The organism is Deinococcus grandis (genome assembly GCF_001485435.1).
GTDB lineage: Bacteria > Deinococcota > Deinococci > Deinococcales > Deinococcaceae > Deinococcus > Deinococcus grandis.
Genome location: NZ_BCMS01000003.1, coordinates 1 through 90,000, shown reverse-complemented (window position 1 = coordinate 90,000; position 90,000 = coordinate 1). Strand labels below are relative to the sequence as shown.

Genomic DNA, 90,000 nt, shown 5'->3' with positions numbered 1-90,000 from the left:
CCCCACCGGGCGACTCACGCAGACGCACCGGCAGGCCGCCGGGAGTCCCATCCTCACCCTCGCCTCCCAGCTCATCAGCGGGGAGAGCCCCGCCCAGACCGGCGTGCCGTTCGTGGGCGCACAGTCCGCCGAGGACATCGTCCGACTCGTCCAGTCCCGCCAGGACCAGGCACATCCGATGATCCTCACCGCCGGACGCGCCGGCCCCCTGGGCGTGGACGCCCTGAACCTCGCCCTGCAGGCCGCCCTCAACCCCGGCGACACCCGCCTCCGCGCCGGAGATCCCATCCTCGTCACCCGGAACAACCACAACACCGGCCTGATGAACGGCATGACCGGCCTCATCATCGGTGCAGGGAAGCAAGTCACCTGCATCATCGAGGACACCGAGCACACCTTCAGCCCGGGCGACCCCACCCTCACCCTCGCGTACGCCATGACCATCCACCGCAGCCAGGGCAGCGAGTGGCCGGACATCATCGTCACCCTCGCCCCGGAACACGAGCGCCTCCTCTCCCGGCAACTCGCGTACACGGCCGTCACCCGCGCCAAGGAAGCCCTGACCGCGTCCGGCCTGCGCGCCGCCTGGACGCACGCCGCCCACACAGGCGCGCCCCGGCGGTACAGCCAGCTCGACACCTTCCTCAAACGCTGAGCAGTCACCCCTACGCACTGTCCCACGGTCCGCAAGAGCAGCACCCCTACCGGGTGCCCCCGCACCCCCCCACCCAGACGGTCACCCCCACGCATGGGACGGTACGCCCCATGACGACCGCACAGACTGTCTCCCCCTCACCCCCCACCTGGTGGGAACTGTGCTGGCTCGACGGCGCCTTCCGCGTCCGCAGTCCAGCCCCCCGCCATGACCTCTTCGATGGTGCCTGGCAGCGTCCCCTCCCCACCGGCGTCCACCCCCTCGCCCACCACCTCGGCAACGGAGGCACCGTCCTCTGGTCCGACGGCACCCTCCTCCCTGGCGTCGGTGACCTCACCCTCCCCATCCTCTCCCGCTCCTGGCTCAGCGTCCTGAGCGCCCTGCGCAGCCCCACCGACACCGCTGCCGCCCACCGCACACTCCGCAGCGACCTCCTCCACGTCGCCGCGTGCAGTCCCGATCCCACCTGGAGTGCCCCCAGGACCGATCAAGGCCTCCACGTCCAAGAGATCACCTGCGGCCCGTGGACGCTCTACCGCGTCCACGCGGGCACCCTCCGTCACCTCATCTTCCCCGAGACCATCCCCACCTGGGCTCTCGACGAACTCGAGACCCGCACCGTGCGCCTCTGGAACGAGCAGCACCCCGAGCAGAGCCCCGTCATCCTCTGGCCGCACGCCCGCCCCCTCGACGACCTCCTCACCGCCCTGCGCACCCCCCCGAACGGTGCGCGCGAAGACCCCACCCGCGCCGCCACCCGCGTCACGTGGACGCTCGGTGCCCACCTCGCCTCCTCCCCGTCCACCATCGACGCCGACGACGTCATCCGCCTCTGACATGCCGCCCAGAACGCCCGGCTTCACCCTCATCGAGATCCTGCTCGTCATGGCCGTCCTCGGCCTGCTTGCGGCAGCGCTGTACCCCACCGTGACCGGCGCGCGGCAGCGCCCGTACAACACAGCGGCCCTCAAGTGCGGCCGGGCCATCGTCACCTTCGAGACGACCGCGCCCCTCACGCTCGGCCGGTACGTCAGTGACCTGACCGACATGAGTCGCGACGTCAAAGCGGCCTGCCTCACGACCGGCGTGCAGGTCGCCCCATCGAACGCCCAGGTCAGTACCCCCGACGCCACCACCACGCAGGCCGTCGCCACCACCACGAACACCTATGCCTTCCAGGTGTTCCACCCCCGCGGGAGCGGCTACTACCTCTACACCTCCCCGAGTGGCGCGGCCAGCGGTGACCGGCTCGGCCACCTCCACCGCTGGTCCCCCCAGGAGACCCCATGAACACCCGCACCCAGGGCTTCACCCTGATCGAGCTCCTCGTGGTCATCGCCATCATTGGTGTCCTCGCCGCCATCCTCCTGCCCACCTTCAGTGACGCGCAGAAGCGACCCAACGACACCGCTGCCCTGCAGTGCGGGCGGGCCATCGTCGCGTTCCAGGCCACCGCCAACCTCACCCGCGGTTCGTACGCCTCAGCGCTCACGGACATGGGCCCAGACGTGCAGGAGTCCTGCACCACGGCAGGTGTCAGCGTCGCGCTGAATAACGTCCGCGCCGACAACCCGGGCGCCGGGGTGAGTCAGGCGGTTTCTACAAGCGCCACGAATTACGCCTTCCAGGTCTTCCACCCGCGCGGCACCGGCTACTACCTCTTCAACCAGGAGAGCGCCACCAGCACCGGTGAACGCCTCAATCGCCTCTACCGCTGGTAACCCCAGGAGACTCAACATGAACACACCCGCACCCCACCGCACGCAGGGCTTCACCCTCATCGAACTCCTTGTGGTCATCGCCATCATCGGCGTCCTCGCCGCCATCCTGCTCCCCACCTTCAGTGACGCGCAGAAAAAACCCAACGACACCGCCGCCCTCCAGTGCGGCCGGGCCATCATCACGGGCGCCGTGGCGTACCGCGCCGGGAACGGCGGCGCACTCCCCGCCGCGCCCTTCTCCCCAGACGTCCTCGGCGCGGATGTCCGCGAGGCCTGCGCGGGGCAGCGCGTCATGCCGTACGCCGTGCCCACCTCCACCGCCGGGACCGAGTACGCCATCACGAGCCTCGACAGCAAAGGCCTCCCCTCGTTCTTCGTGGCGAACAGCCGGGGCAGCGGCGCGTTCGTCTCCAACAGTGACGATTCGGTCTGCGGTTCGCAGGGCTGCAAACTCCGCTTCCTCCGCTGGTCCGCCTGGGGCCTCTGATGACCAGTCGCACACAGGGCTTCACCCTCATCGAACTCCTCGTCGTCATGGCCATCATCGGCGTCCTCGCCGCCATCCTGCTCCCCACCTTCGCAGGCGCGCAGAAGAAACCGCATGACACTGCCGCCGTCCAGTGCGGGCGGGCGATCATTACCGCGCAGACCACCCACAAGATCAGCACGGGCACCTACGCGACCTCCCCGGCCGCGCTGGGCGCCGACGTCACCGAGGCCTGCGCGGGCGTGGAAATCCAGAGTTACGCCGCAGGATTCGCGCCCGGTACCGGGCAGGCCGGGAACGGCGCGATCGGCGCGGACACCCTCAACTACAACTTCTGGGTGTACAGCCGCCGGGGCAGCGCGTCGTACTACACCAGCACTGGCGACGGCTGGAAACTCCGCCAGTACAGCACCTACTGATGCGCCCCGACCCCCGGGTCCTGCATGACCGCCACGCGCAGCTCACCCAGGACCTCACCCGCGTCGCCCAGGAACTCGACCACCTCGCCCGCATCGCCCTCGCCCACCCCACTCCCGACGTGCACGTCAACCTCCAGCGTCGCCACGCGGACCTGCACACCCAGTTGCAGGACATCACCCGCGAAACGCAGCGCGTGACGCACCTCCAGTCCCAGAGTCAGGAGCCGCCCATGAAGCAGCACGCCCAAGGTTTCACCCTGATCGAACTCCTCGTGGTGATCGCCATCATTGGTGTCCTCGCCGCCATCCTGCTCCCCACCTTCAGTGACGCGCAGAAGCGACCGTACAACGTGGCCGCCCAGCAGTGCGGCCGGGCCATCGTCGCCGCGCAGATCCCGTACCGCGCGGGCACCGGGTCCTACACCAGCGATCCAGCGCAACTGGGACCGGACGTCAGGGAAGCGTGCCGGGACGCGGGCGTGCAGGTCGGCGTGCACGCCACGTCCCCCACCGCCGCCACGGCCGCGTACCTCATGAGTGGCGCGAACGACGTCAGTTTCGCGTTCACAGCCTTCCACCCCAGAGGCACCGGCTTCTACCGTTACTGGCTGACTTCCCCCAGCCCCGTGGCGAGCGGCGACCGACTGAACACCCTCTTCCCGTACTGAGCCATGCCCCGTCCCAGGCTCTGTGCGCGGAGTCGCGCGCCTCCCGCGCTACCCGCCGTGTCCGCCCGTACCCTTCGCGTCTCATTCCCTCGAGGTAATCCATGAAGAAGTTCCGTACTGTTCTGCTGACCCTGATCCCCGCTCTCGCCTGCGTGGCCGGCGCGTACCCCGTGTACCCGCCCGCAGACGGCCTGGAGTACTCGACGCAGAGCGTCACGTTCATCACGCCGTCGGTCAGTCCGTCGTCCTACTGCCCGATCTGCCAGCCCTGATCGGTCCATGAGTTGCACGGGCACGCGCCACTGCGCGTGCCCGTGTCGTTGGTGGGGTGCTCGGGGGCGTGTCAGGGGTCAAACAAGGAGGGCTGCGCGGTCACAGGAAGGGCACTGGCCGCCTGCTCGGGGAGCGCGGAGATCTCGCGGAATTCCAGCCCACGGTTCTCCAGTTCCAGGCGCGCGGGCGCCGTGATGGACGGCCCAGCCAGAATGCCCCGCACGGTCGCCTGATTGCCGAGGGTCTGCTGCACGGACCGAACGTACCGGGCCAGCTGGGACACGGCGTGCTGGGTCGCGCGGCCGCGTTTGAGTTCGACGACCACATAGCGGCCCTGCGCGTCTTGCGCGTACAGGTCGATACCGCCGGACTCCACCATGAGTTCCCGGTTCAGGACCCGCAGGCCGGGCTCGATCAACTCCGGGTGATCCGCCAGGGCCTGCTGCATCTGCGCTTCGGAACCCTTCAGGACGAACCCCCCAGCCTGTGCGAGCTCCAACGCGAGGGCCACCTGCGGTTCCAGGAACACCACCTGCACGAGTTCCTCCGGACTCCGCCGGGAGGCCAGCAACATGCACACGTCCTCTGCGACTTCCGCTGTGATGCGGTCCGTTTTCGGTTGCCAGTTCATCGGCTTGATGCCGGTCGGGTGATGGATCTGTAGGCTGCCGTCCTGCTTGATCAGCACCAGGTATGCCCCCAGATCGGCCGTACTGGCTGCGCGACCCAGGTAGGTGACCTCGGCCAGCCCGGCCACCTGAATCAGACAATCGCGGGTGCGCGTATGACGGTTGAGGAACGCCGCGAGGTCCTGCGGGGACGGCGCTGTGAGTTGCTCGCGGATCATGGGTGCAGTCTGCCCGGGGTAGTAGTGGCCTGCCGTGGTTTGAAGTGCATTCGACCGGCGCCGCGTGCGGTGCCGGTTCAGGGTGTGCAGATGCACTCGGGGCAGATCATGCGGGCTTCGTTAGGGCGGGCAGTACCCTGGCCGTGATCTGAGGGGACTACCCGACTGAAGTCACTGCTACCGCGCGTGTCTCAAACCTCTGAGGAGTCACCCTTTGGGCGTGCGGCCTGCTGCCGCCGCGCTCTCTTGTGCAACATCACCAGCGTGCCCAGCAGACCCCGCGCGTCATCCAGCGGCTCCAGTACCGTCCTCGCGTGCGCGGGATCAAGGCCGCCCGCCATCTCAGGGAGGGCCGCGAGGTCTTTCAGCAGCGCCAGGATCCCACCGTCCCCTTCGAGCGCGGCCCACACCTGCTCCAGCAGCTCGGCCGCCGTCCGGGCCAGCAGCGCAGGGGGCATGGGCGGCAGGGGCTGCACAGACGCCCCTGGGCGATCGGCCGCCGTGAGGCGAGGGGCCAAGATTCCTCATTGGAGTCCGGTAGACGCACCAGCGCCGTCTGACCGTCCACGCCCGGCATCAACACCACTTCCATCTCGGCCTCGTTCACACGGCCAAGCGCATCGCCTCAGACGGCCGCGTCATCTAGGTTCAGCCAGTCCAGGTTGAAAAAGGCTTGCGCGAGCCGGGGCCTGACCTCCCGTCGGGCGTGCCACCTGACGCTGTCCGGCCACACCCCGCAGTAGAGCGGCAGCGGTTCCCGCATCGGCACTGTGCCCTGTCTCAAGCTCAGTCGCGCGCCGAACTCATCCGCCAGGCACCGGCGCAACTCAGCGAGCGCCGCCGGATCAGCCTCCCAGTCCGGCGGCACGATCACCAGCAGCACCGGTTGCAGGGGCGGCTCGCTCATACTGTCAGGCTAGAGGGGCCAGGCCGGTCAGACCGTGACGGGTGTTCCGAGGCGGCCATCTTGAGGGCCAACGTCTATGCTGGCGTATGGCCCGCGCTGTCCCATACGCTGCTGACGCTCACGGTGACCTCGTCGATCCCGGCCACGTCACGGGACGTGGCGCCTACTTCTGCCTACAATGCCATGACCCTGTCTCGTACCGCCGGGCGCATGAACGGCGAGGTCATCACGTCGCTGCCCACTTCGCCCACCAGCCAGGCAGCCCCTGCGCGGGGGAGAGCGTGCTGCACATCGCCGCGAAAATGCGCCTCCAGGAAGCACTGACGCTCCGCGCGCGGCCGTTCGTCCTACGACGCGCGTGCCAGCGGCACGCCTGTGACGCCACCCACGACGAGGTCTGGGAGCTGCCACCCTACGACGAGGTCCGCGCCGAGCAGCGCCTCGGTTCCTTCGTCCTCGACGTCGCCACGATCCGAGACGGCGCGGTGAGCGTGGGCTTCGAGGTGTTCGTCAGCCACCGGGTGGACACCGTGAAGGCCGCCACCCTGGACGTCCCCTGGCTGGAACTGCAGGCGGACGCCACAGCGCAGGATCCATACGTGCTCCAGCCCGTCGTGGATTCCACATTCACCGCGCATGAGGAGGACGACCTCCGCCGGAGCCTACGGGCCACGCGCGCGGAGGTCCCCGACCGGTTGGAGCGGTGGCTGGCCAGTCTGCCCATTGTCGAAGGACGCAGTTACGTTCGGGTGCCGCCCACCCGGCTGCAGTCCAAAGTGTTCGAGAGTCGCCGGGAAGGCATTTCCTTCCGGCCCGGCTGGTGGTGCCCGCAGTGCGCCGCTGACCGCGACACGTACAGGAAGGCGGCCCTCAAGGCTGAGCAGGAGCGGGCCGCGTTGGCGCGAGAGCGAGCGGAAGCGTTGGCGCAGGCCGCGGAGGTTCATGAGCGGGAGCAGCAGGCGTATCAGGCGATGCAGGCAGCGCGGCTGGCCGAGCAGCGACCGGTCTTCGGGGCGTGGCTGCTCAAGCCCTTCAACACGTACGCGCTGCCCATCATGACGCGGAACGCGCCGGTGCTGCGCACGGCCTGCCAGTACCTCCAGCGGCACTGCCCGGACGTCGCGGGCCGCCTGCACCGCTGGAAAGGGCAGACGCTGATCGCGCGCCGCTGCTGGAAGTGCCAGCGGGCGATCCTGTGCCTGGACTCACGCCTGGTCGTCAGGGACGCTGAGGCATTCTCCCCAGTGGCGGAGTGCGACCGGGGACGGGACGGCCGCCGCGGGCCGCTGGTCAACCGGTGCCTCGCGTGCGGGGAGCGGCAGTCAACGTCCACGCTGCGCGAGGGACGGTTCGTGGTGTTGCGGGATGACGTGCTGCTGAGCTGGATCGACGCGTTCGGGTCGCTGCCCAGGGCGGCCACGCCACCGGACCGGCAGACCTGACGCGACGTGGCCGGGATGGAAGCCGATGCCTCCAGCCGGACCCGCTCGACGGGGAGTATTTTGCGGGAGACTGGTCAGTCCACGTCCGTGAGGTTCTCCAGTCCCTCGGCCAGTCGGCCTGCCACCCCGAACCACACTGTGGGTAACTTCTTGGGGAAAGAGCCCAGCAGATGCATGTCGGTCACCTGCGCGACACTGAACGTCCGTTCGATCTGGTGGCCGCGCTTCCCGTGGATGGCCGTGGGGTGCGCCTCGTCAAGGTTTGAGCAGGGGTCTGCGTTGATCCTTGTAGGTCACTCCAAAATCCGAATCTGCGACGAGCGTGCTCTGAAGGGACTGCGCCGGGGGCGCCGGCGAGCGCTTGAACTTGCTCCAGTCCGCAGTAATCCAGAGTGTCGCGATGGCGATCAAGATGGAGACAAAGGTCATCCACGCTGCGCGGACAGCAATCCGCTCACTTCGCCTTGACACTTCCAATCCCTGAATCGTCGCCTGCATACTTTCCTCAGCCGATCGGGCAGACATCAGACTGCCCTGCACGTCAATGCCCTCTTTTACCAGCGCGGACTGCTGGATCGGTAGAACCACAGGACAGCGTGGAGTGATGAGCAACGAGATCGGGAAGATGGAGTGGTATGCAGCCAACTCCCTCTTCCCGACGCACTGATGATACGCCCCGATGCCCGTATTGCCCGTCGCCCACCAGAGTGGGCGTTCATTCCCGTCGCGACGCTCGATACCGCTGTCATCGCTGCCACACGACGTTCACCGCGACGCACGGCACACCGCTCTATCGACTCAAGACCGATCCGAACATCGTCCAACTGGTCCTGACCCTCCTCACCTTCGGTTGCCCCATCCCAGCAGTGGTCATGGCCTTCAAGATCGACGAGCGCACACTGGCCGACTGGGTGAGGAAAGCCGGTGAACACGCGCAGCGTGTTCACGAGCACCTTGTCTGTCAGGGCCAGTTGCATCTCGGGCAGGTGCAGGCGGACGAACTCTGGTGTCGGACCCAACGGGGCGTGCGGTGGCTGGCAACGGCCGTCTGTGTCTCCTCACGACTGCTCCTGTGGGGTGCGTTCGCTGCTGAGCGAACGCACGCCCTGATCGCCGAGGTCGTGAATCAGGTGCACTGCGCTGCACAGCTTCAATCACCAGTGCTGTGGGCAACAGATGGATACGGCGCGTGGAAAACACAGGTTCTCAGGATGTTCCGGACGCCGCGGCACACTGGGCGCCGTGGGCGCCCAGCGTTGGTGCCCTGGGCGGAGTTGCACATCGTGCAGGTCGTGAAACGAACCTCCCGTGACCGAATCGAGCGACGCATCGCATTCGGTGATCTCTTCGAAGCGCTGCACCTGATCGAAGCGTCGCAAGGTCGCCCGGGTACCGTGAACACCGCATTCGTGGAACGGTTGAACGCGACCCTCCGGACGTGGTTGCCGGCACTGGTCCGTCGCTCCCGGCATGCCGGGAGCGACGGCGAGCGACTGGAACGTCACTTCTTCCTGGTGTTGGCGGCGTACAACCTCATTCGTCCACATCGGTCACTTCGGGTGCAGGTGAATGGTCGGTGGGTGGATCGAACGCCGGGGATGGCAGCAGGTGTGACGGATCACGCCTGGACGATCGCGGAACTGCTCCGCTGTCGGATCGAACCATGTGTTCAAGCCGCATGATTCAACTCCACGCTGTCCTGTGGTCCTACCGCTGGATCAGCCGGAGTCGATAGTTATCGACGTTGCGGATGACGCGGGTCAGCCCCTGTGTGGGCAGATCCTGGCCTTTCAAGCTGATCTGGGTCGTAGGAGTGAGGAGCAGACCGCCCCCCGGCCTCGACTCCATCTCGGCCGCGAACGGGCCGTGGAGGAACATACGCGGTGACGGCAGCGGTCCTGTCGGTTTCCGCTGGAAACCCAGTTCGCGAAGGCTTTTCAGTGCGGTGATCCACGTGCGGCCAGCCAGCAAGACGTCTTCCACCGCGTCCAGCGTCCGCTGCATCTCGCTGACCTGACGCCAGGTTTCGAGCATTCTGGTCTGATGCTCCACCCGGAGAGCGGGATCGTTGAGATTTACGGGCAGGTTATCTGGGGTGATGGAAAGAGTTCCCGTCTGATTGAGTATGGCGCTCATGGCGCGGGTGGTGAAGCGCAGCGTGAGCATGTCCGCCAGAATTATTGGGAGGTACTTGGTGAGGTCAGTTCCCACGTACGTGGGAATGCTGGAACTCAGCGTGCTGCGGCCGCTCATCACCAGGCCCGTGTTCGGGAGTTGGTAAATAATGCCACCGTAGGGGGTTCGCGACCCCGGCATGTCATGCCAGTTCCAGCCGAGGGCCAGCCGCTCGTCTTCCAGGTTCCAGCCAGTGAACTCATCCTGCAGCGCCTGGGTGACCAGACGCGGAAAATCCATGATGCCCAGCATGGACGGCGAAAGCTGGGACGGAAGCGTGAGGACGGCAAGGACGTGCAGGCCGTCGGTCTGAATGGTCCAGCTCCCCAGGTACATGCCTTGGGGGAGTCGAGGCCACGAAGCGGCGGGAAGTTGGTATTCCAGCCAGTCCAGCGTTCCGAAGGGGTTAGCGTCGGTCTGCAACGTCGTGTCCTTCAACTGGGCGAAGGCCAGGAGTTTGGTGCGGTTGACCTCCGCGAAGTACTGGGGGAGGAGGTGTTCCAGACTGGCCTCCGGACGGACGTCGTTGAACTCACGCGTGAAGGCAGCGGCAGAAGCCGACGCGTCGTTCAGGTTCCGCCATAAGCCCATTGGAGGCGCTTCCTCAATGGTGCTTACGTGCGCGGTGTAGTACAGGGTGCCGGCTGGGGTTGTGCCAGTGAACGACTTGTCGTCAGGTACATCACTCATAAAATTCCCTACGCTGCGTGAGAAGAATAAGTTCCCGCCCGTTACTCCACGTCGGTGAGGTTCTCCAGCGTCTCCGCGAGCAGCCCCGCCACCCAGGCCCGCACCAGCGGGGCCTTCTCGGGGAACGTGCCCAGCAGGCGCACGTCAGTCACCTGGGCCACACTGAAGGTGAGCTCGGTGTCGTCGCCGTATTTCTCGTGAATGGCAGCTTCCAGCTCGGGCCGAACCAGTTCGCCGATGCGCACCGGGTCAGCGCCGGGCGTGCGAATCACCTTCCCTTTCTCGTAACTCTTCTGCTCAGTCTGGGTCAGGCGAATCTCGATACGGCGTTCCATGAAAGCCTCCTCTGGGCTCCGGCGCTTGACGCGGAATCCTGTCATCCGTCACCATACACGAAACTATCAAAGCATTCTTCGATAGTGGGAGTGAATCCTGATGCCCCCCCGCCTGACCCAGCTCCGCCTGAACCTCCTGCGCCTCATCGCCCGCCTCACCCGCGACCAGGGCGGCCCCCCCAGCGCCGCCGAACTCGCCCGCGCCGCCCACCTCACCGAAGCCACCATCAGCTTCCACCTCAAAGCCCTGGCCGAACTCGGCCTGATCGACCGCACCGGCGCCCGGGGCCGACTGATCCTCACCGAACGAGCCCGCACTGCCATCCAGGACGGCATTCCCATCTACGGGCAAATTGCTGCGGGCGCCCCGATCCTGGCCGAGCAGACCCCCGATCACCACACCCCCAGCCTCGACCAGCTCCTCGGCGTCAAGGACGGCGACTTCCTCCTGCAGGTTCGGGGCGATTCCATGACCGGCATCGGCGTCATGGACGGCGACTACGTGCTCGTCCGGCCCACCCTAGAAGTGCTCGACGGCGAAGTCGCAGTGGTTCTGATCCCCGGCGAGAACGCCGCCACGCTCAAGCGCGTGTACGTGTTCGGCGACGAGGCCGTCCTGATCAGCGAGAACCCCGACCACCCCCGCCGCACCTACCCCGCCGCTGACGTGCACATCCAGGGGCGGATGGTTGCCCGTCTGGGCCTCGCCGGCCCCCGCCCCCTGACGCGGAGGGTCTGACCGTGGCCGGGCGCACGCCGAGTCTCACCGCCTGCGTCCTGCTCGCCCCCTGGCCGCTGGCACACGTCCGCCGCCAGCACCCGGGCGTCCCCGTCGCGGTTCTCAGCGAGGGTCGGCGCGTCCTTCAGACCTGCCCGCTGGCCACCCAGGCGGGCGTCACCGTGGGGATGCGCGAAACGGCGGCCCTGTCCCGCTGCCCCGACCTGCACGCCGAGGTCGTCCCTGCGCCCGAGGCAGAGGCGATCTGGGAAGAACTGCTGGAGCAGCTGTACGCCCGCTTCAGTGACCGCGTCGACGGGGGGAGAGCGGGCGTGGCGTTCCTGACCCTCTCACCTTCCGGCGCGCGGGATCTCGCCGCCGCGCTGCACGCCCCCGTAGGTCTGGCTACCTCAAAGGAACTGGCCCACCTGGCGGCACTGAGAACGCAGCCGGGCAAAGTCAAAGAAGCCCACACCAGCGGTTCAGCGGAGCAGGCGTTCCTGAAGCTCACGCCCCTGGCGCACCTCACCGCGCTGGACGTTCCCCTGTCGGCGATCGACAAGCTGCACTTCCTGGGCCTGCGCGACCTCGGTGGCCTCATGGCCTGGATCCCGGCGCAACGCGAGGCGTTCCTCGGCGTGGACATCGGCAGGAAGCTCAACCGGTTCCTGAAAGGCGAGAGAACAGCCGCCGTGGAGCGGTACCGCCCCGGCCAGGTGCTGGGCGCCTCCCTGGCCTTCGACCTCCCCCTGACCGAACCCGCCCAGGTGGACGCCGCGCTGCGCGACCTGATGCCCAGCCTCCTCACGGAACTGCGCGGACGCCTGGCCGCCGCGCTCACCGTCCACGCCGACACCATCGGCGGCCGCCTGTCGGGTACCCGGCTGCTGAAATGGCCGCTCGATGAGGTGGCACTCGTGCGGGTGGCTGGACTCGCCCTTCAAGACGCCAGCGCGCTATCCCTCGGCATCGACCAGCTGACCGTGCAGCTCGGCGGACTCGCGCAACCCGCTCGGATGGTGGGCCTCTGGGCAGGTCTCGCCGAACTGGACGTTACGAAGACAGTTCTCGCCCGCTTCCCGGACGCTCTGGTTCGCGTGGAGTGGCTGGATCCCTGGGCGTACGCCACCGACGCGCAGTACGCCTGGGTGGACTGGGTCACCGGACAAGTGCGCCCCCGCGACATGACGCCCCGGCAGTCGTGGCGACCGAACCCCGCCGCGCGGCGTGAACAGGCCGTGCAGCGCGTCCTGGCGTTCTTCGAGGGTGAGGCGTGAAAGCGTACCAGCACGACATTCAGGTGCAGGTTCAGGATCAGCAGCCCGTCCGCCTGACCTGGCACGGGCAGACGTACCGGGTGCAGGCCGTGATCGACGAGTGGCGCGCCGGAGGCCGCTGGTGGCTCGGCGAGCGGCCCAGGACGTGTTACCTCGTCCAGGCCGGGGAACTCACCGCCGAGGTACACCGGGAAGATGGTGAGGGGGGACGCTGGTGGCTCGCCAGACTTCAGGACTGATCGAGGGCGGGCGCGTGTCGCAGCGCCCCGGCGTCCGCCAGAACCTCGCTGAGTTCCGCGAGATCCCGCACGGGCACCCAGTCCAGGCCCGTCCACACCGCCACGCGGACGCCGGCGTCCCGGAAGTGCAGGCGACCGACCACGGCGACCGGCTGCTGGTTCTGCTCCGCCCAACCAACCGCATCCCGCTGCACCCCGAAGGCCCGCCTGAGTTCCAGCAGCAACTTCTCGCGCGTCACGGAGTCATATGAGCACGCCGAAGGCGATGACGTCACTCCTGACGTGCCAATCGTTCTTCTCGGAAGGGCGCAGCACCGTCAGTCCCCGCCGCCTCGTGCAGACAGCGAAAGCGGCCGGGTTCACGGCCGTCGGCCTGGCGGACTGGTGCAGCGTGGCGGGCGCCGTCGACCTGTGCGATGAAGCCAAACAGCAGGGCCTGCAAGCCGTGATCGGCGTGACGCTGCCCATCCTGTTCCCCAGTCCGCCCCGGGCGTCCACGCCGACTCAGATGTTCCCGGTCGTGCTGCTGGCGCGCAGCCGGGAAGGGTACACCACCCTCTGCGAGCTGATCACGGCCGTGAACCTGAATCACCCGGACGGCCTGTCGCTGGACGTCCTCCGGCAGGCGGGTGGGGGCGTGCAGGATCACCTCATCTGCCTGACGGGCGGGCGGCAGGGTTTCCCCACGGTGCTCGGCGAGCAGCGGGATCTCGCGCGGGCCGCGATGTACCTGCGCCTCCTGCGGGCAATCTTCCCGTCGGCGCTCTACCTGCAGCTCTTCCACGGGCAGGCACCAAACGAACGCCGCCGCCTGGAGTACCTGCGCGGCCTGGCCCGTGACCTGGAACTGCCGGTGGTGGGCGCGCCCGAGGTCTGCATGGCCACCCCGGACGAGTACCCGCTGCTCGACGCGCTGACCTGCGCCCGGCTAGGACTCGACGTGCAGACCCCGCACGCGGAGCGCCCCCGCAACGACGCCCGGCACGTCGCCACGCCCGGGGCGTGGGCGCACCTGCTGCCGTTCGGGGACGCGCTGCTGAACGCCCAGACGCTGGCGGATCAGTGCGCACTGCACCTGCTGCCCGAGCGGCTCAGCGTTCCGGAACCCAGCCTGAAGCCCTTCCAGACGGCGCAGGACGCGCTGGAGGAGCGCATCTACCGGGATCTGCCACAGCGGTACCTGCCGGATCGGCGCGCGGCCGCGATGGAGAGAATTCAAGCTGAACTCCAGACCGTGGCGGAACTGGATCTGGCGGGGTTCTTCCTGACGGCCGCCGAGGTGACCGACTACTGCCGCGCGCACGGCATTCTCGCGGCGGGACGGGGCAGCGCGGCGGGGAGCGTGCTGTGCTTCGTGCTGGGCATCACCCTGAGTGACCCCCTGGCACATGGCCTGCTCTTTGAACGCTTCCTGCACACGGGCCGCAGCAGCATGCCGGACGTGGACATCGACATCGCCAGTTCCCGGCGTGATCAGGTGCTGAGCTGGGTGGAAGAACGCTGGGGACTGACCGGTGCCGGTGAAGCCATGGTGGCCAACCGCGTCACGTACCGCCTCAAGAGTGCCATTCAGGATCTCGGGCGGGCGCTGGGCTTGCCGCCGGAACTCCGCGACCGGCTGAGTCGAGCCCTGGGGCGGGATTACGGGCACCTGCGCCCGCACCGGGCGCGGGAGGCCGAAGCGGTCTTCACGGAAGTGCTGGGGGACGCCCCAGTCAAAGATGCGCTTCTGACGCTCCTGGAACAGGTTGAGCCGCGATTCACCCGGCATCTGGCCCCGCACTCGGGCGGCGTGGTGCTGAGCAGCGAGGCCCTGACCTATTACAGTCCACTGATGCGCAGTTCGGGCGGCATCCGCATGCTGACCTTCGACAAGGACGACGTCGAGCGGCTGGGGTTGATCAAACTGGATCTGCTGGGCCTGCGGATGCTCGCGGCCCTGGAACGCGCCCGGGAAGAAGTCCTGCGCCTGACCGGCGAGTGGGTCGAGTACGGCCAGCTCCCCGACGATCCCGGCGTGTGGCGGGAGATCAGCACCGGGGACACCATGGCCCTCTTTCAGATCGAGTCCCCGGCGCAGGTGCAGATGACGGCCCGCCTGCAACCCAGGGACATGACGCAGCTCGCGCACCAGATCGCCCTGATCCGCCCTGGGCCCATCCAGAGCGGCACCGTTCACCCGTACGTGCGCCGCGCCCGCGGAGAGGAGCCGGTGCCATTGATGTCTGAGCCGCTGAAGTCGATCCTGGCCCCCACGCACGGTACGCTGATGTTCCAGGAGCAGATCCTGAGGCTCGCCGTGCAGTACGCGGGGATGGACTGGCCAGACGCGGACCGGTTCCGGAGTCGTCTGAGCAAGGTCGAGGATGAGGCTGAACTCGCCCAGCTCAAGGCCACGTTCCTGGACGGCGCGGCTGCTACGGTCGGCGCCTTTCCCTGGGAGGCAGAGGCGGTGTTCGAGCAGTGCGCGGCGTTTCGGGGGTACGGGTTCGCGGAGTCGCACGCGCACGCGTTCGCGCAGCACAGTTATGCCAGTGCGTACATGCGGCGGCACCACCCGGCGGCGTACTTCGCGGCGTTCCTGACCGAGGCGCCCGGCATGTGGCCCGCGAGCACGATTGCAGCGGAGGCGGCCCGCAGAGGAGTCCGGTTGTCCGGGGCGTGCGTGAATCGCTCAGGGGTGTCGTACCGCGCGGCGTCCGACCACACGGTTCGCGTGCCCCTCACCGCTGTGGAGGGCATCAGTGCGGACACCGCCCGGCAGATCGTGCAGGAGCGGCTGAGCAACGGCAAGTTCCAGGGCGTCGAAGACTTCTACGACCGGGTGCAGATCAAGCGGGACGCGCTGGACATCCTGGTGAAGGCCGGGGCGTTCGACGCGATTGACCGCCAGAAGAACCGCCGGGAGGCGTACTTCGTGCTGCAGACGGCCGCCCATGCCCGGCCGAGTGGCACCCGGGCGCTGCTGGTACCGAAGGCCGCCGTGCCGGACGTGCCCGAGTTGACCATCGACGCGCAGGCGGCTCTGGACACGGAGCTGACGGGGATAACCCCGACCGGGCGGCACCCACTGGACGCCCACCGGGCACGCCTCCGGGACGTGGGGTGCGAGGCGCTGGCGAGCCTCCGGCATGGGGCGACCTGCTGGGCCGCTGGGGTGATCGTGGCCAGGCAGCGCCCACCGACCGCGAAGGGGTTCGCGTTCTACGTTCTGGAAGACGCGACCGGGCGAGTCCAGGCGATCATCAGCCCAGACCTCTGGGAAGCCCACCGCGCCCTGCTGCGCGACGCCCGCGCGCTGATCGTGCAGGGGCAGGTCACGCGGCAGGGGCGGGCGGTCACGGTTCGGGTCGAGGGACTTGCGGAATTGCCCCTTCGGCCCGGTGGCGCGGCCCAGGCGGCGGGGGTGGGCTGCGCGAGGCTCTGCTCGAAAACCGCCTGGTACTGCGTGAGGCGAGGGTGTGGGCGTCCGGGGTAATCAGCGGGCAGGGCAGCGGGGACAGGTGGTGGTGGTAGACCACGGCAAAGTCGAGGGCGAGGGCGAGCTGGGCCCAGCGGCTGTGGCGGAAGGTGAAGAAGAAGCGGGGGCGTGGCCGGGCAGCTGGTGCCGGAGGCCGAGGAAGCTCAGGGTGGTGCGGTGCAGTTGGAGGGTCAGGATGGCGGTCATGGGGACACGATGCTGGGGCTGCGGGTGACGACTGCGAATGGGGTTGGAAAAAGGCCGTGCTGGACGGCGTGGAAAAGTGCTTGCTCACAGGAGCGCCAGGAAGGGGCCTCCGACACGCGCTGAGGGGTACAGGAGGGGGTGTGTGGCGCCGGTGTATCGGACATATCAGGCGATTCAGGTCACGGGCACCAGGTGGGTCGGTCAGCGGCGCGCGGATGGGTAGGGCCGGAGGCTGGCGCGCCTGTGGAGAGCCGATCTGCACATTCCCTTACCTAAGGGGGATTAGGTAAGATAAAGCATGCCCGTTCTCCGGACAGCCCAATGACACTTGACCACTACCGCGGCGACCGCCTCACCCAAGCCCAGACGTGGGCCGGCCTGCCAGATGACGAGCTGCGCCGCCGCGCCGTGCAGGCCGCCGGTGAAAAAGACGTCGACGGCCTGATTGCCCTCACCCAGGCGTATCTCACCCACGAGGGTGCCAGTGGGCTGCTCACCAGTCCCCGAACTGTCGAGGCCTACACCCTGGGCGTCCGGCAGTTCCTCGATCACGCCACTTCGAATGCCGTGAACCTCCTGCGGCCTGGTCGCCGCGACGCTTCGAGTTACGTGGCCGCAATGCTGAGCGCGGGCCGCAAACCTGCGGGCGTGCAGCTCAAAGTGGCCGCTGCGAATTGCCTGTACCGCGCGCTGCGCTGGGCGGGTGCCACCGAGGCCGATCCCTTCAAGGACGTGAAGATTCCCAAGGATCGCACGCTGGGCATCGTCAAACGCCCGCCGTACCAGGAAGACGAGCTCGCGGACGTTCTCGATCACGCGGACGTGCACGTGAAATTCCTGCTGTTCCTCACCGCACACGCCGGCCTGCGCATCAGCGAAGCGCTCGCACTCACGTGGGAGGATCTCGACGAGGCGAACCGGCGCGTCCACGTCCGCAGCGGCAAGGGCCGCAAGGAGCGCCTGGTCGCCATGAGCACCAGCCTCGCCCGCGCCACCCGCCACTACCGCGGCCTCTACGCGCCCGGCGGTCCCGAACACACGGACGGCAAGCGCACCACGCCCCGAGACCGCGTGTTCCGGTACGCCTCACCCATGACCGCCCGGTACCACCTGGACAAAGCCTTCCAGGTCGCTGGCGTGAAGTTCCGGGGCTTCCACCCTGGCCGGAAGTACGCCGGGACGCGGCTGCTGCAACAGGTCAAGGACTTCGGGCGGGTCGCGGCGCACCTCGGACACGAGAGTATCGACACGACAAGGAAGGGCTACGCGAAACTCGCCACCGATGACCTCAAGGATGATCTGGTGGGCTGGTAACGGGGTCCTCCATGACCAGCCCTGAGGTCTCGCCGACCACGGCACGTGACTCGCATTCAGCCTGACCGACCGGCTGAGGGCGCGCACCACCAACCGCCGCCGCGACCCATTCCTGCAATTCGGCCAGCTGCGCGGCATTGGCCAGATCGTGGTGATTCACCCTTCCACCTTGACACGTCACCCCTACGCACGCTGCCACACATGACTCACCCGGCTCGCCACCGCCACGCGGACAGATCCACCCACTCCGCCGTACCGCCTACACCCGCGCGCTGCACCTCAGCCCGCGTCAATGAGAGCCATAACTGCTGATACGCGGACTCCTGCCATTCGAAATCAGCCGGAACCAGAAACCCAGCGTCCAGTGCGCCTCCCTCCAGCAGGACAGACACAACGCCCGATCGAACCAGCCACGCGCTCGTCACGAGCAGCGCGGGCAGCCTCTCCGGCACGATCCCCTGTGCCCGTAACGCCTCATCCGTCTGGGACATCAACCGCACAATGCCCAGAGGCTCGTGATGCCGGTACGCCCCCACCCGGTACCCACCCGCCCACACGCACTGCTCCAACGGCATCCCAGACAAGGCCCGCGTCACCTCCGCCGCCCAGACCACCCGCCCATCCGCATGCACCGCCCGAAGGGGCGTCCAGCGCTCCGCACCGTCCAGCAGATCAACCCCTCGCACCAGACTGCACCCAGCCGCGGCCGCCGTACTCTGCAACTCCAGGTGATCATCCGCTGTCAGGACCGCTGCCTGGACCGTGCTCCGCAGCACGCCCCGTTCTGCCGGACGGCTCAGGTCGAAGCTTCCACCCCGTCCGACCGCGCGCGCGCCCTGCACGATGAACGCCTCGTGCCCCGCAGGCCCGCGTAGCGTGAAGGCCGCGACCCGGCCCTCCCGCATCGAGACCTCCACCTGCTTCGCAGGTCCAGCCTCCATCACCTCCCGCATGAGGTGCCGCGCCGGATCCAGCGCGCAGGTCACTACGGGCACGCGCCGACGACGGAAGAAGGACGGCAAGAAGGTCATGCGCTCACCGTAGCTGCGCCAGGGGTGACGGCCGGTCACCCCCACGACCCGCACACTGCCGGACATGATTCCCGCACTCCAGCACCTCCTGGTCGCGCCGGACGGCGCGCTCCCCACCGCCCACGCGGTCACCCTGGCCCACACCTCCCCCACAGGGGACACCACCCGGTTCGCCGTTCTAGCCACGACGCCCGCCGCCGCGCGCCGCCTCCGGGCTCTGCTCCCCCTCATTGACGGCCTGGCGTCAACCGAACATCACCTTGTGACGCAGGGCGATGAGCACTGGCTCATCACGACCACCGGGCATGCGGGTCGCTTGCGCCCGGCCCCTCAGGGCGGTTTCGACCTCGACGACGGCTTCGGGCAGCACCTCGGGTGCCTCCCCACGGCGCACTTGGACCGCGCTGTACAGCTCGCGACAGACCAGCTCAACGCGGCACAGCAGGAGGCCAAATGAGCCCCACGGCTACGATCGTGCTCATCACACTCGTCCTGCTGGGGGCCGTCAGTGCCGCCAGCGCCTCGCGGATCGGGGGCACCCTCCCCTTCACCCTGCTCCTGCCCCCCGCTGCTGTCCTCAGCGTGACCTTCCTCAGCCACCCCGCCGGGCTGCTCGTGGCGGCGGCCCTGACCGTCCTGGCCTTCACCCTCGCGTTCGCACCCCGAGCGACCGCCGTCCCCATCACTTCCCGGGACGCCCTCCTGATCACCCTCACCCTTTTCATTGGCCTGGTGGGCTACGCCACGCTGCAAGGCGGCGTGCCCGCCCCCGCCTACGCCATGATCATCGGGCTCACTGCCGGGTGCCTCGGCGCCGTCCACGCCCTCAACCCCGCCCCGGAACTCGCCCTCTTCGGACGGAACAGCTGGCACACCGCACTTGCCCTGTTCACCCTGCTCACCTTCGCCATCGGCGCGACCTTCACGGAGTGGCTGGGCCTGCTCAGCGCTGCCACCCTGCTCCTGATCACGTTCGGCCTACGCGCCCTCCAGGCCCGCAGGTCACCCCCAGGCGACTCACGCTGAGACCATGCACGGCTACCAGCACACCACCGTTAACCTGACCGCCACGTCCATCACGTGCGGCGCCCTGATCCTCGCGGGATACGCAGAAACTGCCCTGGCCCTCGGAGCGGGTCTCGCCTTCGGCACGCTTCTTGTCACGCCGGACCTGGACCTCCACCGCAACGACGCCAGGCGCCGCTGGGGCAAGATGCGCTTCATCTGGGCACCCTACGCCGCCCTCAGTCGCCACCGCGGCATGAGCCACACCTACCTGGCTGGGCCCACGATCCGCCTCGCGTACCTCGCGCTCTGGGCGGCCCCGCTGGTGTGGGGCGCGCAGCACTTGCACATCACCCCTACGCTCCCCACCTGGAATCACGTGATCATCGCCGTCGTCGGGTACTTCCTCGCACAGTGGCTCCACCTGCTGTGCGACGGCATCATGCCCCTGGACCGGTCACACCACACGCGACGCTGAGCACGGCACAGCTGCATCCAACACCGCCGAAATCACGTGCGCGGGCAGAGGCTCGCCCCGCAGGATTTCGGCGCTCTCCTGCACACTCCTCGACACCCGGTACGGCCGCGCCTCGCGCAGCGCCACATACACGTCCGCTGCCGCGATCAGCGCTGTCAAGTCCGGCAGCGAGCGCAACTGATCCGGGTACCCCTGACCATCCAGTCGCTCATGGTGATGCCGCACCGCATGCAGGACTGCAGTCGGCGCGTCCGGCCACCACTTCCGGATCAGACCCTCCCCCTCCACCGGATGCGCCCGCACCAGCGTCCACTCCGACGCCGACAGGGCCCGCTCCGCCACCAGGATGTCCACCGGCACACTGATCTTCCCCACGTCGTGCAGCAGCCCAGCCACGTACGCCAATTCAGGATCAATCCGCAGTGCAGGCGCCGCCCGCCGCGCCAGGTGCGCCACGTCCAGGGCGTGCTCGCGCCCACAGGCCTCAAGAACGCCGCCAACGGACGGCCACAAGGTGATGTCGTGCATACCGGCAGCCTCACCGCCGTGGGGGTGGCGCCCCGCCCACCACCCGCATCCCCCAGCGGGGGGGGTGCCCCCGCATTCGTCACCCCCAGGACAGGCACCGTACAGCCATGCCAATCGACCAGATCACAGAGGCATCATGAGCAGCCACACGCCACCCCCAGTGGAACGCCACGCCGCCCCGTACACCGCAAGCTTCCTGCAGGCCCTCGCCCGGTACGGCCATGACACCACCGACCTCGACCACCCCCACCACTCCCCCCTCGCCCTCGCCCGGCGCGCCGGTATCCCCGAAGGCCACCTCACCGGTGCCCTGAACCTCATCCAGTTCCCCGTGGTCGAACAGGCCGCACCCGCAGAGGACGCCCCGCACGGCATGTACATCGGGACCCACCGCGGACAGGACGTCTGGGCCGCCGACGACCCCTGGGACCTCACGGCTGAGGAGTACGCGCAGGGTCTCGTCGCCTTCCGGCCGCAGGCCCCCGCCACGCCACCCCCGCCCACCGCCCGCACCACCGAAGCGCCCGCACCCGAACGGGAGCGCCCCATGCGGACCGTCATGGACGCCCTGTACCTCCTGGGCTACGGCGAGATCCGCCCTGACGAACTCACGCAGTCCAACTACCAGGAACGCCTCCTGCAGGATGGCCGCATCACCCCGGAAGAACTTGCGCAGGCCTACGCCAAGTTCACCGGGAAGTCGTATATCAGTGCCCGCCGCGATCCGCCCCACCCGGACGTCCGGAACATGCTCAGCGACGCCACCATCAACCAGTACCGCATCGTGCCCCACTCCAAACGCGGCAACGTCCTCACCATCCTCGTGCAGGACCCCACCGACACGTTCTCCCTGACCGCCGTCGAGGACGAGCTCCAGCACATGGCGATTGAGGTCGCCGTCGCCTCCGAACCCGACCTCGACCACCTCATCCTCACTCTGTACACCCGCGCCGCACAGGACGCCGAACTCGAACGTGAAGCCGCCGGACGCCAACGCGACCAGGACATCGTCGACCTGGACTCCGCCGACCCGAACAGCCCGGTCGCCAAGCGCATCAGCAGCGCGATCATCGAGGCGGCCAGCAACGACGCCAGCGACATCCACTTCCAGCCGGAACGCACGGGCCTGATGATCCGCGAGCGCCTCCACGGCAACCTCATCGAACGCAGCCTGGTGCCCACGAGCCTCGCGACGCAGATGATCAACCGCCTGAAGATGCTCAGCGGCATGAGCCTGGAAAGCCAGCTCCCGCAGGACAACCGCATCGCGATCCCCCTGGTCGTCAACGGCAAGGAGCAGCTGCTGCGCATGCGCGTCTCCAGCCTCCCCAGCAATCACGGGGACAGCATCGTCCTGCGCCTCCTCAAGGACAGCGGCACCCTCCCCACCCTCGACGACACGGGCTTCAGCGAGCACAACCTCGCCCTGATGCGCGAAGCGACCACCGGCTCCAATGGCCTCCTGCTCGTCACCGGTCCCACCGGCAGCGGCAAGACGACCCTCATGCACACCGTCCTCAAGGGCCTCAACACGCCCGGCCGGAAGATCAGCACCATCGAAGACCCTATCGAGTACGAGCAGCCCCGCATCGTACAGACCGAGATCCGCCGCACTGATGACCCCAGCACCTCGCTGAACTTCGCGCGAGTCCTGCGCGCCATCCTCCGCCAGGACCCGGACATCGTGTTCGTCGGCGAGATCCGCGACGAGGAAACCGCCGAAACGTCCGTGCACGCCGCCCAGACCGGCCACCTGGTCCTCTCCACCCTGCACACCAACAGCGCCCTGGCCACCATCTCCCGCCTGATCGACCTCGGCGTGCCCGCGTACGCCGTCGCCGAGACCCTGCGCGTGGTCGTCTCACAGCGCCTCGTTGGCCGCCCCTGCCCCGAATGCAGCGTCGAAGAACTCATGCCCGAGCAGTACGCCCCAACACCCGGCGCCACCATGCTGCGCGGCACGGGCCAGCAGGGCGGCCGGACCTGCCCCCTGTGCCACGGCCAGGGTGATTACAAGCTCATCCCCGTACACGAAGTCCTTCCCGTCACCCCCGACGTCCGCGCGGCCATCGCATCCCGCGATCCGGGTGCCCTCGAACTCGCCGCCACCATGGCCGGCCTGAAAACGTTGCACCAGGACGGCATGGAGAAAGTCGCGGCCCATCAGGCCAACCTCCACAGCGTCCTGACCCGCGTCAAGTGATCCCCGAGGCCACCATGATTCCAGTCACCCCCGAAAACGTCAGCACTGTCCTCGACGACCTCACCCGCGCGGGCGCCTCCGACATCCAGCTCAAAACCGGCCAGCCCCCCCTGATCGCCCTGCACGGCGTCTGGACCCCGCAGACGCAGTACGCCCTCCTGACCGGCAACGACGTCACGAACCTTCACCAGAAACTCTGCCGGGACACCCGCTACCGGGACATCCCGGACAGTCAACCCTGGGACGCCGACTACCGCACGTCCACCAGCCTCAGTAACTTCCGCGTGAGTGGCGGCAAGGAGCACGGGCGGCCCTACCTCGTCCTGCGGCCCCTCCCCCGCGAGATTCCCAGCTTCAACGAACTGCGCCTGCTCGACGACGAGATGGGCGAAACGCCGCACGGCGTTGGCCACCTCACCGAGGGCTTCAAGTGGGTCATGCGCCAGAAGCGCGGCCTCATCCTCGTGACCGGGCCGACCGGGAGCGGGAAGAGCACCACGCTCGCCAGCTTCGTCGATCACGTGAACCGCACCCAGTGCCACAACATCATCACGATCGAGGACCCCATCGAGTTCGTGTTCCGCAGCAAACGCAGCCAGATCCTCCAGCGGGAAGTCGGCGTGGACACCAGTTCCTTCAGTGGCGCCCTGCGCGCCGCACTCCGGCAGAAACCCGACATCATCCTCGTCGGCGAGATGCGGGACGCGGAAACCATCAACGCCGCCTTCCGCGCCGCGGCCACCGGGCACCTCGTACTCTCCACCCTGCACAACAACGAGAGCGCCGCCACCGTCGAACGCATCATCAACGAGTTCCCGGCCGAGGAGCAGAACCGCGCCCGGCACGCCCTCTCCGAAATTCTCGTCGGCATCTTCGCGCAGCAGCTCGTCCCCACCATCGCCGGGAAGCGCCAGGTCATCCACGAGGCCATGGTGCTGACCAGCAACCAGCGCAGCATCATCCGTCCCAACGGCGAAACGGACAACGGGTACCTGCAGTCCCTCCGAGACACCCTCAAAGCCCGCAACCCGTACGGGAACCGCAGCATGGATAACGAACTCAAGCGGGCCGTGGCAGCCGGGATCATCAGCGAAGAGGTCGCCCAGGAGTACGCCATCCAGCCCGAGAAATGGAGCGCCGAATGAACGTCCTGTACGTCGACGGCACCCAGGCCCTCCTCCTCAGCCCCACGAAAACTGCCGAGCCAGGACCGATCAAGAACCTGCGCGCCATGGCCAGCAGCATCAAAGCGAAGGGCCCTACCCTCCTCGTCCTGCACGGGCAGCTCCAGCAGGAGAAGGCTCCACCCGCCGTTCCGAAGGACAACCTCCTGCCGTTCCTGGACACGAAATTCCAGAGTTTCGTCTCCACCACCCCGGGTTCAGACACGTTATTTACCCTGCACGACCGAGCCCTGGTCGCCCAAGTCAACGCGGCCGCCCGCGGCACCGGCCTGCGCATCACCGAGGTCATCCCCTTCGCCAGCGCCGCCCTGCGAGCCGCGGGCCTCCCCGACAGCGCCGTGATCATCCACCCCCTCGACGACACGTTCGAGGTCACCGTCGCGTCCCCTGCACACCTCGTCACCCGCTCCCAGGCCCGCAACGACCGCCAGGACCTGGAGAAGGTCGCGCACACGGCACTCAATCGCCCGATCGCCAACGGTGATACGCCGCACCTCATCGTGATCGGGGAACCCGCCGCTGGCCTGACACTCCCCGCCCCCATCACGGCGACGTGGCTGCCGCTCGATGTGGCCCTCCGGGGCGCTAAGGTCCCTGCGCCCAAGCAGCCCGGGACGGCTGGCGGGGTCGTCGCCGCATTCTCGCGCCGCCTGGATGCCGCCACCACCATCCACCCGAGCCTGTACGTCGCGCTGGCCGTCGCCGCGATCATCAACGGTGGTCTGTTCGCCCTCGCGACGGCCACGAAAGGACAGAACGCCGTCCTGGAAGGACAGCGCGCCACGCTCGAACAACAGGCCCTGGAGACCCAACGCCTCCGCGCCCGGAACGAACAGCTCGCCGCGAAAGTCGCGCAGGCGCAGACCCTCATGAGCAACAAGGGTCCGCTCGCCGCCGATCTCCCCCTCATCGCGGCACGAGCCGGTTCCATCCAGGGGGCCCTCGCCCGCCTCGCGGGACCGAACTCCCCCACGGAAACGGACACCCGCGCCTTCGGCACCGCCGTGGACCGCACGTACGACCTGAGCGCGGTCACCCGCAGCCCGCAGGACCTCGTCCGCGCCTACCAGGTGGGCGGCCTCAGCGTGGACGTGCGCAACATCGCCTGCAAGGCGCAGTCCTGCGATGTCACCTTCCGGACCGCACCCATTTCACAGGCGGCCACACCCACACCGCAGGTTGCACCGACACCGAATGCAACGACGTCTCCCGGTGCTGTGTCGGGCGCCGCGACCGCCGGAGGCACCCCATGAACCAGAAAGCCCTCCTCCCAGCCTTCGCCGTCAGCCTCCTGGGCGTACTCGGGGTCGTGAAGGTCACCTGGCCGATGGTGCAGACCGCCCGGACCGAGCAGACCCGCCTGCGCAGCGAGATCGACCGCCTCAGTGCCGACGCAGCTGCACTCCCAGTTGAGCAACAGAGGGAAGCCGAGCTGCGCCGCGCGGACGCCGAGCTCCAGCAGAGCCTCCCTGACAGCGAGGAGCTCCCCCGCGTACTGGACACCCTCCAACTGGCCGCCCAGCGCCTCGGGGTCACCACAGGGAAACTCTCCCGCACCGTGCGCGTCAGTGATGTCGCAGGCGTCACCGCCGTGGATCTGGACCTGGACATCAGCGGCACGTACGCCCGCACGCAGGCCTACGTGCAGACCATCGCCGCACTCCCCCGCGCCTTCACCGCCCGCGGGATCAGCCTGTCCGCCGGAGACGACGGGCAGGTCACCGGCGTTCTGAAACTCACCACCTACACCCGCGACAGCACACCAGTGAAAGCGCCCCCCTCGACAACACCCACTGCCATCCCGACCGGAGGGACACCATGACGCAAGAAGACCCGCAACACCCCAGCCCCCGCCCGGCCCCAGCCCGGCCCGCACCAGTCCGCCCTGCTCAGCCCGCCGCTGCCCCCGTTCCCGCTGCAGCACCCACCCGCACTCCCATTCCGGCGGCCACCGCCGACCCACCCGCACCTGTCGTGCCGCCTGCACCGGCACCAGCAACCGTGAAGTCAGCCCCGCGTCCTGTCCACGCACCCACAGCACCACCAGCCGCAGCGCCCACGGATCCTGTCACAACACCTGATCAGGCATTTCAACTCCCCGGCCCAGCCTCCGATTCTGCGCCCAGCGAACCTCAACTCGAAGCCCCCACCGCACCACAGGACGCACCCAAGAAACGCGGCCTCAGGAAACCCGCGCGTCCTGGCGCAGGGCTCAAGAAGCAGAAGGGCCCGGCGCCGACTGACCAGAACAGTGCCACTGCTGCACCCCACAACGAATCACCCGTCACCGCGAAAGCCCCCACGAAAGTTCGTCTACCCCCGCCGCGCCTGCTCCTCATGACGGCTGCCCTCGGCGTTCTCGGCATCGTCCTGATCGCCCGATCACTCCAGCCCAATCCCACCCCTGACCTGGTCTCCGGGGCGCCCGGAACTGCCGCACCCGTCGCCCCCGGTGACGCATTGACCGCACCATCACCTGGTCGTGAGGGAGCGCCCGCGTCCCCCAGCACCCCCGGGACGCAGAGCCCACCTGTCGCGATCAGCACACCAGCGGGTCAACCGACGCCATTGCCCAACACCACCACCTCCGCCACCTCCACGCCTGCCGCGACGTCGGCGGCCGCGCCCAGCCAGTCCGGCACGGTTCCCACTACTGCCGAACCTGCTGCTGAACAGACCCCCGTGACAGCAACACCCAGCGAGGAAGTCGCCTCAGCGCTCGTCACTCCAGATCCAGCTCTCTCCAGCTCGTTCGGTTCGGGCGCACCCAGCAGCACCGGCGCCGCCCGAGCCACCGTCCAGAGTGCCGTGCAGCAATCAGCGCCAGCACCCTTCCAGACCGCCACCCCTACAGTCGTTCCCATTGATGCGGCTCCAGTCGCTCCGGTTCCTATCGTGAGCACACCCACTCCGCTGCCCGTTCAGCCGGTGAAACAGGTGAAACCGGTGCAGGTCGCACCGATCACGTACGCGCCACCCCGGTACGTGCCCCCCGCCCCTGAGCCTGTCACTCCACTGCCTGTTACCGCCCAGCCCGTCACGGTCCTGCCCGCGCCCCGCCCGCAGAGCACGGGCAGCGCCGTCGCCGTGACCGTCCTGACCCCTGCACCCAGTGAGACCGCAGCGGCCCCTGTTGCGCCCGTCACCCCCACGTCTGCATCCGTGACGTACCTCGGCTCGGTGCAATCCGAGGGCGGCCAGACCATCGCGCTGCTCACCGTCAGTGGCCGGGATGAGACGGTCACAGCGGGTCAGGTCATTCCGGGGACCAGCGTGAAGGTTGTGACGGTCACCCCTACGCAACTCACACTCCGTGATGCAAGTGGCACGCGCACCGTGCTGCTCCAGGAGGCCGAATGAACCGCATGTTGACCCTGATGCTGGCCCTGTCCAGCGCATCCTTCACCGCGTACGCCGCCACCCCGGCGGCCGTCGCCGCCACGCCCGCACTCGCGGTCACGCTCCCCAGCAACCCGAAGCTCGCCAAGACGGTCACTGTCACGCTCCCCAGTGGCGCACCACTCTCCACCGTCCTGACCGCCATCGCCAAAGCGACTGGCCTCACCCTCCTCTCCCGGGATATCCCAAGCGTGCCCGTTACCCTCTCCATCAAGGGCCTGACCGGCAAAGCCGCCCTCGAACGCCTCCTCAGCCTGTACAGCGACAAGATCGCCGCGCAACTCATCGGCGACACGCTGGTCATCGCCCCGCCAGGCGCCATCAACGCCCTGCTGACCGCGCCCAAGCCCATCCTCGTGACCGTCCCCGTGCTGCTGACGGCTGATGACGCGGCCCGCCTGGCCACCCTCACCGGGACGACCATCGTGCCCGTGGGCGAGGCGAGCATCGTCAGCGGCACGGCGGAGCAGGTCGCCCAGGTGCAGGCCCTCCTCACGACTCAGGTGAGCACACCCGCCGCTCCAGGCACCATCACCGACAGCGTGCCCATGACCCGCACGGACCCCGACCTGGCCCGCACGACCCTGGCAGCCCTGCACGACGTGAAACTCTTCGCCGCGTACGGCCGCGCGTACCTTCAGGCGCCCAGTGCCGCCGCGCTCACCGCCGCGAAGATCACCCTCGCGCAGCTGGAGAAGGACGCTCCGGACCGGCCCGCAGCTGCGTCTGACCAGGACCCCGTTCCCCTGGCCGTGCCACCGGCCGACGTGCAGCAGCAGCGCACCATCCAGACGTCCCTGAGTGCTGACCTCGTCACCCGCATCGCCGCGAGTGTCAGCAGCACCCTGAAGCCCACACCGCTGGACGCGGGCACGTACGTCCTTCGCGGCCCCGCCGACGACCTGACGGCCTTCCAGACCGCCCTGAGCGCGGCTGAAGTGCGCGAAGCCATGCGCGTCATCGTGGTGTACCCGGACGTGTCCAGCGGGACGGACGCGACCCTGAAGGAGATCTTCCCGAACGCATCCGTCCGCGTGGTCAGTGGCGGCCTGGAAGTGCGCGCCACGCCGATCGAGCAGGTACGCGTCAGCGCCTACCTGCAGCAGGTGCGCCTGGGCGCGCCCACCCCGCCCCCGACGATGGAGGCCGTCACCCTGCGCGTTCCGCTCGCGTACGCCACGGCGGCCACCCTCGTGCAGCAGCTGGGGACCCTGTACGCGCAGGACGGCACCAAGGCGGAGGGCGGGGAGAAGGCCACGACCGGCACCGCAGCCCAGGGAACGGGCAGCACAGCGTCATCTACCACCCAGGGCAGTACTCCTTCGACCAGTCAGAGCGCGGGACAGAGCGCGGGCGCCACCCTGATTGGGGGCGTGCGGGTGATCGCGGATGACCGGACGCGAAGTGTGGTCCTCACCGGCAACCCGGACGCTGTGGCCCGCGTGAAGCGCACCATCAAGGATCTCGACGAGCAACTGCCCGATGTCCGCATGGCACTGCGCATCGAACAGATCAGCGGCAGCAACGGCTCAGACCTCGGCCTCGACTGGAAGGTCGGCGTGGGCGGCTTCAGCATCGGGCACACGGACGGTGCACTCACGGCCGGGTACTCGGCTGGACTGAGCCCCGTCAGCGTGGAGGCGAAACTCCAGGCCGCCCGCACCAGCGGCCGCGCCAACACCCTGCTCGACACCTCGTTCGTCGCGCAGGACGGTCGGCCCAGCGTCTTCAGGAATGGCGGCCAGCTGCTCCTCCCGGTGACGAACACCAGCACGGGCGGCGGAACGAGCACCACCACGCAGACCCGCGAAACCTACGACTACGGCCTGAACGTCACCCTGACGCCCCGCCTGAGCCCCGACGGCCGCGTGGAACTCCAGATCCAGCTCGACCTGGGGCAGACGCCCCGCGCCGGCGTCCAGAATTCCATCCTCGTCGAGAAGCAGACCTTGACGACCATCGCCACCGTCACGCCCGGCGAGACGCTCCTCCTCGGCGGCGTGCTGTCCACCGACGACAGTGCCACGAAGAAGGGCGTGCCCATCCTGAGCGAAATTCCCGTGCTGGGCGCCCTGTTCGGGAAGACCAGCGTCACGAAGGGCACCAGTGTGCTCCTGATCAGCCTGCAGGCCGCCGACCGGTCCGACACGCGCGGCCCGGCCGTCCCTACCGTGACCCCAGGCGCGGGCGTCACCCAGATCAAGATTCCCGGCCGATAAGCCCGTCCCGTCACCCCCACGTCACCCACACTGCACCCAGCGAGGTAGTCCATGAAGAAGTTCCTCACCACCGTTGTCCTGACCGCCGTCCTCAGTACCTCCAGCCTCAGCGCCGCGCAGACCCTCACGAATGCCGTGGTCACAGCGCCCGGCGCGCAGCCCATGGTGATGCCCCTCAATGTGCAGCTCCTGCCGTACGGCACCGTCACCATCGCGAACGGCACGTACTTCATCCCGAATTACGAGGGAACCGGCGTGAGCATCTACATCCAGAGCCCGCAACCCATCCGCGTGGCCACGCTGGAGGAGACCGTGCGGTACCAGGCGGAATGGATGCGGATCACGCAGGCGATTTCGTCCGGGCGATCCACCACGCCCGCTCCAGTGCCCCAGGCCGCCACGCTCCCGGTCATGCCGCAGGCCGCCGCGCCAGTCCAGGCCTTCCCGACCAACCCGGCAGCCGCCATCGGCGTCCCCAGCACCGCCGTTCCTCCCATGGCCGCAGCTGCCCTCCCGGCCACGGCGGCGCCTGCGGTGAACTGGACGGCACCGAGCACGCCAGCGCCCACCCTGATGACCTTCCCCACCGCGACGGCGCCCACCCAACAGCCCACTCCGCCCACGCCCGCAACCTTCCCGTCGGCGACCACCATGTTCCAGCAGGCCGCGTTCCCAGCTGCGTCCAGTGCCGTCCCGGCCTCTACCTTCCCGGCCGCCGCGACCGCCTTCGCGCCGACCGCGCTGCCGGTGGTGGCCTCAGCTCCAGCTCTAAGTGTGGCGCCGCAAGTCCAGCAGGCCCAGTACGCACCCGCCACGACGCTCGTCCCCGAGTACCTGCGCCTGAGCTTCCGGGGGCGCGGCACGAACGTCACGTACTCGCTCAGCAACACCAGCAGTAGCCAGGCCATGCAGATCGACCCGGCCTCCCTGCGCGCCTACCAGAACGGCCAGCCCGTTGAAGCGCAGCTCGCTCAGCGGGACAGCAGCGGGGGCACGAACGGCGTCCTGATGCCCCGCGCGATGCTGATCGGCACGATCTCCGTCCTGACGCGATCCACCGCGCCCATCACCATCACTTGGCAAGCGAAGGACACGCAGGGCCGCATCTACCCCATCGCGTACGCTTGGATGCCGCAGTGACCGACATCAACGCCACAAGAGAATCTTGCAGGTCATATAACGACTTGGCCAGCGAACTCGCAGCCTGGAACCTGAAGGTCAAGGCAATTGTCAGGCGCAGAATGATAGGGGCATGGTGTGTCATCCTCACGGCCTGCGTGGCCACTGCCGTCACCTTGATCTTCGTCCTCCCTCCATTCATTGACATGATGAGGCGCGTCATTTCATGAGGACCTGGAATTACAAGGGCTTTGACGCCCGCGGCGCCGAACGCAAGGGGAAGATCGTCGCCGCGACGGAGGAGGAAGCTCAGAAGATGGTGACCGGCATGGGCGTGCAGGTCACCAGCATCACCCGCAACCAGGACATCACCATGCCGTGGGAGAACCGCCCCCCTAGCCTGAAGGACCGGGCCATGTTCACGCAGCAGTTCGCGCAACTTCTCGGATCAGGAAGTGTCGCGCAGAGCGAAGCCTTGGGCGTGGCGGCCCGGACTACCACCAACCGGCAGCTTCGCGCGGCCATCGAGAGTGTCCGCAAGGAGGTCGACGAAGGGCATCCCGTCGACGAAGTGGTCGCTCGTAAGCAGTACAGCCACGCGTTCGACCCGGTGTTCGTCGCCTTCATCAAAATGGGTGCTGAAGGCGGCAGCATCGCCCCGAGCCTGAAAGAGCTCAGCGAGATGTACAAGTGGCAGCTGCGGATCGCGGGCATGGTCAAGAAGGGCCTGACCCTCCCCGCCATCATCATGGCTGCGTGCTTCATCGTGACGTACTTCATCATGGCCAAGGTTGTCCCCACGTTCATGGGCATCCTGGACGGCCTGAAGGCGGAATTGCCTCCGCTGACCAAGGTCGTGAAGTCGATCAGTGAGCTCGCTTCGAACCCGCTGGTCACGCTGGGTGTCGTGGGGGTGATCGTGGGGATCATGCTGCTGTTCCGGTGGTACCGCAGCACCCCGGATGGGCACTACCGCATTGACGAGTGGATCCTGCGGTTACCGCTGGTCGGGCCGATGACCAGGACGTTCATTCTCGCCCGCGTCAGCCGCGGCCTCTCAGTGATGCTGAAGAACAGCATCCCCCTCGATGACGCCCTCTCCATCACCGCACAGCTCGCCGCGAACGACGTCTACCAGAAGCACTTCCGGGAAATGCGCGCACAGGCCATTGATGGACTGCCCATGTTCCCCGTCATGGCCGGCCATCCCAAACAATTCCCTGAGCAGTACTGGCTGCAATTCCGCGCAGCCGAGGACAAGTCCAAACTCAAGGAAACACTGAACTACCTTGGGGAGATGTACAACGACGAGGTGACGACCCAGGTCGAAGGCCTGACGACCGCCATTGAACCGATCCTGATCGTTTTCCTGGGCGGTGTGGTGGGGGTCATCGTTGTGTCCGTGTTCCTCCCGATGACGACCATGATGAACAGTATCGGCTCCGGCTCCTGAACTCTGTTCGACTACAATCTGAACCAAGCTTAGAGCCCCTTTTTCTAAGGGGCTCTAAGCTGCTTTAATGAATTCATTGATCGCATAACGATGTTGGGCTAAGAATTATCCCAAAAATGGCAAGGTAATGATTTGCCATACGAAAAATGTGAATATAAAAAAGGCTTTTGAATATATCGACTTGGAAAATGCGAAGCCAATGCAAGAGAAAAGCACAGCGAATCCGGGAACAGGCATAATTATATATGCTGTTAAAAAAAATAAAATTAAAAGTACTTCTCTAATAACCGACCATTTATAAGACAGTGGAACAATAAAAGCAAATGCAATTGTGATTTCTATAAATTGAGTAATTGCAGTGAATACTGCCGCCGGGCGGTCAACGCTGAATCTCCCAACCAGATTTACAGTTTGAGTCGTATCTTGCGTCAATAGCTGACTAATATTGTTGATATTTGTTGATAGACTATGTCTATCCAAACCTGTAAATGGGCTTGTGGTTATTCCCATAGGCACGGTTGTGATCATAAAGTATTTCATCGCATCGCCATCGGCAAATTCTGGTGACATGAATTTCCAAATAGCCGCAAAAAGGAACACACAGCCAATCAGATATTGCCCCGCCTTGCTGACAAAGCTCAATCTATCCTCAGAAAAAAACGATAGGAAAATAGCAATAATCCAATACAGTACAAGAAATGCATGGCCTCCAAGAGACCACCAGTCAATAATCGACGGTATCAATACAAGCAATAAAACTACAAACCAGAATAACTCTCTATCGAGAACATTTCTAAATATCACGGCGAATATAAATATACAACCGTATATCATTTCAATTTGTTTATTTAATCCGGTGAATGTCAACAAAGTGAAAAGGGTCATGAGGCAGATTGTCTGCCATGTATCCACAGTCTTAAGTAAACTTTCTATGGTAGATTTTTTACCGACAAGGCTCAACTGTAACTGACTCCTTTAATGAATTGGTAACTGTGTACATTTTATCGTCAAATGATATTTCTCTAAAATCCACTTGAACTGCTTTCAATTCTGGATATTTAAATCTAATCTCTGAATTACACGCTATCTGCTCCCCATAATTAATGAGATTACGTCGAGAAGCTCGAATCATAATTATCTCATTCGCCCGCCTCATAGTCTGCGGCGCCTCCGCGCGCTGCCAATCACCATTCTGATCACGGACGAAAATGAACACACGACGACCCCGCTGATCACTCATCGTCGAATACATACCGAAGCCTCCACCTCGCCATGCACTCACAGTCTCGTGATGCCAACGCCAAACATGGGCAGACGCAACCAGCGTCAAGATGACGGCTGGTACGGTCGCCAGCATGTGGTCAAGACGGCTTATATTCGGCATACGACGCTATAGTTTAAGCCATGTCCACCCCGCTCGAAGACCTGGATGCCAGGGCACAAGCGCTCATGGATGATTACCGGGCGCTGATCGAGGTGTCCGTGGATCAATCGAACCTGCCCTCCTGGTTCGCGACCTGGAGCCAGCTCAAAATGCGTGTCCAAACACTCTGGATCGAGCAAATCGTCGGTCAATATCAGCGCCCGGGCGACGAAGCCACCGACGCTCTACACAAGCGCTACACGCAACACTGGTTACCTGAACTCGAGAAGCTCGACGGCGTCCTGAACGAACTGGCCAACCAGATCGGTCTAGAATCTGTCAACCCTGCCGTCTCCGCATTGATCGCCAGTGGGCCCGCACCCTCACCCCGCATGGCCGAACTGGAGCAGGAATTCAGGCGACTGACGAAGCAATACCAAGATGTCGTAAGCCAACACCACGTTATGTTTGCGGGCAAGATGCTGACGATGGCGGACGCTGAGCACATCCTGCGCGAAAGCCAAGACCGCAACGAACGTGAGGCCGTCTGGAACGCTGTCAAGGCTGTTGAAATGGCCTCTGCGTCAGGGCTTGACGACCTCTTCGCGAAGATACTCAGCGTACGCCGGGCAATGGCAGCGGAGGCAGGCCAAGCCAACTACGCCAGTTACAGTTGGTTAGACCGCAATGACACCATTGCAGGCACGGAGGAACTGCTTCGGACGATCAGTGAGGTCTTCCATCCTGTCGATGGTTCCCTCCATACACACCGAGCGAAGGCCTTAGGCGTCCCCACGCTGCGACCGTGGGATCTGCAGGTCGCACTTGTTGAGCCCAAATCATTCGATCTTCCTCTCGATCAATATGTGCCTACGGCAATCCAAGTCCTGAACAGCCTCGATACCCGATTCGGGGAAGTTGTTCACCAGATCCAACAGTATGAAGGGTTCGATCTAGCGCCCAGACCTGGGAAGCCAAACGGCAATATCTGCGCTCATTTTATGGCCACCGGTCGTTCAGTACTGGTCTGTAATTTTACCGGCGGCGTCAATCTCTTCCGGGGTTTTTTGCACGAACTGGGTCACGCTATACATAATCACACCATATCAAGCAATCCAGATCATGTTTTCTGGGATTTTATAAATTTCTGGGAAGTTCAAGAATTCTATGCATTCGTATTCACCTATATAGGCCTGTTAGAATTCTTTGAGCTTCATAATATCGCAGAAGATGAGCGGACCTGGTATCTACGTTCCACGGCTGAGCGCATCATGGAACGCTTCCGCGATGTTGAGGAGAGAACTCGACTGGAGCTCTGGATCTATCAGCAGGAGCAACAGCCGACTGCCGAGGAGATCGATGCGGAGTTCCTCCGGTTGGTCCAGACCTCAGGCGTGGATTGGAGCGGATTTGAGGACATTCTGAAGAAAGGTTGGCAGAAGCCCCATACCTTCCGTTTTGCTTTCTACAACGTGGATTTTGCGATTGCGATGATCGCAGCGCTCCAATTCGTGCACGCGTTCAACCAGGACCGAAATGCGGCTCTTGAACGCCTGAAGTCCAGTATGTTGTTAGGCGCGACCACAGGGAGTAAACGGATTTTCGCCGAGGCTGGTATTGCGTACCCATTTCAGAAGGAACAGCTAGCTTTGGCCCGAACAGTTCTCGCAGAATGGTTGACATAGGGGATTATTATGTTTAAGAAAATCGCCGCCTATTTGCTGGTTTTAGGACTTGGTGTATGTTCCGCATTTGCGATTGCAGCAGACGGTCATACACTCGCTTCGGATGACGGCAGTAGGAAATGCTGTGCTTCCTACACCACCGATTCCAATTAGCCTTCTGCGTTAACTCAAGTTAACGGTCAAACTACACATAGGAGTCATTATGTTTAAGAAGGTTGCTGCTTACTTACTTGTTGCTGGCATGGCTTTAGGTGCGGCTTTTGCATATGCTGCAGACGGAAAGAGCTTCACGACCAGTGGAGCCACAGGTGGCGGGAACTGCTGCGGCTCGCTCACTACTGACCACGATTAACACACCATCAATAACATCGGGAAGAGGTAATGAATGGACGTCCACGGAATTGACCTTGGATCATCTCAAATTTTTCAAGATTGGTTCTTGGAACAACTGGAAGATTCAATTCCTCCCGAAAAAATAGTTGAAGCGCTCGAAGCCCTCGGAACAACCGAGGCGTACATTCGGGCGCTCATTGTCTCGTATTGGCGTACCACCCCGCAAATGGAGCGACTCATTAAGCATGGCCTATCCATGAATGATGCGGTTGCCAATGAGACAGCCAAGGGATTTGCTGTTTATCGGCGCTCAATCAAAATTTTACAAGAAGGTGGGCCTCAAATGCATGTCCGGGTTGCGGAGATGCGAGGAGCTCTTGATTTTGCGCTGGACCGTCTAAGCAAATTACCCATGAGCGATTTAGTCATGGAAGCTCAGATCGGCATTTATATTCCTCTCTCCGTACTTGCCCTGAATGAGCAGGATTTTGATCAAGCGATTCGATTTGCATCGCAAGCATTATTTATTGCAGAGGAAATGAATGCTGCAGTGTCTACAGCACGGGCACGGGCAATTTTGATATCCTGTCATTCTACTGCGGGACATGTAGAAACCACGGCCGCCCTCGTACAAGACGACCGGAAGAAAGGCTTCCGGTACTCCTGGCGCTACACAGAACTGGTCCTTGCAAACAGTTTGTATATCCTTGGAAATTATGTTGAGGCTGAAAGTATCTTAGCCAGTCTGGCAGAGCGCACGGACGGCGCCTACCAGGTCCGAGCACACTCAATGATGCAGCGCAATGCCGCCCTTTGGGGCATCGGTGGACTCACTGGTGAAGTGCCACCCACTGCACTCGGTGAAGAGCCGTTCGGTTGGATCACTGAAGCAATGCGGGCCCTGATGATGGCCACCGCAACACCTCGCGAGGGAAAAGAGGCCGAGGAGCGAGCGGCCCACTTTGCGACAGCTCTCCACATCTGCGAGCAATCAGACGACGATGGCCTACGAATTTATCAATGGCAACATGTGTTCGCCAAATGGGTACGCGCAACTGCGTACCTGGGACGAGGTGAGTTTTCATCAGCGGCAGGCGTGCTGGAACGCCTGGATGCCCTACCTGATGAGATGTTCGATGTGCGTGTGCTCTCTCTCGGCGCCGGGCTCGAGCTCGCGTTGAGCTGGGCCGCGCCAGAAGATTTCTCCGTCGCGAAATTTGAATCCAAATTGCGTAAGGTCTTCGCTGAAGCCGAGAAAATTCGCTATGCCAGCGCGCCTGGACTGGCGAAACTGCTGCAGCGCTGGCATCCCACAGCAGCGGCCTATCTCGCATTGATGCCTGACCCTATTACCGCGTGTGCGTTTGCCGTTCGGAATGTCATGAAAGTCGGACAGCAGAATCTTGTCTTTGATGACGTGACGCTGCCACCGGTCTATGCCTGTGACCTGGTGCTCAGAGCGCTGGACTTCGACCTCCGCAGGGACTTCTCATTCATTCAGAGCGACCTGGGAGGAAGTCGCCGAAAGAAGAAAGACCTTCTGCAGCAAGTTGGCGAGGTCACCCTCTGGCGTCAACCTGTCTCCGCAGTTCGAATTGCATACGGACTGCTCTCACACCGGAACGACGTCTACCACTTCCGGGCACGTTCTATCTTGGCGACTTATGGGATTCGGCCGACGACGACCGCGATCTATCCCATGATGGGAACGCTAGAAGCGGTGGAGCGGGCGACCCGCGACTTGCTGGAGGGCAATCTGACGCCCAAAGGACTGACGAGAAAGATGCTCGAAGCTCAGTAAGCAATGCAGCCAGTCATGACCTGATTTACAACACGCAATTTCCCAACTCATCATTTTCACATGAAGTAGTCGGCTGCCTGTCAGCCGATTACTTCATCTCCCCATTAGTATCCAGACATGCAACATCGCACGGGGATCTTGGGGGGGCGCTGGTCGTGATCAATCGGTCCGTCACGGCAACGGCATGCCACATGCTCACGCGTGGCGCCATACGGGTCACAGCGGTCCTTCGGATGGACGTATGACGCCCGCACACCAGATCACTCCCCTGTATCGCCAGGAGTTTGGGCCCTGCACGGAGTTGTTGACCGTCCCGGGTCCACCCCGCATGCCTATAGCCACAGGCGCAAGGGCTGCCGCCCTCGCCATCACATGCCGCCTGTACACCGACATCGGTACACTGCATCTCATCCGCGGCCGCGATTCACTTGCGACGGGATTCCTGGCCATTCATCCACGGCTCTCACCGCACCATGCCACCCCCGCTGTCACCGTCCAAGCCTGCGGGCAAGTTCATTTCGACGGGGTGTACCTGCATCACGTGCTCCAGCCTTTCATCGAGTTGGAGATTCAGCATGTGGTGTCCCTCCACCTGGAGCAGTTACGTGCCCTCCCCGTGCCAGAAGGTCTGCTCAGCGTAAGTGATCAGGCTGTTCGCATGGCCGTCGGCACGGGCGAAGTGTACGTCCGCGACGCAGAGAGCTACCTGACCGTCTCCTGGGAGTCAGGCCGGCAGAACTATCGCTGGGCTGCGTTTCAGGACAACACATCCACGCTGAACTTACGGCCTGTGATCACGTGTACACGGCAGAACCAGACGGCATTGCGTGGCTTCGATCAGGAGCTCACTGCGGCTTATCAGCAGCAGGATCATCTGACACCCATCGCCATCGGATTAGCAGCACTGCGTATTCACCAGGCCGACATTCAGATCGCAACACACGATCACCACCGGTACTGGACAGAATTTACAGTGCAGCACGTACGAAACGCCCTCTCGATCTGAGGTTCAAAGCATGACCAGGACTCCACACGTCGTCCCCTTCTCTGGTCCGCATCTTTCCAACGGCAACAGCACCCGGCACAACATGCCGGATCGGCCGCACTCCAGCCTGCCTGTCACGCGCATCCTGACGCCTGTTGGTCTGGTCTACCTCCTCCCTGACACGCAGGCCCTTGCCTGCGGATTCGTGGCGGTTATCCCGGAACTCTCCGAACATCACGCCACGCCAGACCTCACCGTGCATCGGTGTGGGCGCGTCGAGCTCGATGGCGTTTTTCTCCTGCCGCATCTCGTACCATATATCGAGGAACAGGTGCGCCAGGCGCTGGTGCCACACCTGATAACCTTTCAGGTCACGGATACGCCAACCGGGTTCCTGAACGTGCGCTCGCGCGCCCTCAGGATCCGTGTGGGAAGCGGTGAGGTATTGATCCGCGACGAGGACGGGTACCTGGCCGCCTACTGGTCTAACGACGAGGTGGAAGTCAGTTGGGCGGTCTTCCCGGGGCAGTCAACCTTCGATGTGACTCGCTGCGTGGTCACAGAAGCAGATGAAGAGGCCTTGATCACCCTCAATACGGCGTTGCTCACTGCGGAACAGGCAGACACGAGTGTGCCGTGCGGAGTCATGCTCCAAGCGCTCCGTCAGCAAACGCACGACCTGGAGACCGCGAACGAAGTGCACCGTGAGCACTGGGCGAACCACGCCTCGAGTCATGTCCGCCAAACACTTTCCGTCTGAGCTGCTGGGTGCTTTTTCTCAGCAGTCGCCCGTAGGGCCGTCAGAACGAAGTGACGATCACCCCCACACATGGGACGGTGCCGGCATGACGGCCCAAGTTGACTTCCTCCCAAATCGTATGATGGCTCCATGGTCAAAGGGCTGCCCATGAAGCCAATTCGTGAAGCGCAGTATCACGATGAGTTGAACCTAGCCCGGTTGAACGTCATTCTGGCGACAAATCGAACCAAGCTGCAGCACTGGCGGAAGAAACTCCAGTTGGACGCGTTTGGAGAAATTGCCATTGAATGCACCGCAGCCAACGGCCACGTGGTCCCACACGGTCTCGACAATGACGTGTTGATGGGCCTGATCACGGGAGCCGTACTGCAGAATGTTGAACCTGGAGGCGAGATCCGACTGACCGCGACCGAACTCATTCGATTGAGCGGTCTGCCGGACTGTGAGCGTGTCTTTCAGCGCCTTGAAGAATCTCTGGAGCGGCTCCAGTGGACCGCCCTCAAGATCAGCGAAGCCTGGCTTGATGAGGGTAAACAGCACGCACGCAGCATCAAACTGTCCATCGTCAGCAAACACTGGGTTGAGAACGTTACTGATCCCACCGTCAAGAATCCGGGTCAGTGGCAAGGCATGACGAAGCTGGTTATCCGCCTGGATCCGGAACTGACGAGAAGCATTCGCATTGGGTACATTAGGCCGCTCAACAGCGCCATTCTCGGTCAGATCAAACAGCCGATGGGGCGGAGCGTCTACCGAGCACTGTCGCTCCTCCGCACCACCTCAACGACAAGTGGACCAGCGCCGCTGTACATGGAACTCCCGCTCGTGGCCTGGGCCGATCACCTTGGGTTGACGCATCATCTTCCAGAGCTCAACTTCGTTCAGAAAATTCAGCGGGCCCTGGAACCTGCACATGCAGCCTTGCAGAGCGCAGGCTACTTAGCGGAGGTCAAATATAGTGGCCGAGGTGATGCCAAAACCGTGTCATACACGTTCGCTGCAGAAGAAATGCAGCCGGTCAACCCAGAGGTTGCACAACTACTCCGGCCACACCTCGGAGAACAGCGCGCCATTCAGTTGGCCACTGAACTGACACCAGAGCATGTCCGGACAGTCCTGGGGCAGTTCGAGAGGCTGCTCCAGACTGACTACAGCCGGAAAGTTCGCAGCCGACCAGGGCTACTCCACGACATGTTGATCAATCCAGGCAAGTACAACAGCGTCACCGGTTTGCCAGAAAAACCCACGGCCAGACAACCTATCCGGGAACTTTTACCCATTGACGACGTCATGCCAACACCAAACCAAGCTGCCTTCGAGATGACCTTTAAAGTCGTGTCTAGATCTTGGCAGGAAGCCAACATCCGGCAGTACAAGCCCCGGTTATGGGAACTCTACAAAGATGGCCGAATCACGACGTTCGACTTGTCACGGCAGCTTTCCGACCTTGATCCATCGTCAGTGGCCGCACAACTTGATCGTTGGGAGCAGGCTGTCTGATCTGTTTACTCAGCTGATAGAACACCAGGAGTGGAGGGAAATCCCTCCGCTTTTTCGTTCAATCACCTCCGACTCTTTGGGTGAGTTCTGGACTGCCTGCCTCCGACTCTTTGGGTGAATTGCCGAAATCCACCACCGACTCTTTGGGTGAATTACCTCCGACTCTTTGGGTGAGTTCTGGACTGCCTGCCTCCGACTCTTTGGGTGAATTGCCGAAATCCACCACCGACTCTTTGGGTGAATTACCTCCGACTCTTTGGGTGAGTTCTGGACTGCCTGCCTCCGACTCTTTGAGTGAATTGCCGAAATCCACCACCGACTCTTTGGGTGAATTACCTCCGACTCTTTGGGTGAAAAAATTGTTTTTTGTCGTCTGAGGCGAGATTTTCCGCAATGCCTAGAAGAAGATCTTCTTATATTTTTAAATGCTTTTAAAACATAAGAAAACTTCATCCAGAAAGGGCACGCAGTTGTCGAGTTGGTCGCCCTGCCGTTCATGGCACAGGCCCACCGCGTCGCACACACGGTTCTGGACCAGTCATTTAGTACAACGGGTTGCCCGCAGAGTCCTATCCATGACCAAGGGTCCGCCTCAGGCCGTGCAGACCCGCGTGTGCGCCGTTGCCCAGACCGAGAACCGCCAACACACTCGACCAAGCATTGATCCCAGGGGGTTTCCACTGTTGTCCCCTGAATACCCCCTCCCCCCCTACGGGGGCAACGGTGTCGTCACCCCCACGCACATCACGCTGCAGGTATGCGCCAAGGATTCACACTGATCGAGTTACTGGTGGTGATCGCCATCATCGCGGTCCTCGCCGCCCTGCTGCTGCCCAGCTACGCGGGCGCGATAAACGACACCGACCGCAGGGCCGCCACCCTCCACGCCCAGGCTGTCCGCCTCGCCCTGAACACGACACTGGCAGGCAACCCTCAGCTGACCACGGCCACTTGGGGGACCGTGACCTGCACGTCGGCGCGCGACATCACCGCGAACGGCGTGACGACCCCAAATGGTGGAAACGGCTGGTCAGATGCCCCCCGCGGCACCTCCTGCGTCGCCGTGTCAGAGACGCAACGCACGTACCGGGTCACCGTTACTCTCGCCGACGGCTCCACCGCGAGTGCGCCGTGAACCGCGCCGGATTCAGCATGGCCGAGATCCTGGTCGTCATCGCCATCACGGCCATCCTCACCGCGATCGGCGTCACGGCCATGCCCAAGCAGAACCAGGACGTCACCCTGGACGGCCTGCCGAGCCGGTTCATGGCCGCCCTGGAAAGTGCTCACGGGCAGGCCATGGCCGAACGCACCGCCGTCACCCTCGCCGGGACGGCCCGGGAGCTCACCGTGACCACCGTCGACGGCACAGAACGCGTCTCCTTCGCCCCGGCACAGACGGCCGGCACCATTACCATCCAGCCCAGCGGCTCCACGACAGGCACCGTCACGCTCACGCTGCCCAACGGAACGTGCAGCCGGTACAGCCTCACCATGTACGGCACCAGTGCAGCAGGGATGTGCTGATGCGGCATCACGCGCACAGAACGTCCGGGCTCACCCTCGTCGAAGCCCTGGTCGGCACACTCCTCCTCCTCCTCGCGCTCACCGCGTTCGCCGCAGTGGCCGCGCAATCCGCTCGAGTCGTTGCAACCGGGCAACTTACGAACTTCGCCGCCGATGCCCTGAACGGCGCCGCTCAGGCTGCCCAGCGTGGCAACACGCAGTACACCCAGGCCCGCACCCTTACCTCGGACGAACTCCGCCTGCTCGCCCAGAGCGCGGGCCGACGGAACGATCTCTCCGCAGCCCTGACCGGTGACGTCGTACCCCAAGGCGGCAACCCACCCCGAGTCCGGATTTCCATTCGAGGACCCGGTATCGCCATCAGCGAGGTCGTCACTGTCCCAGGCGGCACCCCGTGACCCACCCCCACACCCGTCGCAGATGGGTGCCACCGTTTATCACTGGTCCCCCCAGCCACCGTCCGGCCCCCGTCACACCACCTGAGGAGTCATCATGATCAAATCCACCCCCCCACCCACACGCGGCTTCACCCTCATCGAGGTCCTGGTTGCCGTCACGATCGCAGTCCTGGTCGTGGGCTTCGTCGCCGCCATCCTCCCTCGCGCGACCAGTGCCTCCGCCGAACAGGCCCAAACAGTGCGCGCCACGACCCGCGTGAGTGCCGTCACCCAGATCCTCGTCGAGCAATTCAACGATGGGGGCTTCGCCGGCTTCGCCACGGGCACCAGTTCCACACTCACCGCCGTGTTCACGACAGGCGCTTCAACTACTGTGCCCCTCCAGCGCGACTTCGCCACGGCCTCGACCATCTACGTGCCCGGCCTGCGGGCCACCGTAGGCAGTCAGGTCCTGCTCGTCACCTCATCCGGCATCAGCAAGGTCGCAACCGTGACAGCCATGCCGAGCACGGGCGTATTCACGCTCGACTGCCAGCCGGGCCTACCGACCACCGGCACGGTCGTGGCCTACCCGGCGCGCACGCTCACCCTGGCCCTCCAGGACGGCACCATCCGCCGCACCACCAACGGCGTCACGAGCAGCCTGGGCAGCAGTGAAGGCGTCTCGTTCTCGTACCTGTACGAGGAGACCCCGTCCGGCCGCCTCATCCGCGATCCAGCAGGCGCTCCTGCGAACCGCGTAGCCGCCGGCACACTCGTCGGCCTCGTTCCCGTCAGTGTCGATCCCCGAGCTGATCGCGCAGCCGCTGTCCCCCTCCAGGTGTCTAGGATCCGCCGCATGCTGGGATGCACCGAATCGGCCGCCATCACCCCGAACGAAGGCCGCCTGAACGTCACCATCTCCGGCCTCCCCACCGGCGCCACACCCGACGTGAGCCTGAGCGGCCCGGACGCCGCCGTCAACGGACAGCGCCCCACATCCAGCCAGAGCTACCAGCCCGTCCAGCGCGGCACGTACGCCATGACCGCACGGCAGGTCAGCGCGGGCGGCCGCACGTACGTCCCAGAAATCCGCGGGTCACCCGCCACGCTCCTGAACACCTGGGGCCAGATCTACATGGCCACCACGTACCGCGAAGCCCGGGGCACCATCACCGCCAACGTCACTGGCCTCCCCACCGGCGGCCAGGGCACCATCACCCTGACCGGGCCGGACGCACAGACCATCAGCGTCTCGAACGGCAGCAGGGCCGTCGACGTCGCCGCGGGAACGTACAGCGTGTCTGCACCCGCCGTCACCATCAGCGGCGTCACCTACACACCGACCGTCCCCTCCTCGATCACCGTCACCAATAACGGCAACGTCACGCTCCCCGTGAACTACACCGCGCCGACTGGCGGAACGCTGGTCATCAATGTGATCGGCCTCCCTACCGGGGGCATGGCCGACATCACCTACTACTACCTGGCAACCGGCGCGACATCGAAGCAAACGTCAGGTAGCGGGACCGTCACCTTCTCGGGCCTTCCAGCAGGCAACTACGTCGTGTCTGGCAGCAATTGGCTGACGTACGCCACAACCAACGTCATTGCGAACCTTCCGGCAGGTGGAACGCAATACGTCACGTTGAACTACGGCATAGAAGCTATCGAACCAAGTGATCCACCCAGCACACCACCTCCCCCAGTACTACCTGGTGACCCTCCATCGCCTCCCGCATCCCCACCACCCACCGAACCACCTCCTGCGTCCCCACCTCCTGCGGAACCGCCTCCTTCCGGTGGCGGTGGCGGTGGCGGCGGTGGTGGCGGCGGCCCACCTCAGTGCTTCTATGACGGGCACGGCGACGGATCGTGCGGTTTTTAACACTGATCACCACAACCGCTTGACAAGGGCGCGCGGTATTGCTCTTTAAGAGAGAGGACTTGGCTGGCACTCCAGTGGCCCACGACGCCCAAACGCGAGTACCGCCAGGTCCTCCCCTTTCTTGCCCTCACGCTCAGGCGCCACGTCCGCCACTAGGAGCAACCATGAAACGTCTTGCTGCATCCCTCATCGTGCTGAGCGCTCTGCTTGCCTCCTGTGGAGGAACAACGCCCACGACTCCAACACCACCCAACACTACGATTCCTGAACCCAGCACACCGCCGCCCCTGACCCCAACGCCAACTCCAACCCCGGAACCCACTCCGCCTACGCCTATTCCCACAACGGTATTTATTCCAGCGACCGGCGCTGCTGTAGGGAGCGGGGACGGGACTGTGACCGGTACAGTCCGAATCAGTCCGAATGCTGAGGAAGTCGAGCTGCTCACCCTGACCAATGAGCTGCGTACCAAGGGGACAGTCAACGGTCAGAACTTCACGGCAGGCAGCTGTGTGGACGGCACTTTCAAAAAGGACACCCTCCAGCCTCTTACCTTCCATGGGCTGCTGTCTTACGCAGCACGCAAGCACAGCACTTACCTGTCTGAGGTTGGCTACGACGGGCATGTTGAGCTTCAATCAGAATCGCCATTTTTCTACGCAGCCACACGCGGCGACCGCCTGAACAGGGCTTACGCCGATCACGGACTTGCTCCAGTGGGTATCACGCCAGGTGAAGTGCTGGCAACTGGATATACGCGCCCCAACGCGACTGCCGCTCTGCGCGATTGGATGGCCAGCCCATCTCACTGCAAAATCCTGATGTGGGAATCGACTAAGTTTATGGGCGCTGGATACGCGTACGCTGAACCGAACACCGCCGCAAACCGGTGGGGTCACAGCTGGACGATGATGTTCTACTAATCGTGTTGCGCTTCGAGGCCCCGCTGCGGGGCCTTTTTTCTTGCTCGTTGCGGTCACCCCTACGTTCGCTACGGTCAAGGAATGTACAAGCATATCCTGGCGGCCGCTTTGGCCCTGAGCTGCACCGCACACGCCCTCACGATCCGTCTGCCCGAGAGTCTCGAAGTCGGCCGTCGTATTCCCCTGACGACCATCCTGGACAGTCGCTCAGCTACGGTGACCAGCAATGCCCCCGACGTGATCGAGGTGAGCGGGGGCGCGTTGATCGTCAAGCGTCTGACGCCGACCAGCACGGTCGTGACGCTCACCGCAAAGGAGGGCGTGAAGCAGGCCCAGGCGAACGTCCGGACGCACGGTGTGGAGGTGATGCCCGGCCTGGGCACACTCCTGCCCGGCACGTCAGCGCCAGGCCTGCATCCGTTCGTTGTGGTTCGGGCACGCACCACGGGTGGAAAAGGTCCCGAGAAGATGATCATCACGCTGAAGAAGGGGGACCAGGTGATTGGGAAACCTCTGCAGGTCACGCCCTTCCAGTTGGGCAGCATGAGTGCTTTCACGTCGACGTTGCCGGTGACCGGGCCGGTCACCATTGAGGTGAGAGCCGCCGACGTAGCCCTCGCAGCAGCCTTCAGTACGGGCGGCATTGTGCCCGCTACGGCCAGCCTGGTGCAGGGCGTGAGGGGCTCCGTGCAGGGTCGAGCGCTGCAGCTCAATGGGACTCTGCCAGCCGCTACGACGGTCTCGGCACGGCTGATCAGGCAGGGAGCGGTAGTACACGAGCAGTGGTCGAACGTCGCCGCATTCCCAGCGACCTTGCCTCTGACTCAGGCCCCCGCGGGAGCAGCAGATCTGGACTTGCGCGTCTACAGCGATCCTGTCTTCAATGACGCCACCGTGTTACCAGGCAGTGCTACGTTTGTGCAATATCGGGCAGCCAAACTCAAACTGCGGTGAAACAGGGATCTGGCGTAGGCCGAATGCAGTTGAGTGAACCCAGTCCGGCCCTTCCTGCTTGAGTGATATCTCGGTGGTGAACCATCAGTTGCGAGTTCAGTTCATACGTGGATCAGAAAGTTCAAAACTGACACCCGTTCAACGCCTGCACACGTCACCCCCCGGCATGGGACGGTGGACCCCATGGATATCGCTGCGGGTACGCTCACACTCCGACCGAACAGTGCGGCCTTCTCGCCCAAACCCGGCCAGCAGGACCTCGCCCTCCTGAATCTGCATCTACAGGAGCGGTACGCACTCAGCACCCTGCACAACGGCCTCCTCTATCGCGCTGTCGTCGGTGCGGCCGTGGCTGACCTCATGACGCGCGATTCTCCGACGGCATCCCCGTTGGCTGAGCAGCTGCTCCGACAGACCATCGATGCAGCCCGTCTCGCCTGGGTCGTGGATCGCGCGGGCGGACGACCGCAGGTCCGTCTCTCTCAACCCATCCTGACTTCCCAGGGCGTGTGGTACGGCCCGGCAGAGCAGGTCCTGAACCAGCACGACCTCTCGGCGCACTGCGATGCTCACAGTGCCGCATACATGAAGGCGCAGTACCCACTCCACGTTCCCCAGGATGGTTACTGGGATGGCCTGGAGGCCTGTCTGTACGCCGCACCAGTGCCGATCATGCTGCCGCCCCACGTGCGGCTGCTGATCACTGATATCCGCGGCCGCCGCCAGAGTGCCCACACCACCCCGATCCTGTGGGACGCACAGGTACCGGCTGGGCATCACAACGCCACTGTCGTCCACCTCTCCCACCCGGAAGCGGCGATCGGTGAGGTGGTCCTCGTCCTGGATCTGCCCCGACCCGGCATACAGCAGACCATGGAGGAGCGTGGTGCGCTCCGGAGTATCACCTATCTCACCAGGACGACGTCCTGGCAACTGGGTTGGCAGACCACTCAGCGCATCCAGCCGGATGGCAGGGCCACGGACGGATCAACCGTCCACTATCAGGCGGTCAGCCAGGGCCAATGGGGCGCTCAGGAGGCCCGGCACCTCGCCCTGGCCCTCGCGGCCGTTCCGCGTGATCTCTTACCCTGTACACACCGGACCAGCCAGAACTGGCCCGTCGCGTACTACCCGCTGCACCCGGCCAGCTCGCCACGCCCGACGGCACCTCAGCACGCCATGCCGTGAGTGTCGCCACCCCCACGCACGCCACGCTGACGGCATGCAACCGAGAGGCTTTACCCTCATCTGGGTCCTGATCGTCCTTGTGATCCTGGCCGCCGTCAGCGGCGCCATGCTGCAATCCGCCAACACCAGTGACCGGACCGCACGCGCGGTCGCGCGGGGAACCCTCATTCGTATCCAGGAACAGAACACCCTGACCTACAGTCAGCGCCTCCTGGAAGCCAATTCAGGCGCACTCCTCCGGTCCCTTCCGGCCGCGAGTTCACATGCGACTGAAGACCTCAAGAGCCAATTGCAACGCCAGGTCGATGAGTGGTGCACCCGGAACGTGGACGGGAGCGGCAACCAGATTCGAATCTACTTCTCCTCCACGGCGTGCGGTATGGGGCTACCCGAAGGACAGACAGCTCCAACCCTCCAGTTGAAAAGCACGGGCACGAACTTATGGGCCATGGAAGCTGAATTCCTCCTTGTGGCCGGACCGCCGAGCCGCCCCACCATTCGCCGAGGCACACTCAATGCGCGCTATGGTGCGCCCCCTGCCAGTGCGTACGCCCTGCTGAGCGGCGGCGACACCACGCTCGATTCGCGCGTCCGCATCCAGGGTGACGCGCACGTCGATGGCCACCTGACGCTGCGGGGTACGGTGGATCTCAGTGGAACCCTCAGCACCAGCAACTGTCAGGTCGTCACGGCTGGCTGTGTCGGCGCCGCTGAAGTCACGCTTGCCGACACCCGCACCAACGTCATGTCCATCCTCCCCACGCCCGCCCACCCGGCTGAACTCACCGGCACCCTCAGCGTGGGTCAGGCGGGAGAGACGGCCGGGATGAGCACGCCCAGCCTGTCAGGCCTCACGATCGTGGCCAGCACCGTCGACCTCGGTGTCCTGGCGAGTGGTGAGCAGTACATCCGAGCCTGCGTGTCGTTCTTCTCCTGCACGACGTACCTCGGGACGACAGATGGCTCCCTGCGTGAAGGAAGCGTGCGGAATGCCACCCTCATTTCAGGGTGGAACGGCGCGATCGGCATCACGCCCGCAGGGTCGGAAGTCGTGATCCGTCCCGTCAACCCTGACGCGCCGAGCGTGGCGCGCTCACTCAGCCTCGTCGTGACGGGGGCCGCGAAGGTGGACGGGAACCTCACGTACACGCAGACCAGTTGCTCAGTCGACTCCTGCACGTCAGACCTGTCCACGGACGCACTGTCCATTCAGGCCTCCAGGGTGACCGTGACAACTCGCACCGTGCGGACCCACGCGACAGTCATCACGGATCAGTTCCTCGTGACAGCCCCGTTAACCCTGTTCGGATCGCTGATCGGTGCACCGACCGGGGTCAGCGCGCAGCTGTACATCCAGGGCGATGCCAGAGCCCGCACGGGTCTCGCGCCAGTCGGTGTGCCCCGGCTGGCTGCACGGTGGCGCGCAGCCACGGTCACGGTGGACCAATGATCCGCTCCTCAGCCGATGGCGCGGCGCACCACGTCCCGCAGGGCGGGGGGGTACAGGACCGCGAAGGTGCCCTGATGATCCGCCCAGACCCGTTCGAAATCTGCGTAGGGCATGGTGACGTACCCCAGCAGGGGATCCATGAGGTACACCAGCCGGCGGGCGTCGTCGAATCCGGATGCAACCCGCCAGTGCGGGATGCTGCGCCCGGCGATCATCTGCGTCTGCAGGACGATCAGCGGCAGCCCATTCCGGATGGCCGAGCGAACGGTTTGAACGCTGCCACCACGGAACAGGCGCGCCTCCATCCCAACCTGTGGGGCGTAATCGACGATCGCGCGCGCGGTCATATACGAGCGGGACGTAGGGCGGGTCTGAGCAGAGACGGCCGCCTGTGTCACCCGAATCCCGTAGTACTCGAGGACCTGCGTGATACTGGCAGGACCACAGGCGTTGAAGGTCTGGCGTACCAAGGGCATGCCCTGCAACACGTACCCAGACGGCTGGGACACGTACCTAACGGGCACATGCTGTGCCACAGCTCCCCCGCCCATCGTAAGATGAGTGACCGTTGCCCAGAACAGGAGGGCAGCAATGCGGTTTGATGTCATACCGGAGAGTTTCATCGGCATAGGGGTGATCGAAATGGCAGGGCGCGTTTTCACATTCTTGGATCCCAGGCCTATCGCGCCCGGCCGGGCACGCATGCTGATGCCCGACCGGACCGTGGCCGCAGTCGAATACGTTCCCGACTGGTACTGGAAGCGAGCGGAACGGGTCGTGGGGTTTGCCGACCTGATGTTGCGTGGGGACGTGTACCTGTACACGTACTTCACCTGTGAGGAAGCCGACGACGGGACGATGTTCGAGACGGCGTATGCAACCCCAGAGGACTACGGCCGCTGGACGGTGATCGCACGGGCCCAGACAGCCCATGAAGCACAGGAAATCCAGGCCACGATTCGGGCCGCGTGGTGGGAGGGTCCAGAGCAGCACCGGTATCCTCCAGCTGAGCGGGGTTTCCGCATTCCCCCGCCTGGGTTCACGGTGCCAACGCACCCGCTGGACGAGACAGGCTGATCAGCAGCGGATCACGCGTGCACAGTTCGACCCGGGCGGCCTCTGCGGCGTCCGGGTCGACTCGTGACCACTGCGCGAGCCGCTGCGCGAGGATCCGCCGGGCTTCATCCCGCAGATCCGTCAGGGCTGGTGTCGGATCGTGTCGGGCGTACACCGGGGCGCGGTACAGCCGCAGCAGATCCTGGAATGGACACTCGCTGAGCGCGTTCAGATCACTCCGTACGTGCCAGCCGGAGAGGGTCAGACTGCCACGTTCGGACCCGAGCGGCGCAGTGTGACCCGTGGCCGCCTTGAACGCAGTTTTCAGCTTGTAGTGATTCTGTTCCGGCTTCCCGCGGTAGTCGGGGGCGTACACGTCCTGCGCGGCTGAGACGGCCAGTTCACCGCGCTGAGCCAGGATGATCATGGGCAGTACCAGGACGGGCTGCAAGTCGAGTACTGTCCCGTTCACGCGAATTTCCGGCATGGGTCGGAGGATGGCTACTTCCAGGGTTTGCCGGTGGTTCATCCCCGGCAGCAGGGGGGGGATCGCCACCTTCAACAGCTGCCCGTAACTGTTGATGACACCGGCGCCGAGCCGACGGTACAGGAAGTCCAGTTCGCTGGACAGCGTGATGTCGAGGGTCTGCGACCGGAGGGCGGCAACCAAAAGCAGTGCCCGGAGTTCCAGGGGCAACGCCAACCGACTGCCGGTGACTCGGCGATTGGGATTGAGGAAGGCCTGATCGAGGTATGCCAGAGCCGTGTGGACGTCGCGTTCATGACCCAGACGGTCGCGCAGGCGCTGGAGGCGGATAGACGTCGCGTCACCGACAGGCAGGACGGCTGTGGCAGCCAGCAGGATCAACGCTTCGCGCAGCGCCGGCTGATGATGCAGCTCTTCCGCGATGGCCGCGGCCTGCGTGGCGTAGTGCGCGCAGGAATCCGCATCACCATGCCGCAGGTACAGGCGCGCCCGAGTCACCGCCACCTGCAGCGCAGTATCCCGCTGCGCCGTATCCATGGACACGGCCAGGGCGAGGAGCTCGGCCGCGGTATCCAGATCGCCGTCATCCGCCCAGTACCGGGCCAGCTGGTGCAGGGCCGTCAGGACGTCCAGGCTGGGCGTCAGGACCTCAGCGGCCTCCCGGGCGAGACGGGCACTTTCACGGCCCGCCTGGCGGGCACCCAGGACCGCGCACGCCAGGGTACGGGCGACACGGGCCAGGACCATGGCGCTGCCCAGCTCCTCTGTCAGGTCCCCGGTCGCCAGGACGGTATAGGCGGCCTCGTCCGCTTTCTGCGCGTACTCGCGAGCAGCGTCCCCTGTGAGCTGCTGGGCATGCTGCGCGTACACCAGGCTGAGCTGCGCGAGGAGCGCGTAGGGCGGCGCCTGGGTGGAGGACGTGATAGCGGCCTGCAGGTGCTGGACGGCGAGCTCGTAGTTCCCGGTGCGGTACCGGAATTGGCCGATCAAGGCGTGTGTGCTGGCGGGGTCGGCGCCGGCCCCAAGGGCTTGTTCGGCCATGCTGAGTCCGCGGACCAGGGCGCCTGCTTCGAAGCACGCCTGGGCGTATGCGACGTGCAGGGGTGAGCCAGGTTCAGGTGAGGCCCGCTGGAAGAGCGGGAGGGCCGCCGACAGCTGTTCTGCGCTCCGCAGGGTCGGCAGCATCCGCTCGAGGAGTGCCCGGGCCTCCGTACCGGCGCCGCTGGCCAGGTACGCTTCGACGGCCGCCATAGGCTGGTGTGTCTCGAGTGCCCCAGCGATCGCCTGTTGGGCGCTGGCGTACTCCGACGGCAGGACTCGCAGTTGCAGGCGCAGCTCTTCCCGCACGATGGGGTGCGGCACCCACGCGTCGTTGTCGAGGCGAGTACAGGGCACGCCATACGACAGGGCCGTCGCAAGCCACCCTTCCGTGAGGTTCAAGGCCGTGTTGACTGGATCAAGGGTGCGCCAGGTCGGCAGCAGGCTCGCGCGGCGGAGAGACGGGATAATCGTGTCCGGCACGGTCAGGAGCAGCTCCTGGGCGACCACGCGGGGGTCGTCACCCAGGGTGATCAGCGAGACGGCGGCGGGCCAACCCTGCGTTAATTCCATCTGCGCGTCAGTCAGGCCCATGTTGCGCATCTCGTCCGTGCTCAGGGCAAGTTCGCGGTCTGTGATCAGTTGGGTGGGCACATTGCGTAGGCGCAGGGTGCGGGTGGGGAAGTCCTCTGGCGTGGTGCTGGCCACGATCCAGCGGATGCCAGAGAGTTGAGGAAGCAGGTTGGTGAAGAAGCGGCGGCCGTCGTTGTTCAGCGTTTCGGCGTCGTCGAGCAGGAGCGTGAGGGGCGCGTGCAGGTTCAGGTCGTGCCGCAAGGCGGCCGCTGCCGCGCGTTCAGTCACGGTGCTCCGGGAGAGCTCGTATGGGAGCTGATTGCCCGGGTGGGACGGGAGTGCGCGAGCAATGACCCGGGCGATGCTGATCGGGTCAGGGTCGGCATCGCTCAACCGGATGTAGAGGTGCCCTGGATCGGTACTGAGGGCGACCAGATGGGTCGATTTGCCATACCCGTTGCCGGCCACGAGGGTGACGACGGTGGTCGCTGGATTACGCAGGTCGGTGAGGATGTGTGGACGGTTTGGCATGGGTACGGCATCCTCTCAGCAGGGTGAACGGGCATCTGTGATCAAATCTGTCTAGACATGGGACCACTCAATCTCTCCAAGTCTGACCGAATTATGAGTGGAATTCGCCATAAACGGCTGTATTTATCTCCAACTCTCATAATACTTATCTCCAAATTTCACTCATATTACCCCCAAAACCTCACAAAACTCTCAATATCTCCAAGTCTGACTACAAGATTAAGAAAATTTTGTTGAGTATTTCATTCTGAGTAAAAAATAAGAAAATTAAAACTGGAGAGATTGGGCGAAAACACCGTCCTAAACAACGAAAAACGTATCGCCCTCCCGATCAGACTTGGAGAGAATTAATTTGACACGGTGCGCGCATGAGCCGCGTCCTCCAACACCTGAGCACAACCGGGATGTGCATGACCACCATGCAAATCCTCACGGAGCTGCGCGCGGCTGCGCCGATCTGCAAAGACCACGTCCGGACACAACTCACCCAGGGCCTCGCCGATGGCACCATCACCTGCGTGGCCGGCGTCTACTACGTCGTCACCGCCCAGATCAACGCCGCCCGGACCAACCACCTGCACCTCCTCGCCGAGGACCTCAAGCGCCACGGTCCCAGCGTCCGGCTGCCCATCATCAAACGCCTCGGTATCAGCGCCGCCTTTTTGGCCTGGCTGCTGGATGGCCCGCAGTCCATCGTGACGATCAGCCTGCACGGCAAACGCACCCGGATCCTGAGTGTCATGCAGCCCGAGCAACCTGCGCCTGACGCCAACGACGAGGATCTGCAACGCATCCTCAACCACGTAAAACATCTGAATGCGCGCCGGGACAGCATCACCCGCATGGTGACCGAGCTCAAGCTCGCCCGGTCCACCATCCTTCAGGCCGCCGAGCAGTTGGTCGAGCGCGGCTGCGCCGCCCTCCGCACGGGCTCGTTGCTTGTGCTGGAGTACCTCCGTGATCTGCCGGCACCCCAGCCCGTGACCGCACCGATCGCCGAGCCTCTGGTTGCCGCCACCCGCCGCGCGCCGGTGCGCCCCGCACCCCGCGCGCCGGTTCACCAGCCTCACCCTCGCGGGCCGCGTGCGCCGCAGCCGCAGGGTCAAACGCCGCGGGCCACCCGGCGCACCGGTCCACCCGTGAGGGCAACCGGCCGCCCTGCTCCACCCACACGCGGCACACCGCTGGAGGTCACCTATGAGCGATTCACCCATACCAAGTCCAACCCCCGTGCTGGCCCGCCCAGCCCAACCGGTCGCCGCGCGACAGCTCGTGGCACCGCAGTTCGTGGAGCCGACAGTCGTAGAACCGCAGATCGTGGAACCGAGGGTCGTAGAACCGCAGGTGCAACCCGCGTTCACGCCACCGCCCCCGGCACCCGCAGCTTCCCAGCCCACGGCACAGCTGCCCACTCAGGGCCAGACGGCCGAGCCAGCCCCTCCAAAGCGCTCATACCGTCAGTTCGACGACATCTACATCACCCGGTTCGCGGGCATCCTCACCTACGTCCATGTGCTCAAGGACGCGCGCCTGGACGCCACGATCGGCAACTACCACTCCCAACCACAGGACGACAACTGGGTCGTGCAAGCCCTGACCGAGGCCGCTCGTCTCAGCCGCACGCGCAGCACCATTCGCATTCACACCACCGAATCCGAAATCACCAACGCCATCCGTGACCTGCGCAATAAAAGTGACGAGTACGGCGAACTCGCCCGCTCGCTGGCGAAATCCGGCAAGAGCTTCGTCCTCGCGCGCCCCGAACGGGAATCCCCCATCTGGCGTGACCTGATGAAGCTCATGAAAGACGGCAAGATGCCCACCCCCAGTCCCCTCGTCACCTACGTCGTCCACACCGCCGCCATCACGGACTACGAACGCGTGTATACCGGCGTCGTCATGGTCGGCCTCGGCACCATCGTTGTCCACGCCACGGCGTCCACTGGCGACGATCTGATCGACGCGGAACTCAACATGATGGAATGGGTCCTCCAGGTCGGAGGAGGAGGCGGCCGCATCGACGTCCACCACTCCACGGACGGCGCGCGGCGAATCTGGGAACAGGCCGATCATCTCGCCAAGCAGGAAGGCACGCATGATCTGGGCCGCAGTGGGACCCGCCTGCGCTCCCTGGCCCGCGAGGCATTCCGCATCCGCACGCAGATCCAGGCGGCCCGTGCACCCAACCCACTCTTTGACCGCTTTGCCCGGTTCGCGGCCAGCACCTGCTGGGCAGACGGCAACATCCTCTGACATGCAGACCCTTGACCAGTACGCGCGAACGGGGCTGATTCCAGCCCCGGTACTGGCCAGCACGGCGGCAGAACTGAAGGATGGCGGCAGCGTCCTCAACGCCCTCCACCGGCACCTGGGCGCCCAGACCGACACCGTCTGGGCGCAGCTCGCCCAACGCAGCAACCGCACGTTTGTCCCTCACCCGGCCGCTGCTGGCCCGATCGACGCCCGCCTGCTGCCCCTCCACCTCGCCCTCGACCACCTGGTCCTCCCACGTGTCAGGGCCTTCACCACCATTCACCTGCTCAGCCCTGACCCGCTCGCCCGCGTGACGGACTTCGCGTCGCTCCGCGCCCACTTCAACCCACTCGTGCCGGGCGGTCAGGCCACGCTCCGCATTGATCTGGCCCCGCCCGCGACCTTCCGGGAACTCTTCACGCTGGTCTACCCGGATGCGCGCGCGCACTGGCGGGACGTGGAGGACGCTGCTGCCCTGGCGGCGCTCCTGCCCAGGTCTGCCTGGGAGAACTACCGGCCCAATCCGGAGGAAGAAGCGGACGCGCGAGCTGCCATGCTCGGCCTGCCCTACATCGACCCCACGACGTATCCGCCTACCCCTGGCGTTCTGCGAGACCACCCGGTCGTCCCCTTCACCACCAGACGCCTGTACCCCCACAGCACGGAGAACGGGCACCTTCTCGTGCTGGGCACCCTGATGCACAACGACGAGCTCCCCGCCCTGCAACACAAGGTTCAAACCCTTGAGGACGCACTCCTGCAACCCATGAAACTCTGCCTGACCAGCCCGCGGCAACTGGCCCGCCTGCTCAGAACCCTCAGCGAGGTACACCCCGCATGACCCCCACCCTCTCCAGCCAAGCCGCCCTGACGTTCCCCGAAGCGCTGCGCCCCCTGTTCGGTCGTCTCGTCCACGAAGCTGTCCGCAATGGCACGCTGCCCGCTGTGCCCGTGGCCAGCGCCGGTGAGCAGCAGGACTACCTCATGCTGCTCGACACCAACTCCCAGGTCTGGCTGAGCGATCTGAGCACCAAAATCCGGGCCCTCCTCAAGCCCAGCAACACGCCCATCCCGGCGAACATTGCGGTGCACATTGACGCGTCCCTCCTGGCGGCCATCATTGAGGCTCGCTCTCAGCCCCGCCCGGACCGTACCCCCAAAGCGGCCGCGCAAGAGCGTCAACCCGGAAAACCCGCAGCCGTGACCCCGAAGAAAGGTGCAGAAGGTCCCCAGCAACCTGTGGACGAGAGCCAGCCGAGCACTGAACCCCAGGTCGAAGTGAACGATGGCAGCGCTGCTTGATGAAGCCCTCGCGTGCCTGGCACGGGGGTGCTCTATCCTCCCCGTGCACGCAGGCAATGACCGGGACAAGGATCCACACAGTGCCCTGTTGATCCGCACGGGCTACCACCGTCCTGACCCGGAGAACCACGCCCGTCTCCGGGCCAGCTGGAAGCCCCTCCAGACTGCCGCCCCCTCCGCAGAAACCGTCACGGCGTGGTTCGCCAACACGCAGAACGTCGGGATGGCACTCGTGACCGGCCGCATCAGTGGCCGGATCGTCATTGACTTCGACGGTGACGAGGGCCGCGCGTACGCCCACTCGCTGGGTATCCGGCCGCACGTCCGCACGGGCGGCGGCTATCACTGGCACTTGCGGGCACCCGAGTGGCGCGTCGGGAATCTGGTCGGGAAGTCCACCCACGGCGCGCCCGACTGCGTCGACGTCCGGGGCGACGGCGGGAATGCCATCCTGCCGCCGACCGTGACCCGCAAGGGGCCTTATGTGTACCTCCGGGACCCGGCGGACCTCGACACGCTCGACGACTTGCCCCTGACCCTGCGCGAAGCGCTCCGCCTGGTGCCGCCACTCCCGGCGCCACCACCGATGACCGGTCCTCTCCCCCGCGGCGACGACCGATACCCCAGCGGCCGCATCCTGGACTGGGCCCTCCAGAAAGTTCAGGACGGGACGCTCGGCGGCCGGAACGACACGGGGTATCACCTTGCGTGGGCGCTGTACAACAACGGGTACAGCCACGCGGAAGTGCTCCAGGTCGGCCAGACGTACGTCAGCCACGTCGGCCATCAGCACCCGGATGGGCGGGGCGCGCCGTACACCCTGGACGAGTACCGCGCGAGCATGCGCACCGCGTACGCCGCACCACGCGGTGAGCCGTGGGGGTACAGCAGCACAGATGCCCGGCCGACGCCACAGACCGCAACCCAGGCCCTGGAGGACGTGTACACCCAACTCCCACCCGAAGATCAAGCGCGGGCGGCGCACCTTGTCGCGCGCGAGTGGGCGGCCACTGGACGGCCCATCGAGGACACCATCCGGTACCTGCGCTTGATCGGCCATGACGCGGCCCCGAAGACCGCTCGCGCGGCCTACATCGCACATGAGCGCCGTGAGGCTATGCCTGGTTCCCTGGATACCTTCCTCCGCGCCCGGCGGGTGCGGTACGGGAGGAGCACTTGACGCGGGGGCTGGACTCTGCCAACAATGGCAGCACGAAATCCTGCAGGGTTCACCCCCTGCCCCCGTTGTCAAAACCCCACCGTTCCCGTTTGGGATTGCACGCACGTGCACGGTGGGGTTTTGCTTTGCCCGGAGGCTGCTGATGCGGCCTCCGGGCCCCGCTGCAGCCTCCGGAAGGAGGCCTCATGTTCGTACTCGAATACACCGTCGGCGGCACGTCCAAGTTCCAATTCGGGGCCTGCCCCAGGAGTCTCAGAGCGGCTGTGAGAGCACAGGAGCAAGGCACCAGCCTCGCCCTGGGCGAACCCATCCGCACCGACCGACTCCACCTCTTCCCCGCCGTTCAGGCCCGCCTGAACCACCAGTAACCCTTGTGGGTCGCCTCGAGCGGCCCGGCACCGTCCAAAGCGTGCCGGGCTCCCCCGACCGCACTCGACTTCACCCGCCCAGCTGATCCCCCCTTCTCACCGGAGGGCGGACAGCCCCCGGACCTGAAGTCCTCCGCACTGGAGGCAAGGAGCACACCATGGCACGAGGCATGAATCACGTTTTCCTGATCGGCGTTCTCGCTCGCGAAGCTGAACTGCGCTACACCCCCAGCGGCACCGCCGTGTTCGAGGCCACCATCGCCGGTGAAGATCACATCATCGGCAGTGACGGCCAGCCCCGCAAGCTCCCCTGGTACCACCGCGTGTCCATCCTCGGCAAACCCGCCGAATGGCAGGCCGAACGCAACCTCAAGGCAGGCGATGCCGTGATGGTCGAAGGCAGCGTGGAGTACAGCCAGTGGGACGCACCGGAAGGCGGCAAGCGCAGCATGGTCCGCGTCAAAGCCCAGCGCATGGAGCAGCTCGGGTACTCGCCGGAACTCATTCAGGACGCCGGAGGCGGTGTGCGGATGAGTGGCGGCATGAACGAAGTCATCCTGATCGGCAACGTCACCCGTGACCCCGAACTCCGCTACACCCCCGCCGGCGACGCCGTGCTCGGACTCGGCCTGGCCGTGAATGAGACCTGGAACGACCGTCAGGGTCAGAAGCAGGAGAAAACCCACTGGATCGACGTCACGCTCTGGCGCGAACTTGCTGAACGCATGAAGGACCTCCGCAAAGGGGATCCCGTGCTCGTGCAGGGACGCCTCACCAACGAAGCCTGGACGGACCGCGACGGCAACAAGCGCAACACCACCAAGGTGGAAGCGTCCCGTGTCGAAGCGCTCGCCCGTGGCACCACCACGCAGGGCAGCACGCCGACCCGCAGTGCCGCGCCCGCCCCCGCACGTCAGCCTGTCGCCGCCGGAGCCTCCCGCTCCAGCAGCCCGGCCCCGACGCGCCCCGCCCCCACCCACTCGGGAGGACTCGACATCGATCAGGGACTGGATGATCACTTCCCGCCCGACGAGGACCTGCCTTTCTGAGTCACCCCGTTGAGATGCTGTACGCGCCGAGTTGACCTTGCGTCCTCGAACCGTACAACAACAGCCCTATCCGGCTGGATGATCCCCGATTGACCTTGCGTCTCGGGGATTTTCTCATGCAGAGGCAACGGCAGAAACGGTTCTGCATTCAGCAGCGATGTCCCTGAAGGAGTACCGCCTGCACGCTCTGATCACGTCTAGCGTTGACACATGATTCTGGGTCTAGACCACGTGCAAGTGAACGCCCCTCGCGGACATGAGGAAGATGCTCGCGCGTTCTTCGGTGCTTTCCTGGGACTGGAAGAGCTGCAAAAGCCCGAGGCCTTGCGGGGGAATGGAGGCGTGTGGTTCGCACTGCCCGATGGCCGGCAGATCCATACCGGCGTGACAGCGGCGTTCGTACCCAGTGAGAAGGGACACGTCTGTCTGTTCTGCAACGACTTGGATGCGGTACTTGTTCGCGCTGAGCAGTTCGGGGTTGTCTGTAGCCTGGACACCCGTCTGCCCTTACGGCGGCTTTACTGCTCCGATCCCTGGGGAAACCGCACGGAAATTGTCGAGGGACGCCACACCCAATAGATGGGGCTTCGCCGTCAAAGGAAGCAGTGCATGACGTGCAGGCCGACGAGCCCGAGCCTCGGATGCTTGAACGCCTGAGGCACAGTCCCAATCACCTGAAAGCCAAGGGTCTGATACAGCCGCACCGCGGCAGTGTTGGATTCTACGACCGCATTGAACTGCATGGCAGCGAACCCCTGCTCACGAGCCCAGGTCAGCGCGTACTCGCTCAGTGCGCGCCCGACGCCCTGTCCGCGCGCCTCCCCAGCCACCATAAAGCTTGCCGTGGCGACGTGCGCTCCTGGACTAGGACGGTTTCGCCCCATATGCGCGGTGCCCAGGATTTCAGCACCTTCACAGGCGACGACAGTGTGGTACGGGGGTGGCTGAACCCAGACAGCGTGCGCCTGATCGGCTGACCAAGCAGGGTCATACGGAAAGGTGTCACCGGTGGTTACGACGTCCTGAAAGATTGACCAGACGGCGGGCCAATCGGCCTCGGTGTACTCGCGGATGTGCACCTGAGTAGTGTATCCGCCTCCAATCAGTGGTCGATGCCCGAGTGTCAACGCAAGGATGCAGCATTTCCCGCTGTAGCGCGGCGCAGAAGGTGCTACAGTCATCTCAGTTTCTCCGCGAAGGTCACTTCGCCCCCGTTGTCGAAATCCTGCCGGCCCCCACGAGGGCACCCCTTTCACGGGGACCGGCAGGATTTCTCTTTTTTCGCTCAGGAGTGCGTCAGCAAGCAGTGTGCTGGCGCCCTCCCGGGCCCACACACTGACTGCTGGCGCACTCCGCCTTCACCGCCCATCCGTGGGCACAAGGAGTGCGTCATGCTCATCATCACCCGTCAGCAGTTCGCCGTTGCCGTCATCGCCCTCGCCCTGATGGCCGCCGTCATCCTGCTCGACCTGCCCGCCGGTTTCGGCGTGGCCACTATCGCCGCTTTCCTCATCAGCGGTCTGATCGTCACCCTGCAAGGCTGGGAAGAGCACAGCAACCGCCTGACACTCGTTCAGCGCAGCACGGACAACCTGAAGGATGGCCGCATGGTCATCCGCCTGCAGGCCGCTGGCCTCGCGCCCGTCACGCTGCACGTCGGCGACCTGATCGACACGATCAAGGACGCTCAACGCGAAGCGCGCTGGGACCGCATGCAGTCCAGGACCGTTCCCGTGAGCGGGTCCGTGCGTCTGATCATCCTCACGCATGGCGACACCAGTGTCGTCAACTTCCGCCCCACCAGTGGGGTCGGTTACCGGGTCATCGTGCCCACCAAGGAACTCCAGCAGCTGCTGCCCCGTTAAGCCCCGTCCACCCGATCCTTCCCGGCACGAACTGCGTGCCGGGGTCCCATACGGGGCACGGCGCTGCAGCTTCGGTCCGGACCTCCACCAGGAGCCTCCCATGACCATGAAACGTGAAATCTGGAGCGAGAAGCGCCACCAAACCGTACGTGCCGTCCCGAACGTGCTCGGGGAGGACGTGTTCCTCGAAACCCTGCGGAAGGTGAAAAACGACTACGTCCGGCTCACGGACGCCGAGACGTTACACCTCACCGACATGGCGACCTCGGGAACCGCTGACCAGCAGAACTTCGCCCGCGATCAGCTCGCGCGCAACGCTGGCCCGCTCCTCCTGGAAGTCGCGTACGAGTACAGCACCCGTTTCGGCGGGCTGCTCGAAGCGTATGACGGCGCCCTGCACCAGCTGAACAAGCTGCTGCCGCGAGTCACCGAAACCGCCGATGGGAAAATCCGCCGGACCGGTTGGAACCCCAATCAGAACGGCTTCCGCTGGCTGGCCTGGGTGCAGTACAAACTGCCCGCAGAGATGCCCATGGCGGCCGAACGTCTGGTCGACGACAAGCGTGCCAGTGGCGCACCCGCTGCGATCGCCTCCGGGCGCTCCAGGCTCCTCGCCACGGTCGGCAACGACGGCGCCCTCTTCGACGAGTGGGTCCGCCTGGCCAAGACACCCCGCCCAGCGAGTCACCTCCCGAAAGGGCGCAAGAACCTCATCGTGAAAAAAGGCGGTCTGCGCCGCGTCACCGCGGCCTTCCTGGCCGCCGGTGTCAACGGGAAGACCACCCCCACGACAACCCTCCCGGAAGCCCGCACCAGCGTGCTGCCCCTGACTCCCGCGTGGATCGCCCGCGCTGTGCGAGCGAATGCCCGCGCCATCCTGGCCCGCCCGAAACTGAGCGAGTCGACGATGCGGCAGGCCCGCGCCCTGGCCACCGTCACGGAATTCTGGGTGAATCGGAACGCCAAAGCGCACCGCCTCGACGCCGTCACCGGCGAAGACGGCGACCAGCGCCTCGCGGACATCCTCACCGCTGAACCCGTGGCGCCCCAGCGCTACGAAGCCCCGCTCCACCAGCTGGACCAGATCCGCGCCCTGCGCGCCTACCAGCGGTTCGGCCCCATCCACGGCGCGGTCCTCACCCGCCTTCCCGTTCGGGAGATCCTCCCCGTCCACCGGAAGCGGCAGCAGGAACGTCAAGTGCGGGACCGCTTCGCTCAGTTCTGCGAGCAGGCCGGAATCCCCGGCCAGGGACATGACGCCATTGCGGCGGCACGTCTCGCGCTCACGCTGACCGGTACGCCCCTGAACGCGCCCATGGATGATGTCCGTGAAGCGCTGCGCGGCGTGCAGGCAGCCCTGCGAGGCAAGACCGCCGTCTCCCGTCCGTCCCAGCTGGGCTCCGCCCTCCTGACGGCACTGATCGGCACCCCCCTCCAGCGTGCATCCAAGGACGACGAAGCCGTCGCCGGTGCCCTGCACCGGGCCAACCCCACCCTCCTCTTCCGGTTCAACCTGGCGGCCGCCGTTCTCTACGGCCGGAAGCTGGATCGTCAGGGTAAGGCCGACCGGACCTTCGTGGCCGCCTGCGTGAAAGCCGGCGTGCGGATCAAGCACGCGGAAGACGCGCTCGACCAGCTCGCCCATGTGCCCATCACGACCCGCCGCGCCCAGCGCGTCCGGGTTCAGGGTGGCACCCGCTACGTCCGGCCCATGCAACTCGCGCTCGAAGCCTGCGCTCAGAGCGCCGACGCCCGGGCGCGCGACGCCCGACTGACCCTCCTCCGCCTGGAAGGCGAACTCGCTGCTGCTGAAGCTGCTGCGGACATCGCCCCAGAAGCGGAATGGATCGCCGCTCTGGATCACGCCAAGGACATCCGGACCCGGTACCTGGCGGCGCATCGCGTCAGCGAAACGCTCACGAACTGCGCCGAAGCCCTCGAAGAGAGCGGCACCGACCTGAACCTGGGCCGTGCACTCCTCGCCCTGGTCGATCAGGACAACATCCTGGACGATCACCTGGCCCTGCAGAACCCACTCGCGTGGTGGGCTGACGCCTGGTGGGCTTGCCCCGCCGAGACGGACAGGGACGTGGTTGTGGTCCCCTTCTAACGTTCTTTCCCCATTGCGGTGGGGAGAGATCCCCCCACCGCTCCCCTGGAGCACCCATGAATGACCGACTTGATCTGGCCCAGCTCGCCCCCCACGCCCCCAAGCGGAACGTCGCCGATTTCCTTCGCCGGACCATCGACCCCGACTTCCTCGAACGCTGCGTGGACAAGCAGGCCAGTGTGGCCGCCCAGCGTGCCGCTGCCCGCAAACGCGGCGATGACGTGACGATCACGGCGCCCCTGGCCGGCGTCCTGATGGGCACCAAGCAGCAATACCCCGCCCTGTACGAGGCGTTCTTCGCCCTCGTGAAGGCTGGGGTCATGGCGCGCCACCAACGCACCGCGATCACCGAAGGCATGCCGTTCGCTGGCGTGAAGTCCGGCGACCGCGTGGCCGTGACGGAACGCGACTTCATTGACCCCTTGACCGTACACACACGTGAAGGCGTGGACATCGATCTACGCGCCGAAAGCGCCCTGGTTCGTCTCTCCCGCTCATGGATGGAAGTGGACCGCGTGTTCAACGCGGAAACCGTCCTCTCCAGGGGTGAAGCGGGCGCACTGGAAGCCACCCAATTCGCGCACAGTGAGTATCAGGTCCTCAGCGAGAGCCTCCTGACCGAGGTCCTCGACGTCGAAGGCCTGCTCATCCCCTGGGACGCCTCACCCCGCGACGCCCGGGCCCTCGCCGAAACCATCAGTGACACGTACCTGCGCACCCGCGTCCTGGCTGCGCTCGATCAGATGGACGGCGTGGATGACACCCACCGCGTCTACCTCCACAGCGAGGGCCAACCCGCCTTCCGCGTCCGGAAGATCGCGCCCGTCGAGAAGTGGAAGCCGTACACGCCCACCCCTCCTCAGCGGACCGTCCCGGAACCCACCCCCCAGAAACGGCGCCCCGGCCGGACCACCACGGCGAAGAAACGTGTGGTCTCCGTCGCTGCATACGCCGACATGCTCACCCGCCTGAGCGCCCTCCGACAGGAACGAGAGACCATCTCCGAACTGATGGGCAGCGCGATCGAAGACGGGGACCTACGTGAAAGTGCCGCCTACGATGAAGCCCGCACCCGCATGTTCGAAACAGACGCCGCGATCAGTCAACTCGAACGCGACCTGCTCGACGTGGAACCGGGTGACGTGGACAGCAACATTGGCCGCACCTTCGAGATCACCATCGCCGGCGTCCCCAAAACCGTCCGCCTCACCGATGGACACCCCCAGATCGGCGAAGTCAGCACCGCCGGATCACTCGGTCAGGCCCTGCTCCACGCCACCGCTGGACAGACCGTGACCGTCACCTCCACGCACCACCGCCTCGTGCCCACCACCAGCCGTCAGATCATGACTGCCGGAACCGTCACGAGTAAGCGCCACGTCCCAGAAGGCGTGACCGCACCGGCCATCACCGACGTGCACACCCAGTACACGTCCACACTCGTCACCTACAAGCGGGAACAGCCAGTCCAGGTTGTGAACGTGATCCACATTCTCAGCATCACCTGAACCCTCAGCATCACCCCGTTGACTTCGAGTGCCCTACTGGTTGACCTTGCGTCCCAGGCCTGCACACGAACTGCGCTCACCCGCAGAAGATGCCCCCGATTGACCTTGTGTCTCGGGGGTTTCCTGTTGATCCCCACTCGTCACCCCCACGTCCCACACACTCGGGGCATGCGACGACTCAGCACCGTGCTGTTGCCCGCCGCCCTCCTGCTGTCTTCATGCGGCACTGGGGCCTTCAGCAATCCGTTCATTCAGACCATCGAGGTCACCCTCAATCCCAGTGCCGTCACTCTCCCGCCGGGCAGCTCTACTCGCGTCCAGGTGACCGGCAAAGTCAGTGGCACCGCTGAGACCGTCACGGGCCTGAACATCACCCCCCGCGAAGTTCCAGCCGAATTGACCGTGACGCCCAGCACGGGCGCCCTGACCGTCGCCGTGCAGTCTGGGGCAGCCCCAGGAACCTACAGCGTGCCGCTGGCTGTCACCGCCACCGGCGGGAGCGGTACGGCCGTCCTGGCCGTGACGGTCACCCCCACGACCCGTACGCCGTACACCGTCAAACCCATCACGGCCCTGACGTTGGAGCCCGGCCAGCAGCGCCGGGTCTCCATCACGCCGGACCGCGCTGGAGAACTCGCTACCGACGTGCGGATCACCGGCATCACGGGCGCGCTGAGCGTCACGCGGGACACCGACCCGCTCGGCTTCACGATCAGCGCGGCGGCCACCCAGACCGTCGGAGCGTACGTCCTGCAGATCACGACGTCCGATGGCACACAAACCGTCACCACCCCACTCACCGTGAACGTTGAGGAGCAGAAATGAAAACGCGTCTGAAGATGGTCATCCTGGGAGCATCACTTGCCTTCGGCCTCGCCTCCGCAGCCCCAATGGAGACCTCCCAGAACACGTACATGGGCGGCAGCATTACCCGCGAGTACCGCGCCAGTGATCTGAAGCAGGCGTACGGGATCCTCGACATCGCCATGGGCGAGATCTGGGTGCTCAATCTCCCCGATGACGTGGTGGATGTCATCACGTCCCGCGAGGGCGTTCTGCAGTTCTCCCAGCGCGGTCAACGGGTGGTGATCGGGGCGACGGCCAGCACCGGCTCGTACCCGATCCTGGTGATGACGGCTGACAGCGTGTACTTCTTCCAGGCGCGCCTCGCGCCGTCCCGCGGTGGCGGGGTGCGGAACATCATCGTTCGCGCTGATCAGGCGCCGGAACCCGAGCAGCAGATCCCCGGCTTCCCCACCCAGGCTGCACCCACCAACGCGCTCCCGCAGACCAGCATGCCGGTCGCTACACCAGCATCTCCGACCACCACGCGTACACCCGCCAGTACCCCCGCAGCAGCCTCCTTACCCGCATCAACAGCTCGGACCAGCCCGGCGACGACCTCCACGCCGACCAGGACAGTCACGTCGCAGGTCACCCCACAACCCGCCGCCTCTCCTGTGCCCGTGCCCGTGTCCCTTCCAGCACGAGCGGACGTCGAGTTTCGCGCCCTGACCAACGGGCAGCAGACCAGGGTCTATTACCGGATCACCAACTCAGGGAGCGTCCCCGTCACGTTCGACGAACGGCGCCTCACTCTGAACGGCGTTCAAGGCCTGGGGGCGACGGACGCCGTGGTGCGCGTCAACCCAGGCGAAACGAAGTACGGTCAGGTCGATCTGACCACTGCCCCCACCAGCATCAACGCCCAGTGGCAGGGCAGCAGCGTGGATGGGCAGGCGGCCGCCGAGGTCATGCGGACCGTCACGGTCGAGCGCCTGGGTGCCAGTTGAGTGAACCCCTGAACCGGGAAACGTCCGCCGAGGCTCTGGCGGACGTTTCCTCTCTCCTGCACGACCTGGCCCTCGGGAGCCGCCGACTCGCAGAACTCGATGGCCGCGTGGACGTGGCCGCTCTGGTCCAGCAGGACCTCCTGCGGGTCGTGCACGGCGTCCTCGGCCCTGTGGTCATCCTGGGTACGGCTGGCCGGGCGGCGTGCCAGCTCACGAACCCGAAACCCCTCTCTGCCAGCACGGCCACGGATGAAGTGGCGCTGCGCGAAGCGACCCTCATGGCCGTCGCGCGGGGGTATACCGTCGCGCTCGTCGGGTCACGGTCACTCCGCCTGACGGATGCCGCCGGGCGGGAACACGTGCTCTACATCCGCGTGTCGAGTGGCCCCCCCAGCACGAAGTGGGTGGCCACCCTCATCCGGCGGCACCGCAGCACCCTCCGACTGCACTCCAGCACGCTCATTCTGGTCGTCACCCGGCCGGAGAACTACGCGCGGCAGGTCCAGTACCAGCGTCACCTTCAGGTCTGGGCACTCCAGTAGTCCACCGTGATGACCTCTACGTGCGGGTAGTCCGCCTTCATCCGGGCGGAGCGGATCGCGCTGGGGGTCGCCCAGACCAGTCTGCTGTACGGTTCGAACTGACGCACCTTGCGGCGGATCGTGCGGCGGTCGTATCCCGCGTCGTACTCCATGGCGATCAGCTCTTCCCCGTCCTTCATGACAGCGTCCGGTCGGTGAAAACGGCCGCCCCGGTCAATCGTCCACTGCTCGGCACTCGCGGCCAGCTGCCACCGCATGGCCGCCGTGCCTGCCGCGTGGGACAGGGAGCTGATCGGCGCGTCCCGCAGCCTGGATTCTGAGGCCGCGCGAAACGTCACGTCCACCGTCCAGGAGCTCTTCCGCATGGGCTGCACGGACAGGGTCAGCCCAGGGAAACGCGTGCCGTCCAGCCCCACCCTGGACAGCATCGCGTCGGTCAGCACGTCGTCAACTGCGAGCAGCTCCTCGATCGCCTGCCGATTCCGGTTCGCCTGAGCGAGCCGGTCCATGGGCGTGGGGCGAGGGCTGGGAGGTGATTGAATCACTTCACGCTCACGTCGATTCGGATGGCGAGCGGTTCACCAGCGGGCAGCTGTCCGAAGGGCACGACCTGCGCTTTGGTGTCCGGCACGACGAACGCCTGAGCCAGGTTGCCGCCCAGCGCGAGCCAGAAGTTCTGCGGGCGCTCCTGCGTCGTGACCAGGCCTGACGCGGAGTACGTCGTTGACTTGGCCGACTGGGACTGCACGAAGGATTGAACGCCAGTGAGCAGCCCATTCAGCGCCGTCCTGGCGGCATTCGGTGACGCGGTCCGCACACGCCCGCCAATACCAGGGCCGTCCGACGACTCCACATAAGCAGTGACAGGTACCTGCGTGCCCGTCTGCGTGAGCAGCGTCGTGAAGGCCAGCAGGATCCGTCCACGGTCATCGAGGGAAGCCGTGCCCCGCCACATCGCCCCGTCAGCAGAGCGTGCCCAGACGGGATGCGTGACTCCGGGATACACGGCGACCGGTGTCGTCAGGGTCGCTTCCACCACACTCCCCGGCATGGCCACACTGCGGGCGTCACCGGCCACCTGAGGAGCTGCGGAGGGTGTAGGGGCGGGTGAAGACGCAGGGGTGGCCGGGGTGGAGAGTTCGGGTTGCACGGTACGCCCCGAACTCGTGGACACGAAGCCGCCCGTCGTGGTGGCCTGCGAAGTCGCAGTGTTGGCGCTGACCAGGGCACCCGACTGCGCGGGCGTGGCAGCAGCACTGGAAACGAGACCGCCCGTCGCGTTGGCAGATGGCCGTTCCGTGGCCGCGCGAGACACCAGTCCCGTCGCCTGGGGTGCAGCCGATGCCGCAGGCGTCGTGGAAGTCAAGGCTGCACGCGGGGTCGCTGGCGCGGGCGTCGTCGCCACGACCGCGGGACGAGTCTCCGGCTGACTGGCTGCCCCTGCAGGTTGCTGCGAGATCAGGGCCTGTCGTTCGACGGGTGCCGCAGACGCAGCAGGGGTCGTACCGGTGAAGGCAGACGTAGGGGTGACCGTCACGGGGGTGGCCCTGGCCGTCACGGGCACGGGCGCCGCCGTGATCGGCTGTGGGGCCGCAACTGAACCCCCGTACGGATCAGGGAGGCGCGTCGACGTGACGGGCACCGGCGCAGAGGTGACTGGCATGGGCGTCACGTCTGGGTATGCACTCTGCACGGGCGTGACCGGCTCGACTGGTGCTGGCGCAGCAGGCGTAGGGGTGACCGGTGTCGGCGAGATGGGTTCCGGTGCAGCCACCGGCGTGCTGCTCGGCGTGATCGGCTCAACAGGTGTGGGGGTGTCCTGCGTGCTCTGCGGCAGGCTACTGGTCGGCGCGGCCGCGACCGTGGGGGTGACGGCCTCCGACACAGCTTCCTCATTCTTGGATGCGGCGGCCTTTTTCTCCGGCATCACCGCCGTGATCAGCACGGCCGCAAGCAGCAGGCCTCCGGCGCCCACGACGAACGTGGCCGGACGCACCCGCCCCTTCCCTCGTGCACTTTTCCCCTGAGCTCGCTGGAACTGCGTGGTCAGGACCGTCATGGCGTTGCCCTTCTGACTCGCCTTCCCGAACAGCTCGCGGGCCTCCTCAGCCTGCTCGTCGATCACGGCCTCATTGATCCGCCGGGCCAGCGTGGCGTCCTGAGCGGAGACCTGCCCGAGGAAGGTCGAGAATTCGGGGCTCTCCGGTTCGACCAGCGTCAGGTCGGGGTCCAGAGCATGGAGTTGACGTTCGATCTCGGCGCGGTGTTCAGCGTGATATGGCATGCCGTCAGCGTGCCTGTCCTCGGGGTGACGACATGCACCCCGAATTTCCACCCGCATCTGGAATACCCCCGAAGGGGGGGGTGCTTCCCCTGCGTGGGCGGTCACCCCTACGTCCCTCACGGTGCGGGATGGAGGTCCACCCATGAACACTCAGAACCCTGTCCGCCCCGTTTCCGCCCTGCACGCCGTGAACGCCCTGTACCTGCGCCTCGTGGTCCTACTCACGCTGGCCTTCTCGTCCAGCAGCTTCGCGCAGGCCACTCCCGAAGCCTTCCAGAAGAACATGGACGACAAAGCCGGGGTGTTCTGCAAGTACGTGAACATCCTCCCCCAGAGCAAGTGGGTCACGCTGGTCGCCCTCGTGTTCTTCATCATCGGCGCGATCCTGATGATCTTCGGCGGCCGCGGCGGCAACGTCTACCTCTTCCGGGGCATCGGCGCCGTCGTGATCATCCCCGCCCTGATCTCCCTGGGCGCGTCGTTCGGCATCGTCTGCTGACGGAGCTATGGACGAGATTCCATTCCCACAGTACCGGAAGGGGGTCCCGAAGGCGGGCCTGGACGAGGTGACGCATTTCATGCTCGCCGTCGTCCTGGCCGCCTTCCCTTACTTCTTCATGCAGCTCCTCCTCGGCGACTGGGGGTTTGCCCCAGTCGTCTCGGGCGCCATCGCGTGGGCCTCGTTCCGGTTCGTGACGGTGCCCATCGTCCGCTACATCTTCCAGCAGCTCCCCCCCGTGTTCCTGGAGCATTACGTCGCCACCGTCTACTTCCGGGGCGGCCTCGCCACCCGTCCGGACCCGGAACCCATTCCCTTCAAGGTGGACTGAATGCCCTACCACGACGTCGGCAACGCCCTGAAAGTGGCGGAGAACCAAAGTAACCTCACCCAGCAGTTGACGTACCACGGCCTCGAGAACGGCACGGTCTTCACGCTCGACAACAAGATGACGTTCGGACTGAACGTCGATCTCCTGTCCGCGGCCCGGGCCACACCGGACGTCCGGGTGTCCAATCGGGACCGCATCATGGCCGCGATTCAGGGGGCGCTGCCTGCCGGCGCCGTGGTGCGCTTCTATCTGGACAACCGCCCGGCCACCCGGACTGCCCTCGCACAACTCGCGCCCATCGAGCGGGATGGCAGCCCCGTCGAGCGGATGCTCCAGGCGAATCACGCGGTCCTCGAACGCATGCGGCGTGGCCACTGGGTCAGCGACAGCTCGGCCTACTTCACGGTGACCCTCACCGTGCCCGGCCGACCCAAGAAGACGCCGTACAAGGACGTCAACCTGCAAGCCCTGGTCTCCAAAGCCGCCACGCTCCAGAGCCGCCTCGCCCGGCAGCTCACCCTCGGCGGGATGCGCACGAGCCCCATGTCCAGTGACGACGTCTGGGCCCGCATCATCGATTACTTCAACCCGGATATGGCCAGCGCGGAGAAACCCGTCTATCAACGGGATCTCGACGCCGGTGACCTGGCCGCTTACCGCGTCGGCCAGAAGCTCAAGAACAATCCCAAGGCGCCACGTCCCTTCGTGGCGACCATGCGAGCCCAGGTCGCGTGCAGCGGCATCGACCTGGACCATGACGCCTGCTTCACCGTGGGCCACACCCGGGTGGGCATCGTGTCGTTCCTCAAGCCGACCCGGAGCACGCACGTCGGTGCCACGGAAGAAATCATCCAGGCCCTGGGCGGCACGCACTCCACGTTCATGGTCGAGTACCTGGTCGTGGACGCCCCGAAAGTCCGCGCGCAGATCAACGAGTCACTGGACAAGCAGGAAACAGCTGCCAGTGATCCCTCCATGAAAGCCGGGCGCGAAGTGTACACGCGCATCTCGGAAGGGACGGCCCTGGTGCAGGCCCTGGAGATGGGGCAGGTACTCACGGAAATGAGCATGCACGCCATCATTTTCGCTCGCTCTCAGGAAGAACTGGACGAACGGCGTGAACGGACACTCGCGGCCTTCAGTTCGGTCGGGGGCTGCATGCCCCGCATCGCGTCGCACGCGGACGGCATTCACCTGTACCTGCAGAATGCGCCCTTCAGCGGGAAGCGCAGCGCGTATCAGGTGGCGGCGTACTACCGGAACGCGGTCGATTGCATGCCGCAGGCTGGTCCATGGTCGGGAACGCGTGAAGGCGTGCTGCCCCTGCGAGGCCGACGGGGCAACGTGTTCTCGATCTCGCCAGTCGCGCCGGGTATCCGCAACGCGGGCGTGGTGGTGGCGGGCAGCAGTGGTGGGGGGAAGAGCGTCCTGGTCTCCATGCTCGCTGCCGGGCTGGTGCACCGACATCAGGCATCCTTGACGGTCGTCGACCCGAAACGGGACTACCTCCCACTCTTCATGGCACTTGGTGCCGCAGATGCCATCGTCAGCATCAAACCCAACGCCCGGCTCCCCTCCGGCGAGCGGGTCCGCATCAATCCGTTCGATCTTCGTAATGAGGACGACACGGTCACTGCTGAAAAAATCTCGTACTTGCTGGAATTGATGCGCGCCCTGCGCATCAACGACCTGAGTGGGCGGCGCGTCAGCATCCTGCACGAGGCCATCCAGGTGTTCTACCGACGGTTCTCCCGGCCGATAGATCGGGGTGGGGACGTCGTGGACCGCTACACGGGCGAAGGGACCCTGACGGACTTCGCGGACATCATTTCGCGTCTGAACATCGTGGGGGACAAGCCCGTCCTGTCCGACCCGGAGCTGCGCCGTGAGGTGAGTGACGTCGCCAACGAACTCCGGGCGTACACGCGCGAAACGCCCATCGGGACGCTGCTGGACGGTCCCACCACCGTGAACGTTCAGTCCCGGTACCTGTACCTCGATATCAGCGGCATGATCGACCACCCCCAACTCCTGACCATCGGGACGCTGCTGACCAACGAACTCGTCTGGAATCGGAGCATGAACATGGAAGGCCGGAAGGTCATCGTCATGGAGGAAGCAGGGGTCGCAAAGGAGCTTCCTGGCCTCGTCCAGCTCACCAACCGCCTGTTCATGACGGGCCGTTCCCTCGGGATGATTCCCATCCTGGCCATGCAGAACATCGAAACTGCGAAAGCGTATAAGGACGTCGTCAACAACGCGAACACTCGCATCTTGCTGGCGAGCCAGCCGTCCGAGCGAGAAGATGTCGCGGCACTCTTCGATCTGAATGCGTCCATGCGGGCCCTGTACGCCTCGCTGGGCGGCGAAGCGAACCGGTTCCGGGAGGCACTCATCCTCCAGAACGGCGGGAACGGGCATCTGGACGGCGATGTCGGACAGCTGTGGCTGTCCCGCGAGGCGTACTGGATGAGCACCAGTGACAAGCAGGAAGCAGAGTACCGGGCCCACGTGGCGACGGAACTGTACGCCGGGGATGAAGCCCGGGCCGCCATTCACATCGCGCAGGAGGAGCAGCATGCCGCATAGATCCGCAGTGACCCGAACACTGGCGCTCACGGCTTTCATGTCCAGCGCCGCACTCGCCCAGGACGACATCCTCGACCCCATCAGCGGGGCGCTCGACGGCGCCAACAACGTCATGATGACCGTCGACTCCACCATCGCCATGCTCTCCAAAGCCATTGATCTGCTCACGATGGTCCCCGTCATCGGACCGTTCGCGCAGATGCTCAAACCGATCGTCAATACCTACATGGACATGAAGACGACCATCATGCCCATCATCGACGCCGGGAACCGCGGGATGGCGTACGTCAAGCAGATCAACGAGGCCCGGAACACGGTCCGGCAGATGTTCAGTAACAGCAACTTCTCCGATCGCGTGAACAGCATCAACAGCCTGGTCGGGCAGTTCGGCGGCCTGAGTTCCCTGAATGGGAACGCCCGCACCATCGACCCGAACGACCCACGAGGTAGCGTCGCGCGCATCCTGTCGTCAGCAGACCAGCAGATCGCGGACGTGCGCTCACAGATCAGCCAGGCCCAGTCCCAGCGGGACATGCCGAGGTACCGCGCCCTCGTGCAGCGGGAGGAGGAACTGAAAGGCCTCCGCACCCGCATCCGGCAGGCGGGGGAAATGGCGGCCAGTCAGCGAGACTCGATGAAGCTCGTGACCCGCACCAGTCAGGTGGCCGCGGACGCCGCGCGCCGCGCGCCCGGGCAGGCCGCGAACCTCCAGGCGACCCTGAGTGCCGAGGGCGCCCTGAAGATCCTGGGCACCATGGCCATCGAGCAACTGAACGTCAACGCGGGTGGATTCGATGCCCTCAGTCAGCAGCTCGCCACGATCAGCCAGAACCAGACCATCACGAACGAGCAGAACGACCAGCTGCTCAGTCACTTCCAGCAGCAGGAGCGGGAGCGGACCGCCCGGAACCGGCAGCTCATCGAGGAGACCACGCGCCGCCAGGAGGAAGAGTACAAGTCCATGATCAAACGCACGGACATGCTCGCCGACAGCATCGGGCAGACGCTCAGTCCGAGTGATGAACGGCGCAGTGACATCCGCAGCCTGATGGGCGGCAGCAAGTGAGTCGTGCGCTGCCCCTGCTGGTCCTGCTCGCCGGGGTGGCGCACGCCGCAGGCACCCCCGTCGAGTGCCCCACCGCAGCCGTCGCGTCGACCGCTGACGTGACCCTGAGTGCGTTCCTCCCCAACGCACCCTGCCTCTTCGCTCAGAACATCGACCTCTGGGCGAGATGGGGCCTCTGGACTGGCATGGCGACCGTCGGCCTGACCCTGACGGCCGCGTTCTTCTTCTGGAAGCTTTTCGCCGCAGTCATGGGTGGGGCGCCGGAGAAGGCGCTCATGCCCTTCATGATCGCCGCCGTGATCGGCCTGCTCGTGTCCCCCGCCCGGGAGAACAAGGGCCTCCTGCCCGACATTCAGGCCAGTGCCATGGAAGGATTCGTCAGCCTGTACAGCATGTCAGCTGCCGTGGGAACCAGGGCACTGACAGAAGGTCCCACCAGTGTGCAGGAACAAACACGGGAACTCGGGAAGAATGTCGCCCTGCTCGTCGCACGTGGCTCTCAAGCAGCGGAGATCCGCAAGCAGCTGGACGCGATCAAAGCCGGTGAGATTTCGGGGGACCTGAAGGATCCCAACCTCGTGAACAGCCTGTACGCCCAGCAGCTGGAGAAGGATCAGGCCGGCATCACCCAGGCCTTCTCCGGGAACGGCTGGGTGTTCAACGTGGGCTTCCTCTTGCTGTACGGGCTGTTCGCGATCTTCGCTGGGATCATGTACGCCGTGGGCTTCAGCCTGCAACTGTCCCTCCTGCTCCTCCCAGTTGCGATTGCTTTCCTGGTGCTGGGCCGATTCCAGCCCGTCGGTTACGTTGGTGGCTCATATCTCGCAGCCATGCTGGTCGCCGTCGTCATGCCGATTAGCGTGGCCAGTGTCACCACAGTGGGCCTGGGTATTCCCGCAGCTCGCCTCATGCCAACGGTGACCAAGATGAACAGTGAGGTCGCAGCGAATCTCCAAAAGTACCAGCGGAGTATCGATCAGGGGTGCAGCTTCACGGAGATCGGGTGCCAGCTCAACGAGCAGGTCATGCTCCCGATTCAATCCGACTTGAGCAGCCTCAAAGAGATGTTCACCAGGATGATCTTGGTGATCGCCGCGTTGATCGTGGGCCTCTCGATTGCGTCATCTGCACTCCGTAGGGTACCGAGTGGTCTTGCTGCCCTGGTCGGGATCTCTGGCGGTGGTGAGTCCTCTGGCGTGGAAACTGGAGCGCTCACGAAAGTCCTGGGCGGCGCCGCGAAGATGATGGGCGCTGAAATGCTCATGAAAGCTGTCCAGGCCAAAGCCGTGGGTGGCATGCTCGGCAAACGAAGTGGCGGGACCTCCACTGGAGGGAGCACCTCTGGTGGGGAGAGTGCCGCACCGGGTGTGCCCAGTGGATCGGTGAGTGCATCCGGCAGTGTCCCTCCTGAAACCGTCACGGAAGGCGCTCAGGGCGCGGCTGCCACCAATCCCAATGTTCCGCCTGAAGCGGTCACTGCACCCAGTATGAGCACGCCGATTGGCGCGGGGTACGCAGCCTTCCGGAGTGCCCGCGAGAATGGTCAGGGACGCGCGGGCGCTGCAGTCGCGGGCGGGCGTGGCGTCGCTACGGCCGTGGGTGCCCAGGCACAGGAATCCTTCAGCACGGGCGCCAAGGCCGTGCGTGCGTCCGCCGGTCAGAGCCTCCAGGCGGCTCGGGCGCAGGTTGCGGCGTCCGCCTGGGGTGGAACGGCCAACGCGCAGAAGGCTGGCCAGGCCTGGGAAGCGGGTGTCGCTGGACCTGCGCGGGCTGTGCGGAATGACATCCGCGCCATCCGCCAGGATGTTGAGACGAGGCGCGGGCCGGACAGTACCAATCAGTTCGGACCGCGTGATGCAGACGCGGCAGAACTGCACCCCAGGGTGACCGTTGCGGAGGCTGAGGCGACCGCGACGGCGGACCGGGCGGCAGCCATCCGGGGCGCGACCGCATACGCCGACGACGTCCGCCCCCCGAGCGGCCGGGCCATCAGTGCCATGCGAGCCCAGGGCGGCAGTGAAGGTTCTGCCCGTCCGGGACCCGCCATCGTGACCCCACGGCAGGCAACGCAAGACGGCCAGTCGCTCCGGGGAGAAGGAACGAACCTACCGGCGTACTCCGGAACGCCGAACCAGGCGCCCCCACCCGCTCCGAATCCGCTGGATGTGGAAGCAGAACGGAACCGGCAGCGGGCAGAGCAGGGTCCGAGACCCGCAGTGGTCCTTGGGGGCGTGCCGAGACGGGCCATGTCTGCGGCGTCCAGTGGCGGGCGTGCGATTCCGGGGGTGGACGTGAGTCCCCTGGGCCCGAGCCCCGCACCTGCGCCCGCACCAGCCCCTGCGCCCACGCCCGCACGTGCGCCGTCCCGGAATGAGATTTCCCAGGCACGACTGGCCAATCGTGAATCGGCAGCGGCGAGCACGCCTGCGGCAGCGCCGACCGCTTCCCCGGCCCCGGCGCCATCGGCCCCGTCAGCGCCTACCTCGACTCCGGAAGCGAGACCGACCGCTGCACCAGCGAGCGAAACCCCGCCCCCGCCTGCTGCTGCGCCCACACCAACGCCAGCACAGGCCCCGACTGCTCCAGCGACCCCGACACCGACTCCTGCACCTCGTCACACTCCCCCTGCACCCGCACCGACGCCTGCCGCGACCCCCTCGGCTCCGGCTGCGCCGACTGCACCGACACCAGTGTCTCCCGCCCCCGCGCCGCGTCCAGCTCCTGCCCCGGCCCCATCGACGCCTGCAGAGACGCCTACGGCGCCGACTGCACCGACAGCAGCGTCTCCTGCTCCTGCACCCCGGCCAACTCCGGCACCGGCACCTCGTCCTGCACCGGCACCGACGCCTGCACCTGCACCTGCACCCCAGGCTGCTCCAGTCACGCCGAACCCGCAGTCGGCTGCAGCGACACCGGCAAGCACGCCCACGCCTCCAGCCCCTCCAGCCCCCGCTCCGGCACCCAAGGTCACCCCTGCCAGCGCCGGACAGACGAATCCGCCCTCGACGTCAGACCAGAAAGAGGATTGACCATGACACACGCCCTTGAAACGGCGTGGAGAGTTCGGGGAGGCGCCGTTCGCGTCTCCCCGCTCTACACCCCCACGTCACCCGCACAGCCCCGCATCACCCACCTCACTCCTCCCGTCAGCGTGACGGTACCGGCCATCTGGCGGCGTCTCCGGAGCGCGCCGTGACGCCCTCTCAACCGGAGCGGCCGCAGGCGAACCCGCCGAGTCCCGTCGCCGTTGCGGCCATGAGCAGCACCATGCTCGCCGTGGGCGTCCTGCTCATGCAGGCCCTGGACGTCGGTCAACGGTCGGCCGCCTTGATCTTCCAGCACACTGGCCTTGCGCAGGCCCGCCAGTTGAAGGAGGACGCCATGGCCGCCCTGCTGATCGCCTGTGGAACTGACGAGAAGTGTGGCCCCTGGCTCAGCGCGCAGTTCTCCGCGGGCATGGCCTGGTACTGGCTGGCCCTCCTGCTGCCCGTCATCGCCATCCCCCTCACGATGAAATTCTTCCCCAGTCGCAAGGCGGTCCCGCAGAAGGATCCAGGGCTTGCCCGTTGGGAAAACAAGGCGGCCCTGAAGCGGTACATGTACGGCAGTGACTCCACGAACGACCCGTTCATCGGATTCCTCGGGTACCTCAAGAGCGGCGAGGTGGGCGGCACGTTCGATTCCAAGGACCTGCCGCCCATGTACATCCCGCTGGAGGACTGGTGCCAGAACACCCTGGTGTGGGGCGGCATCCGGAGCGGCAAGACGACATCGTTCTTCCAGCCGAACATCTTCCTGGGCGCCCACCTGGGCATCACGTGCGTGGTGTTCGACGTGAAGTGGCCGCAGAAGGACAGCGGGTTCTACGAGACGATCGGGTACTGGCATGCGCGGAAGCGGCGCACGGTCCTCCTCGCTCCGTACGAGCCGTATGGTGCGCGCGTCAACCTGATCGCGGGCGTCTTCTCCTTCTCGGACGCGCTGGAGGTGGCGGACGCCGTGTTCCCACCTCCAGAGTTCATGGAGGAGCGCGGGAAGCACTACAACGACAAGAAGCGCTTCATGATCGCCGCGCTGATGTGGCTCCTTCGCACGGAGATGGGTGACCAGGCCCACATGGGTCACGTCCTGGAACACGCCATGCTGCCCGACGACCGCCTCATGGAATGGGTCGAGACGGCCAGGGACGAGCAGGCGAAAGCGATCCTCACCGGGTATCGAGACGCGGGCGAGAGCAACTTCGCCGAGACGAAGAACGGCATCATCAGTGCCCTCAAAGTGTTCTTCAACCAGGATGTCGTCCGGGCGACGAGTGGCCTTCCGACCGAGACCACGCAACTGGAGGAATGCTTCCGTCAGCCGTCCCTGGTGATGGTGGGTATCAACCAGAAGAACATGATGGACGGCTCAGGCGAGGTGCTCTTCCGACTCTACAAACGCCTGCTGGATGCAGCGGCGATGCGCGTGGCGGCGGAGCAGGGTGGCCGTCTCCGGGTGCACCTGGCGTACATGATGGACGAGCTGCCCAGCATCGGGAAGATCAACTACATGATGCGGTCCCTGGGAACGCTGCGCTCGTACAACATCTCCCACCACCTTGGGATTCAGAACGACGCGCAGGGCCAACTGGTGTACGGAGAGGCGTACTGGAAGGCCATCACGACGAACGTGGTGGCCCGCGTGATCGTGTTCCCGCGCGGCATCAATGGGGATGACGCGAAGAAGATCCGGGACCTGATCGGCAAGACGACCGCCACGGAAGTCGGGGTGACGGGTAGCCGCTCCATCCGCGTTCTGGAGCACGAGGGCAGCAATGCCGTGTCCGCCAAGCTCGTCGAGCGAGACCTGCTCTCCTACGAGGAGTTCTCTCAATTCACGCTGGGTGAAGCGGTGGTGCGCGTGAACGGTCACCAGCCGATCAGGACGCAGCTCGCGCCGATGACCATGGCGACCGTGGAGGGAAGTGGCATCAAGCCAGGGTCGAAGCCCAACCTGCTGCACGGGTTCTACCAGGAGACCATCACGCGTTGCCCGGGCGGCCTGGTGGCGTACACGGCCCGGATCATTCAGGATGGTGCGCTCTCAGATGCCACCAGTGCATCATCCCAGCAGAGCACCCAGGGTGTTGCGTCCGCGTCAGCGGCACCGCAAGCTCAGGGCGCGACGGGGAGTGCCGCCAATCTGTCGGTCACTGAAGTGGTGCAGTGGCTCCGGGCATGCATGACTGAACTCATCGAGATCGAACTGCAACTGCCAGAGCGGGTGATCACGGTGCGTGTAGATGCGGAAGCGGACCCTGTCAATGGCACGAATGCCGTGACGCGCCTGGTGATTGGTGGACTCCTCGAGCGCACCCGGACGGCCTCTCACGCCCGCCTGACCAAGAAGGCACAGGCCGCCCTCCCCGAGGACCTGAAAGCCGATCTGGCGGACTATCCGGACGCCTACGCGGTCTACCGGTGGCTGCGGGATAATGCCCTGAGCATCAGCGGTACGCCCGAACGTGCGGCGTATGAGGCCCAGTGCGCGAGCACCGACCCCCCCACCACGCCGACCGAGCCTGCCGCTCAGGTGATCGACGGGACCCTGCTCTGCACCATGACCCGCACGCGGGAGATCTTCAGGGGTGAGGGCGTCCTTCGGTTCCCCCAGAAGCGGATCGGCAGTCGGGACCACAACCAGATCCCCGTGCAATCACTCGCTGCGACGGCGGCCGCCGTCCGTCAGGCGCGGGCCGCAGAAGCTGAACCGACTGGGGAGGGCAGGCTGTCCCGGAAGGAGCAGAAGCGGCAATCGAAGGCGGAGCTCGTGAACAGTGTCGTGGGCCAATCACCCGACGCACGCTGACCGTACGGCCGTCACCCCGGCGCATGTCACGCTCGCGACATGCGCCGAATTCTCTGTCTCTTGATGCTCTGCGCGTCCTCCGTGGAGGCGCAGAGCGCTGCCGATGTGGCCAAGTCCATTCAGGGTGCCCGACGGGAGGTGGTCGCCGTTCTCCCCCGTGTCATGAACGAGGCCGTTGCTGCTGCACTGAAGGTGACGGCCGCCCGGGGCACCCGCGTGTTCCTCATTACTGAGCGGGCCACCGTGAAGCGCGGCGGGTACCTGCTGAACGTCTCGCACGGGCCCAGTGGCATCAACACGTACCTCTACCCTGGGGCGATCACGACACCCTGGATCCTCGTGGACGGGGCGTGGCTGGCTTCGGGTGCCGCACTGGATGCCGACCTCACGGCACCGGTGGCGATCACCAGGGATGCCGGCACGCTCTCCCGGTTGAACCTCTGGGCGACGCAGGTCACAGCGGCTGGTCCTACCCCGCGAGTGGATCTGCTGAAGCTCCGGTACGACCAGCCGACACGGCCGTCACCCCCACGTCCTGCACGGTGAGGGGTATGGAACCAACCATTGACCGTCTGCTCCAACGGATCACGTACCGCTACGAACTCCTCCTCGGGGTCACGTTCATCGGCCTGCTGTTCTGGCCCATGTTCGCGGGCCTTCCAGGGTTCGTCGGCGCTTTCTCGGTCATGCTCGTGCTCCTGCATGCCCGCAATCTCAGTCAGTACAAACGGGGCACAGAGGACGAAACCATCATGGACCGACTACTCAGCGCACTTCCCTTCCGCTACGAACTCCTCCTCATCATCGCCACCGTGATCTGGGCCGTCTGGTGGTTCGCCGCTGGCATGACCGGCTGCATGCTGGGCCTCGGCATCGTGGCGCTCACCCTCACGGCCCGGTCCAGCTCGCAGCTCAAACGGGGCACCGTCACCATCGGCGAGGCCTGACCATGCACGCGGATATCCCAGGCATTGCCCGCGTGACACGGCGGGTCACGCTGCCCCCACAACCGGTGTTCGACGTCAGCACGGCCGGTGAATTCGATCATCTGCTGCGCATGTTGCCCGGCCGGGTGCAGGTGCTCGTCGAGTCCCGCATCCGGGAGGTCGAGGAGATTCGCATGCAGGCGTTCGGGCCCGTGGAAGTCCTGTACCAGCACGCGCATGTCATCTACCCGATCGAACTGACCCTGGATGACATGAAGGTGCTGGACTCCGTGGGGCAGTGGCGCGCGGACGGACGCCTGGGGCTGGAGGGCACCCTGCACCGCTTCGGTCGACTGGACACGATGGGGCACACGAGCCTCGTGACCGTCCGCGTGGCGAAGGCCTTCGTGGGTCTGGCTGAGCCGCTTCGGGAGTGGCTGTCGGTCGCGCAGGATGGCCTGGTGATCATGGGACTTCCTGGGAGTGGGAAGACGGCGCTGCTGCGGGATTGCATCCGGATTCTGGGCGAGCGGCTGGCCGGGCGACTGTTCGTGAACGACTCCTCGAATGAGATTCTGGGGGACGGCTTTCAGCCTCACCCGATCACGGACTGGGTGAGTCGCGTGCCGATCGGGGACCCGACCTTGCAGTTCGAGAAGCTCAATCAGACGGTGAAGAACTTCCAGCCGCGGTGGATGGTGGTGGACGAGGTCAGCAGCCCGGGGGATGCCCGCGCGATTGCGTACGCCCGGTCTCGGGGTGCGCGAGCAGTCATGACCTGGCACGCCGGTAGCCTCCGGAGTGCGTACCAGGAGAAGGATGAACGGACCCTCTGGCCCCTCATTCAACGGAACGAGGAGGGCGTCACAGGGCCGCCCGTCGCGTCCCTCGGCATCCTCGTGCGCGGCCGCGGGGAGTACGTCATCTTCGAGAACCTGGAGGAATGTTTTGACGAGGTAGCCCACGACCGGTTACCGCCCGGCGTGCAGGTGAGCGTGGCGCAGGGCAGTCGCTGGGGGCACCGCGAACAGGCTTTGACTGGGTGACAGGAAGGGCAGGAAGAGGGGGGGAAGCCAGTGCTTCCCCCCCTTCTCTTGTGTGGGGCGCATCACGGACGGGTGACGGGAATCACCTGCTCGCTGACCTGCACGCGGCCCTTCTGCGTCCTGATCCGCACACTGCCCACATCGTCTGTCCGGAGGAGCAACGTGACGGTCTGGTGGTACGTCCCGCAGGGGGTCATCAGTTCCACCGGCAGGAACACACCGCCCTTCCACGGCAGATCCAGCACGAGAACACTCAGGCCCGGCACGCGCTGGAAGTCCGGCGCCCGCAGCGTGAAGGCCCGGCCGGGAAGCTGTGCCCGACCAAACCACCAGTGCTGGGTCGCGTGAGCCGGGAGGCCGTACAGGCGTACGTGTCCGGCCGGTGCAGCATGCGCCGCGAGCTGTGCCTGAGCGACCTGGAGGTCCTGACTGAACTCTGCATCTGCGGTGAGTTGGAGATCGTCGAGACGCCGCTCGAGGTCAGTGGCGGTAGTCCAGCCGGGGCGGGCGTGAATGAAGGCGAGGCAGGCCTCACGCTCGTTCCGGGCGTCCATGGCGCGGGTGGTGGTTCGCCAGAATGAAGCACTCCAGAGTGGGAACCTGACGAAGATCAGCACGAGGGCCGGGCGTGTCCAGCGGCGGCGAGGACCGGCCTGTCCGGTCACTCGCGCGGCTCACGGCGAACAGCAGCGGGAACCGGGGTAGGTGTCGGTGCTGGAGCAGCCGGCAGCAGACTGACGACGTGATGAAGGAGGTCAAGCTGCTGCTTCATGACGGTCTCCTGCTTCTGGATAAAGTCCGTCAAGCTGACTTCGAGACGGGAGACAAGCTCTTCCCTCTTCTTGAGGGAGTCTTGCGGGGACTGCGTTTCAGTGCGGTCGAGCAGTGCCCACAGGCGGGGATCAGTGCACGAACGAATCGTCTCGACCTGTCGGAGGGTCAATCCAACAGTACGCAGCACTTGAGCGAGTTCGACAACTCGTTGGAAGTCCTCACGCGTAATTTGAAACTGATTCCGATCGGCAGCATAGATGGTGATGCCGAGGTAGGAGGCGCAAGAACTCAGGAGATTGTGCGCACCTCGACGGCTGAGGCGGAGGTGCTGGGCCAGTTCGGCGACGGTGGCGTAATCGGATGGGCTGTTCTGATCTTGTGAAGTCATGACTGCACCGTAGCTGTCCTGGGGGTGACGAGGTTGATCGCATCGTGGCAGTCACAGTGGAGGTGCTGAGTCAGGCTGGTAAGGATCATGTCATCAGATGAGCTGTTCTGATTGAGTGAAGTCATGACTGCACCGTAGATGCCCTGGGGGTGACGGGTTCGGTGAGCACTCGGGAGAAGTCAAGTGGCACACGACCGACTTTGCACACTGAGTTCACGCTTTGCCTAGTGGGTCATTGACGAGCCAGCACACCTAGTACACGGTGTGCTCAATGGATTGTTCATAACTGAGCACGCCTTGTACACAGTGTGCCAAGTGGGCCATTGAACGGGTCATCGAATGACCTGGTACACCTAGTACATGGCGCGCTCGATGACTTGGCACGCCGTGTACACGCCGCGCAACGTCGGTCATGAATGACCGCGCACAGCGAGTACGCGATATGCGCGGTGGATTGATCCGCGCAGGACGAAGTGGTGGTGAAGCGACCAACAGGGATAATTCTGATGTGTCGGAGGCTGTTTCTGCGGCGTTTTTCACATGTTTGATGAGGCATCTTCATGTGTGATGCGGGTTTCATTTGGTCGAAAAAGGGCGTTACATAAGCGTCCCATCTGGGATGTTTCGGACCCCCCGGTCGAAGTGCCGTTTTTTCCCTGGTGGTGAGGGGGAAACCGTTACATCGGCATCGTTTCAAATTGGGGATTCTATTGTGATTGATTTTGTGGTGTGATTCGTTTTTTACAGCATCACATCTGACTTTTCTGAGTGTGTCGTGAGTCACCGCCTCTTCGCGCCACCGGCCCATGCCTCAGCGCCTGTCGAACCGTGCAGCCCAGGCCGGGTTGCGGGCACTCAAACGGAGCCGGAGCACAGCGGTGGCCCGCTCACGCGGGCCCAGCCGGGCGCATGTCGAAAGTCCTCGCCAGCACTCAACTGCCCGACGGCACCACCCTCTCGTTCGACGCGGGCTTCGATCCGCCTCTCAACATCCACTTCCTGGACGTGTACCGGGAAGGGCAGGAGGACCCGGTGTTCGAGTCCCTCTTCCACCACCCGGGCGGCCGCTTCTCGTACTCCATCGCGGACCTCACGGCGGACGTGACCCGCCTCGCCGGTCGCCCCCTGCCGGAGCTGACGGCAGCCATCATCGCGCTCGGTCCGGTGCCGAATGAGGTCCGCGACCTCGGCCGCCTCTAACAGTCCTGGCCCGCGCACCGCGGGCCACGCGGCTTGCATGAACCGACGCCTGAACCTCCGCGCGATCACCCTCACCGTCATCGTCACCAGCTGGGCAGGTGGCTTCGCCTTCCTGTCTCTCACCGTGTCCTCGACCATCCAGGCGAGCACCCCCGCATGGTCCGGTACCCCATGAGTCCCCGCGAGCATGAGCAGCTCGCCCGCTCCCTCCTGCAGGCGGCCCTGGAGCATCAACGCACGGCGCTCGCCTGCCCGGACGACTACCGGGCGGGCCTCGCCGCTCGCACCCTGGCCCAGGACGCCTTGCATCACGCCCAGCTCGCCGAGCCCCGGGTGACTCCGGTGGGCGTGATCATCCGTACCTGAACAGGGCCCGGCATTCACCCTGCCCGGACCGCCTGCCGTCCAGTCCTGGCCCGCGCACCGCGGGCCACGCGGCCGTCATGCAAGGCACCCTGACCGGCGTCGTTCTGAATGCCACGACCACCGACACGCAGACCACCGTGAAGCTCGCCGGGATCACCGACAACGGGCACCGGGGCGTCACCTGGATTCACACGGTGACCTTCACCGGCCCCCGCAAACTGGCCACCCTGCCCGCTGAGGGCAGCGTCGCGCGCGTCACCTGCATGGCCACCCAACAGGTCTTCCAGGGCCGCGACGGGCAGAAAGCCAGTGCCGTGAGTCTGCTCGGCGTGACCCTCACCCCCCACGCCGGGCCGATCACGCGCAAGGGGTCCACGCCCTTCCTCCTGCAGGCCGTGAACGAGTTCCGCTTCGCCGCGTTCCTCACCCGCGACCCTGTGCGTAAACCCATCGGCGTCACTGAAGCGCGCGTGGGCGTGCGTGACCGGAAGGGGCACACGCATTACTTCAACTGCGAAGCCTGGCGCGCCCTCGCCCCCACCCTGGGCGCCCGACGCGCCGCGGCGGAACTCACCCTCACCTGCATCCTCCGCCGCGACCGGGTAGACACGGCGGTCGGTGCACGTGCGTTCGACGTGATGGAAGTCGTCACCCTGAACGCCCAGGTGGTGGCCAATGCCGCGGACTGATGCCCGCGAGCAGGAGGTGCAGGCCCTGCTGCGCCTCATGGCCACCGGCCGTCACCCCGACGGTCGGCGCGCCACGTGGATGGACGAGCAGCACGCCAACACGCGCCTGAATCAGTTACGCCGGACGTGACCGGTGAGGGGGGGCCACGCGTCTCCCTCCCTTGATTCCTGCTCCGCCAGTCGTGGCCCGCGCACCGCGGGCCAGGCCGCGCGTATGAGCCCACCCAACCTCATCCTGCACGCCACGACCTGCCTCACCCTGCTCGGCCTCACTGCGAAAGCCGCCCTCCGGGCCATGGAGGACGCGTGGCAGATCCTCGACGCGGAGACGGGTCGCGTCCTTGGCACCCTCCAGGGTGACCGGGTCACCGTGGACGCGGCTGCCCTCCTCCCGGAGGAACTGGACCGCTGCCTTGCCCCTCTGCTCGGCCCCCCACTCGCCACGCGTTTCCTCCAACAGTCTCCCGCCGCGAGCGGTGACTGGTTCCTCTGCGTGCACGGTGGACACGAGATCTCCCTGCGTGCTCGGGATGACACGGTCCTCGCCAGCGGCCACCTGTTCGAACCCACGAGCGGCGTCCTGTTCGCCACCGTGAACACCTGGAATCCCCTCCTGCACACCCTGCTCCCTGCCCCTGTTCCGGTCGGGCCGGGCAGTAACGAGAAGCAGGCACGCCTGCTCGATTGGCGGACCCTGAACGTCACGCCCAGCATTACTGACCCGGAGACGCTCGCCTTCTACGTCTCCCGCGCGGCGCTCGACGCGACCGGGCACGATCACCCGTACCCATACGGCTGCTGGTATGACCCGGGACACGCGGCCACCCGTACCGTGCTCCTGCTCTCGCAGGCCCTCACCCTGGAGACGGGTGAGGGTTGGCCGCACGGCCGCGCCCCGTACGTCTGAACCAGCCCTGGCCCCACCCGCGTGGGGCCAGACTGGCGTCATGATCATCACCGTCGGCCGCCTCGGCGATTCCCACGACACTGGACACACGGAGTACGTCGGACGAGGCCGGGGCAGCGTCCTCGGCAACCCCCTGCCCGTCATCGGACGGAGCCGCTGGACGAGTGAGGCCGCCGCGTGGACGAGTCACCTGATCCACGCGGCGCACCTCACGGGCACCGAACGCGAGCAGGCACAGCGGGCGCTGCACCGCCTCGGCTTCGAGCAGGGAGAGGCAGCCGCGCTGTACCTGCACGTCCTGCGGGAGCAGTGCCGGACGGATACCCCACAACGCCGTGCCGTGCTGCGACTCGCCGCCCTCGCCACGCAGGGACCCGTGCACCTCCAGTGCTGGTGCACACCCAGACCCTGCCACGCTGAGCACATCCGCGCGGCCATCCTCGGCTACGCGCAGACGCTCCCCCGCCCCGCCTGAACAGATCTGGCCCCGGCACGGCCGGAGCCACGCGCCGGGCATGGACCCGTACACCCTGACCCTCGCCCCTGAAGACACGTTCGAGGTAACGGCCTTCGAAGCGGCCGAGTACTGCACCCCCAACGGGCACCGCCTCGGTCGCGCCGACGGCAACGGCTTCCTCGACCTCGCCCTGCTGACCCGCGAGGACCGGCAGGTCATCCGCGCCCCCGCCCGCCTGTTCACCGCCGATGTCCGCCGCGCCGCCCAGAAGGGCTGGGCCGTGTGGATCATCCACCTGCACGACCAAGCCCCACGCGGGTACGAGGTGCTCGGCGTGACCATCGTCACCCCAACCGATCAGGCCGCCGACGACCTCACCGACCAGCTGCAGGCGGCCGCCACGCCCCGCGACTGGGAGGACGTGATCGCTCCCATCCGCGGCGCGCTGCTCACCCCGCTCAGTGCGTACTTGACCGGCGAACCCTGAGCTGCACCAGTACTCCAGTGTTCGGCGGGGCATGGGCGGGGACGGCGGCGGGCGCACGGCGCGCCCACCGCAGCCCGGCAACGCCAGACCCGGAACGCGCCAGGGGGTGGCTGCACGCAGTCCGCAAGCGGCCTGCGCGCGAAGGCGGCAATCCACCACCGACAGTCGTAAACCCTCTGGATCGCCCCACTCCTCCATCACGCGGAAGGGGAAGGGACCGGGGTGGCGCACGCCGAACGCCCAGTGCGAGACCCCCGCTCACCGCTCCAGTCCTGGCCTGCGCCCGCAGGCCACGTCCCTCCCATGCTCAGCCGATTCGATCTCGTCGCCGATGGTCCCGATGGCCCGAACACCTGGCAATGCGCGGTCTACGCCCCCAGTGTCACGACCGCCTTGCAAGCCGCCCGCGCTGCTGGGTATGCCGGGACGAGTGCCTGGGACCTCGGCCAATTCGAACGGGCGGAAGGCAGCACACCCTTCGTGCTCACCCCCACTCAGGCGTGGGACGTCCGGGGTGAGCGGCACGCATCGTTCGGGCGCGCCCAGCTCCTCTCCCCCCTTCTGCACGTCCACCTCCCTCTCGGGGCACGTCCAGTGAACTGCTGACGCGCCGGACCTTCCCCTCAGACATCCGGGCTCTGCTCGAAGCGGACGCGGGGAGCCCGGGCGAGGTGCGTTGGATCTGGATGCACGGCGAGCTGCTGGGTCGCCCTACCGACCAGACCATCCGGCTCGTGGCACGACCCTCGTGACGCGCTGGGTGATTCGGCAGCCTGCCCTTGGAGTGCTGGCCCCCTCCCTCGGGGGCCACCTCGTCTGCATGACCGGGGACGAAACACTGAGTGCGCAGCTGGACCGCCTGCGCGAGAGTTATGACGACGCGATAGAGGCGCTGGCCGAGCAGTTCGGCCTGATGTGGACCGAGATGCACCCACGAGATGCCACGGCGCAGGGTGTCTGGCCACGCCTCAGCATCGACGCCACGCCAGAGGGCACCATCACCTTCCAGGGTTTCCACTTCGAGTTCCGGACGTGCGTTCCCCTCGACTGCCGAGGTGCGTTTCTCGCGGCGGCCATCGCCCACCTGGACACGTACCCTCGCCACGCGTACGACTGGCAGGCGATCCCCGAAACGGACGACTGAAGCCCTGGCCCCCGACCCCGGGGGCCACCTCGCCCGCATGAACGGCATTCAAGCAGCTGGAGGTCGCCGACTGTGCGGCAGTGGACGCACCGCCGGGGAACTGTACCTGGAGTGCGGCCTGATGAAGGGCGGCTCGCCCATCGAGGACCGCCTGATGGACCTGCCCCTTGAGGTCGACCCGGTTGAGATGGGCGTCAGTGCCATCGGTATCAGCACCTTCACGGACGAGCACGGTGTCACGCATGTCCTGGACTGGGTGGGTGCGGACTCCTACCCGGAGATGGCGGACTTCATCGAGGAAGCGCGCCGCAAAGGCGTCAGTCGAAAGGTCAGTCGCACCGCGCCCCTGGGGGATCTCACCGCCCAGAGTTGCCTGTACCTCCTGCACCCCCGGGCCGTCGTCACGAACGCGAGCACGCTGGCCACCCCCGACGGCTTCGCCTGCCCATGCGGGAAGGGGCACACGGCGCAGGAGGGCTGCATCGGTCTGGGCTGGCACGTCGCGCCGAACGCCGGGCCCGGCCAGCGCCGACTGGCGGACGGCACCTACCCCGTCAAGGCACCCCTCTCCCCTGCCCCGGACTACGCGCTCGGCGTGTTCATGGTCGTGCCCATCACGGCCCTCACCGTCATCCAGCACCCCGACCCCACCGTCCAGGCCGACCGGGAGAAGCGGGCGGGACAGAGCGGCCTCCCGGTCTTCGTCGCACAGGAATAACAGACCGGGGTGGCGCACGCCGGACGCCCAGTGCGAGATACCCGCTCCCGCTCACGCCGGGCCACGCACGGTGCGCGGTCCACCTCTTCCGGCAGTGGTGGCCCCCGGACACCCGGGGGCCATGACATTCGTATGCCGACCGATGCCCCCCCACCCCTGCTCAACGTGACCGTGCCCACGCCCTTCAGTACCGCCGTGCCCCTCGACGACCTCACCGAGGACACGCACGGCGCCAGCAACCACCTCAAGGGCGCGCTGCGCTGCACCGGGCAACTCCAACCCATCGTGCTGGAATCCCTGCCCAGCGGCGAGTACCGCATCCGGGATGGGAATCGCCGCGTCGCGGCCGCCCGGTCGATCGGCTGGACGCACGTGCAGGCGGACGTGTACGCCGGACTGACCGAGGCGCAGTGGGCCCTGGTGGTCGCCGGAGTGCACAACCGCAGTGCCAACCCCGTGGAGGAAGCCCGCCTGTACGGCACGCTCACGCAGACCCTGACTGAGGCGGGCATCGCCGCGAACACCGGCGTTCCCGTGCAAGTCATCCGCGCCCGCCTGTCCCTGCTCAGTCTGCCGGGCGACGTCCTGGACCTGATCGGGACGCGCACCCTGAGCCTGAGTGTCGCCGAGCGCGCCGCGAAACTCCGGGGCGTGCACGCCGAGCGGGCCGTGCGGGAGATCCGGGAGGCGGCCCAGGCGGGCAAGCCGTTCACGGCTGCGCAGCTGAAGGTGGTCACCGTGGCCCGTGCCAGCAGCCTCGGGGCTCGCCTCATGGCCGCGGCACCACCCCCACCCACGCTGCTGCCCCCAGAGACGATCCTCGCCGAGGAAGTCCGGGCGCTGTGCGAACGGCGGGGCGTGAGCGTGCAGGCCCTGACGCAGGTCCTCACCGGGTCGGTGCCGCCCGTGACCCCCGTGCAGGCGGCGCACGTCCACCGCGCCGTGGTGCACTGATGGCCCCCACACCACGCACGAAACGGAAGCCCCGGACACGGCAAGGCACCCTGCACGAGTCCCTCTACCCGGCCGTGCGCCGCATGTACCCCACCGCGACGCGAGTCGTGCGGCACGAGCGGCTGACCACTCACGGCCGCCACCGCCGTCCGGTGCTCGACGTCACGCTCGCCGCGTTCGATGCGCAGGGCCGGACGCTCATGGCCCTCCGGCCGGAGGAGATGCCCGAACTCCACGACGCGGTGACGGCCCGGCATGGTCCGGGGTACGTCTCGCTCGACCTCTGAGATCGCTGCATGCATACCACGCAGCCCGTGACACCGAAGCAAGACCGACGCCAATAGACGGCAGATGAGTTCACCTCGCGGTCAGTTGTGCGCTAGCGTGCCCGTCATGACCGAGCGTGTCCACCAGCTTCAGCGGAAGGCGGCCGGGGCAGCTCCCCCCGCGCGGCCGGACCTCCAGCGCCCGGCTGACGACCTGGCG

Annotated in this window: 93 protein-coding genes (1 of these 93 only partly in view); 74 read left to right on the top strand and 19 right to left on the bottom strand. The window is 65.5% G+C overall.

Annotated elements, in window-relative coordinates; all coding sequences use genetic code 11:
- From DEIGR_RS17550 to DEIGR_RS20955, 8 genes are all read left to right on the top strand, one after another.
- On the top strand, positions 1–655 hold the 3' portion of the coding sequence (locus DEIGR_RS17550; protein ID WP_058979562.1) for an AAA family ATPase. Its footprint begins 1,292 nt before the window's first position; 655 of the gene's 1,947 nt are visible here — the last part of the coding sequence; its start codon lies beyond the left edge, outside the window; it ends in the stop codon at positions 653–655.
- A gap of 110 nt (positions 656–765) precedes the next feature.
- Entirely contained in the window at positions 766–1,491 is a 726-nt protein-coding gene (locus DEIGR_RS17545; protein ID WP_058979560.1) for a hypothetical protein, read from the top strand.
- A gap of 1 nt (position 1,492) precedes the next feature.
- Positions 1,493–1,945 carry a prepilin-type N-terminal cleavage/methylation domain-containing protein gene (locus tag DEIGR_RS21525; protein WP_058979558.1) on the top strand — a complete coding sequence of 151 codons (453 nt, stop codon included), beginning with the start codon at positions 1,493–1,495 and terminating at the stop codon, positions 1,943–1,945.
- Positions 1,942–2,376 carry a type IV pilin protein gene (locus tag DEIGR_RS21565; RefSeq protein WP_083524276.1) on the top strand — a complete coding sequence of 145 codons (435 nt, stop codon included), beginning with the start codon at positions 1,942–1,944 and terminating at the stop codon, positions 2,374–2,376. Before DEIGR_RS21525 ends, DEIGR_RS21565 begins: the two co-directional genes overlap by 4 nt.
- A 16-nt stretch (positions 2,377–2,392) precedes the next feature.
- Positions 2,393–2,863, top strand: a complete 471-nt coding sequence (locus DEIGR_RS21520) for a type II secretion system protein (protein ID WP_083524275.1) — start codon at positions 2,393–2,395, stop codon at positions 2,861–2,863.
- Complete coding sequence (locus tag DEIGR_RS17525; RefSeq protein ID WP_058979556.1) at positions 2,863–3,282, top strand: type IV pilin protein; 420 nt, start codon at positions 2,863–2,865, stop codon at positions 3,280–3,282. Before DEIGR_RS21520 ends, DEIGR_RS17525 begins: the two co-directional genes overlap by 1 nt.
- Positions 3,282–3,950, top strand: a complete 669-nt coding sequence (locus DEIGR_RS21515; protein ID WP_322787167.1) for a prepilin-type N-terminal cleavage/methylation domain-containing protein — start codon at positions 3,282–3,284, stop codon at positions 3,948–3,950. The genes DEIGR_RS17525 and DEIGR_RS21515 overlap by 1 nt, the downstream gene beginning before the upstream one ends.
- A gap of 101 nt (positions 3,951–4,051) precedes the next feature.
- Entirely contained in the window at positions 4,052–4,222 is a 171-nt protein-coding gene (locus tag DEIGR_RS20955) for a hypothetical protein (protein WP_160329962.1), read from the top strand.
- A gap of 71 nt (positions 4,223–4,293) precedes the next feature.
- On the opposite strand, the gene nucS is transcribed toward DEIGR_RS20955, so the two are convergent.
- The 3 genes from nucS to DEIGR_RS17505 form a co-directional block, all read right to left on the bottom strand.
- The gene (nucS, locus tag DEIGR_RS17515; RefSeq protein ID WP_058979554.1) at positions 4,294–5,070 is read right to left on the bottom strand and encodes an endonuclease NucS; all 777 of its coding nucleotides are present in this window, start codon (positions 5,068–5,070) and stop codon (positions 4,294–4,296) included.
- Positions 5,071–5,261: 191 nt separating this feature from the next.
- The gene (locus tag DEIGR_RS17510; RefSeq protein WP_058979552.1) at positions 5,262–5,528 is read right to left on the bottom strand and encodes a hypothetical protein; all 267 of its coding nucleotides are present in this window, start codon (positions 5,526–5,528) and stop codon (positions 5,262–5,264) included.
- Between the two features lie 167 nt (positions 5,529–5,695).
- The gene (locus DEIGR_RS17505) at positions 5,696–5,977 is read right to left on the bottom strand and encodes a hypothetical protein (RefSeq protein WP_058979550.1); all 282 of its coding nucleotides are present in this window, start codon (positions 5,975–5,977) and stop codon (positions 5,696–5,698) included.
- A 281-nt stretch (positions 5,978–6,258) separates the two neighbouring features.
- On the opposite strand from DEIGR_RS17505, the gene DEIGR_RS17500 reads away from it, so the two are divergent.
- Positions 6,259–7,419, top strand: a complete 1,161-nt coding sequence (locus DEIGR_RS17500; RefSeq protein ID WP_153013924.1) for a hypothetical protein — start codon at positions 6,259–6,261, stop codon at positions 7,417–7,419.
- Between the two features lie 255 nt (positions 7,420–7,674).
- Here DEIGR_RS17500 and DEIGR_RS17495 read toward each other — a convergent pair whose 3' ends face one another.
- Positions 7,675–8,007, bottom strand: a complete 333-nt coding sequence (locus DEIGR_RS17495; protein ID WP_058979546.1) for a hypothetical protein — start codon at positions 8,005–8,007, stop codon at positions 7,675–7,677.
- Positions 8,008–8,126: 119 nt separating this feature from the next.
- Here DEIGR_RS17495 and DEIGR_RS20565 point away from each other — a divergent pair, with 119 nt between their 5' ends.
- Positions 8,127–9,101 (top strand): hypothetical protein, encoded by a 975-nt coding sequence (locus DEIGR_RS20565; RefSeq protein ID WP_160329932.1) that lies wholly within the window; start codon positions 8,127–8,129, stop codon positions 9,099–9,101.
- A gap of 25 nt (positions 9,102–9,126) precedes the next feature.
- Here the strand turns inward: DEIGR_RS20565 and DEIGR_RS17490 are convergent, their stop codons facing one another.
- Together DEIGR_RS17490 and DEIGR_RS17485 are read right to left on the bottom strand one after the other, a co-directional pair.
- A complete protein-coding gene (locus DEIGR_RS17490) occupies positions 9,127–10,284 on the bottom strand; it encodes a hypothetical protein (protein WP_153013923.1) in 1,158 nt (385 codons plus the stop codon).
- Between the two features lie 41 nt (positions 10,285–10,325).
- Complete coding sequence (locus DEIGR_RS17485; RefSeq protein ID WP_153013922.1) at positions 10,326–10,619, bottom strand: hypothetical protein; 294 nt, start codon at positions 10,617–10,619, stop codon at positions 10,326–10,328.
- A gap of 100 nt (positions 10,620–10,719) precedes the next feature.
- Here DEIGR_RS17485 and lexA point away from each other — a divergent pair, with 100 nt between their 5' ends.
- From lexA to DEIGR_RS17470, 3 genes are read left to right on the top strand one after another with little or no spacing between them, the layout of a single operon-like run.
- A complete protein-coding gene (lexA, locus tag DEIGR_RS17480; protein WP_058979539.1) occupies positions 10,720–11,358 on the top strand; it encodes a transcriptional repressor LexA in 639 nt (212 codons plus the stop codon).
- Between the two features lie 2 nt (positions 11,359–11,360).
- Entirely contained in the window at positions 11,361–12,614 is a 1,254-nt protein-coding gene (locus DEIGR_RS17475; protein ID WP_058979537.1) for a DNA polymerase Y subunit UmuC family protein, read from the top strand.
- Entirely contained in the window at positions 12,611–12,853 is a 243-nt protein-coding gene (locus tag DEIGR_RS17470) for a DUF6504 family protein (protein WP_058979535.1), read from the top strand. Before DEIGR_RS17475 ends, DEIGR_RS17470 begins: the two co-directional genes overlap by 4 nt.
- Here the strand turns inward: DEIGR_RS17470 and DEIGR_RS17465 are convergent.
- A complete protein-coding gene (locus tag DEIGR_RS17465; protein WP_058979533.1) occupies positions 12,844–13,092 on the bottom strand; it encodes a hypothetical protein in 249 nt (82 codons plus the stop codon). The genes DEIGR_RS17470 and DEIGR_RS17465 overlap by 10 nt on opposite strands.
- Positions 13,093–13,118: 26 nt before the next feature.
- On the opposite strand from DEIGR_RS17465, the gene dnaE reads away from it, so the two are divergent.
- Complete coding sequence (gene dnaE / locus DEIGR_RS17460; RefSeq protein WP_236704949.1) at positions 13,119–16,331, top strand: DNA polymerase III subunit alpha; 3,213 nt, start codon at positions 13,119–13,121, stop codon at positions 16,329–16,331.
- Positions 16,332–16,841: 510 nt separating this feature from the next.
- Positions 16,842–17,834, top strand: a complete 993-nt coding sequence (locus DEIGR_RS17455) for a tyrosine-type recombinase/integrase (protein ID WP_058979530.1) — start codon at positions 16,842–16,844, stop codon at positions 17,832–17,834.
- Here DEIGR_RS17455 and DEIGR_RS20950 read toward each other — a convergent pair.
- Positions 17,809–17,994, bottom strand: coding sequence for a hypothetical protein (locus tag DEIGR_RS20950; RefSeq protein WP_160329961.1), 186 nt, complete (start codon positions 17,992–17,994; stop codon positions 17,809–17,811). The genes DEIGR_RS17455 and DEIGR_RS20950 overlap by 26 nt on opposite strands.
- Positions 17,995–18,040: 46 nt before the next feature.
- Positions 18,041–18,865 (bottom strand): hypothetical protein, encoded by an 825-nt coding sequence (locus DEIGR_RS17450; RefSeq protein ID WP_058979528.1) that lies wholly within the window; start codon positions 18,863–18,865, stop codon positions 18,041–18,043.
- A gap of 64 nt (positions 18,866–18,929) precedes the next feature.
- Here DEIGR_RS17450 and DEIGR_RS17445 point away from each other — a divergent pair, with 64 nt between their 5' ends.
- From DEIGR_RS17445 to DEIGR_RS17435, 3 genes are read left to right on the top strand one after another with little or no spacing between them, the layout of a single operon-like run.
- A complete protein-coding gene (locus tag DEIGR_RS17445) occupies positions 18,930–19,322 on the top strand; it encodes a hypothetical protein (protein WP_058979526.1) in 393 nt (130 codons plus the stop codon).
- A complete protein-coding gene (locus DEIGR_RS17440; protein ID WP_153013921.1) occupies positions 19,319–19,891 on the top strand; it encodes a hypothetical protein in 573 nt (190 codons plus the stop codon). Before DEIGR_RS17445 ends, DEIGR_RS17440 begins: the two co-directional genes overlap by 4 nt.
- Before the next feature lie 4 nt (positions 19,892–19,895).
- Positions 19,896–20,348: a DUF2227 family putative metal-binding protein gene (locus DEIGR_RS17435; RefSeq protein ID WP_058979522.1), complete on the top strand. Its 453-nt coding sequence runs from the start codon at positions 19,896–19,898 to the stop codon at positions 20,346–20,348.
- Here the strand turns inward: DEIGR_RS17435 and DEIGR_RS17430 are convergent.
- Positions 20,328–20,876, bottom strand: a complete 549-nt coding sequence (locus DEIGR_RS17430) for an HD-GYP domain-containing protein (RefSeq protein ID WP_058979520.1) — start codon at positions 20,874–20,876, stop codon at positions 20,328–20,330. The genes DEIGR_RS17435 and DEIGR_RS17430 overlap by 21 nt on opposite strands.
- A 136-nt stretch (positions 20,877–21,012) precedes the next feature.
- On the opposite strand from DEIGR_RS17430, the gene DEIGR_RS17425 reads away from it, so the two are divergent.
- From DEIGR_RS17425 to DEIGR_RS17390, 8 genes are all read left to right on the top strand, one after another.
- Positions 21,013–23,079: a GspE/PulE family protein gene (locus DEIGR_RS17425; protein WP_083524273.1), complete on the top strand. Its 2,067-nt coding sequence runs from the start codon at positions 21,013–21,015 to the stop codon at positions 23,077–23,079.
- A gap of 14 nt (positions 23,080–23,093) precedes the next feature.
- Positions 23,094–24,224, top strand: coding sequence for a type IV pilus twitching motility protein PilT (locus tag DEIGR_RS17420; protein ID WP_058979576.1), 1,131 nt, complete (start codon positions 23,094–23,096; stop codon positions 24,222–24,224).
- On the top strand, positions 24,221–25,516 hold the full coding sequence (locus tag DEIGR_RS17415; protein ID WP_058979516.1) for a hypothetical protein: 1,296 nt from the start codon (positions 24,221–24,223) through the stop codon (positions 25,514–25,516). The genes DEIGR_RS17420 and DEIGR_RS17415 overlap by 4 nt, the downstream gene beginning before the upstream one ends.
- On the top strand, positions 25,513–26,085 hold the full coding sequence (locus DEIGR_RS17410; RefSeq protein WP_058979514.1) for a type IV pilus inner membrane component PilO: 573 nt from the start codon (positions 25,513–25,515) through the stop codon (positions 26,083–26,085). The genes DEIGR_RS17415 and DEIGR_RS17410 overlap by 4 nt, the downstream gene beginning before the upstream one ends.
- A 1,073-nt stretch (positions 26,086–27,158) precedes the next feature.
- Positions 27,159–27,623 carry a hypothetical protein gene (locus tag DEIGR_RS20945; protein ID WP_160329960.1) on the top strand — a complete coding sequence of 155 codons (465 nt, stop codon included), beginning with the start codon at positions 27,159–27,161 and terminating at the stop codon, positions 27,621–27,623.
- A gap of 5 nt (positions 27,624–27,628) precedes the next feature.
- Positions 27,629–29,881, top strand: coding sequence for a type II secretion system protein GspD (locus tag DEIGR_RS17400; RefSeq protein ID WP_160329959.1), 2,253 nt, complete (start codon positions 27,629–27,631; stop codon positions 29,879–29,881).
- A gap of 51 nt (positions 29,882–29,932) precedes the next feature.
- Positions 29,933–31,021, top strand: coding sequence for a hypothetical protein (locus DEIGR_RS17395; RefSeq protein ID WP_058979509.1), 1,089 nt, complete (start codon positions 29,933–29,935; stop codon positions 31,019–31,021).
- Positions 31,022–31,226: 205 nt separating this feature from the next.
- Positions 31,227–32,453, top strand: coding sequence for a type II secretion system F family protein (locus tag DEIGR_RS17390; RefSeq protein WP_058979507.1), 1,227 nt, complete (start codon positions 31,227–31,229; stop codon positions 32,451–32,453).
- Between the two features lie 105 nt (positions 32,454–32,558).
- On the opposite strand, the gene DEIGR_RS20550 is transcribed toward DEIGR_RS17390, so the two are convergent.
- Entirely contained in the window at positions 32,559–33,338 is a 780-nt protein-coding gene (locus tag DEIGR_RS20550; RefSeq protein WP_153013919.1) for a hypothetical protein, read from the bottom strand.
- 519 nt (positions 33,339–33,857) lie between these two features.
- On the opposite strand from DEIGR_RS20550, the gene DEIGR_RS19940 reads away from it, so the two are divergent.
- The 14 genes from DEIGR_RS19940 to DEIGR_RS17330 all read left to right on the top strand — a co-directional run bounded on the left by DEIGR_RS19940 (position 33,858) and on the right by DEIGR_RS17330 (position 49,187).
- A complete protein-coding gene (locus tag DEIGR_RS19940) occupies positions 33,858–35,501 on the top strand; it encodes a M3 family metallopeptidase (protein WP_083524272.1) in 1,644 nt (547 codons plus the stop codon).
- Between the two features lie 385 nt (positions 35,502–35,886).
- The gene (locus DEIGR_RS20545; RefSeq protein WP_153013918.1) at positions 35,887–37,635 is read left to right on the top strand and encodes a hypothetical protein; all 1,749 of its coding nucleotides are present in this window, start codon (positions 35,887–35,889) and stop codon (positions 37,633–37,635) included.
- 241 nt (positions 37,636–37,876) lie between these two features.
- On the top strand, positions 37,877–38,641 hold the full coding sequence (locus tag DEIGR_RS20540) for a hypothetical protein (protein WP_153013917.1): 765 nt from the start codon (positions 37,877–37,879) through the stop codon (positions 38,639–38,641).
- 10 nt (positions 38,642–38,651) lie between these two features.
- Positions 38,652–39,380 (top strand): hypothetical protein, encoded by a 729-nt coding sequence (locus tag DEIGR_RS17370; protein ID WP_153013916.1) that lies wholly within the window; start codon positions 38,652–38,654, stop codon positions 39,378–39,380.
- Positions 39,381–39,509: 129 nt separating this feature from the next.
- On the top strand, positions 39,510–40,880 hold the full coding sequence (locus DEIGR_RS19935; protein ID WP_083524271.1) for a replication initiator protein A: 1,371 nt from the start codon (positions 39,510–39,512) through the stop codon (positions 40,878–40,880).
- 80 nt (positions 40,881–40,960) lie between these two features.
- On the top strand, positions 40,961–41,257 hold the full coding sequence (locus DEIGR_RS20535; RefSeq protein WP_153013915.1) for a hypothetical protein: 297 nt from the start codon (positions 40,961–40,963) through the stop codon (positions 41,255–41,257).
- A gap of 380 nt (positions 41,258–41,637) precedes the next feature.
- Positions 41,638–42,015 (top strand): type II secretion system protein, encoded by a 378-nt coding sequence (locus DEIGR_RS17360; protein WP_058979495.1) that lies wholly within the window; start codon positions 41,638–41,640, stop codon positions 42,013–42,015.
- Entirely contained in the window at positions 42,012–42,407 is a 396-nt protein-coding gene (locus DEIGR_RS17355) for a pilus assembly FimT family protein (protein ID WP_058979494.1), read from the top strand. Before DEIGR_RS17360 ends, DEIGR_RS17355 begins: the two co-directional genes overlap by 4 nt.
- A complete protein-coding gene (locus tag DEIGR_RS17350) occupies positions 42,407–42,805 on the top strand; it encodes a hypothetical protein (protein ID WP_153013913.1) in 399 nt (132 codons plus the stop codon). Before DEIGR_RS17355 ends, DEIGR_RS17350 begins: the two co-directional genes overlap by 1 nt.
- A 94-nt stretch (positions 42,806–42,899) precedes the next feature.
- Positions 42,900–44,672 (top strand): prepilin-type N-terminal cleavage/methylation domain-containing protein, encoded by a 1,773-nt coding sequence (locus DEIGR_RS21155; RefSeq protein WP_058979490.1) that lies wholly within the window; start codon positions 42,900–42,902, stop codon positions 44,670–44,672.
- A gap of 395 nt (positions 44,673–45,067) precedes the next feature.
- Positions 45,068–45,595 (top strand): CAP domain-containing protein, encoded by a 528-nt coding sequence (locus DEIGR_RS19930; RefSeq protein ID WP_160329958.1) that lies wholly within the window; start codon positions 45,068–45,070, stop codon positions 45,593–45,595.
- 81 nt (positions 45,596–45,676) lie between these two features.
- On the top strand, positions 45,677–46,549 hold the full coding sequence (locus DEIGR_RS17340) for a hypothetical protein (RefSeq protein WP_058979489.1): 873 nt from the start codon (positions 45,677–45,679) through the stop codon (positions 46,547–46,549).
- A gap of 183 nt (positions 46,550–46,732) precedes the next feature.
- Positions 46,733–47,737, top strand: a complete 1,005-nt coding sequence (locus DEIGR_RS17335) for a hypothetical protein (protein WP_058979486.1) — start codon at positions 46,733–46,735, stop codon at positions 47,735–47,737.
- A 34-nt stretch (positions 47,738–47,771) separates the two neighbouring features.
- Positions 47,772–49,187: a type II secretion system protein gene (locus DEIGR_RS17330; protein WP_058979484.1), complete on the top strand. Its 1,416-nt coding sequence runs from the start codon at positions 47,772–47,774 to the stop codon at positions 49,185–49,187.
- Positions 49,188–49,195: 8 nt separating this feature from the next.
- Here the strand turns inward: DEIGR_RS17330 and DEIGR_RS17325 are convergent, their stop codons facing one another.
- On the bottom strand, positions 49,196–49,663 hold the full coding sequence (locus tag DEIGR_RS17325; RefSeq protein ID WP_058979574.1) for a C39 family peptidase: 468 nt from the start codon (positions 49,661–49,663) through the stop codon (positions 49,196–49,198).
- Positions 49,664–49,748: 85 nt separating this feature from the next.
- Between DEIGR_RS17325 and DEIGR_RS17320 the strand changes: the two genes are divergently transcribed.
- Complete coding sequence (locus DEIGR_RS17320; protein WP_160329957.1) at positions 49,749–50,264, top strand: hypothetical protein; 516 nt, start codon at positions 49,749–49,751, stop codon at positions 50,262–50,264.
- Here the strand turns inward: DEIGR_RS17320 and DEIGR_RS17315 are convergent.
- Both DEIGR_RS17315 and DEIGR_RS17310 read right to left on the bottom strand, forming a co-directional pair.
- On the bottom strand, positions 50,227–52,872 hold the full coding sequence (locus DEIGR_RS17315; protein WP_153013912.1) for a MalT transcriptional regulator family protein: 2,646 nt from the start codon (positions 52,870–52,872) through the stop codon (positions 50,227–50,229). The genes DEIGR_RS17320 and DEIGR_RS17315 overlap by 38 nt on opposite strands.
- 347 nt (positions 52,873–53,219) lie before the next feature.
- Positions 53,220–53,933, bottom strand: a complete 714-nt coding sequence (locus DEIGR_RS17310; RefSeq protein ID WP_153013911.1) for a hypothetical protein — start codon at positions 53,931–53,933, stop codon at positions 53,220–53,222.
- Between the two features lie 451 nt (positions 53,934–54,384).
- On the opposite strand from DEIGR_RS17310, the gene DEIGR_RS17305 reads away from it, so the two are divergent.
- The 7 genes from DEIGR_RS17305 (at position 54,385) to DEIGR_RS19925 (ending at position 59,603) form a co-directional block, all read left to right on the top strand.
- Positions 54,385–55,125, top strand: a complete 741-nt coding sequence (locus DEIGR_RS17305) for a hypothetical protein (protein WP_058979475.1) — start codon at positions 54,385–54,387, stop codon at positions 55,123–55,125.
- 1 nt (position 55,126) lies between these two features.
- On the top strand, positions 55,127–55,966 hold the full coding sequence (locus tag DEIGR_RS17300) for a hypothetical protein (protein ID WP_058979474.1): 840 nt from the start codon (positions 55,127–55,129) through the stop codon (positions 55,964–55,966).
- On the top strand, positions 55,963–56,427 hold the full coding sequence (locus DEIGR_RS20530) for a hypothetical protein (protein WP_153013910.1): 465 nt from the start codon (positions 55,963–55,965) through the stop codon (positions 56,425–56,427). The genes DEIGR_RS17300 and DEIGR_RS20530 overlap by 4 nt, the downstream gene beginning before the upstream one ends.
- Positions 56,411–57,607, top strand: a complete 1,197-nt coding sequence (locus DEIGR_RS17295; RefSeq protein WP_083524269.1) for a bifunctional DNA primase/polymerase — start codon at positions 56,411–56,413, stop codon at positions 57,605–57,607. Before DEIGR_RS20530 ends, DEIGR_RS17295 begins: the two co-directional genes overlap by 17 nt.
- 185 nt (positions 57,608–57,792) lie before the next feature.
- Positions 57,793–57,975 carry a hypothetical protein gene (locus DEIGR_RS17290; RefSeq protein ID WP_058979469.1) on the top strand — a complete coding sequence of 61 codons (183 nt, stop codon included), beginning with the start codon at positions 57,793–57,795 and terminating at the stop codon, positions 57,973–57,975.
- A gap of 170 nt (positions 57,976–58,145) precedes the next feature.
- Positions 58,146–59,024 carry a single-stranded DNA-binding protein gene (gene ssb, locus DEIGR_RS17285; protein ID WP_236704946.1) on the top strand — a complete coding sequence of 293 codons (879 nt, stop codon included), beginning with the start codon at positions 58,146–58,148 and terminating at the stop codon, positions 59,022–59,024.
- Between the two features lie 210 nt (positions 59,025–59,234).
- On the top strand, positions 59,235–59,603 hold the full coding sequence (locus DEIGR_RS19925; protein ID WP_083524268.1) for a VOC family protein: 369 nt from the start codon (positions 59,235–59,237) through the stop codon (positions 59,601–59,603).
- Between the two features lie 14 nt (positions 59,604–59,617).
- Here the strand turns inward: DEIGR_RS19925 and DEIGR_RS17280 are convergent, their stop codons facing one another.
- Positions 59,618–60,103 carry a GNAT family N-acetyltransferase gene (locus DEIGR_RS17280; protein WP_058979465.1) on the bottom strand — a complete coding sequence of 162 codons (486 nt, stop codon included), beginning with the start codon at positions 60,101–60,103 and terminating at the stop codon, positions 59,618–59,620.
- Positions 60,104–60,415: 312 nt separating this feature from the next.
- Here DEIGR_RS17280 and DEIGR_RS17275 point away from each other — a divergent pair, with 312 nt between their 5' ends.
- The 6 genes from DEIGR_RS17275 (at position 60,416) to DEIGR_RS17250 (ending at position 66,842) form a co-directional block, all read left to right on the top strand.
- On the top strand, positions 60,416–60,889 hold the full coding sequence (locus DEIGR_RS17275) for a hypothetical protein (protein WP_058979463.1): 474 nt from the start codon (positions 60,416–60,418) through the stop codon (positions 60,887–60,889).
- A gap of 100 nt (positions 60,890–60,989) precedes the next feature.
- Positions 60,990–62,999: a hypothetical protein gene (locus DEIGR_RS17270; RefSeq protein WP_058979461.1), complete on the top strand. Its 2,010-nt coding sequence runs from the start codon at positions 60,990–60,992 to the stop codon at positions 62,997–62,999.
- 56 nt (positions 63,000–63,055) lie between these two features.
- Positions 63,056–64,507, top strand: coding sequence for a GreA/GreB family elongation factor (locus DEIGR_RS21360; RefSeq protein ID WP_058979459.1), 1,452 nt, complete (start codon positions 63,056–63,058; stop codon positions 64,505–64,507).
- A gap of 168 nt (positions 64,508–64,675) precedes the next feature.
- Positions 64,676–65,332, top strand: a complete 657-nt coding sequence (locus DEIGR_RS17260) for a hypothetical protein (RefSeq protein WP_058979457.1) — start codon at positions 64,676–64,678, stop codon at positions 65,330–65,332.
- Between the two features lie 65 nt (positions 65,333–65,397).
- The gene (locus tag DEIGR_RS17255; protein ID WP_058979455.1) at positions 65,398–66,300 is read left to right on the top strand and encodes a hypothetical protein; all 903 of its coding nucleotides are present in this window, start codon (positions 65,398–65,400) and stop codon (positions 66,298–66,300) included.
- Positions 66,297–66,842: a hypothetical protein gene (locus tag DEIGR_RS17250; protein WP_153013909.1), complete on the top strand. Its 546-nt coding sequence runs from the start codon at positions 66,297–66,299 to the stop codon at positions 66,840–66,842. The genes DEIGR_RS17255 and DEIGR_RS17250 overlap by 4 nt, the downstream gene beginning before the upstream one ends.
- Here DEIGR_RS17250 and DEIGR_RS17245 read toward each other — a convergent pair.
- Both DEIGR_RS17245 and DEIGR_RS21355 read right to left on the bottom strand, forming a co-directional pair.
- Positions 66,821–67,351 carry a hypothetical protein gene (locus tag DEIGR_RS17245; RefSeq protein ID WP_058979447.1) on the bottom strand — a complete coding sequence of 177 codons (531 nt, stop codon included), beginning with the start codon at positions 67,349–67,351 and terminating at the stop codon, positions 66,821–66,823. The two genes, DEIGR_RS17250 and DEIGR_RS17245, sit on opposite strands and share 22 nt — an antisense overlap.
- 32 nt (positions 67,352–67,383) lie before the next feature.
- Positions 67,384–69,126, bottom strand: a complete 1,743-nt coding sequence (locus tag DEIGR_RS21355; protein WP_236704945.1) for a hypothetical protein — start codon at positions 69,124–69,126, stop codon at positions 67,384–67,386.
- A 142-nt stretch (positions 69,127–69,268) separates the two neighbouring features.
- Between DEIGR_RS21355 and DEIGR_RS17235 the strand changes: the two genes are divergently transcribed.
- The 8 genes from DEIGR_RS17235 to DEIGR_RS17190 all read left to right on the top strand — a co-directional run bounded on the left by DEIGR_RS17235 (position 69,269) and on the right by DEIGR_RS17190 (position 81,430).
- Complete coding sequence (locus tag DEIGR_RS17235; RefSeq protein ID WP_058979443.1) at positions 69,269–69,625, top strand: hypothetical protein; 357 nt, start codon at positions 69,269–69,271, stop codon at positions 69,623–69,625.
- A 7-nt stretch (positions 69,626–69,632) separates the two neighbouring features.
- Positions 69,633–69,956, top strand: coding sequence for a hypothetical protein (locus DEIGR_RS17230; RefSeq protein WP_058979441.1), 324 nt, complete (start codon positions 69,633–69,635; stop codon positions 69,954–69,956).
- Complete coding sequence (locus tag DEIGR_RS17225; RefSeq protein WP_058979439.1) at positions 69,957–72,545, top strand: VirB4 family type IV secretion system protein; 2,589 nt, start codon at positions 69,957–69,959, stop codon at positions 72,543–72,545. It abuts the gene before it with no gap.
- A gap of 37 nt (positions 72,546–72,582) precedes the next feature.
- Complete coding sequence (locus DEIGR_RS17220; protein ID WP_058979437.1) at positions 72,583–73,611, top strand: hypothetical protein; 1,029 nt, start codon at positions 72,583–72,585, stop codon at positions 73,609–73,611.
- Between the two features lie 3,192 nt (positions 73,612–76,803).
- Positions 76,804–79,458, top strand: a complete 2,655-nt coding sequence (locus DEIGR_RS17205) for a type IV secretory system conjugative DNA transfer family protein (protein WP_083524266.1) — start codon at positions 76,804–76,806, stop codon at positions 79,456–79,458.
- A 39-nt stretch (positions 79,459–79,497) separates the two neighbouring features.
- Positions 79,498–80,004: a hypothetical protein gene (locus DEIGR_RS17200; RefSeq protein WP_058979428.1), complete on the top strand. Its 507-nt coding sequence runs from the start codon at positions 79,498–79,500 to the stop codon at positions 80,002–80,004.
- Positions 80,005–80,009: 5 nt separating this feature from the next.
- Positions 80,010–80,405: a hypothetical protein gene (locus DEIGR_RS17195; protein WP_058979425.1), complete on the top strand. Its 396-nt coding sequence runs from the start codon at positions 80,010–80,012 to the stop codon at positions 80,403–80,405.
- A gap of 2 nt (positions 80,406–80,407) precedes the next feature.
- Positions 80,408–81,430, top strand: coding sequence for a hypothetical protein (locus DEIGR_RS17190; RefSeq protein ID WP_058979423.1), 1,023 nt, complete (start codon positions 80,408–80,410; stop codon positions 81,428–81,430).
- Between the two features lie 62 nt (positions 81,431–81,492).
- Here the strand turns inward: DEIGR_RS17190 and DEIGR_RS17185 are convergent, their stop codons facing one another.
- A complete protein-coding gene (locus tag DEIGR_RS17185) occupies positions 81,493–81,984 on the bottom strand; it encodes a hypothetical protein (protein ID WP_058979421.1) in 492 nt (163 codons plus the stop codon).
- Positions 81,985–82,091: 107 nt separating this feature from the next.
- On the bottom strand, positions 82,092–82,592 hold the full coding sequence (locus DEIGR_RS20525; protein WP_153013908.1) for a hypothetical protein: 501 nt from the start codon (positions 82,590–82,592) through the stop codon (positions 82,092–82,094).
- A gap of 909 nt (positions 82,593–83,501) precedes the next feature.
- On the opposite strand from DEIGR_RS20525, the gene DEIGR_RS17175 reads away from it, so the two are divergent.
- From DEIGR_RS17175 to DEIGR_RS17130, 12 genes are all read left to right on the top strand, one after another.
- On the top strand, positions 83,502–83,792 hold the full coding sequence (locus DEIGR_RS17175) for a hypothetical protein (RefSeq protein ID WP_058979417.1): 291 nt from the start codon (positions 83,502–83,504) through the stop codon (positions 83,790–83,792).
- Between the two features lie 37 nt (positions 83,793–83,829).
- Positions 83,830–83,967 carry a hypothetical protein gene (locus DEIGR_RS20940; protein WP_160329956.1) on the top strand — a complete coding sequence of 46 codons (138 nt, stop codon included), beginning with the start codon at positions 83,830–83,832 and terminating at the stop codon, positions 83,965–83,967.
- A complete protein-coding gene (locus tag DEIGR_RS17170; protein WP_153013907.1) occupies positions 83,964–84,158 on the top strand; it encodes a hypothetical protein in 195 nt (64 codons plus the stop codon). The genes DEIGR_RS20940 and DEIGR_RS17170 overlap by 4 nt, the downstream gene beginning before the upstream one ends.
- A 77-nt stretch (positions 84,159–84,235) precedes the next feature.
- Positions 84,236–84,847 carry a hypothetical protein gene (locus DEIGR_RS17165; RefSeq protein ID WP_058979413.1) on the top strand — a complete coding sequence of 204 codons (612 nt, stop codon included), beginning with the start codon at positions 84,236–84,238 and terminating at the stop codon, positions 84,845–84,847.
- Positions 84,834–84,977 (top strand): hypothetical protein, encoded by a 144-nt coding sequence (locus DEIGR_RS20935; protein WP_160329955.1) that lies wholly within the window; start codon positions 84,834–84,836, stop codon positions 84,975–84,977. The genes DEIGR_RS17165 and DEIGR_RS20935 overlap by 14 nt, the downstream gene beginning before the upstream one ends.
- Before the next feature lie 84 nt (positions 84,978–85,061).
- On the top strand, positions 85,062–85,754 hold the full coding sequence (locus tag DEIGR_RS17160) for a hypothetical protein (protein ID WP_058979412.1): 693 nt from the start codon (positions 85,062–85,064) through the stop codon (positions 85,752–85,754).
- A gap of 40 nt (positions 85,755–85,794) precedes the next feature.
- Positions 85,795–86,229, top strand: coding sequence for a DUF4326 domain-containing protein (locus DEIGR_RS17155; RefSeq protein ID WP_058979409.1), 435 nt, complete (start codon positions 85,795–85,797; stop codon positions 86,227–86,229).
- A 40-nt stretch (positions 86,230–86,269) separates the two neighbouring features.
- Positions 86,270–86,698: a hypothetical protein gene (locus DEIGR_RS17150; protein WP_058979406.1), complete on the top strand. Its 429-nt coding sequence runs from the start codon at positions 86,270–86,272 to the stop codon at positions 86,696–86,698.
- A gap of 820 nt (positions 86,699–87,518) precedes the next feature.
- A complete protein-coding gene (locus DEIGR_RS17145; protein WP_153013906.1) occupies positions 87,519–87,842 on the top strand; it encodes a hypothetical protein in 324 nt (107 codons plus the stop codon).
- A gap of 37 nt (positions 87,843–87,879) precedes the next feature.
- Positions 87,880–88,560, top strand: a complete 681-nt coding sequence (locus DEIGR_RS17140; protein WP_058979402.1) for a hypothetical protein — start codon at positions 87,880–87,882, stop codon at positions 88,558–88,560.
- A gap of 132 nt (positions 88,561–88,692) precedes the next feature.
- The gene (locus DEIGR_RS17135) at positions 88,693–89,514 is read left to right on the top strand and encodes a ParB/RepB/Spo0J family partition protein (protein WP_058979400.1); all 822 of its coding nucleotides are present in this window, start codon (positions 88,693–88,695) and stop codon (positions 89,512–89,514) included.
- Positions 89,514–89,801, top strand: coding sequence for a hypothetical protein (locus DEIGR_RS17130; RefSeq protein WP_153013905.1), 288 nt, complete (start codon positions 89,514–89,516; stop codon positions 89,799–89,801). The genes DEIGR_RS17135 and DEIGR_RS17130 overlap by 1 nt, the downstream gene beginning before the upstream one ends.
- Positions 89,802–90,000 lie beyond the last annotated feature (199 nt).

Excerpts from the sequence above, each read along its gene's own strand:
- DEIGR_RS17545 (WP_058979560.1), top strand. The coding sequence starts at position 766 with ATGACGACCGCACAGACTGTCTCCCCCTCACCCCCCACCTGGTGGGAA.
- DEIGR_RS21525 (WP_058979558.1), top strand. The coding sequence starts at position 1,493 with ATGCCGCCCAGAACGCCCGGCTTCACCCTCATCGAGATCCTGCTCGTC.
- DEIGR_RS21565 (WP_083524276.1), top strand. The coding sequence starts at position 1,942 with ATGAACACCCGCACCCAGGGCTTCACCCTGATCGAGCTCCTCGTGGTC.
- DEIGR_RS21520 (WP_083524275.1), top strand. The coding sequence starts at position 2,393 with ATGAACACACCCGCACCCCACCGCACGCAGGGCTTCACCCTCATCGAA.
- DEIGR_RS17525 (WP_058979556.1), top strand. The coding sequence starts at position 2,863 with ATGACCAGTCGCACACAGGGCTTCACCCTCATCGAACTCCTCGTCGTC.
- DEIGR_RS21515 (WP_322787167.1), top strand. The coding sequence starts at position 3,282 with ATGCGCCCCGACCCCCGGGTCCTGCATGACCGCCACGCGCAGCTCACC.
- DEIGR_RS20955 (WP_160329962.1), top strand. The coding sequence starts at position 4,052 with ATGAAGAAGTTCCGTACTGTTCTGCTGACCCTGATCCCCGCTCTCGCC.
- nucS (WP_058979554.1), bottom strand. The coding sequence starts at position 5,070 with ATGATCCGCGAGCAACTCACAGCGCCGTCCCCGCAGGACCTCGCGGCG.
- DEIGR_RS17510 (WP_058979552.1), bottom strand. The coding sequence starts at position 5,528 with ATGCCCCCTGCGCTGCTGGCCCGGACGGCGGCCGAGCTGCTGGAGCAG.
- DEIGR_RS17505 (WP_058979550.1), bottom strand. The coding sequence starts at position 5,977 with ATGAGCGAGCCGCCCCTGCAACCGGTGCTGCTGGTGATCGTGCCGCCG.
- DEIGR_RS17490 (WP_153013923.1), bottom strand. The coding sequence starts at position 10,284 with ATGAGTGATGTACCTGACGACAAGTCGTTCACTGGCACAACCCCAGCC.
- DEIGR_RS17485 (WP_153013922.1), bottom strand. The coding sequence starts at position 10,619 with ATGGAACGCCGTATCGAGATTCGCCTGACCCAGACTGAGCAGAAGAGT.
- lexA (WP_058979539.1), top strand. The coding sequence starts at position 10,720 with ATGCCCCCCCGCCTGACCCAGCTCCGCCTGAACCTCCTGCGCCTCATC.
- dnaE (WP_236704949.1), top strand. The coding sequence starts at position 13,119 with ATGACGTCACTCCTGACGTGCCAATCGTTCTTCTCGGAAGGGCGCAGC.
- DEIGR_RS17455 (WP_058979530.1), top strand. The coding sequence starts at position 16,842 with ATGACACTTGACCACTACCGCGGCGACCGCCTCACCCAAGCCCAGACG.
- DEIGR_RS17450 (WP_058979528.1), bottom strand. The coding sequence starts at position 18,865 with ATGACCTTCTTGCCGTCCTTCTTCCGTCGTCGGCGCGTGCCCGTAGTG.
- DEIGR_RS17445 (WP_058979526.1), top strand. The coding sequence starts at position 18,930 with ATGATTCCCGCACTCCAGCACCTCCTGGTCGCGCCGGACGGCGCGCTC.
- DEIGR_RS17440 (WP_153013921.1), top strand. The coding sequence starts at position 19,319 with ATGAGCCCCACGGCTACGATCGTGCTCATCACACTCGTCCTGCTGGGG.
- DEIGR_RS17435 (WP_058979522.1), top strand. The coding sequence starts at position 19,896 with ATGCACGGCTACCAGCACACCACCGTTAACCTGACCGCCACGTCCATC.
- DEIGR_RS17430 (WP_058979520.1), bottom strand. The coding sequence starts at position 20,876 with ATGCACGACATCACCTTGTGGCCGTCCGTTGGCGGCGTTCTTGAGGCC.
- DEIGR_RS17425 (WP_083524273.1), top strand. The coding sequence starts at position 21,013 with ATGAGCAGCCACACGCCACCCCCAGTGGAACGCCACGCCGCCCCGTAC.
- DEIGR_RS17420 (WP_058979576.1), top strand. The coding sequence starts at position 23,094 with ATGATTCCAGTCACCCCCGAAAACGTCAGCACTGTCCTCGACGACCTC.
- DEIGR_RS17415 (WP_058979516.1), top strand. The coding sequence starts at position 24,221 with ATGAACGTCCTGTACGTCGACGGCACCCAGGCCCTCCTCCTCAGCCCC.
- DEIGR_RS17410 (WP_058979514.1), top strand. The coding sequence starts at position 25,513 with ATGAACCAGAAAGCCCTCCTCCCAGCCTTCGCCGTCAGCCTCCTGGGC.
- DEIGR_RS17400 (WP_160329959.1), top strand. The coding sequence starts at position 27,629 with ATGTTGACCCTGATGCTGGCCCTGTCCAGCGCATCCTTCACCGCGTAC.
- DEIGR_RS17395 (WP_058979509.1), top strand. The coding sequence starts at position 29,933 with ATGAAGAAGTTCCTCACCACCGTTGTCCTGACCGCCGTCCTCAGTACC.
- DEIGR_RS17390 (WP_058979507.1), top strand. The coding sequence starts at position 31,227 with ATGAGGACCTGGAATTACAAGGGCTTTGACGCCCGCGGCGCCGAACGC.
- DEIGR_RS20550 (WP_153013919.1), bottom strand. The coding sequence starts at position 33,338 with ATGACCCTTTTCACTTTGTTGACATTCACCGGATTAAATAAACAAATT.
- DEIGR_RS19940 (WP_083524272.1), top strand. The coding sequence starts at position 33,858 with ATGTCCACCCCGCTCGAAGACCTGGATGCCAGGGCACAAGCGCTCATG.
- DEIGR_RS20545 (WP_153013918.1), top strand. The coding sequence starts at position 35,887 with ATGGACGTCCACGGAATTGACCTTGGATCATCTCAAATTTTTCAAGAT.
- DEIGR_RS20540 (WP_153013917.1), top strand. The coding sequence starts at position 37,877 with ATGACGCCCGCACACCAGATCACTCCCCTGTATCGCCAGGAGTTTGGG.
- DEIGR_RS17370 (WP_153013916.1), top strand. The coding sequence starts at position 38,652 with ATGACCAGGACTCCACACGTCGTCCCCTTCTCTGGTCCGCATCTTTCC.
- DEIGR_RS19935 (WP_083524271.1), top strand. The coding sequence starts at position 39,510 with ATGGTCAAAGGGCTGCCCATGAAGCCAATTCGTGAAGCGCAGTATCAC.
- DEIGR_RS17360 (WP_058979495.1), top strand. The coding sequence starts at position 41,638 with ATGCGCCAAGGATTCACACTGATCGAGTTACTGGTGGTGATCGCCATC.
- DEIGR_RS17350 (WP_153013913.1), top strand. The coding sequence starts at position 42,407 with ATGCGGCATCACGCGCACAGAACGTCCGGGCTCACCCTCGTCGAAGCC.
- DEIGR_RS21155 (WP_058979490.1), top strand. The coding sequence starts at position 42,900 with ATGATCAAATCCACCCCCCCACCCACACGCGGCTTCACCCTCATCGAG.
- DEIGR_RS17340 (WP_058979489.1), top strand. The coding sequence starts at position 45,677 with ATGTACAAGCATATCCTGGCGGCCGCTTTGGCCCTGAGCTGCACCGCA.
- DEIGR_RS17335 (WP_058979486.1), top strand. The coding sequence starts at position 46,733 with ATGGATATCGCTGCGGGTACGCTCACACTCCGACCGAACAGTGCGGCC.
- DEIGR_RS17330 (WP_058979484.1), top strand. The coding sequence starts at position 47,772 with ATGCAACCGAGAGGCTTTACCCTCATCTGGGTCCTGATCGTCCTTGTG.
- DEIGR_RS17325 (WP_058979574.1), bottom strand. The coding sequence starts at position 49,663 with ATGCCCTTGGTACGCCAGACCTTCAACGCCTGTGGTCCTGCCAGTATC.
- DEIGR_RS17315 (WP_153013912.1), bottom strand. The coding sequence starts at position 52,872 with ATGCCAAACCGTCCACACATCCTCACCGACCTGCGTAATCCAGCGACC.
- DEIGR_RS17300 (WP_058979474.1), top strand. The coding sequence starts at position 55,127 with ATGCAGACCCTTGACCAGTACGCGCGAACGGGGCTGATTCCAGCCCCG.
- DEIGR_RS20530 (WP_153013910.1), top strand. The coding sequence starts at position 55,963 with ATGACCCCCACCCTCTCCAGCCAAGCCGCCCTGACGTTCCCCGAAGCG.
- DEIGR_RS17295 (WP_083524269.1), top strand. The coding sequence starts at position 56,411 with ATGGCAGCGCTGCTTGATGAAGCCCTCGCGTGCCTGGCACGGGGGTGC.
- DEIGR_RS17290 (WP_058979469.1), top strand. The coding sequence starts at position 57,793 with ATGTTCGTACTCGAATACACCGTCGGCGGCACGTCCAAGTTCCAATTC.
- ssb (WP_236704946.1), top strand. The coding sequence starts at position 58,146 with ATGAATCACGTTTTCCTGATCGGCGTTCTCGCTCGCGAAGCTGAACTG.
- DEIGR_RS19925 (WP_083524268.1), top strand. The coding sequence starts at position 59,235 with ATGATTCTGGGTCTAGACCACGTGCAAGTGAACGCCCCTCGCGGACAT.
- DEIGR_RS17275 (WP_058979463.1), top strand. The coding sequence starts at position 60,416 with ATGCTCATCATCACCCGTCAGCAGTTCGCCGTTGCCGTCATCGCCCTC.
- DEIGR_RS17270 (WP_058979461.1), top strand. The coding sequence starts at position 60,990 with ATGACCATGAAACGTGAAATCTGGAGCGAGAAGCGCCACCAAACCGTA.
- DEIGR_RS21360 (WP_058979459.1), top strand. The coding sequence starts at position 63,056 with ATGAATGACCGACTTGATCTGGCCCAGCTCGCCCCCCACGCCCCCAAG.
- DEIGR_RS17260 (WP_058979457.1), top strand. The coding sequence starts at position 64,676 with ATGCGACGACTCAGCACCGTGCTGTTGCCCGCCGCCCTCCTGCTGTCT.
- DEIGR_RS17255 (WP_058979455.1), top strand. The coding sequence starts at position 65,398 with ATGGAGACCTCCCAGAACACGTACATGGGCGGCAGCATTACCCGCGAG.
- DEIGR_RS17245 (WP_058979447.1), bottom strand. The coding sequence starts at position 67,351 with ATGGACCGGCTCGCTCAGGCGAACCGGAATCGGCAGGCGATCGAGGAG.
- DEIGR_RS21355 (WP_236704945.1), bottom strand. The coding sequence starts at position 69,126 with ATGCCATATCACGCTGAACACCGCGCCGAGATCGAACGTCAACTCCAT.
- DEIGR_RS17235 (WP_058979443.1), top strand. The coding sequence starts at position 69,269 with ATGAACACTCAGAACCCTGTCCGCCCCGTTTCCGCCCTGCACGCCGTG.
- DEIGR_RS17230 (WP_058979441.1), top strand. The coding sequence starts at position 69,633 with ATGGACGAGATTCCATTCCCACAGTACCGGAAGGGGGTCCCGAAGGCG.
- DEIGR_RS17225 (WP_058979439.1), top strand. The coding sequence starts at position 69,957 with ATGCCCTACCACGACGTCGGCAACGCCCTGAAAGTGGCGGAGAACCAA.
- DEIGR_RS17220 (WP_058979437.1), top strand. The coding sequence starts at position 72,583 with ATGTCCAGCGCCGCACTCGCCCAGGACGACATCCTCGACCCCATCAGC.
- DEIGR_RS17200 (WP_058979428.1), top strand. The coding sequence starts at position 79,498 with ATGCGCCGAATTCTCTGTCTCTTGATGCTCTGCGCGTCCTCCGTGGAG.
- DEIGR_RS17195 (WP_058979425.1), top strand. The coding sequence starts at position 80,010 with ATGGAACCAACCATTGACCGTCTGCTCCAACGGATCACGTACCGCTAC.
- DEIGR_RS17190 (WP_058979423.1), top strand. The coding sequence starts at position 80,408 with ATGCACGCGGATATCCCAGGCATTGCCCGCGTGACACGGCGGGTCACG.
- DEIGR_RS17185 (WP_058979421.1), bottom strand. The coding sequence starts at position 81,984 with ATGGACGCCCGGAACGAGCGTGAGGCCTGCCTCGCCTTCATTCACGCC.
- DEIGR_RS20525 (WP_153013908.1), bottom strand. The coding sequence starts at position 82,592 with ATGACTTCACAAGATCAGAACAGCCCATCCGATTACGCCACCGTCGCC.
- DEIGR_RS17175 (WP_058979417.1), top strand. The coding sequence starts at position 83,502 with ATGTCGAAAGTCCTCGCCAGCACTCAACTGCCCGACGGCACCACCCTC.
- DEIGR_RS20940 (WP_160329956.1), top strand. The coding sequence starts at position 83,830 with ATGAACCGACGCCTGAACCTCCGCGCGATCACCCTCACCGTCATCGTC.
- DEIGR_RS17170 (WP_153013907.1), top strand. The coding sequence starts at position 83,964 with ATGAGTCCCCGCGAGCATGAGCAGCTCGCCCGCTCCCTCCTGCAGGCG.
- DEIGR_RS17165 (WP_058979413.1), top strand. The coding sequence starts at position 84,236 with ATGCAAGGCACCCTGACCGGCGTCGTTCTGAATGCCACGACCACCGAC.
- DEIGR_RS20935 (WP_160329955.1), top strand. The coding sequence starts at position 84,834 with ATGCCGCGGACTGATGCCCGCGAGCAGGAGGTGCAGGCCCTGCTGCGC.
- DEIGR_RS17160 (WP_058979412.1), top strand. The coding sequence starts at position 85,062 with ATGAGCCCACCCAACCTCATCCTGCACGCCACGACCTGCCTCACCCTG.
- DEIGR_RS17155 (WP_058979409.1), top strand. The coding sequence starts at position 85,795 with ATGATCATCACCGTCGGCCGCCTCGGCGATTCCCACGACACTGGACAC.
- DEIGR_RS17150 (WP_058979406.1), top strand. The coding sequence starts at position 86,270 with ATGGACCCGTACACCCTGACCCTCGCCCCTGAAGACACGTTCGAGGTA.
- DEIGR_RS17145 (WP_153013906.1), top strand. The coding sequence starts at position 87,519 with ATGACCGGGGACGAAACACTGAGTGCGCAGCTGGACCGCCTGCGCGAG.
- DEIGR_RS17140 (WP_058979402.1), top strand. The coding sequence starts at position 87,880 with ATGAACGGCATTCAAGCAGCTGGAGGTCGCCGACTGTGCGGCAGTGGA.
- DEIGR_RS17135 (WP_058979400.1), top strand. The coding sequence starts at position 88,693 with ATGCCGACCGATGCCCCCCCACCCCTGCTCAACGTGACCGTGCCCACG.
- DEIGR_RS17130 (WP_153013905.1), top strand. The coding sequence starts at position 89,514 with ATGGCCCCCACACCACGCACGAAACGGAAGCCCCGGACACGGCAAGGC.